The 91210-nt window shown below is 60.3% G+C and carries 93 protein-coding genes and 2 tRNA genes; 43 read left to right on the top strand and 52 right to left on the bottom strand.

The features are described from left to right. The first annotated feature begins 246 nt into the window (after positions 1-246). The gene (locus ACESMZ_RS12465) at positions 247-432 is read left to right on the top strand and encodes a hypothetical protein (RefSeq protein WP_372957153.1); all 186 of its coding nucleotides are present in this window, start codon (positions 247-249) and stop codon (positions 430-432) included. Positions 433-870: 438 nt separating this feature from the next. Here ACESMZ_RS12465 and ACESMZ_RS12460 read toward each other — a convergent pair whose 3' ends face one another. From ACESMZ_RS12460 to dapA, 5 genes are all read right to left on the bottom strand, one after another. Then, the gene (locus ACESMZ_RS12460; RefSeq protein WP_372957152.1) at positions 871-1878 is read right to left on the bottom strand and encodes an NAD-dependent epimerase; all 1008 of its coding nucleotides are present in this window, start codon (positions 1876-1878) and stop codon (positions 871-873) included. 102 nt (positions 1879-1980) lie between these two features. Then, positions 1981-2712 (bottom strand): TIGR04219 family outer membrane beta-barrel protein, encoded by a 732-nt coding sequence (locus ACESMZ_RS12455; RefSeq protein ID WP_372972688.1) that lies wholly within the window; start codon positions 2710-2712, stop codon positions 1981-1983. A 73-nt stretch (positions 2713-2785) separates the two neighbouring features. Beyond that, positions 2786-3502, bottom strand: coding sequence for a phosphoribosylaminoimidazolesuccinocarboxamide synthase (purC, locus tag ACESMZ_RS12450; RefSeq protein ID WP_372957150.1), 717 nt, complete (start codon positions 3500-3502; stop codon positions 2786-2788). Between the two features lie 73 nt (positions 3503-3575). Beyond that, complete coding sequence (gene bamC / locus ACESMZ_RS12445; RefSeq protein WP_372957149.1) at positions 3576-4652, bottom strand: outer membrane protein assembly factor BamC; 1077 nt, start codon at positions 4650-4652, stop codon at positions 3576-3578. Beyond that, positions 4653-5531: a 4-hydroxy-tetrahydrodipicolinate synthase gene (gene dapA, locus ACESMZ_RS12440; protein WP_372957148.1), complete on the bottom strand. Its 879-nt coding sequence runs from the start codon at positions 5529-5531 to the stop codon at positions 4653-4655. It lies immediately after the preceding gene. A 74-nt stretch (positions 5532-5605) separates the two neighbouring features. Here dapA and ACESMZ_RS12435 point away from each other — a divergent pair, with 74 nt between their 5' ends. Further along, positions 5606-6076: a peroxiredoxin gene (locus tag ACESMZ_RS12435; RefSeq protein WP_372957147.1), complete on the top strand. Its 471-nt coding sequence runs from the start codon at positions 5606-5608 to the stop codon at positions 6074-6076. Between the two features lie 48 nt (positions 6077-6124). Here ACESMZ_RS12435 and ACESMZ_RS12430 read toward each other — a convergent pair whose 3' ends face one another. After that, the gene (locus ACESMZ_RS12430; RefSeq protein ID WP_372957146.1) at positions 6125-7201 is read right to left on the bottom strand and encodes an AI-2E family transporter; all 1077 of its coding nucleotides are present in this window, start codon (positions 7199-7201) and stop codon (positions 6125-6127) included. Between the two features lie 9 nt (positions 7202-7210). After that, on the bottom strand, positions 7211-7444 hold the full coding sequence (locus ACESMZ_RS12425) for a sulfurtransferase TusA family protein (protein WP_372957145.1): 234 nt from the start codon (positions 7442-7444) through the stop codon (positions 7211-7213). A gap of 99 nt (positions 7445-7543) precedes the next feature. Here ACESMZ_RS12425 and ACESMZ_RS12420 point away from each other — a divergent pair, with 99 nt between their 5' ends. Further along, on the top strand, positions 7544-9022 hold the full coding sequence (locus ACESMZ_RS12420) for a M48 family metalloprotease (protein WP_372957144.1): 1479 nt from the start codon (positions 7544-7546) through the stop codon (positions 9020-9022). Positions 9023-9079: 57 nt separating this feature from the next. Here the strand turns inward: ACESMZ_RS12420 and nadA are convergent, their stop codons facing one another. From nadA to aspS, 15 genes are all read right to left on the bottom strand, one after another. Further along, the gene (nadA, locus tag ACESMZ_RS12415) at positions 9080-10141 is read right to left on the bottom strand and encodes a quinolinate synthase NadA (protein ID WP_372957143.1); all 1062 of its coding nucleotides are present in this window, start codon (positions 10139-10141) and stop codon (positions 9080-9082) included. Positions 10142-10348: 207 nt separating this feature from the next. Beyond that, positions 10349-10424, bottom strand: a tRNA-Lys gene (locus tag ACESMZ_RS12410). 45 nt (positions 10425-10469) lie between these two features. Further along, positions 10470-10545 (bottom strand) — tRNA-Lys (locus ACESMZ_RS12405). Between the two features lie 47 nt (positions 10546-10592). After that, complete coding sequence (ybgF, locus tag ACESMZ_RS12400; protein ID WP_372957142.1) at positions 10593-11369, bottom strand: tol-pal system protein YbgF; 777 nt, start codon at positions 11367-11369, stop codon at positions 10593-10595. 81 nt (positions 11370-11450) lie between these two features. Further along, complete coding sequence (pal, locus tag ACESMZ_RS12395) at positions 11451-12020, bottom strand: peptidoglycan-associated lipoprotein Pal (RefSeq protein ID WP_372957141.1); 570 nt, start codon at positions 12018-12020, stop codon at positions 11451-11453. Positions 12021-12079: 59 nt separating this feature from the next. Beyond that, the gene (gene tolB / locus ACESMZ_RS12390; protein ID WP_372957174.1) at positions 12080-13342 is read right to left on the bottom strand and encodes a Tol-Pal system beta propeller repeat protein TolB; all 1263 of its coding nucleotides are present in this window, start codon (positions 13340-13342) and stop codon (positions 12080-12082) included. A 120-nt stretch (positions 13343-13462) separates the two neighbouring features. Next, positions 13463-14557, bottom strand: coding sequence for a cell envelope integrity protein TolA (tolA, locus tag ACESMZ_RS12385; RefSeq protein ID WP_372957140.1), 1095 nt, complete (start codon positions 14555-14557; stop codon positions 13463-13465). A 3-nt stretch (positions 14558-14560) separates the two neighbouring features. Beyond that, complete coding sequence (tolR, locus tag ACESMZ_RS12380) at positions 14561-15013, bottom strand: protein TolR (protein ID WP_372957139.1); 453 nt, start codon at positions 15011-15013, stop codon at positions 14561-14563. A 26-nt stretch (positions 15014-15039) separates the two neighbouring features. After that, the gene (tolQ, locus tag ACESMZ_RS12375) at positions 15040-15729 is read right to left on the bottom strand and encodes a protein TolQ (protein WP_372957138.1); all 690 of its coding nucleotides are present in this window, start codon (positions 15727-15729) and stop codon (positions 15040-15042) included. Between the two features lie 3 nt (positions 15730-15732). Further along, positions 15733-16206 (bottom strand): tol-pal system-associated acyl-CoA thioesterase, encoded by a 474-nt coding sequence (ybgC, locus tag ACESMZ_RS12370; protein WP_372957137.1) that lies wholly within the window; start codon positions 16204-16206, stop codon positions 15733-15735. Further along, positions 16190-17227: a Holliday junction branch migration DNA helicase RuvB gene (ruvB, locus tag ACESMZ_RS12365; protein WP_372957136.1), complete on the bottom strand. Its 1038-nt coding sequence runs from the start codon at positions 17225-17227 to the stop codon at positions 16190-16192. Before ruvB ends, ybgC begins: the two co-directional genes overlap by 17 nt. Before the next feature lie 194 nt (positions 17228-17421). Continuing rightward, positions 17422-18039, bottom strand: coding sequence for a Holliday junction branch migration protein RuvA (gene ruvA / locus ACESMZ_RS12360; protein WP_372957135.1), 618 nt, complete (start codon positions 18037-18039; stop codon positions 17422-17424). Positions 18040-18102: 63 nt separating this feature from the next. Further along, the gene (ruvC, locus tag ACESMZ_RS12355) at positions 18103-18666 is read right to left on the bottom strand and encodes a crossover junction endodeoxyribonuclease RuvC (RefSeq protein WP_372957134.1); all 564 of its coding nucleotides are present in this window, start codon (positions 18664-18666) and stop codon (positions 18103-18105) included. A gap of 42 nt (positions 18667-18708) precedes the next feature. Further along, positions 18709-19458, bottom strand: coding sequence for a YebC/PmpR family DNA-binding transcriptional regulator (locus ACESMZ_RS12350; protein ID WP_372957133.1), 750 nt, complete (start codon positions 19456-19458; stop codon positions 18709-18711). A gap of 75 nt (positions 19459-19533) precedes the next feature. Continuing rightward, entirely contained in the window at positions 19534-21333 is a 1800-nt protein-coding gene (gene aspS / locus ACESMZ_RS12345; RefSeq protein ID WP_372957132.1) for an aspartate--tRNA ligase, read from the bottom strand. Between the two features lie 241 nt (positions 21334-21574). Here aspS and fabR point away from each other — a divergent pair, with 241 nt between their 5' ends. Beyond that, on the top strand, positions 21575-22204 hold the full coding sequence (gene fabR, locus ACESMZ_RS12340; protein WP_372957131.1) for an HTH-type transcriptional repressor FabR: 630 nt from the start codon (positions 21575-21577) through the stop codon (positions 22202-22204). An 8-nt stretch (positions 22205-22212) separates the two neighbouring features. Here fabR and ACESMZ_RS12335 read toward each other — a convergent pair whose 3' ends face one another. The 6 genes from ACESMZ_RS12335 to guaB form a co-directional block, all read right to left on the bottom strand. Beyond that, positions 22213-22632 (bottom strand): HIT domain-containing protein, encoded by a 420-nt coding sequence (locus tag ACESMZ_RS12335; RefSeq protein WP_372957130.1) that lies wholly within the window; start codon positions 22630-22632, stop codon positions 22213-22215. Positions 22633-22640: 8 nt separating this feature from the next. Then, complete coding sequence (locus ACESMZ_RS12330) at positions 22641-23984, bottom strand: UDP-glucose dehydrogenase family protein (protein ID WP_372957129.1); 1344 nt, start codon at positions 23982-23984, stop codon at positions 22641-22643. Positions 23985-24054: 70 nt separating this feature from the next. Next, positions 24055-25044, bottom strand: coding sequence for a UDP-glucose 4-epimerase GalE (gene galE, locus ACESMZ_RS12325; RefSeq protein ID WP_372972687.1), 990 nt, complete (start codon positions 25042-25044; stop codon positions 24055-24057). A gap of 29 nt (positions 25045-25073) precedes the next feature. Next, positions 25074-25565 (bottom strand): tRNA adenosine(34) deaminase TadA, encoded by a 492-nt coding sequence (gene tadA, locus ACESMZ_RS12320; RefSeq protein WP_372957127.1) that lies wholly within the window; start codon positions 25563-25565, stop codon positions 25074-25076. Between the two features lie 14 nt (positions 25566-25579). Beyond that, positions 25580-27157: a glutamine-hydrolyzing GMP synthase gene (gene guaA, locus ACESMZ_RS12315; RefSeq protein ID WP_372957126.1), complete on the bottom strand. Its 1578-nt coding sequence runs from the start codon at positions 27155-27157 to the stop codon at positions 25580-25582. Positions 27158-27214: 57 nt separating this feature from the next. After that, positions 27215-28678: an IMP dehydrogenase gene (gene guaB / locus ACESMZ_RS12310; protein ID WP_372957125.1), complete on the bottom strand. Its 1464-nt coding sequence runs from the start codon at positions 28676-28678 to the stop codon at positions 27215-27217. 258 nt (positions 28679-28936) lie between these two features. Here guaB and xseA point away from each other — a divergent pair, with 258 nt between their 5' ends. The 3 genes from xseA to ACESMZ_RS12295 all read left to right on the top strand — a co-directional run bounded on the left by xseA (position 28937) and on the right by ACESMZ_RS12295 (position 32835). Next, on the top strand, positions 28937-30313 hold the full coding sequence (gene xseA / locus ACESMZ_RS12305; RefSeq protein WP_372957124.1) for an exodeoxyribonuclease VII large subunit: 1377 nt from the start codon (positions 28937-28939) through the stop codon (positions 30311-30313). 32 nt (positions 30314-30345) lie between these two features. After that, entirely contained in the window at positions 30346-32289 is a 1944-nt protein-coding gene (locus ACESMZ_RS12300; protein WP_372957123.1) for a propionyl-CoA synthetase, read from the top strand. A 336-nt stretch (positions 32290-32625) separates the two neighbouring features. Beyond that, the gene (locus ACESMZ_RS12295) at positions 32626-32835 is read left to right on the top strand and encodes a cold-shock protein (protein WP_091853604.1); all 210 of its coding nucleotides are present in this window, start codon (positions 32626-32628) and stop codon (positions 32833-32835) included. 120 nt (positions 32836-32955) lie between these two features. Here ACESMZ_RS12295 and leuA read toward each other — a convergent pair whose 3' ends face one another. Then, entirely contained in the window at positions 32956-34629 is a 1674-nt protein-coding gene (leuA, locus tag ACESMZ_RS12290; protein ID WP_372972686.1) for a 2-isopropylmalate synthase, read from the bottom strand. 143 nt (positions 34630-34772) lie between these two features. Here leuA and ACESMZ_RS12285 point away from each other — a divergent pair, with 143 nt between their 5' ends. Together ACESMZ_RS12285 and ACESMZ_RS12280 are read left to right on the top strand one after the other, a co-directional pair. Further along, entirely contained in the window at positions 34773-35279 is a 507-nt protein-coding gene (locus tag ACESMZ_RS12285) for an Lrp/AsnC family transcriptional regulator (RefSeq protein ID WP_372957121.1), read from the top strand. Between the two features lie 76 nt (positions 35280-35355). After that, positions 35356-37089, top strand: coding sequence for a proline--tRNA ligase (locus ACESMZ_RS12280; protein ID WP_372972685.1), 1734 nt, complete (start codon positions 35356-35358; stop codon positions 37087-37089). Between the two features lie 66 nt (positions 37090-37155). Here the strand turns inward: ACESMZ_RS12280 and murB are convergent, their stop codons facing one another. From murB to ACESMZ_RS12235, 9 genes are all read right to left on the bottom strand, one after another. Continuing rightward, entirely contained in the window at positions 37156-38199 is a 1044-nt protein-coding gene (gene murB / locus ACESMZ_RS12275) for a UDP-N-acetylmuramate dehydrogenase (protein ID WP_372957119.1), read from the bottom strand. Further along, a complete protein-coding gene (locus tag ACESMZ_RS12270; RefSeq protein WP_372957118.1) occupies positions 38199-38681 on the bottom strand; it encodes a low molecular weight protein-tyrosine-phosphatase in 483 nt (160 codons plus the stop codon). Before ACESMZ_RS12270 ends, murB begins: the two co-directional genes overlap by 1 nt. Before the next feature lie 14 nt (positions 38682-38695). Then, complete coding sequence (gene kdsB, locus ACESMZ_RS12265; protein ID WP_372957117.1) at positions 38696-39466, bottom strand: 3-deoxy-manno-octulosonate cytidylyltransferase; 771 nt, start codon at positions 39464-39466, stop codon at positions 38696-38698. A gap of 4 nt (positions 39467-39470) precedes the next feature. Beyond that, complete coding sequence (locus tag ACESMZ_RS12260) at positions 39471-39665, bottom strand: Trm112 family protein (RefSeq protein ID WP_372957116.1); 195 nt, start codon at positions 39663-39665, stop codon at positions 39471-39473. Between the two features lies 1 nt (position 39666). Beyond that, positions 39667-40698 carry a tetraacyldisaccharide 4'-kinase gene (lpxK, locus tag ACESMZ_RS12255; protein ID WP_372957115.1) on the bottom strand — a complete coding sequence of 344 codons (1032 nt, stop codon included), beginning with the start codon at positions 40696-40698 and terminating at the stop codon, positions 39667-39669. After that, the gene (msbA, locus tag ACESMZ_RS12250) at positions 40695-42443 is read right to left on the bottom strand and encodes a lipid A export permease/ATP-binding protein MsbA (protein ID WP_372957114.1); all 1749 of its coding nucleotides are present in this window, start codon (positions 42441-42443) and stop codon (positions 40695-40697) included. The genes lpxK and msbA overlap by 4 nt, the downstream gene beginning before the upstream one ends. A gap of 60 nt (positions 42444-42503) precedes the next feature. Then, entirely contained in the window at positions 42504-42926 is a 423-nt protein-coding gene (locus ACESMZ_RS12245) for an ExbD/TolR family protein (RefSeq protein ID WP_372957113.1), read from the bottom strand. A 5-nt stretch (positions 42927-42931) separates the two neighbouring features. Next, positions 42932-43558 (bottom strand): MotA/TolQ/ExbB proton channel family protein, encoded by a 627-nt coding sequence (locus ACESMZ_RS12240; protein WP_372957112.1) that lies wholly within the window; start codon positions 43556-43558, stop codon positions 42932-42934. Between the two features lie 88 nt (positions 43559-43646). Further along, positions 43647-45974, bottom strand: a complete 2328-nt coding sequence (locus ACESMZ_RS12235) for a DNA internalization-related competence protein ComEC/Rec2 (RefSeq protein WP_372957111.1) — start codon at positions 45972-45974, stop codon at positions 43647-43649. A gap of 123 nt (positions 45975-46097) precedes the next feature. Between ACESMZ_RS12235 and ACESMZ_RS12230 the strand changes: the two genes are divergently transcribed. Then, positions 46098-46610, top strand: coding sequence for a DUF2062 domain-containing protein (locus ACESMZ_RS12230; RefSeq protein ID WP_372957110.1), 513 nt, complete (start codon positions 46098-46100; stop codon positions 46608-46610). Here the strand turns inward: ACESMZ_RS12230 and ACESMZ_RS12225 are convergent. Together ACESMZ_RS12225 and ACESMZ_RS12220 are read right to left on the bottom strand one after the other, a co-directional pair. Next, positions 46605-47306, bottom strand: a complete 702-nt coding sequence (locus ACESMZ_RS12225; protein WP_372957109.1) for an ABC transporter ATP-binding protein — start codon at positions 47304-47306, stop codon at positions 46605-46607. The two genes, ACESMZ_RS12230 and ACESMZ_RS12225, sit on opposite strands and share 6 nt — an antisense overlap. Positions 47307-47316: 10 nt before the next feature. Beyond that, positions 47317-48558 carry a lipoprotein-releasing ABC transporter permease subunit gene (locus ACESMZ_RS12220; RefSeq protein WP_372972684.1) on the bottom strand — a complete coding sequence of 414 codons (1242 nt, stop codon included), beginning with the start codon at positions 48556-48558 and terminating at the stop codon, positions 47317-47319. Positions 48559-48742: 184 nt separating this feature from the next. On the opposite strand from ACESMZ_RS12220, the gene ACESMZ_RS12215 reads away from it, so the two are divergent. From ACESMZ_RS12215 to infA, 9 genes are all read left to right on the top strand, one after another. Then, positions 48743-49333 (top strand): PilZ domain-containing protein, encoded by a 591-nt coding sequence (locus ACESMZ_RS12215; protein WP_372957107.1) that lies wholly within the window; start codon positions 48743-48745, stop codon positions 49331-49333. 38 nt (positions 49334-49371) lie between these two features. Continuing rightward, entirely contained in the window at positions 49372-49677 is a 306-nt protein-coding gene (locus ACESMZ_RS12210; RefSeq protein WP_372957106.1) for a hypothetical protein, read from the top strand. A 136-nt stretch (positions 49678-49813) separates the two neighbouring features. Then, complete coding sequence (locus ACESMZ_RS12205; RefSeq protein ID WP_372957173.1) at positions 49814-50848, top strand: agmatine/peptidylarginine deiminase; 1035 nt, start codon at positions 49814-49816, stop codon at positions 50846-50848. Next, positions 50845-51756, top strand: coding sequence for a carbon-nitrogen hydrolase (locus ACESMZ_RS12200; protein ID WP_372957105.1), 912 nt, complete (start codon positions 50845-50847; stop codon positions 51754-51756). The genes ACESMZ_RS12205 and ACESMZ_RS12200 overlap by 4 nt, the downstream gene beginning before the upstream one ends. A gap of 22 nt (positions 51757-51778) precedes the next feature. After that, positions 51779-52696, top strand: a complete 918-nt coding sequence (locus tag ACESMZ_RS12195; RefSeq protein ID WP_372957104.1) for an AAA family ATPase — start codon at positions 51779-51781, stop codon at positions 52694-52696. Positions 52697-52932: 236 nt separating this feature from the next. Beyond that, a complete protein-coding gene (gene trxB, locus ACESMZ_RS12190; protein WP_372957103.1) occupies positions 52933-53886 on the top strand; it encodes a thioredoxin-disulfide reductase in 954 nt (317 codons plus the stop codon). A 56-nt stretch (positions 53887-53942) separates the two neighbouring features. Continuing rightward, positions 53943-54668, top strand: a complete 726-nt coding sequence (gene aat, locus ACESMZ_RS12185; protein WP_372957102.1) for a leucyl/phenylalanyl-tRNA--protein transferase — start codon at positions 53943-53945, stop codon at positions 54666-54668. Further along, positions 54665-55405, top strand: a complete 741-nt coding sequence (locus tag ACESMZ_RS12180; protein WP_372957101.1) for an arginyltransferase — start codon at positions 54665-54667, stop codon at positions 55403-55405. The genes aat and ACESMZ_RS12180 overlap by 4 nt, the downstream gene beginning before the upstream one ends. A 120-nt stretch (positions 55406-55525) precedes the next feature. After that, positions 55526-55744 (top strand): translation initiation factor IF-1, encoded by a 219-nt coding sequence (infA, locus tag ACESMZ_RS12175; protein ID WP_008938619.1) that lies wholly within the window; start codon positions 55526-55528, stop codon positions 55742-55744. A gap of 118 nt (positions 55745-55862) precedes the next feature. On the opposite strand, the gene clpA is transcribed toward infA, so the two are convergent. Continuing rightward, positions 55863-58133: an ATP-dependent Clp protease ATP-binding subunit ClpA gene (gene clpA / locus ACESMZ_RS12170; protein WP_372972683.1), complete on the bottom strand. Its 2271-nt coding sequence runs from the start codon at positions 58131-58133 to the stop codon at positions 55863-55865. Between the two features lie 20 nt (positions 58134-58153). Next, the gene (gene clpS / locus ACESMZ_RS12165) at positions 58154-58522 is read right to left on the bottom strand and encodes an ATP-dependent Clp protease adapter ClpS (RefSeq protein WP_372957099.1); all 369 of its coding nucleotides are present in this window, start codon (positions 58520-58522) and stop codon (positions 58154-58156) included. 629 nt (positions 58523-59151) lie between these two features. Here clpS and ACESMZ_RS12160 point away from each other — a divergent pair. The 8 genes from ACESMZ_RS12160 to ACESMZ_RS12125 all read left to right on the top strand — a co-directional run bounded on the left by ACESMZ_RS12160 (position 59152) and on the right by ACESMZ_RS12125 (position 66144). Beyond that, the gene (locus tag ACESMZ_RS12160) at positions 59152-59436 is read left to right on the top strand and encodes a cold shock domain-containing protein (protein WP_372957098.1); all 285 of its coding nucleotides are present in this window, start codon (positions 59152-59154) and stop codon (positions 59434-59436) included. A gap of 61 nt (positions 59437-59497) precedes the next feature. Then, entirely contained in the window at positions 59498-60127 is a 630-nt protein-coding gene (locus ACESMZ_RS12155; RefSeq protein ID WP_372957097.1) for a pseudouridine synthase, read from the top strand. 9 nt (positions 60128-60136) lie between these two features. Further along, positions 60137-60589, top strand: a complete 453-nt coding sequence (locus ACESMZ_RS12150; protein WP_372957096.1) for an NUDIX hydrolase — start codon at positions 60137-60139, stop codon at positions 60587-60589. A 58-nt stretch (positions 60590-60647) separates the two neighbouring features. Continuing rightward, positions 60648-61817: a tRNA 2-thiouridine(34) synthase MnmA gene (mnmA, locus tag ACESMZ_RS12145; RefSeq protein WP_372972682.1), complete on the top strand. Its 1170-nt coding sequence runs from the start codon at positions 60648-60650 to the stop codon at positions 61815-61817. Further along, positions 61814-62464, top strand: coding sequence for a high frequency lysogenization protein HflD (gene hflD, locus ACESMZ_RS12140; RefSeq protein ID WP_372957094.1), 651 nt, complete (start codon positions 61814-61816; stop codon positions 62462-62464). Before mnmA ends, hflD begins: the two co-directional genes overlap by 4 nt. Before the next feature lie 175 nt (positions 62465-62639). After that, positions 62640-64007, top strand: a complete 1368-nt coding sequence (purB, locus tag ACESMZ_RS12135; RefSeq protein ID WP_372957093.1) for an adenylosuccinate lyase — start codon at positions 62640-62642, stop codon at positions 64005-64007. A gap of 2 nt (positions 64008-64009) precedes the next feature. Beyond that, on the top strand, positions 64010-65173 hold the full coding sequence (locus ACESMZ_RS12130) for a JmjC domain-containing protein (RefSeq protein WP_372957092.1): 1164 nt from the start codon (positions 64010-64012) through the stop codon (positions 65171-65173). Beyond that, a complete protein-coding gene (locus ACESMZ_RS12125) occupies positions 65170-66144 on the top strand; it encodes a GNAT family N-acetyltransferase (RefSeq protein WP_372957091.1) in 975 nt (324 codons plus the stop codon). The genes ACESMZ_RS12130 and ACESMZ_RS12125 overlap by 4 nt, the downstream gene beginning before the upstream one ends. On the opposite strand, the gene ACESMZ_RS12120 is transcribed toward ACESMZ_RS12125, so the two are convergent. After that, positions 66133-67143 carry a LysR family transcriptional regulator gene (locus ACESMZ_RS12120; protein WP_372957090.1) on the bottom strand — a complete coding sequence of 337 codons (1011 nt, stop codon included), beginning with the start codon at positions 67141-67143 and terminating at the stop codon, positions 66133-66135. The genes ACESMZ_RS12125 and ACESMZ_RS12120 overlap by 12 nt on opposite strands. Positions 67144-67359: 216 nt before the next feature. Here ACESMZ_RS12120 and ACESMZ_RS12115 point away from each other — a divergent pair, with 216 nt between their 5' ends. After that, positions 67360-68133: a hypothetical protein gene (locus tag ACESMZ_RS12115; RefSeq protein ID WP_372957089.1), complete on the top strand. Its 774-nt coding sequence runs from the start codon at positions 67360-67362 to the stop codon at positions 68131-68133. Positions 68134-68159: 26 nt separating this feature from the next. Beyond that, positions 68160-70163, top strand: a complete 2004-nt coding sequence (locus ACESMZ_RS12110) for an ATP-binding protein (RefSeq protein WP_372957088.1) — start codon at positions 68160-68162, stop codon at positions 70161-70163. Here ACESMZ_RS12110 and ACESMZ_RS12105 read toward each other — a convergent pair. Next, entirely contained in the window at positions 70138-70620 is a 483-nt protein-coding gene (locus ACESMZ_RS12105) for a MarR family winged helix-turn-helix transcriptional regulator (protein WP_372957087.1), read from the bottom strand. The genes ACESMZ_RS12110 and ACESMZ_RS12105 overlap by 26 nt on opposite strands. Further along, positions 70621-71106, bottom strand: coding sequence for a glutathione peroxidase (locus ACESMZ_RS12100; RefSeq protein WP_372957086.1), 486 nt, complete (start codon positions 71104-71106; stop codon positions 70621-70623). It lies immediately after the preceding gene. A 224-nt stretch (positions 71107-71330) separates the two neighbouring features. On the opposite strand from ACESMZ_RS12100, the gene ACESMZ_RS12095 reads away from it, so the two are divergent. The 3 genes from ACESMZ_RS12095 (at position 71331) to htpX (ending at position 74066) form a co-directional block, all read left to right on the top strand. Next, a complete protein-coding gene (locus ACESMZ_RS12095; protein WP_372957085.1) occupies positions 71331-72542 on the top strand; it encodes a pyridoxal phosphate-dependent aminotransferase in 1212 nt (403 codons plus the stop codon). Between the two features lie 33 nt (positions 72543-72575). Next, a complete protein-coding gene (locus ACESMZ_RS12090) occupies positions 72576-73052 on the top strand; it encodes a hypothetical protein (protein ID WP_372957084.1) in 477 nt (158 codons plus the stop codon). 129 nt (positions 73053-73181) lie between these two features. Next, a complete protein-coding gene (gene htpX, locus ACESMZ_RS12085) occupies positions 73182-74066 on the top strand; it encodes a protease HtpX (protein ID WP_372957083.1) in 885 nt (294 codons plus the stop codon). Here the strand turns inward: htpX and ACESMZ_RS12080 are convergent. The 3 genes from ACESMZ_RS12080 to ACESMZ_RS12070 are packed head-to-tail and all read right to left on the bottom strand — an operon-like array spanning position 74063 to position 77277. After that, positions 74063-75226, bottom strand: coding sequence for a 4-phosphoerythronate dehydrogenase (locus ACESMZ_RS12080; RefSeq protein ID WP_372972689.1), 1164 nt, complete (start codon positions 75224-75226; stop codon positions 74063-74065). The genes htpX and ACESMZ_RS12080 overlap by 4 nt on opposite strands. A 22-nt stretch (positions 75227-75248) precedes the next feature. Further along, on the bottom strand, positions 75249-76613 hold the full coding sequence (locus ACESMZ_RS12075) for a DEAD/DEAH box helicase (protein ID WP_372957082.1): 1365 nt from the start codon (positions 76611-76613) through the stop codon (positions 75249-75251). Beyond that, positions 76597-77277: an elongation factor P hydroxylase gene (locus ACESMZ_RS12070; protein WP_372957081.1), complete on the bottom strand. Its 681-nt coding sequence runs from the start codon at positions 77275-77277 to the stop codon at positions 76597-76599. The genes ACESMZ_RS12075 and ACESMZ_RS12070 overlap by 17 nt, the downstream gene beginning before the upstream one ends. A gap of 61 nt (positions 77278-77338) precedes the next feature. On the opposite strand from ACESMZ_RS12070, the gene dsbD reads away from it, so the two are divergent. Next, entirely contained in the window at positions 77339-79213 is a 1875-nt protein-coding gene (gene dsbD, locus ACESMZ_RS12065) for a protein-disulfide reductase DsbD (RefSeq protein WP_372957080.1), read from the top strand. 30 nt (positions 79214-79243) lie between these two features. Here the strand turns inward: dsbD and tusA are convergent, their stop codons facing one another. Next, positions 79244-79486 carry a sulfurtransferase TusA gene (tusA, locus tag ACESMZ_RS12060; RefSeq protein ID WP_372957079.1) on the bottom strand — a complete coding sequence of 81 codons (243 nt, stop codon included), beginning with the start codon at positions 79484-79486 and terminating at the stop codon, positions 79244-79246. Positions 79487-79651: 165 nt separating this feature from the next. Here tusA and ACESMZ_RS12055 point away from each other — a divergent pair, with 165 nt between their 5' ends. Further along, the gene (locus tag ACESMZ_RS12055) at positions 79652-79936 is read left to right on the top strand and encodes an antibiotic biosynthesis monooxygenase family protein (RefSeq protein ID WP_372957078.1); all 285 of its coding nucleotides are present in this window, start codon (positions 79652-79654) and stop codon (positions 79934-79936) included. A 15-nt stretch (positions 79937-79951) separates the two neighbouring features. Here ACESMZ_RS12055 and rlmM read toward each other — a convergent pair whose 3' ends face one another. The 3 genes from rlmM to ACESMZ_RS12040 all read right to left on the bottom strand — a co-directional run bounded on the left by rlmM (position 79952) and on the right by ACESMZ_RS12040 (position 81975). Next, complete coding sequence (gene rlmM, locus ACESMZ_RS12050) at positions 79952-81043, bottom strand: 23S rRNA (cytidine(2498)-2'-O)-methyltransferase RlmM (protein ID WP_372957077.1); 1092 nt, start codon at positions 81041-81043, stop codon at positions 79952-79954. Between the two features lie 62 nt (positions 81044-81105). Next, positions 81106-81759 (bottom strand): alpha/beta fold hydrolase, encoded by a 654-nt coding sequence (locus ACESMZ_RS12045; protein WP_372972681.1) that lies wholly within the window; start codon positions 81757-81759, stop codon positions 81106-81108. A 57-nt stretch (positions 81760-81816) separates the two neighbouring features. Next, positions 81817-81975 carry a hypothetical protein gene (locus tag ACESMZ_RS12040; protein ID WP_372957075.1) on the bottom strand — a complete coding sequence of 53 codons (159 nt, stop codon included), beginning with the start codon at positions 81973-81975 and terminating at the stop codon, positions 81817-81819. Between the two features lie 71 nt (positions 81976-82046). On the opposite strand from ACESMZ_RS12040, the gene ccoN reads away from it, so the two are divergent. From ccoN to ACESMZ_RS11995, 9 genes are all read left to right on the top strand, one after another. Further along, on the top strand, positions 82047-83477 hold the full coding sequence (gene ccoN, locus ACESMZ_RS12035) for a cytochrome-c oxidase, cbb3-type subunit I (RefSeq protein WP_372957074.1): 1431 nt from the start codon (positions 82047-82049) through the stop codon (positions 83475-83477). An 18-nt stretch (positions 83478-83495) separates the two neighbouring features. Beyond that, the gene (ccoO, locus tag ACESMZ_RS12030; RefSeq protein ID WP_372957073.1) at positions 83496-84104 is read left to right on the top strand and encodes a cytochrome-c oxidase, cbb3-type subunit II; all 609 of its coding nucleotides are present in this window, start codon (positions 83496-83498) and stop codon (positions 84102-84104) included. Between the two features lie 5 nt (positions 84105-84109). After that, positions 84110-84295: a cbb3-type cytochrome oxidase subunit 3 gene (locus tag ACESMZ_RS12025; protein ID WP_372957072.1), complete on the top strand. Its 186-nt coding sequence runs from the start codon at positions 84110-84112 to the stop codon at positions 84293-84295. Further along, entirely contained in the window at positions 84292-85185 is an 894-nt protein-coding gene (ccoP, locus tag ACESMZ_RS12020; RefSeq protein WP_372957071.1) for a cytochrome-c oxidase, cbb3-type subunit III, read from the top strand. The genes ACESMZ_RS12025 and ccoP overlap by 4 nt, the downstream gene beginning before the upstream one ends. A gap of 145 nt (positions 85186-85330) precedes the next feature. Beyond that, a complete protein-coding gene (gene ccoG, locus ACESMZ_RS12015; protein WP_372957070.1) occupies positions 85331-86776 on the top strand; it encodes a cytochrome c oxidase accessory protein CcoG in 1446 nt (481 codons plus the stop codon). A gap of 56 nt (positions 86777-86832) precedes the next feature. Further along, on the top strand, positions 86833-87372 hold the full coding sequence (locus ACESMZ_RS12010; RefSeq protein WP_372957069.1) for a FixH family protein: 540 nt from the start codon (positions 86833-86835) through the stop codon (positions 87370-87372). Then, positions 87365-89836, top strand: coding sequence for a heavy metal translocating P-type ATPase (locus ACESMZ_RS12005; protein ID WP_372957068.1), 2472 nt, complete (start codon positions 87365-87367; stop codon positions 89834-89836). Before ACESMZ_RS12010 ends, ACESMZ_RS12005 begins: the two co-directional genes overlap by 8 nt. Before the next feature lie 19 nt (positions 89837-89855). Next, positions 89856-90107, top strand: a complete 252-nt coding sequence (gene ccoS, locus ACESMZ_RS12000) for a cbb3-type cytochrome oxidase assembly protein CcoS (RefSeq protein ID WP_372957067.1) — start codon at positions 89856-89858, stop codon at positions 90105-90107. 1 nt (position 90108) lies between these two features. Further along, positions 90109-90789 (top strand): sulfite exporter TauE/SafE family protein, encoded by a 681-nt coding sequence (locus ACESMZ_RS11995; RefSeq protein ID WP_372957066.1) that lies wholly within the window; start codon positions 90109-90111, stop codon positions 90787-90789. Positions 90790-91210: the final 421 nt, after the last annotated feature.

Below are 91210 nucleotides of genomic sequence, written 5' to 3'. Positions count from 1 at the left end.
TTGACATGGCAGAGGTCGGCAGTTCAAATCTGCCTGGTCCTACCAGATTCCAGAAAGCCCCCGCTCCTTACGGACGGGGGCTTTTTCGTCAGGGTTATCTGCGGTTCTCAGACGACTCCCTGATCTGCCGGAGTTGCGCAACCTTCCTTCCCGTTTGACCAATCCCCGGGCACCGGCCACACTTCTTACGCATGCTGATTTAAACGCGATCCGTATTACCCACCCTTATCATCAGGAGGATGTTTAATGGCTCACAAACAGATCCAGAAACCATCACCCCAGGCAGTCGGTATCACAACGCTGGTACTGGGGCTTATCGGACTTGCCGCCGGGATATGGTATTACCGGGAGCACACCGCCACGAGATCGCAACGGCTGAGACGCCAGGCCAACCGCCAGCTTCGCAGAGCAGAAAAGAAACTGCGCCGGTGACGGCCGGGCCCTGGCTTACCAGGCCCCAAAGACGCTGTTCTCTGACTGTTTCAACAGCAGTTACCCGAAGACGCTCCACCTGAATACCTGACCAGCTCATGCCTGAGCCCAACCCGGCTCGGGCTTCCCGCCAGAGGGCCCGGGGGCCTTTGTTCGAAACAGTCAGAAAACAGGGTTTTCGTTTCGAAGAAAGGTCCCCGGGCCCGGTCTGCCAGAATTGCACCCATCGCGAACCTTCAGACATATTGTCTGGAGTTGGTGCAAAACGCCGAAGGCCCGGCAACCCCCTTCCGAAACGAGAACCCTGTTCTCTGACTGTTTCGGAAGGGGGTTGCCGGGCCTCCGGCTATCAGGCTTTTTGCTTGCCTGCTTCTTACATCAGGTTGTGGATGAATACCGCAAGTACGGCGATCGGTGTTATATGACTCAGGAGGTTACCTACACTCCGTAGAACGCCCGATACCAGTCGACGAAACGGCCAAGACCTTCTTCAAGGGAGGTTTCCGGTTTGTAGCCAACGTCGGCAATCAGTGAGTCGACATCCGCGTAAGTCGCCGGAACATCGCCCGGCTGCATGGGCAGGTAGTTCTTTTCGGCGCTCTTGCCGGTCTTTTCCTCGATGATCTCGATAAACCGGGACAGCTCTGCCGGATTATTGCTGCCAATATTGTAAAGACGATACGGACCCTTGCTGCTGGCGGCATCAGGCTGCAGACCACTCCAGTCGGGGTTGGGCTGGGCCACGTGATCCAGGGTTCTCACCACACCTTCGACAATATCGTCAATGTAGGTGAAGTCCCGCTTGTGGTGGCCGAAGTTGAAGACATCGATGGGCTCCCCCGCCAGGATCTTGCGGGTGAAGATAAATGGCGCCATGTCCGGTCGCCCCCAGGGCCCGTACACGGTAAAGAACCGCAGGCCAGTGGTGGGCAACTGGTACAGGTGGCTGTAGGTATGGGCCATCAGTTCGTTGGCTTTCTTGGAGGCCGCATACAGGCTCACCGGGTGGTCCACATTGTCCTGCACCGAGAAGGGCATGGTCTCGTTGGCTCCGTAAACGGAACTGCTGGACGCATAGACAAGGTGCTCTATCCCGTTATGGCGACAGCCTTCAAGGATGTTCATGAACCCCACCAGATTGGAGTCCACATAGGCATTGGGGTTCTCGATGGAATACCGTACACCAGCCTGGGCAGCCATATGGGCCACACGCTGGGGCTGGTGCTGTCGGAACAGCACTGCCATTGCCTCCCGGTCGGCGATATCCTGGCGGATCTCGGTGAAACCCACCTGGTCGCGCAGACCATCAAGCCGGGCTTCCTTCAGCCGGGTATCGTAGTAGTTATTGACGTTGTCGACGCCAATGACTTCGTCGCCCCGCTCAAGCAAGCGGCGAGCGAGGTGGAATCCGATAAAGCCGGCGGTGCCGGTGACAAGAATTTTCAAGGCTCTGACCCTGTTCCCTGATGACTCTATCCGCCAGCGTGCCGTGATCGCCCTTCGGGGTGGTCACAGCCGTCACTGGCTCTCCCTGTTAACCTGCCGGAATCAGAAGCTGAACCCGACACTCGCAAACGGACCACCGATGTCGATATCGAGGCGGTCGTTGCCGTCTTCGTAGTCCACGGCCATTTCCCGATAGCCCGCCCGGAGCTGGAAACCGGCAACCGCGTACTGGCCATAGACATCATAATCGTACACGGAATCGCCGTCGTAGCTGATGACATTGCCGTTAACACCGACAGATACACCGGTCAGGGGCAGGTCAAACCTGGCTGCGGCATAACCCATGGGGATCACCGCGTCCACCTCGGTCTTGCTGGAGGTCAGACCAGCCACATCAACGACTTCCAACTCCGCATCCAGGTCGCGGGCCGTCAGGCCCAGGTCCAGGTTGACCCAGTTGTCCAGTACTTCGTAGTAGAACGTAAGGTCGGTCTGCCGCCAGTCGAGGCTGGAGTCCACCTGCGCGCCGGCGGGAATGTTGTCGTATCCGGAGCTCAGTTCGCCACGGCCCGTCTGGTCAACTGTCACATAGCTCAGACGGACATTGGGCAACAACGGGACCGGATGCTCCAGAAAGGCGCTGAGGTTGGCCTCGGTGTTGTTGCTGAGATCGAGCTCGTTCTCAACGTTAACACGGTCACCACCCTTGGCGGCCTTTCCAGAGAGGTCGGAGTCCCAGTAACCAATGCTGGCGCCGAAGCCCAGCACGTCGGCCTGCGCCGCCGGAACGACCACAATGGCGGAAAGGATTACTGCAGATCGGATCAGTTTCATAAGCGGGTCTCCCCTGCACAGGATGCATTGTACTCGCAGCGTAAAACAATGGGGCCGTCTGGCCCCATTGTAATCACTCGCCGAATTGGATGCCGAGTCGCCGGCCAACCTCTTCGTAGGTCTCGATAACCTCGCCTAGCCCCTGGCGGAAGCGGTCCTTGTCCATCTTCTTGCGGGTTTCCCGGTCCCAGATACGACAGCCATCGGGGCTAAACTCGTCGCCCAGCACAATGCGGCCTTCACTGCGGCCAAATTCAAGTTTGTAGTCCACCAGCAGCATGCCGGCATCGGCAAACAGCGCCTTCAGCACGTCATTGACCTGATAGGTCAGGCGTTTCATTTGCGCCAGCTCGTCGGCGGTGGCCCAGCCAAAGGTCACCGCCAGGGACTCGTTGACCATGGGGTCATGGAGCTCGTCGTTCTTGAGGAAAAGTTCATAGGTAGGTGGGTTCAGATCCTGCCCTTCTTCCACACCCAGACGACGGCACAGGCTTCCGGCGGAGACATTACGCACCACGCACTCCACCGGAATCATCTCCAGCTTCTTGACCAGGGACTCAGTCGGTGACAGTAGCCCCTCGAAGTGGGTGGGTATGCCGGCGGCTTCGAGCTTTTCCATGATGAAAGCATTGAACCGGTTGTTCACCATACCCTTGCGGTTCAGCTGTTCTTTTTTCTGGCCGTCAAAGGCCGAAGTATCATCCCGGAATACCAGGACGAAGCGGTTCGGGTCGTCTGTGGTAAAAACAGACTTTGCCTTGCCCGCGTAGAGTTCGTTGCGTTTTTCCATATCGGTCTCCGGCAGCCGACGTCCATGGGACGGTCGGCTAGCGTCTTCGTTCATGCCAGCTGTGCGCCGGCCATCAATAGAGGTAATCGTAGAGCCGCGTGATCAATGAGCGGGAGTAGTTGCTCCCGTTATAGTCATCGGCACGCTCGGCGGTCACCACGATCGAACCGTCCTCTTCGCTGAGCAGGATACGATTGGTGGCTTCAGGCGCCACTTCATCACCGGCAAACCAGCTGGTCAGCCAGCTACGACGGCGATCCTCTTCCGGACGGCCGTCCACCAGGAAGTACCCGGCAGTCTGGTCAAGGTCCAGCACCGGGATGTTCTCATCTTCCAGAACCCGACGGATCTCGCTCCATACCCTTTCAAAGGGCAGATCGATGGAAATGGCCTGATCGCGTTCGGCAGTGGCTTCCAGCAGGGTCACCCTGGGCTCACTGTCCATGGCGAGCGCGGCCCTGGAATAGGAGCGGCTGTCTTCCCGGGACTGCAGGAAGGACGACAGGTTCTCCAGCAGGTCTTCTTCGAGTCCCTGGTCCATGGATTCATCCTGCCAGGGCAGCAGCCCGTCCGGCGAGCCAGCTACGGAGCGGGGCCGAACCTGAACTTCGGTAGTTTTGCGACGAACACCGGGGGCCAGGCGAACCTGCACCACGATTCTTGGCTCATCGGCACTGGCTTCATCAAGCCCCACCAGGTCACGGGCCCGCCGGCTGAAGTTGACGATCTCGCTCTGCATCAGCCCGAGTTGCGTGCTGTCTTGCGCAACCGCCAGACCGGTTTCGTTCATCCACGCCGCTACGGCAGGCCAGATTCGACCCGGCACGTCATTGACCAGCAGCCAGGACTGGTCGTCCACGGTCTCCACGACATAGTTCTCGTCGAGAATCTCGGCGGTAAGATCCGGTGGCTCCGGCACCTGGTTCGCCAGGGTGCCGGAACCCTCGACAGCGCGAATGGGAAATTCCGCGCGTTGCCTGGGGAGTGGCTGACCGTCGATACCCGTCAGTGCACGGGATTGCTCGGCGGTGGCATAGTCGTCCGAGCGGTCATTGATCAGGCTGCAGCCACTGCCCAGCAGCCCGGCGATGGCAACGGCGAGGAACGCCGCACGGGGACGGAAGTCAATTTTTCTGGAACAATCGGTCATTCAGAGTACGCCTGCCGCCTGTAGAGCTTCTTCAACCTCACCGTGGAACTTCTCGCTGAGGGTTGTCAGGGGCAGACGGATGCCGGTATCGATCTGACCCATACGTTGCAAGGCCCACTTGACCGGAATCGGGTTGGCTTCCAGGAACAGTTTACGGTTCAGCGGTTCAAGGATGCCGTTAAGGCGCTCGGTTTCTTCACGGTTGCCATCGATAGCCGCCTCACACAGCCGGGACATCAGCCTGGGTGCCACGTTGGCGGTTACCGAGACATTGCCCTTGGCCCCGGCCAGCATCAGCTCTGCCGCTGTGGCATCATCACCGGAGTAGACCGCCAGCCTGCCCTCCACGGCCCTGATCAGTTCGGCACCCCGGGGTATATTGCCGGTTGCATCCTTGATACCCACGATATTGGGAATGTCCGCAAGCCGCTCCACCGTCTCATTCAGCATGTCGCAGGCGGTGCGCCCCGGCACGTTATAGAGGATCTGGCTGACACCGGGCACCGACTCGGCAATGGTCCTGAAGTGCTGATACAGGCCCTCCTGGGTGGGCTTGTTGTAGTACGGCACCACCAGCAGGCAGGCATCCGCACCGAGCTTCTCCGCTTCGGAGGTCAGCGCAATGGCCTCATGGGTGGAATTACCGCCGGTGCCGGCAATGACCGGAATCCTGCCCGCTGTCCGTTTGATGATTGCCTCAATCACCCTGAGGTGTTCGTCAGGGGTCAGGGTGGCTGACTCGCCGGTGGTACCAACAGCTACGATGCCATGGGTGCCGTTTTCAAGGTGAAAGTCCACCAGGGCGTCCAGTTGCTCCCAGTGGATGCTGCCATCCGGGTGCATGGGCGTCACCAGAGCGACAAGGCTACCAGTAATCATAAGGACTCCGTGCAGATAAAACGGTTATGGTAATCTTGGGTCTCAACCGACACAAGGGAAACAACGGAGAAGCCATGGCAAAGCCAGAACCTGACCAGATTGTTCATGATTTCGAGGCGCCAGCTACCGGAGATCAGACGGTAAGGCTGTCGGACTTTCGGGGCAGCCACAATGTCGTCATCTACTTCTACCCCAAGGACAACACGCCGGGCTGTACCACGGAAGGCCAGGACTTCCGCGACCTTTACGAGCAGTTCCAGGCCCACGACACGATCATTTTCGGCGTTTCCAGGGACGGGCTCAAGGCCCACGAGAACTTTCGGGCCAAACATGAGTTCCCGTTCCATCTGATCTCTGACAAGGACGAATCGGTCTGCGCCCTGTTTGATGTCATCAAACTGAAAAAACTCTACGGCAAGGAGTACCTGGGAATTGACCGCAGTACCTTCCTCATCGACAAGCAGGGCCGGCTGCGCCGGGAATGGCGCGGCGTAAAGGTGAAGGGACATGCCCGGGAAGTGCTGGACGCGGTGAAAGCCCTGTAACCGTTACGGCCCGGCCGCCTGGTGGCTGACCGGGCCTTTCACGCCCGCCTACTGGTCATGATTGCCCGGCAGTGGCTGCGGATGTACCGGCCAGGCCGCAAATACCGCCTTGACCATGGTCGCCAGGGGTATCGCGAAGAACACACCCCATAGCCCCCAGATCCCGCCGAAGAACAGCACCGCTACGATAATGACGACGGGATGCAGGTTATTCACCTCCGAGAACAGCAACGGCACCAGCACGTTGCCATCCAGCGCCTGGATAATGCCGTAGGCCACCATCACCCAGATAAAGTGTGACCCCCAGCCAAAGGCAAACAGGGAGATCATGGCCACCGGTAAGGTAACCACCGCTGCACCGATGTAGGGGATCACCACGCTCAGTCCCACCAGCAGGGAAAGCAGCGCCGCGTAGGGCACACCGAGGATCCTGAAGGTAATGAAGGTAACCCCGCCAACGATGAGAATCTCCACCGCCTTGCCCCGTACATAGTTGGCACACTGCTGGTTTACCTCATGCCAGATCTGGCTCATCATCGGTCGCTGACTGGGGAGCAGCCGGGCAATAGATCCCAGAATCTGCCGGCGGTCCTTGAGGAAGAAAAACACGAGGATGGGCACCAGCACCAGGTAGATCAGCAGCCCCAGCAGGTCAGGAATACTGCCCAGAGAGAAGGACACGAGCCACTGGGTCAGGTTGCCCACCTCCGCAGCCACCTGATGGTAGAAGTCATTCACGGCTCCAATGGATATCAGATTCGGATACTCTTCAGGCAAAAGCTCAAGATAGCTCCGCATCTCCCTGAAAATACGGGGCGCTTCCGTCGCCAAAGATGCCAACTGCCCCCAGACCAGCGGCATCAGACCAAACAGGAACCCGGCCAGGGTGCCCATGAACACCACGAAGACACCGATAATGGATACCAGTTCAGGAATTCCCAAACGGGTCAGTCGCGTCACCAGGCCCTGCAGGATAAAGGCGATAATGAGCGAGGCGATCACCGGGGCCAGCATGGAGCCGAAGAAAATAACGGCGAGAACACCACCCAGAAGGATCAGGAACAGAATGACTGCTTCGTCATCCGAAAAATACTTGTGGGCTATGCCGCGGAGAATACGAACCATCTTTCTGGACTACTCCTGTTCACCAACACGGATAACGAAGCGATAACGACCACCAGATTCATCACTGGCAACCAGTTCGTGGGACGTATGTGCCAGCCAGGCCGGAATGTCACGGGCTGAGCCGGAATCCGTCGCCAGCACTTCCAGTTGCTGTCCCGGGGACATACTGCCGAGCTGCAACTTGGCTTTCAGCAATGGCATTGGGCATCGCAGCCCGGTAGCATCAAGGGTAATATCAACCATGGGCGTTTCAGAACCTGTCTGACATGGATTTCCGGGCCACCATTATGCCCATGCACCCGGTTACTTGCATTGTTTTATGCGGAGTTTAACGACCAAGGTATGACTTTCCACTGTTCTTTCCAATACCGGCCGGGAGGACGCCTGCTGGCCCTGGCCCTGGCCATGACTCTGGCCATGTTGTTCGCACCCCTTGCGCCAGCGCAGACCCAGCAACGGGACCTGCCTTCCATTGGTGGCCTGGGCGGAGGGCTGCTTTCCGACCGAATGGAAGACGACATCGGCCGCCAGGTAATGAGCTCTATTCGCCGGTCCGCGGGGCAGATCCACGACCCGCTGGTGGCCGAGTACCTGACCTCTGTCGTTTACCGCCTGGTTCCCTACACGCCCCTGAGTAACCGGGAACTGACCATCGTCGTCATCGATGACCCGGCCATCAACGCCTTTGCGGTGCCCGGCAACATCGTCGGTGTTAATGGAGGCCTGTTTCTGCATGCACGCACGGAACAGCAGTTCGGCTCGGTGATGGCCCACGAACTGGCCCACCTGAGCCAGCGCCACTTCGCCCGGCGGCTTGAACAGCAGGAACGCGCCGCTCCCCTTACCGCAGCAGGCATAATCGCGGGCATAGTGCTGACGGCGGTCACCGGCTCTGATGCCGGTATTGCCGCAATTATGGGTACCCAGGCCATGTCTGTGCAAAACATGCTCGCCTACAGCCGCTCCCATGAGCAGGAAGCGGACCGCGTCGGACTGGACATCATGGCCAATGCCGGCCTCGACCCCCGGGGCATGCCCGAAATGTTCGAGGTGATGATGCGCCAGAGCCGGCTGCAGGGCAATCGTCCTCCGGAATACCTCTCAACCCACCCGCTTACCGAGTCCCGGGTGTCCGACACCCGCAGCCGTGCCGAGCAGTATGCGGCAGGAAATGCCGATGACACCCACGAATACCATCTGGTGAGATCCCGCATGCAGGTGCGCTACGCCCGCAATCTGGGCGAAGCCATTGATGCCTTCGAGTCTTACCTGAACCAGCCCGAGGCAGGCCAGAAAGAGGCGGCGCGTTACGGGCTGGCCGTTGCCCTGCTTGCTGACGGCAGCCATGCCCGCGCCCGCGACCTGCTGGAGGACCTGCTGGCCGAGAGCCCCCACCGCATCACCTACCAGGTGACCCTGGCAGAAGCGCTGCAGGCAGAGGGCAAGCTTACTGAGGCGAGAGAGCTGATGGAAAAAGCCCTGCAACGAAACCCCGGCAACTACCCCATCACGGATCGTCTGGCCCACATCGAGAACGAAGCAGGCAATGGCAGCCAGGCTGCGGATTATCTCCGCACCCTGACCCGCAATCACCCCGAGCGGGAAAACCTCTGGTTGCGCCTGGCGGAAGCCGAAGGCATGGCCCGTAACATTGTCGGGGTCCACCGGGCACGGGCGGAATACGATATTCTGATGGGGGACCTGGAAGCCGCCCAACGGCAGTTGCGACAGGCCCAGGAGCGGGTACCGGCCTCCGCGCCGCTGCGCCAGGTGATCTCCGAGAGACTGACCGAGGTAAGCCGCCGGCTCAGTCAGTCTTAACCACTTCAGCGCAGCCGGCCAGGGCATTCACTTCAAAAGGCGTTCGACAGACGGCCTTCAGGCGTTGCCGGCCACCTTCAGGTTCATGTTGGCGGTAAAGTCCAGCATGCGACGTAACGGGCGCAGTGCATCTTCCCGCAGGGTTTCGTCGACGTGGATTTCCTGGTTGCCCTGCTCCAGTACCTGCAACAGGTTTTCCAGCCCGTTCATGGCCATCCAGGGACAATGGGCGCAGCTGCGGCAGGTGGCACCATTGCCGGCAGTCGGCGCCTCGATCAGTGTCTTGTTGGGAGCCAGCTGCTGCATCTTGTAAAAGATGCCGTTGTCTGTGGCCACGATGAAGCGCTCATTCGGCAGCGACTGTACGGCGTGGATCAGTTGCGACGTGGAGCCCACCACATCGGCCATGTCCACCACCGCCGCCGGTGATTCCGGGTGCACCAGCACCGCCGCATCGGGATACAGGTCCTTGAGGTCTTCCAGGCCGCGGTACTTGAATTCCTCGTGCACAATGCAGGAGCCGTCCCACATCAGCATATCAGCACCGGTCGTACGCTGAATGTAGCTGCCAAGGTGCTTGTCAGGGGCCCACAGGATTTTCTCGCCCCGGGCGTCCAGGTCTTCAACAATAGCCTGCGCACAGCTTGAGGTAACTACCCAGTCCGCCCTCGCCTTTACCGCGGCAGACGTATTGGCGTAGACCACTACGGTACGCTCCGGGTGCTGGTCGCAAAACTCAGCGAACTCGTCCGCCGGGCAGCCGATGTCCAGCGAACAGGTGGCCTCCAGGGTGGGCATCAGTACCCGTTTCTCCGGGTTCAGGATCTTGGCGGTTTCGCCCATGAAGCGCACACCGGCAACCACCACTGTCGAAGCGGGATGGCGATTGCCAAACCGGGCCATCTCCAGGGAATCCGCGACACAGCCGCCGGTTTCCTCCGCCAGACGCTGAATCTCCGGATCGGTGTAGTAATGGGCTACGAGTACCGCATCCTGCTCCCTGAGCGCCTCACGGATGCGGGATTCCAGCTCGGCCTTCTCCTCATCACTGAGGGGTTTCGGCTCCGCCTTGTGGGCCAGGTATTCCTGGACCAGGATACGATCTTCGAATCGAGTCATGGTTGTGTCTCTGTTGCTACGCCTGATGGGCCAGTATACCACCCTTGCAAGGATGTCACCCTCCTGCCACGGAGGTGCAATGTACTTCGCGGATAATCGGAAAGTTACCAGTACCTGTAATGTTCCATGCGGTTTTACGGGCAAAAAAAAAGAGCCCGAAGGCTCTTTTTTTACGGCAGATGGATGATCCGGATCAACCTGCCTTATTGGTGGGTCGTGAAGGATTCGAACCTTCGACCAATTGGTTAAAAGCCAACTGCTCTACCAACTGAGCTAACGACCCATAACCGGGTAAAACCAGCCGGCGTTCCGTGCCAACCTTGATGTTTGGTGGGTCGTGAAGGATTCGAACCTTCGACCAATTGGTTAAAAGCCAACTGCTCTACCAACTGAGCTAACGACCCAAACGAGGCGCATATAGTACGGATTTTTTTGGGGTGATCAACCCTTTTTAGCTCGCCCCAAGGTATTTTTTTGCCAGTCCGGCCGCCTGGCTGGTGCCATACTGATCAACCACACGTTTCATGTAGCGCTCAGCCTGATCCTTCTCACCCATCCGGTCGTGGACCATGCCGAGTTTGTACAGTGCATCCGGTGCCTTGCGGTGATCCTGGTAGCGGGTGGCAACGATGGTAAAGGCCTGCTTGGCCTGCTCCAGCTGCGGTTTCACCAGGTAGACTTCACCCAGCCAGTAATAGGCGTTAACCGTCAGGTCACCGTCCGGGTACTCCGATACGAAGTCGTACAGTTCACCGATGGCCTGGTCGTAGGCTTTCTCTTCCTGGATCAGTTTCTGGATACGGTTGTAGGCCTGACGCTCTTCTTCCGTAGGCTGGCGGTACTCCCGGCTGACCGTCTGGGGGCGCTGGCGCTCCCCGTCCGGGGAAGCCCCGCTGTCACCATCCCCGGAAGCCCCGCCAGAGCTTGCGGACGACTGCTCCTTACGTTCCGACAGTTCCATCAGACGCTGGTCGAGGTCAATGTAGCGTTCCCGGGATTGCCTGGTCAGCCGGTCCAGCTCGTTTCGCTGTTCCTCGAGTTCCCCCCGGAGGCTGCGCACCTCGTCCTGAAGACGCTCGATCATAAACAACAACTCGGAGTTGGCCTGATTGCCGGCAGACTGGCGCCGGGCTTCGGACTGGTTGTTCTGGTAGGCGGGTGTGGAGGACTGGGCCAGGACACCGGTGGAAACCGCCAGTGCCACCGCAGCCACGAGGAGCTTTCTCATGGGTACACCTGTCATTGCTGTCGGACGGTACCGCACCCGGCGGATCTGTTACCGACCGGGTGCGGTACACAGGTACCGATATTAACGGAAGATCAGTTCCACACGACGGTTTTGCGCCCAGGCGCTCTCGTTGGAACCCATGGCCGCCGGCTTTTCTTCGCCGTAGCTGACCGTTTCAATCTGGCCACGGTCGGCGCCATTAACAACCAGGAAGCGCTGAACCGCATTGGCACGACGCTCGCCCAGCGCCATGTTGTACTCCTTGGTGCCTCGCTCGTCGGTATGGCCTTCAAGGCGCACATTCACATCCGGGTTGTCGGACAGGTAGCGGGCGTGGGCGGCCAGCACATCACGGGACTCCGCCTTGATTTCGGCGGTATCGAAATCAAAGTAGAACGTGGTGACACGACGCAGGGAGGCGTCCTCGCCGGAACCGCTGCGAGCCTCTGCCTCACGACGCTCGCGCTCGCTCAGCTCATCAGAGGAGATACCGCCGTCATCATCACCACCGTACACGGATGCGCCACCTTCCTGGTCAACAGTCGACATTTCATCGTCGGTCATGGGCTCCTCACCGGTGGTGCTACAACCAGCCACCAGGCCCAGCGAGAGAACCAGGGCAAATGCAGTCTTCTTCATCATGATGCTCATAGAATGTCCTTCTGGTTTGGTTTTCATTTCCTGTTTTATCGAGCCGCCGGACCGCTCCCCTATCGGAGGATGGGCGACCAGGCCGGCTCACGTACATCGCCCCGGGCCGCCGGCAAGGTATAGGCGGCACCGCCATCGGCAGAGATGACGGTCAGCACGCTGTCGTCACCCTGGCGGGTGGCGTATATCAGCATGCGGCCATTGGGCGCGATACTTGGCGATTCGTCCATACCGGTGCGGGTCAGCACCTGCTCATTGCCGGAGTCCAGCTCCATTCTGGCAATATGGAACGCCCCATCTCGCTGGTGAACATAGTAGATGTACTCCCCATCCGGGCTGAAACGGGCCCCGGCGTTGTAGCGCCCCCCAAAGGTGACCCTGCGGGGAGAGGCATTTTCGCTCTCCTTGATGTAGATCTGCGGCCCGCCGGAGCGATCCGAGGTGAAGGCAAAGCCATTACCATCGGGATGCCAGACGCCTTCGGTATCGATGCCCCAGTGATCCGTCAGCCGGGTCAGGGAGCGGGATTCCACGTCCAGTTTATAGATCTCGGCGTTACCGGAACGGGACAGGGTAACCAGCAGTGAGCGACCATCCGGCGACCAGTCGGGCGCCGAGTTCAGACCCGGAAATGAGGCCACGGCGGTACGTTTGCCACTGGCAAGCTCGTGGACGAATATCTGGGGTTTTCCGCTTTCGAAAGACACATAGGCCAGGCGTTTGCCGTCCGGCGACCAGGATGGAGACAGAATGGGTTCACGGCTCTCCAGACGCACACTGGCCCGGCGGCCATCCACATCGCTGATCTGCAATCGGTAGCGGGGCTTGCCCTCATTCTCATCCAGGGTGACGTAGGCCAGCCTGGTGGAAAATACCCCCGGTTCCCCTGTCAGGGCTTCGTAGACCTTGTCACTGATATGATGTGCGAGCGTCCGTATGTTATTCACCGAGGTACTGGAAGACTCACCCAGCAGACGGCGTTCCCCATTAACGTCAAAGAGTTCATAGCGGGCCCGGACCCGATCTCCTTCGCGGGTGACATTGCCGACCAGCAGGTAACGCTGGCCAAGCATTCGCCAGTCCCGGAAGAACACGTCATCGCCGTTGGTGGGAAGGCTCAGCATACGCTCTGCCGACAGCGGGTTGAACTCGCCGGTCATCTCCAGGTTGCTGCGGATAATCGTGCTGATATTGTCTCCGCCTGGCAGGTCGCCGGACTGACCGAATGGCACCACCGCGACCGGCACAGCCTCGCCAGCGCCCTTGGTCACCCGGATCATCAGTTCAGCATGGGCCGTGGACGCCAACGCTGCCAGCATCATCAGCGCCGCCGGTATGGCAATCACCTTGCGCCATGAAAACGGCGCCTGTCCGATTTGTCTCATTCTGGCCTCACCATCCTGTCTGCGTTTCCATTTCCGGTGGTCTGCATATCAGCGCCCTCACACCTCCGGCTCAAAACGGATTGTAAATTGTCTGAAATAGCGATCGAAGGTGTCCCGGCTATCCGGGATCGGGTACCGGTTGATTGCCCGGGCCGCGCTGACGGCCGAGTTATCGAAAGCCCGGTTGCCGCTACTTTCGACGACCTCAACCGACTGAAGTTCACCACTGGGCAAAAGCGTCAGCCGCAGAACCACACTCATACCCTCCCGGGCAGAGGACGGTGGGTACCAGGCGCCGTGCAACGCGTCCCTGATCAGCGACTCATACCGGGATTTTTCGTTAAGCATCTGGGTTTCCCGGGCCCGTGCGGCGGCCGCCTCCTCGCGACGACGCTCCTCTGCCACCCTGGCCTCTTCGGCTTCCCGGGCCATCTGCTCAAGTTGCTGTTCCCGCTGCTGCCTTGCCTCTTCCTGGCGTTGACGTTCAGCCTCTTCCTGCTTACGACGCTCTTCCTCCTGGCGCTGGCGCTCGGCTTCCTGTCGGCGGCGCTCCTCCTCTTCCTTGCGTTGCTGCTCCTGGCGCTTGCGCTCTTCCTCGGCGCGCTGCTCCGCCTCCTCCCTGGCCTTGCGCTCTTCCTCTGCACGGCGTTCGGCTTCCTCCTGGGCCTTGCGCTCTTCCTCCGCCTTCTGCCGGGCCTGCTCTTCAGCCTCGGCCCGGGCTTTCTCCCGAGCCGCCTCTTCGGCCTCACGGGCCTTGCGCTCACGCTCCCGGGCCGCCGCCTCCTCCTGGCGCTGCTGTTCCTGGCGCTCCTGCTCACGCTGGCGAGCCTCTTCCTGCTCCCGCTGGCGTTCCTGCTCCTGCTCGAGCCGCCGCTGCTCCGCTTTCTCCTCCTGCTCCTCGGCCGGATCGGGCTGTTCCGGTTCCGGCTCGGGTTGGGGCGGCGGTGAGGTGGTTTCAGTTGGTGGCACGGTTTCCGGGGACACCAGGCGCGCAGAAATGCTCGGTTCCGGTGGCTCTTCCATAGGCGTTATCCAGTGCCAGCTCACCAGGGTGATCGCCACAATCACGCCGTGCAGCAGCAAAGACAGGATGACCGGCGATGTCCACGCCGGACGGCTTTCCTTACGGTCTTCGCGTCGTGGATCCGTCACTGATTAACCACCTGTCCTGTCAGTCTCTTCCGCTTCAGTTATCAGGCCAACATTGGTAGCGCCGGCCTGCTGCAGCACGGACATCAACCGAACAACGGTTCCGTACTGGACGTTCTGATCACCCCGCACCAGCACTTCCCGGTTGCTGCGGCCGGCCATGATCTTGCTAACCTGCTCCCTGACCCGCTCCAGGGGCATGGGGTCACTCCCCTCATCCCCCACCTGCAGGAAATAGGCGCCATTGGCATCCACGGACACCACCACTGACTCGGTTTCCTTCTCCGCCTGGATCGGATCCGACGTGGTTTCCGGCAGGTCCACCTTGACGCCCTGGGTCAGCATGGGTGCGGTAACCATAAAGATCACCAGCAACACCAGCATGACGTCAATGTAAGGCACCACGTTGATCTCCGACATGGGTTTGCGGCGCACTGACTGCATCATTCCGCCTTTCATGTCATACCCTCCTGTCAACCGGGCCTTCAGCCCTGGGTGCCGCCGTCGCCGTGAACGCGACGATGAAGAATGCTTGAGAATTCTTCGGCAAAGGTCTCATAGTTTTTCAGCAGGGCATCCGACATGGCCGAGAAACGGTTGTAGGCAATAACGGCCGGAATTGCGGCGAACAGACCCATGGCCGTGGCGATCAGCGCCTCGGAAATACCCGGCGCCACCGTGGCCAGCGTGGCCTGCTGTACCGTGGCCAGACCCCGGAACGAGTTCATGATGCCCCATACGGTACCGAACAGACCGACATAGGGGCTGGTGGAGCCCACAGTAGCGAGAAACGGCAGATGGGTCTCAAGGCGCTCCTGCTCGCGAGAGAATGCGACTCGCATGGCACGCTGGGCCCCTTCCATGACTGCGTCCGCATCCCGGCTTTGCTGACGCAGCCGGGAGAATTCCCGGAAACCGGCCCGGAACACCGACTCCATGCCCGAGTATGGCGTCGGGTTGGCGTTCACCTCCCGGTAAAGCTGTCCCAGGTCCATGCCCGACCAGAACTGCTCCTCGAAAGCCAGCTGGGAGCGCTTGGCCTTGCGGAACACCTGGACCCGCTGGAAAATCAGCGCCCAGGAAACTACTGATGCCAACGCCAGCAACAGCATAACCAGCTGTACCAGCGGGCCCGCCTGGGCAATGAGGTGCCATACAGAGAGTTCTGAATCCACCGTTTACTCCTGATATTGTTGCGATGATGGCTTTGATGCCAGGTGCTGCTGGAGCAGCTGGCTCAGATCTTCCGGCAACCGACGCGGGCGGCCGCTATCCAGGGCGACGCAGGCCACGCGCACGGTGGCGCGGGCCAGGGGACGAACCTCACCCTTGCGGGACACTTTCTGGTCAAACTCCATCCATACGCGACCGGCGTCAACCAGGTCCGCAGTAACTTCAAGCTCGTCATCCAGGTATGCCGGTGCGACATAGTGAATGGACAGCTTCTGCACCACGTAGCTGATATTGTCGCTCAATCCGGACCGAAGCCCGACCCCACAATGCCGGACCCATTCGGTACGTGCGCGCTCCATATAGTGGAGGTACTTGGCGTGGAAAACGATACCACCCGCGTCTGTGTCTTCAATATACACACGTATGGGCAGGAAATAGGTTCCAAGTATCTGTGTCGAGTCATTACTGCTGACCGTCAAGGAGATCCTCCTGGTGTGATGATCGGGGCTTGGTGCCAAAATGCAGATAAGCGCTGCTGGTGACCATTCGCCCGCGGGGCGTACGCACCATGAACCCCTGCTGGATCAGGAACGGCTCCAGCACATCCTCGATCGTGCCCCGCTCTTCACTGATCGCAGCCGCGAGACTGTCCACCCCTACCGGGCCTCCATCGAATTTTTCGATCAGGGCCAGCAGCAGGCGCCGGTCCATATGGTCAAAGCCCTCGTTATCCACCTTCAGCATGTTCAGCGCCTGGTCGGCGATCTCGGCGCTGATGGTGCCATCTCCCTTTACCTCGGCGTAGTCCCTTACCCGCCTCAACAACCGGTTGGCGATCCTGGGCGTACCGCGGGAACGGCGGGCGATCTCATAGGCGCCGGCCTCCTCGATGGCAACCCGGGAAAGTTTCGCCGAGCGCAGAACGATGGAAGTCAGATCGCGGGTATTGTAGAACTCGAGGCGCTGGACAATACCGAAGCGATCCCTCAGCGGCGAGGTCAACAGACCTGCCCGGGTGGTCGCACCCACCAGGGTAAAGGGTGGCAGGTCCAGCTTGATGGAGCGGGCGGCCGGCCCCTCACCGATCATGATATCCAGCTGGTAGTCTTCCATGGCCGGATAAAGAACTTCCTCCACCGCCGCGTTCAGGCGATGGATTTCATCGATAAACAACACATCTCCCTGCTCAAGGTTGGTCAGCAGGGCAGCCAGGTCACCGGCCTTTTCCAGTACCGGGCCGGAGGTGGTCTTGATAGCCACCCCCATCTCGTTGGCGATGATATTGGCAAGGGTGGTCTTGCCCAGGCCGGGCGGGCCGAAAATCAGGGTATGGTCCAGGGCTTCATCCCGGGCCCGGGCCGCGGAGATAAAGATCTCCATCTGCTCCCGCACCGTGGGCTGGCCCACGTAATCTTCCAGGCGGTGGGGTCGTATGGCCCGGTCGTAGACTTCTTCCTGAAGCCCGACCTGGGGGGAAATCAGTCGATCAGATTCAATCATGTAAAGACTCGTTACAGGTTTCCACCATCATACCTGTGTTCGGATGATTTGTTCATCCGCCCTGACCGGCAATTCCGGCGACCGGACCCGGGCTCGGTCAACCGTTAACCCGGACACATTGTACGGTCAGCAGTATGCCTGTCACGTTACGCTCTTTACACATTCTTTGCCGATTGCAACCTGTTGTGCAGCGGTCAACTGGCAGGGATCATCGCTTTGAGGGCCTGACGAATCAGCTCTTCCCGGCTCATGCCTTCGGCAGCGACACGATTGATGGCGCGGGAGGCCTCCTGGGGTTTGTAGCCCAGTGCGATCAGGGCAGCCTCGGCCTCTTCGCCGGCGTCCGGCTGGTGTGCGGATGGCCTCTCTGTGACGGGTACCGCACTATTGGGCACAAACTGTCCTTCCAATTGCCCGATGCGATCACCCATATCGATCAGTAACCGTTCCGCAGTCTTCTTGCCCACCCCCGGCAATTTCACCAGGGCACTGGCATCCCGCTGCTCCACGCAACGGATAAACTGGCCGGCCTCCAGTCCGGACAGAATGCCTACGGCCATCTTCGGCCCCACCCCGTTAACCTTGATCAGCAATCGGAACAGGTCCCGGTCCAGACGGCTGGCAAAGCCATACAGGCTCTGGGCATCCTCCCGCACCGCAAAATGCGTATGGAGCGTGACCTCCTGACCAGGCTCCGGCAGCTGAAAGAACGTGCTGTAGGGAATATCCACTTCATAGCCAAGGCCGGCGGCCTCCACCAGGGCCTGGCCGGGCTGCTTCTCGATCAGGGTACCGCGCAGTCGTCCGATCACCGGTTATGGACTCCGTTATCAATGTGGATTAGCCGTATCACTGGCCGGGGCGTTCGGGCGAGCTTACCGCATCCGCCCGCCGCGAACACGTCCCCGGGTTGCCACGCTGTTGCCGGGCAACTCGGACAGTGAGCCACCGCCACCGGTGAGCCGGGCAACACTCTGACTCATGTGGGCATGGCACAGGGCAATGGCCAGCGCATCCGCTGCATCGGCCTGGGGTTTGCGGCCGAGGCCAAGGATGGCCTGCACCATGTGCTGGACCTGGGACTTGTCTGCCCCGCCCTTGCCCACCACCGCCTGCTTCACCTGGCGGGCCGAATACTCGTGCACTGGCAGGCCGGAATTGGCGGCGCTGACAATGGCGACCCCCCGGGCCTGGCCCAGTTTAAGGGCAGAATCCGGATTGCGGGCCATGAACACCTGCTCAATGGCAAACTCGTCGGGTCGGAATTCAGCAATCAGGGTGGCCAGACTCTGGAAAATCACCTGCAAACGTTCCGCCATGGGCCTTTCGCCCACACGGATACAGCCGCTGTCGAGGTACTCGGTGTGGCGACCGGTCACCCGTATGACGCCGTAACCGGTAATACGGGAACCGGGGTCCACACCGAGAATAATCGCCATACCACTGCCCCTGTATGTCAGCTGAGCAGGCTTGCTGCGGGTTCAGCCGTGGAGTTCCTGCAACACTTCATCGTTGAACTCGGCGTTGGACCAGACGTTCTGCACGTCATCCAGGTCTTCGAGCATGTCGATGAGCTTGAGGTTGGATTCGGTGCCATCCCGGTCGAGCTCCACCGTGGTGCTGGGCACCATGGTGACTTCGGCATTGTCCGGCTCAAGTCCGGCTTCCACCAGGGCTTCTTTCACGTCCAGGTAGTTTTCCGGCGTGGTGCGCACCTCGAAGGAGCCGTCATCCTGTTCGACGATGTCTTCGGCCCCGGCCTCCAGCGCCACCTCCATCAGTTGCTCTTCAATGGTCCCCGGCGCGTAGCTGAGGATACCCTGCTTGCTGAACAGGAAAGCCACCGAGCCATCGGTGCCCAGATTACCACCAAACTTGTTGAAAGCGTGGCGAACCTCCGCCACGGTACGGTTTCGGTTGTCGGTCATGGCCTCCACGTAGATGGCGACCCCACCGGGACCGTAACCTTCGTAGGTCAGCTCCTCGTAGTTGTCGTCATCGCCCCCTCCGGCGCCCCGCTCGATGGCGCGCTCGATGGTGTCCTTCTTCATGTTGGCCGTCAGGGCCTTGTCCATTACCGCCCGCAGACGAGGATTGTCATTCGGGTCCGGGCCACCCAGCTTTGCAGCCACCACCAGTTCACGAATGATCTTGGTGAAGATCTTGCCACGCCTGGCATCCTGTGCCGCCTTGCGGTGCTTGATATTGGCCCATTTGCTATGCCCGGCCATAAACCACTCCTGTCTTTCCCGTTGGCCTATGATTTCGGAGTTGCCCCGACAACGGCGGCCGGGGCCGGAACACCCTTACCCTTCGGAACCGTCTCCTTTTTCGGCTGCCTTTGCTGCAGGCTTGCGCAGACGGATGTGCAGTTCACGCAACTGCTTCTCGTCCACCTCCCCCGGCGCCTGGGTCATCAGGCAGGTGGCGCTCTGGGTTTTCGGGAAGGCAATCACGTCCCGGATAGAGCTGGCGCCGGTCATCAGCATTACCAGACGGTCCAGGCCAAATGCCAGGCCGCCGTGGGGCGGGCACCCGAACCTGAGAGCATCCAACAGGAAGCCGAACTTGGCACGCGCTTCGTCTTCATCAATGCCCAGTACCCGGAACACACCCTGCTGGGTCTGCTCGTCATGGATACGGATGGAACCACCACCCAGCTCGGTACCGTTCAGAACCATGTCATAGGCCCGGGACAACGCGCTGGCCGGATCGGCTGCCAGCTCTTCCGGGGTGCAGCTTGGCGCTGTAAATGGGTGGTGAATGGCGGTCAGGCGACCGTCATCGGTTTCCTCGAACATGGGGAAGTCCACCACCCACAGCGGCGCCCACTCGCTGGTGAGCATATCCAGGTCATGGCCAACCCGGATGCGCAACGCACCCAGGGCTTCATTGACCACAGTGGCCTTGTCCGCGCCGAAGAAGACGATATCACCGTCCTGTGCGCCGGTACGCTCCATGACTGACATGGCGGTTTCATCACCCAGGAACTTGACGATGGGAGACTGCAGCCCTTCCACGCCCTTGTCCAATTCATTGACCTTGATGTAAGCCAGGCCCTTGGCGCCATAGATACCCACAAATTTCGTGTAATCGTCGATCTGCTTGCGGGTCAGCGTGCCACCACCGGGCACCCGCAGGGCTGCCACGCGACCTTTCGGATCTTTCGCAGGACCGGAGAACACCTTGAAGTCCACGCCTTCCACCAGGTCACCCACATCCACCAGTTCCAGCGGAATACGCAGGTCCGGCTTGTCGGAGCCATAGCGCTGCATGGCCTCTGAGTAAGGCATGCGAGGGAACTCCGGCAGGTCCACATCCAGCACATCCTTGAACAGGTTACGGGTCATGGACTCGGTCAGTTGCATCAGGTCTTCCTCGTTAACGAAGGAAGCCTCGATATCCACCTGGGTGAATTCCGGCTGACGGTCAGCACGCAGGTCCTCGTCCCGGAAACACTTGGCGATCTGATAGTAGCGATCTACCCCGGACACCATCAGCAGTTGCTTGAACAGTTGGGGCGACTGGGGCAGCGCAAAGAATGCGCCCTCGTGGGTACGGCTTGGCACCAGGTAGTCACGGGCGCCTTCAGGTGTGGCGCGGGTCAGAATGGGGGTTTCCACATCCATGAAGCCGTTGCCATCGAGGAAGTTCCGCAGATAGCTGGTCACCCGGGAACGGAACCGAAGGCGATTGAGCATCTCCGGACGACGCAGGTCCACGAAGCGATAGCGCAGGCGCACGTCCTCACCCACATCCACGTGCTCGTCCAGCGGGAACGGCGGTGTTGCGGCAGCGTTAAGAATCGTCAGCTCTCGGCCCAGCACTTCCACCTGCCCGGTCGGCATGTTGGCATTCTCGGTGCCTGCCGGACGACGACGCACCCGACCGGTCACCTGGATCACGAATTCGCTACGCACCTTCTCGGCCTTGGCGAAGCTTTCCTCGGTGTCCGGATCAAACACCACCTGGGCCATGCCGTCACGGTCGCGAAGGTCCAGGAAGATTACCCCTCCGTGGTCCCGCCGACGGTGGACCCAGCCGCAGAGTGTAACGTCCTGATCGATGTTTGATTCGTTGATTCCACCGCAATAATGACTGCGCATACCCGTTCCCATAGCTGTCGTGACAAGTGTGTATTCCGGATTGGTCTCCGCAGGTGCTGCGGCTGACCCGGAGAGCCATCTACAGGCCTCCTGAAAAAGCGGGTCATTATAAACACAATCGCGCATAAAATCAGGGCCCGGAAGGAATATCGCAACACCGGGTTCGGGCCCGCCCCGGTCTACCATCCGCAGACGCCACTGACTACAATGACACGCTTTGAAGCATGTACAAGGACCACCCGTGTCAGCCCGCGCCGAGCAGAAACTCCGTACCCGCCGTGCCCTCATGGATGCAGCCCTGTCGCAACTCAGCGCTGACCGGGGATTTGGCAGTCTCAGCCTGCGGGAGGTAGCCCGGGAGGCCGGTATTGCTCCGACCTCCTTCTACCGGCACTTTGCCGATCTGGACGAACTGGGTCTGGCGCTGGTGGATGAAGGTGGCGTGGCCCTGCGCCAGCTGATGCGCCAGGCCCGCAAACGAATTGCCCGCAACGGCAGTGCCATCAGCACCTCGGTGGACACCTTCCTGGAATACCTGGGGAACAACGCCAATCTGTTCCGCCTGATGCTACGGGAGCGCACTGGCGTATCCAAACAGTTCCGGACCGCCGTGAAAGCGGAGATTGATCACTTCGTCACGGAACTGGCCGACGACCTGGACCGGTTTGGCGAGGAACGGGGCAAACCCCTGTACAGCCCCCGTACGGTGGCGGAAGCCATGGTGACCCTGGTCTTCAACCAGGGGGCAGAAGCCCTGGACGGAACCCGGCAGGAAAAAGACCAACTGCGCCAGCGTCTGAAGATGGAACTACGGATGGTGTTGCTGGGGTCGCAGGTCATGGCCCGGCACCAGAAGACAACCGAGCTCTGAGTATCCGGTCAGTTCACACCTAGCATCCGGAGCGCCGGCTCCAGGCGCCTGCGAACACCCGCCAGCTCCTCATCCGTGTAAGGCACTGCCGGCTGTACGCCCCACACCGGCCCGGGCCAGGCCAGATCCCCTTCATGGCGGACAATATGATGCAGGTGCAGCTGGGGCACCATGTTGCCCAGCGCGGCAACGTTGAGCTTGTCCCCGGCAAAGATCTCCATCATGCTCCTGCCCAGCGCGGAACTTTCCCGCACCAGTTGCTGCTGGTCACCCTCGGACAACTCATGTATTTCCCGGATATCCGGGCGCCTGGGCACCAGCAGTACCCAGGGCCAGGTCCGGTCATTCATCAACCGGACCTCGCAGAGCGGACTGCAGCCGAGACTGATGGTATCAGCCGCGAGCCGCGGGTGTAGCTCGAACGCCATCGAGTGCCTCAGTCCATACGGAACTGGTTGCGGCCACGGCCAATGGCGTAATAAACCAGGCCATGACGATCCAGCATCTGTGGCTCATACATATTACGCCCGTCGATCACTACCGGCTCTTTGAGGGTCTTTGCGATGCCCTCAAAGTCCGGAGACCGGAACTCTTTCCATTCTGTGCAGATCACCAGGGCATCTGCACCACGCAAAGCCTGCTCCTTGGTACCACAGAGCTGCAGGTCATCCCGGTCGCCGTATATGCGCTGGGTTTCCTCCATCGCTTCCGGGTCAAACGCCTGCACCCTGGCGCCGGCCTTCCACAGTGATTCCATGAGGGTTCTTGAGGGGGCTTCCCGCATGTCGTCGGTGTTCGGCTTGAAGGACAGTCCCCAGACCGCGACGGTCTTGTTGGTCAGGTCGCCCTGGAAATAATGGCTGACCTTGTCAAAAAGCACGTGTTTCTGGGCGTAATTGACGGTCTCCACTGCGTTCAGCAGCGTTGACTCGTAGCCACAACCGTTGGCGGTTCGGGCCAGGGCCTGCACATCCTTGGGGAAACAGGAGCCGCCGTATCCACACCCGGGGTAGATGAAGTGGTATCCGATACGCGGGTCCGAGCCAATGCCCCGCCGGACGGCTTCGATATCAGCACCCAGACGCTCCGCCAGGTTGGCGATCTCGTTCATGAAGCTGATCTTGGTAGCCAGCATGGCATTGGCCGCATACTTGGTCAGTTCGGCGGACCGGATATCCATGAAGATCATCCGGTCGTGGTTGCGATTGAAGGGATAGTAGACTTCCCGAAGCACTTCTTCCGCCCGGTCACTGCTGGTGCCGACAATGATCCGATCCGGCTTCATGAAGTCATTAACCGCCGCGCCTTCCTTTAGAAACTCCGGATTGGAAACCACGTCAAATTCCAGTTCCAGGTTGCGATGGTCAAGCTGCAGCCGAACCGCGTCACGTACCTTGTCCGCTGTGCCAACGGGCACCGTGGATTTGTCCACAACGACCTTGTAGTCGTCCATGTGCTCACCGATAGACCTGGCCACCGCCAGCACATACTGCAGGTCTGCGGAACCGTCTTCATCCGGCGGCGTGCCGACCGCAATAAACTGCAGCAGGCCATGGGCCACAGCCTCTGCCGTATCCGTTGTAAACCTGAGCCGCCCCGCGTCCGTATTGTGACGGACAATGGGCTCCAGGCCGGGCTCATAGATGGGAATCTGACCGCTCTTGAGTCGCTCGATCTTTCCCTGATCCACATCCATGCACAGCACGTCATGGCCTGAGTCCGCGAGGCAGGCTCCGGTGACCAGCCCGACGTAGCCCGTGCCAAAAATGGTAATCTTCATGCATTCATTCCCTGCTGTTGAATCAAGTTGGAAATAACCTTCAGAAGATACTGCAACTTACTGGTTTTATTTATTTTGTTTTTTTTAATTGTTGCCACTTCTGCTCCCAGTCCAGCGCCGTCTGGACGATAGTGCCCAGGTCGTCGTGGTCTGGTTTCCAGCCCAGCGTTTCGATAATTCGTTGGTTGTCGGCCATCAATGCGGCCGGATCGCCAGCCCGCCGTTCCGTTTCTTCCACCGGGAAGTCAGAACCGGAGCGTGCCTTCACCACATCAATGACTTCGCGCACGGTAAAGCCGCGTCCGTAACCGCAGTTCAGCACCTGTGACTCACCGCCATCCGCCATGTAGTCCAGCGCCATCACATGGGCCTTGGCCAGGTCCTCCACATGAATGTAATCGCGGATGCAGGTACCGTCACGGGTATCGTAGTCTGTACCAAAAATGCTCATGCCGGCCCTTGCCCCGGTCACGCACTCACAGGCCACCTTGATCAGGTGCGTCGCCTCCGGTGTGGCCTGCCCCAGCAGCCCTTCGGGATTCGCACCCGCAACGTTGAAATAACGCAGGATGACGTAGTTCAGGGACGAAGCACCGGCCAGGTCCATGATCATGCGCTCGCTCATCATCTTGGACGCCCCGTAGGGATTGATGGGAGCCAGGGGCAAGTCTTCCGTGAGTACGGTCTGGTCCGGCATGCCATAGACGGCAGCGGTGGACGAGAACACCATGTAGGGCACGCCATGCTGTTCAATGGCCTTGAGCAGGTTCAGGGTGTTGCGGGTGTTATTGCTGTAATACTTGAGGGGATTGGCGACGGACTCCGGCACCACGACATTGGCCGCGAAGTGCAGGACGGCGTCAAAGGTGTGAGCGCTGAACAGCGCCTCGATAGCCGATTCGTCCGCCAGGTCGCCGACCACCAGTTCGCCGGCAGTAACCGCCCAGGCATAGCCGGTGGAGAGATTATCGAAAACGACAATGTCATGCCCGGCCTGCCCCAGCTGGCGCACCACATGACTTCCGATATAGCCGGCTCCGCCGGTCACCAGTACTTTCATGCTGTTGTTCCGTTTCGTCCCTGAATCTTTCAGGCTTCCGATGATTGACGGGCCCGGCGTTTCTGCTCCCGACGGGCCGTAAAAAACTCGCTGAGCAACTGCCCGCTCTGCTCCGCCAGCACACCCCCGGTCACCGCCACAGTCCAGTTGAAATGAGGCTCATCAAGGGTCTTTCGGACAGATTGCACGGCCCCGCCCTTGGGTTCGGCCGCGCCATAAACCAACCGGGAAACCCGGCTGTGAACCGTCGCCCCGACACACATGGTACAGGGTTCGAGTGTCACGTAAAGCGTGGCCCCCGACAAGCGATAGTTGGCCACCCTGGCCGCCGCGTCCCGCAGCGCGCGGATCTCCGCATGGGCGGTCGGATCGCAGGTGGATATGGGCGCATTGTACCCTGAGCCCACTTCCCGGCCGTCCAGCACCACCACAGCACCGACCGGCACCTCACCCTGACTGGCTGCAAAGCGGGCCAGCTCCAGGGCCCGCTGCATCCAGTGCTCGTCAACGCTGCTCTCCATAATGCCTGCCGGTGTTATTCCCACTCAATGGTAGCGGGGGGCTTGGAGGATATGTCGTAGGTTACCCGGGAGACACCGGTAATCTCGTTGATAATCCGGTTGGACACCGTCTCCAGCAGCTCGTAGGGCAGACGTGCCCAGCGCGCGGTCATGAAATCAATGGTTTCCACGGCCCTCAGGGCGATCACGTATTCATAACGACGCTGGTCGCCGACCACACCCACAGACTTCACCGGCAGGAACACGGCAAACGCCTGGCTGGTCTTGTGGTAAAGGTCTGCCCGGTGCAGCTCTTCAAGGAAAATGGCATCGGCGCGTCGGAGAATTTCCGCGTACTCCTTCCTGACCTCGCCGAGAATACGCACACCCAGGCCCGGTCCCGGGAAAGGATGGCGGTAGACCATATCGTAGGGCAGCCCCAGTTCCAGACCAATGCGGCGCACCTCGTCCTTGAACAGTTCCCGAAGCGGCTCCACCAACTTGAGCTTCATGGTTTCCGGAAGTCCGCCCACATTATGGTGGGACTTTATGACATGGGCCTTACCGGTCTTGGAAGCGGCAGATTCGATCACATCCGGGTAGATAGTGCCCTGGGCCAGCCAGTTCACATCGGTAATCTCGGCAGCGTGCTCGTCGAACACCTCGATAAAGGTATTGCCAATGACCTTGCGCTTTTCCTCCGGGTCCTGGATCCCCTTGAGGCGCCCCAGGAACAGATCTTCGGAATCGGCACGAATGACTTTCACGCCCATGTTGCGGGCAAACATATCCATCACCTGGTCGCCCTCATGGAGACGCAACAGGCCGTTATCCACGAACACACAGGTCAGCTGATCACCAATGGCACGGTGCAACAGGGCCGCCGTAACCGATGAATCGACACCGCCGGAAAGACCCAGCAATACCTTCTCGCTACCGACCTGTTCACGGATCTGGCGAACCGCGTCGTCCACAATGCGAGCTGGCGTCCACAGAGCTTCACAGTGGCAGATATCCTTAACAAAATGCTCGAGGATGCGCTGACCCTGCAGCGTATGGGTGACCTCCGGGTGGAACTGGACGCCGTACAGGCCGCGCCGGGTATCCTGCATGGCGGCAATGGGCGCACTTTCAGTGGACGCCAGCAGCTCGAACCCCTCCGGCAGAACCACCACCTTGTCGCCATGGCTCATCCACACGTCCAGCAGTGATTCGCCCTGGGCGGTCAGATGATCCTTGATATCCCGCAGCAGCGGCCCTTCAGCACGAATCTTCACCTGCGCATAGCCAAACTCCCGTTTCTCGGAGCTGGCCACCCGGCCACCGAGCTGCTCGGCCATGGTCTGCATGCCATAACAGATGCCCAGTACAGGAATACCACGTTCGAACAACCCTTCCGGAGCCCGGGGACCGCCAAGCTGGGTGACAGACTCAGGACCACCGGCGAGGATGACGCCCTTGGGACGGAACGCCTCGATCTCGTCTGCGGTGAGATCGAAGGGCTTGATCTCGCAGTAAACCCCGATCTCCCGGACCCGGCGAGCGATCAGCTGGGTGTACTGGGAACCGAAATCGAGAATCAGGATGCGGTGGTCATGAATGTTCTGGGACATGGATTCCTCAACATGAAATAAGAAACGGCCCGAAATCGGGCCGTGTATCGGGCTGGCTCAGCCGATGCGATAGTTCGGAGCTTCCTTGGTGATGGTCACGTCGTGAACGTGGCTCTCCCGCATGCCCGCGTTGGTAATTCTGACGAACTCGGGGCGGGTACGCATGGTTTCCATGTCAGCACTGCCGGTATAGCCCATGGATGCCCGCAGGCCGCCCATCAGTTGATGAACAATGTTACGCATTGGCCCCTTGCAGGCCACCCGACCTTCGATACCTTCCGGCACCAGCTTCTCTACGCCTTCACTGGCGTCCTGGAAATAGCGATCGCTGGAGCCCTGACCCATGGCCCCGAGGGAGCCCATACCCCGGTAGGCCTTGTAGCTGCGGCCCTGGAACAGCTCCACCTCGCCGGGAGACTCGTCAGTACCGGCCAGCAGGCTGCCGATCATCACGCTGTAGGCGCCGGCCGCAATCGCTTTGGCGATGTCACCGGAAAAACGGATGCCACCATCAGCAATCAGCGGCACGCCACGCTCTTTCAGGGCTTCGGCAACATTGGATACCGCCGTAATCTGGGGAACACCGATGCCCGCCACAATCCGCGTGGTGCAGATGGAGCCCGGTCCGATGCCCACCTTGACCGCATCCGCACCGGCATCCGCCAGCGCAATGGCTGCTTCGGCGGTTGCAATATTGCCGCCGATAACCTCGACCTGAGGGAAATTCTGCTTGATCCAGCGGACCCGCTCGATAACGCCGGTGGAGTGGCCATGGGCGGTGTCTACCACGATTACATCAACCCCGGCTTCCACCAGAGCGGCGATACGCGGCTCAGTGTCGCCGCCGGTGCCAACCGCAGCACCGACACGCAGACGACCCTGGTCATCCTTGCAGGCCAGTGGATAGTCCTTGGCCTTCTGAATGTCCTTGACCGTGATCAGGCCACGCAGTTCGAAATCATCATTGACCACCAGCACTTTCTCGATGCGGTGACGGTGCAGCAGTTCCTTGACCTCTTCCAGGTCAGCGCCCTCGCGCACAGTGACCAGCTTGTCCTTGGGGGTCATGATGTCAGCCACGCGGGTGTCCATGCGGCTTTCAAAACGAATATCACGACCGGTGACAATGCCGACCAGGTCCTTGCCGTCCACAACCGGCAAGCCGGAAATGCTGTTGGCCATGGTAATGTCCACCAGTTCACGCACGGTGGTGGAAGGCGTTACGGTGATGGGGTCCTTGACCACACCACTCTCGAACTTCTTGACCTTGCGGACCGCTGCGGCCTGCTGGTCAACACTCATGCTCTTGTGCATGATGCCGATACCGCCTTCCTGGGCCATGGCAATGGCCAGCTCTGCTTCGGTAACGGTATCCATGGCGGCTGAAACCAGCGGAATGTTGAGGGTAATGCCCTTGGTCAGCCGGGTTTTCAGATCGACGTGCTTGGGCAGCACCTCGGAATATCCCGGCACCAGGAGAACGTCGTCAAACGTGAGGGCTTCTTCGGCTATACGCAACATTGGGACCCGCCTTTGAGAAAGAACATGTGGAGGCCCGGCACCGCCGTTTCGGGGCGCAGTCTCTGCGCGTAACGGAACCGGTCACCTTAATCGGACTATTATAAATGTCGCAGCGGCGACAGTAAACCGCGCCGGGACCACAACAAAGCTGCATCTTGCTGAATTTTCGCCGGTTTTGGTGAGCGCCGCTATCGGAAAACCCGTATGGCGACAGAGAAGGTTCTGATAACATGGCGTTTTTACTACCCGGAGGCCCTGATGTATCCAGATGACCCGCCCCCTGTCCGCCCGCGCGCCCTGACGGTTTCCGAACTCAACCGGCAGGCCCGCCACCTGCTGGAGAGCAGCTTCATGCAGGCCTGGGTGGAAGGCGAATTGTCCGGCCTGTCGCGGCCCTCTTCGGGCCACTGGTATTTCTCCCTCAAGGATCAGCGAGCCCAGGTGCGGTGCGCCATGTTCCGGGGCTTCAACCAACGGCTCAGGCAGATCCCGAAAGAAGGCGAGCAGGTGCGAATTCGCGGCAAGGTCAGCCTGTACGAGGCCCGGGGCGATTACCAGATCATTGTGGAACACCTGGAGCCGGCGGGCCTGGGCGCGCTGCAGCAGGCCTTTGACGCCCTGAAAGCCCGGCTCTACGCGGAGGGACTGTTTGCAGTTGAGCGCAAGAAGCCACTTCCGGACACGCCCCGACACATCGGGGTAGTCACCTCCCCCACCGGCGCGGCGATTCACGACATACTGACGGTACTGGGCCGTCGCTGCCCCGGTATTCCGGTCACTCTCTACCCCACAGCCGTGCAGGGCCAGGCAGCGACGGCAGGCATCGTTGACGCCATCAACCGGGCTGTTCGCCATAACCAGGCCGACGTACTGATCATCGGCCGGGGTGGCGGCTCCCTGGAAGACCTCTGGTGTTTCAACGAGGAAGCCGTCGCCCGTGCCATCGCCGCCTGCCCGATTCCCACCGTCAGCGCCGTCGGCCACGAAGTGGACGTCACCATCGCGGATTTCGTGGCCGACCTGCGTGCGCCGACCCCGTCAGCCGCCGCAGAAAAGATATCACCAGACCAGTCCACCTGGATCACCCGTCTTGGCGAAACCCGGCAGCGACTGGTTCAGGCAATAATCCGGCAGCTACGCCAACAGCAGACAGGCGTCACCCAACTGACGTCCCGGTTGAGGGATCCCCGTCGGCAACTGCAGGAAAAGGCCCAGCGCCTGGACGAGGTGGAGCTGCGTTTCCGCCAGGCCATCGCCCAGCGCCTTGGTAACGAACGCACGCGAACCGACCACCTCCAGCAAAGACTGCTGACCCACCGGCCAACCCGGCGTATCTCTGAACAGGGTCAGCGGCTCGAACTGACCCGCGAACGCCTGCAGGCCTCGCTGACGCGCCGACTCGAAACCCGCAGCCAGCGGCTTGAGTCCGCCGCCCGCACCCTGAACGCCGTCAGCCCCCTGGCGACCCTGGGGCGGGGTTACGCCATTGTCTCCTCGGACAGCCAGAGGGTCGTCCGGGACCCGACCACCCTGACACCGGGCGATACAATAACGGCCAGATTGGCCAGGGGAACGCTGGAAGCGACGGTGTCCGCGGTCATTCCCGGCACCGGGGAAAGCAAAGCCGAGGACTGATTAGCCTTTGGTCTACTTCCTCTGCGTGCCAGATGGCTTACAGTCAGGTTCTCAAGCAACAAAAAACAACAACCCGACTCCAAGCTATGAGAGGTGGACCAATGGACTACCAATCGGAATTCCGTCGCTCCGTGGACCAGCCAGAGGAATTCTGGCGTGAAAAATCCCACGCGATCGACTGGATCCGCCCCCCGGAAGAAATCTGGAAAGCCACCGAGAACGGCCACGGCCAGTGGTTTCCCGACGGCCTGATCAACTCCAGTGATGTGGCCCTCGACGCCAACATCCGCGCCGGTCGAGGCGAGCAGAAAGCCTTGATCTACGACTCCCCTGTCACGGACACCCAACAGAGCTTCACCTACAACGAACTGACCGACCAGGTGGCCCGTTTTGCCGGCGTACTCAAGGCCCGTGGTGTGGGGCATGGGGACCGGGTGATTATCTATATGCCCATGGTGCCCCAGGCAGTGATCGCCATGCTCGCCTGTGCCCGGCTGGGCGCCATTCACTCGGTGGTGTTTGGTGGCTTTGCCGCCCACGAACTCGCAGTACGGATCAGTGACGCCAAACCAAAGGCTATCGTCACGGCTTCCTGTGGTATCGAGGTCGCCAAGGTTATTCCCTACAAGCCACTGGTGGACCGGGCCATCGAGGAGGCCGACCACAAGCCGGAATGCTGCATTGTATTCCAGCGTCCCCAGGTCACTGCCGAACTACAGTCCGGACGTGACGCGGACTGGGACCAGGAAATGGCGACCGCAACACCGGCAGACCCGGTTCCTGTGGCAGCCACCGACCCGCTCTATATCCTGTATACCTCCGGCACTACCGGAAAGCCCAAGGGCGTGGTGCGGGATAACGGCGGCCATGCCGTGGCACTGCGCTACAGCATGGAACTGGTCTATGGCGCCGGTCCCGGCGATGTCTTCTGGGCCGCCTCGGATGTGGGCTGGGTGGTCGGCCATAGCTACATCGTCTATGCCCCGCTGTTCATGGGCTGCACCACCATCCTCTATGAGGGCAAGCCGGTGAAGACACCGGATGCCGGTGCCTTCTGGCGGGTCTGCCAGGACCACAAGGTGAACTACCTGTTCACCGCACCCACCGCCTTCCGCGCCGTCCGCAAGGAGGACCCCGAAGCCGACCTGATGGCGAAGTACGACATCGGTGCCCTGAAGCGCCTCTTCCTGGCCGGCGAACGCCTCGACCCGTCCACCTACGAATGGCTCAAGGAACATACCGGCCTTCCGGTACTGGACCACTGGTGGCAGACCGAAACCGGCTGGGCCATCTGCTGTAACCCGGTCGGCATTGAGGAAATGCGCACCAAGCCCGGCTCAGCGACCGTTCCCTCCCCTGGTTTCAATGTACAGGTGGTTAGCCTCGACGGTCGCCCCATGCCCGCGGGCGAGCAGGGCCAGGTGGCCGTAAAACTGCCCCTGCCCCCCGGATGTCTTACGACGGTGTGGGGGGACGATGCCCGCTTCCGCAAGACTTACCTGGATCCCATTTCGGGCTTCTACAGCTCCGGCGATGGCGGCTTCATTGATGAGGACGGCTATGTGTTCATCATGGGGCGCACTGACGATGTCATTAATGTAGCGGGCCATCGGCTCTCCACCGGCGAGATGGAAGAAGTGGTTGCCTCTCACCCGGCGGTGGCCGAATGTTGCGTGGTGGGTGCCAGTGATGAAATGAAGGGACAGATCCCGGTCGGTCTGGTGCTGCTGAAAGACGGCGCCACCATTGACCCGGACGAGCTGGAAGAAGAGCTGGTGGAAATGGTCAGGGACCGCATCGGCGCCATTGCCTGCTTCCGCCGGGCCATGGTGGTGGAACGCCTGCCCAAGACCCGCTCGGGCAAGATCCTGCGCCGGGTAATCCGGCAAATCGCCGACGGCGAGGAATGGTCCGTACCATCCACCATCGACGACCCTGCCATTCTCGAGGAGATCGATCAGAAGTTCCGCACCTGACCGACTCGACAAAGATCAGCCGGCAATTCAGAGCCTCCTGATTTCGTTGAAAAAAAGGGGGCGTCAGCGAGGTTCGAAAAAACCTTTGACGCCCCCTGAACTCGGTCTATACTGAAATTGCTGTGGAAAGACAGCGGTATTAAGTGAAAGTGTTACAACGATCTGCCTTTCAGTCGTTCGGTTACTCCTTCCCTCAGTACAACTGCCCTATCCCCAGCAAAGCTGTGTCGGTGCATTCTGTAGCTCTGCTGTCATATTGATGGGGTTAGCTATGGAGTACTGGCACTCAGGAAAGGTCCCGTGAGGGCACAACGTTCAGAAACACAGGAAAGATCAATGTCTGACACAAAAACAGGCCACGTAAAGTGGTTCAACGAGTCCAAGGGTTTCGGTTTCATCGCCCAGGACGGTGGCAGTGACGTATTCGTTCACTACAGCGCAATCAACGCAAGCGGGTTCCGTACCCTGGCCGAAGGCCAGCAGGTGCAGTTCACCGTAACCCAGGGCCCGAAAGGTCCCCAGGCGGAAAACGTAACCCCGGTTTAAGGTTATGGTTTCCGGCCATTGCCCCTCACGGGCTTTGGACAAAAGAAAAGCCGGCACTTGCCGGCTTTTCTGCGTCTGGGGCCCGGGTATTGCCCAGGCCCCGAAACGTTCGCATCGCTATCAGGCCGTCGCAGCGGCGGCAGGCTCCGGAGAGCCAACGTGATTCCCCACCGCTGACAACAGTGCCTGCAGGGTGGCGGAAGTAGTATCTTCCGCCAAGGCAGCAGAACTGCGGACCTCGCCATCCACTACAATGCGGATGCACGCCAGCGCGTTGGCGTTGGTCCCCTCACCCAGGGCAAATTCATCGTAGGCTTCTACCGCCAGGGTGATGCCATAGGTTTCCTGCAGTGCTGCAACCACCGCCTCTACTGCACCCAGGCCATGCCCCTTCAGCTCAATGGCCGGCTGGCCGAACTTCACTGTGGCATTGACCCCTTCTTCATCTCGGTGCAGGTCGTAGGTGGTCAGGCGCCATGCGGCATCCACCGCCAGGTAACGGTCCTCAAACAGCCGGTGAATGGTGTGAGAGTCGATCTCGCCACCGTGGGTTTCCGCCTCTTTCTGGACGCACTGGCTGAACTCGATCTGCAGCCAACGGGGCAGGCTGATCTTGTAGTCCCGCTCCAGCACGTGGGCGACGCCGCCCTTGCCGGACTGACTGTTGATGCGCACCACCTCTTCATAACGACGGCCCAGATCCTTGGGATCGATAGGCAGGTAGGCGACGTTCCACTTGTCACCCTCCTTGCGATAGGCCAGGCACTTGCGGATCGCATCCTGGTGGCTGCCGGAGAAGGCGGTAAACACCAGCTCACCCGCATAGGGGTGGCGGGGATGGGTGGAAATCTCGGTGCAGGCTTCCACCACATCGGTAATTTCGGCCATGTTGGACATGTCCACCCTGGGATCAATGCCCTGGCTGTACAGGTTCATGGCCATGGTGACCAGGTCCATGTTGCCAGTGCGCTCGCCATTGCCCATCAGCGTACCTTCGACCCGGTCTGCGCCGGCCATGACCGCCAGTTCAGCGGCGGCAACGCCGCAACCCCGGTCGTTGTGGGTGTGCACGCTGATACTCACATGCTCACGACGCTGGATGTTGTCGCAGATCCACTCGATCTGGTCCGCGAATACATTCGGGGTAGCCATTTCCACGGTGGCCGGCAGGTTGATAATCACCTTCTGGCCCTGGTCCGGACGCCAAACCTCGGTGACGGCATCGATCACCTCGGCGGCATAGTCCAGCTCGGTGCCGGTGAAGCTTTCCGGAGAATACTGGAAGGTCCAGTCCGTATCCGGGTAGCGGGCAGCAATGTCCTGCACCAGGCGGGCACCGTTAACCGCAATCTGCTTGATGCCCTCACGGTCCATACCGAACACCTGCTCCCGCTGGACGGTGGACGTAGAGTTGTACACATGCACGATCGCCCGCTTGGCACCTTCCAGGGCCTGGTAGGTACGCTCAATCAGCTCGGGGCGGGCCTGGGTCAGTACCTGGATTCGAACGTCGTCCGGAATCCGGTTTTCTTCGATCAGTTTGCGGCAGAAGTCGAAGTCCGGCTGGCTGGCCGCAGGAAAGCCGATTTCAATCTGCTTGAAGCCTACCTTGACCAGCAAATCGAACAGGCGCTGCTTCTGCGCTACCGTCATGGGCTTGACCAGTGCCTGGTTACCGTCCCGCAGGTCTACCGCACACCAGTCAGGTGCCTTTTCGATAACCTTGTCCGGCCAGCGACGGTCGGTCTTGCGCACTGGCTGGAAGGGAATGTACTTGCTGTGATCGAAAGCCATGGTGTCTGCCCTTAATTTCAGATGTCCTGATTCACTATTTTTCTATAATAACGCAGGCAAGCGGGAATTTGATTGCTTTTTTGGCCGGCACTTGGAATATTCAGGCAACAATAACCTAAAAGTTCTCATCTGGACGCCATATTATGCCAACGAGATCCCGGGAAGTGCACAAACTGGATCGTACCGATCGCCGCATCCTCGAAACCTTGCAGGATGACGGCGCCCTTAATAACCAGCAGCTGGCCGAGGCGGTCGGGCTCTCCCCCTCCCCTTGCCTGAGGCGGGTCCGGGCACTGGAAGAAGCGGGCATTATCCTGGACCGGGTTACCGTGCTGGACCACAAGAAGCTGGGGTTATCCCTCACCGCCATTATTCTTATCGGCATGGACCGCCACACCCCGGAACGGTTCGAGGCGTTCGAGCGGCAGGTAGCCGACTACCCCGAGGTTCAGGAGTGCTACCTGATCACCGGCCAGGATGCAGACTACATGCTCAAGGTGGTCGTTCCGGATATGGACCACTACCACGAATTCCTGCTCAACCAGATCACCCGGATTCCCGGTGTCAGCGGCGTGCATTCCAGCTTTGTTTTGCGGCGCGTGATTGACTCCACGGCCCTGCCCCTGAAATATCTTGAGACCGAAGGATAACCGGTTCATTTCTGGCTCAGGGCACGTACAATAACCCATTCATATTCACTTAAATTCCTTCGTTACGGAAACCATAATGCGAGCGAGCCGTTATCTGATTGCCACCCTCAAGGAAAATCCCTCCGATGCCGAGATCATCAGCCATCAGCTGATGCTGCGTGCCGGCATGATCCGCAAACTGGCGGCAGGTCTGTACACCTGGCTGCCACTGGGGCTGCGGGTATTGCGAAAGGTGGAGCGCATCGTGCGGGAGGAGATGGACCGCAATGGTGCCCAGGAAGTGCTGATGCCGGCGGTGCAGCCGGCAGAGCTGTGGCAGGAGTCAGGCCGCTGGCAGCAGTACGGCGGTGAGCTGTTGCGTCTGAAAGACCGGCACGACCGGGATTTCTGCTTCGGTCCCACCCACGAGGAAGTGATTACCGACCTGATCCGTAACGAACTGAAGAGCTACAAGGAACTGCCCGCCAACTTCTATCAGATCCAGACCAAGTTCCGGGACGAGCGCCGCCCCCGCTTTGGTGTGATGCGGGCCCGGGAATTCCTGATGAAGGACGCCTACTCGTTCCACGTTAGTGGCGAATCCCTGGATGAGACCTACGAGGTGATGCACCGCACCTACTGCGCCATCTTTGATCGTCTGGGCCTGGACTATCGTCCGGTAGTGGCGGACTCCGGGGCCATCGGCGGCAATGCCTCCCACGAATTCCACGTGCTGGCTTCCTCCGGGGAGGACGAGATCGCCTTCAGCACCGGGGGTGATTACGCGGCCAACATCGAAAAAGCGGAGGCACTGGCACCCGCGGGCGAGCGCCCCGCACCTGCAGAAGCCATGACCGAGGTTGCCACGCCTGGCCAGACCACCATTGCCGCAATTGCTGAATTCCTTAAGGTACCCGCCGAGAAGACCGTCAAGACCCTGCTGGTGAGGGCGCAAGCCCCCGAAGGCGAAGAGGCGGGGCTGGTAGCGCTGATTCTGCGGGGCGACCACACGTTGAACGACATCAAGGCGGAAAACCTGGAAGGTGTGGCAGAGCCCCTGACCATGGCAACCGATGAGGAAATTCGTCAGGCCACGGGTTGTGCGCCGGGCTCCATTGGCCCGGTCAATCTGCCGGTACCGGTTATTGTCGACCGTGCCGCCGCGCACCTGGCGGATTTTGTCTGTGGTGCCAACCGGGAGGGTTACCACCTTACCGGTGTCAACTGGGAGCGGGATGTCACCCTGGGACGGGTGGAAGACCTGCGCAATGTGGTTGAAGGCGACCCCAGCCCGGACGGCAAGGGCACACTCGAAATCCGCCGGGGTATCGAGGTAGGCCATATCTTCAAGCTGGGCAACAAGTACAGCAAGGCCATGGGGGCCACGGTGCTGGATGAGCATGGCAGGAGTGCGGTACTGGAAATGGGCTGCTATGGCATCGGGGTATCACGGATCGTGGCCGCAGCGATTGAGCAGAACCATGACGACCGGGGCATTATCTGGCCTGAGGCGATCGCGCCCTTCGAAGTCGCCATCGTCACCCTGAACGGTCACAAGTCACCGGCCGTGCAGGAAGCGGGCGAGAAACTCTATGCCCAGCTTACCGAGGCTGGTTTTGATGTGCTTCTGGACGACAGGAACGAACGTCCGGGTGTGAAGTTTGCCGACCTGGAACTGATGGGCCTGCCCCACCGGGTGGTGGTTTCCGACCGGGGCCTCGGTGCCGGAACCCTGGAGTACAAAGGTCGTCAGGACGCGGACAAACAGGACCTGCCGGTGGATGACATTCTGGACTTCCTGCTCGCCGCCTCGCCCCGTCGCCGTTCCTGATAACCGCTTCCCGCAGTCAGCCTGGCACCTTAGTGCCAGGCTGACTGCGGGAACCCGGCCCTGACATCAGACCGGAGAGCCCAACCCGCAGGCCGATGGCACGACGCCGGGCTCCATTTCCAGCAATACGCCGTAACGCTCCAGAACATCGTCACGGATACGCCGGGCCAGTTCCAGTACCTGCTTGCCATTTCCGCCGGAATGATTGATCAGCACCAGCGCCTGCCGGTGATGGACCCCCACCGTCCGGTTGCGATACCCCTTCCAGCCACACTGATCGATCAGCCAGCCAGCCGCCAGCTTGACCCCACCGTCCGTCGGGTAGGCCACCATATCCGGCCACTGGTCTCTCAGCTCTTCCCATTGCGCCACCGTGACTACCGGATTCTTGAAGAAACTACCGGTATTCGGCAGTTGTTCCGGATCAGGCAGTTTGCGCCGGCGAACGGTCATCACCGCTTGCGCCACTTCCAGAGGAGAATCCGGGGTTCTGCCATCGAACCACTGAGCCAACTCCCCGTACCCCAGTTCGAAAGGACGATGGCGACTCAGACGCAGGCGTATTTCCAGGATCAGGTACCGTTCGGGTTCGTGCTTGAACAGACTGTCCCGGTATCCGAAACGGCAGTCTTCCCTGTCCAGCGTCACCGGCTCACCGGCCTGCCGGTCCCAGGCCAGCAGACTGATAAACGAGTCGGATAACTCCACCCCGTAGGCTCCAATATTCTGCACCGGCGCCGCCCCGGCGGTACCGGGGATCAGGGCAAGGTTCTCGATACCCCGATAACCGGCGCCAGCGACATAGAGAACCGACTGATGCCAGCTTTCCCCGGCAGCCAGCATCAGCGTGGCCTCATCTCCGTTTACTGCCTCCCACCGTTTACCTCGCAGGGCCATGTGCAGCACAAGCCCCGGAAAGTCATCGCAGAAGATCAGGTTGCTACCACCTCCGACCACCTGTACCGGCAACCCTTCCCGACTGGCCCAGGATAGTGCCTGACAGGCATCTTCCGGGGTTCCCGCATTGACCAGGTAGCGGGCCCTGGCCGGAGTCGCCATGGTGCTCAGCGACTGAAGGTCGGCATTCTCGACAAGGAGACGGGGGCGCATCAGTCGAGGCGGGGCCGGATATCGTTGAGCAGGCCCTCGCTGGCCTGGTGAATCAGGTCCAGCACGTGATCAAAACCATCGTCACCGCCGTAGTAAGGATCCGGCACTTCGGTCAGGGTACTGTCTGGCAGATAATCCAGGAACAGCCGGGGCTCAGTGCCGCCCTGCTGCATCCATACATCCCGGATATCCGCCAGGTTCTGGCGGTCCATGGTGAGGATATAATGGAACGCTTCCAGGTCTTCCGGGCGGAACTGTCTGGCTCGCAGGTGGCCAATATCGATGCCCCGTCCTGCGGCGGCCTTGCGGGCGCGTTCGTCCGGGGCAGAACCCACGTGCCAGTTACCGGTTCCACAGGAGTCCACCTCTACCAGGTCCGCCAGCCCATGCTCCTCCAGGTGTTGACGGAAGACCCCTTCCGCAGTGGGAGACCGGCAGATATTGCCAAGGCACACGAACAGTACACGAATCGGGTCGCTCATTGGATACTCCTTTTTCAGTGCTTTAGCGCCAGGTACTGACGAACCCGCTCCAGGTCTTCACGGGTATCGACACCGGCCGGGGGTGCCTCTGCGGCCTCACTGACGTGAATACGCGCTCCCTGATAGAGAGCCCGCAGTTGCTCAAGGCTTTCGGTGAGCTCGGTGGGGGCCGGCGGCCAGGCCACGAACCGGTGCAGCAGGCTGACCCGGTATCCATAGATGCCGATATGCCGCCAGGCCCGGTAACCCTCTGGTAGCTGCTCCGGCACCCTGCCCGCCTGCCAGTCAGCCCGTGACCATGGCACAGGCGCCCGGCTGAAATAGTGGGCATAACCCTCGTGGTCCCGGACAACCTTGACGACGTTGGGGTTAAACAGTTCTGCGGGCTCATGAATGCGCTCACACAGGGTCGAGATCGCCGCATCACGGTACTCGTCGAGGGCATCTGCCACCTGGTTGATCAGGGCGGGCGGAATCAGGGGTTCGTCTCCCTGGACATTCACCACACTGGCTTCGTCATCGAGTCCCAGGCGGGTGGCCACTTCCTGTAACCGGTCAGTGCCGCTGGCGTGTTCAGGAGACGTCATTACCACCTCCGCACCGAAGCCCAGACAGGCTTCCTCGATACGCACGTCATCGGTGGCGATCAGTACCCGGTCAGCGCGGCTGCGGCAGGCCTGTTCGTATACATGGCGAATCATCGGTGCGCCGCCAATGTCCGCCAGCGGCTTTCCGGGCAGACGGGAGGAGGCGTAACGTGCGGGAATAACGACGGTAAACGACACGGCGTCACCCCAGTGGACGATCGACGCGCTCTTCAGCGCTGAGGGTGCGGGCCTCGCTGGCCAGCATGACCGGGATACCCTCGCGGATGGGAAAAGCCATGCCATCGGCATAGCACACCATCTCGTTCCGTTCCCGGTCCAGTTTCAGGTCGCCTTTGCACACCGGGCAGGCCAGCATGGCAATCAGTTTCTTGTCCATGTCATGTCTCTCTTAATGAAGAAGCATCCAGGCCGCGAACGGCCAGTTTCCGTGCAAGGGCCCGGTCTACTGCGGCGCCGAACCCGGACGGTAGCTGAGGGGCTACATCCAGGACCCAGCAGCGATCATGGGCGAAAGGCTGAATCTTGACAGCGTCCTTGGCTGTCATCAACACAGGGAGCCCGTTGCCGGTGGCGATATCCTGTTCAGTATATCGATGATGGTCCGGGAACGCCCGGCCCTCAACCTGGGCCCCCAGATCCCTGAGCTGGTCAAAGAAGCGTCCGGGGTTGCCGATACCGGCCAGGGCCATGCATTTCCTGCCCTGAAGCCATGGCCCGGGGTCATGCGTGACCCCGGTCAGCAGGTGGCGCACTCCTGCCGGCTGAAGCGTCATGGCATAACGCCGCGGGTGCTCAGGCACACGCTTTCCAGGCAGGCCATTAACCACCACCAGGTCAACATCCTGCAGTCGCCCCACCGGTTCCCGCAGCGGCCCAGCCGGCAGACTGACACCATTCCCCACACCCCTTGCGCCGTCAAAGACAGCAATTTCCACATCCCTGGCCAGGGCATAGTGCTGAAGTCCGTCATCACACAGAAACAGATTACCGAGCCCCTGCTGCAGGGCCATGCGTGCCGAGGTCAGACGTTGCGGGTGAACGACAACCGGGCAACCGGTCTGGGTCGCCAACATTACCGGCTCGTCACCAGCTTCGGCCGGATCCGTATCAGAGTTAACCCGCAGAGGAGTATCGCCGGAACGCTTGCCACCGTATCCCCGGGACAGAATGACCGGTCGCCAGCCCTGCTCCCGGAAATGGGAAGCCAGCCACGCAGTCAACGGAGATTTTCCGGTACCCCCGACGGTGATGTTACCCACCACTACCACCGGCACCGGTAACGGTTCCGCAGAGGCTGTCAGCCGGTTACGGCGCCAGCTGGCCACTGCACGGTAGAGCCAGGAAAACGGCAGCAGGGGCCACAAAAGGGGCCCCCGCCCGTACCACAGCCGTTCGGTCAGATCGGTCATTCGCCTTCACTGAACTGCATCTGGTGAAGCTGGGCGTAGGCACCGCCGGCTTCCAGCAATTGCTGGTGGTTGCCATCCTCCACGATATGGCCAGACTCCATCACCAAGATGCGGTCGGCCTTTTCAATGGTGGACAGGCGATGGGCAATCACCAGGGTGGTGCGTCCTTTCATCACCACTTCCAGCGCTTCCTGTATATGGCGTTCGGATTCGGTATCCAGGGCCGAGGTGGCCTCGTCGAGAATCAGTATGGGAGCATCTTTCAACAGTGCCCGCGCAATCGCGAGACGCTGCCGCTGGCCACCGGACAGCATGACGCCATTGTCGCCCACCATGGTGTCCAGCCCGTCGGGCATCCGTTCGATAAACTCCATGGCATGGGCCTTGCGAGCAGCTTCGATGATTTCCTCACGGGACCGGTCCCGCAGGGAGCCGTAGGCAATATTGGCGGCGATGGAGTCGTTGAACAGCACAACATTCTGGGTCACCAGGGCGATCTGGGCCCGCAATGCGCTCAGGCTGAATTCGGTGATCGGGCGTCCGTCGATAAGGATCCTGCCCTGGTAATATTCGTAGAACCTCGGCAGCAGGCTCACCATGGTGGATTTGCCGCTGCCCGACCGGCCAACCAGTGCCACGCTCTGCCCCGCCGGGATGTCCAGGCTGATGTGATGGAGCACATCGTCCAGGTTGTCCTGGTATCGGAAGCAGACATCATCGAAAAGGATATCGCCCTGGACCCTTACCGGGGCGTACCGGCCATCATCCCGCTCCGGCTCTTCGTCCATAGTGCCAAAGACATCCTGAGCGGCGGCAACCCCTTTCTGGATCTTGCTGTGCACCGAGGTGACCTGCCGGATGGGCTTGGCCATAGTGGCCGCCGCGGTAATAAACGCGACCAGCTCGCCAGTCGTCATGGTGCCGCGGATTTCCGGTGCCAGCATGACCCAGACCAGGGCAGCAATAGCGAAGGCAACGAGCACCTGCACCACCGGGGTGGCGATGGCCTGGGTGGACGCCATTTTAAGGCCCTGTTTCATGGTGCGGTCGGCCACTTCTCCGAACCTTTCCCGCTCGTACTCCTCTCCGCCAAAGGTTCGCACCACCCGGTAGCCGGTGATGGACTCCGATGACACATGGGTGACATCCCCCATGGAACTCTGGATACGACGGCTGATCTTGCGAAAGCGCTTGCTGGCGTAACTCACCACCAGGCCTATCAACGGACCGATAGCCACGAACACCAGGGTCAGTTTCCAGTTGGTGTAGACCATGAACGTCAGCAGTCCGACGATGGTCAGCCCTTCCCGAAGCAGGATGGTGACAGCGCTGGTGGTGGCGTCGGCCACCTGCTCCACGTTGAACGTCAGCTTGGAAACCAGGCGGCCGGAGGCGTTGTTATCGAAGTACCGGGACGGCAGCGCAAGCAGACGGTCAAACACCTGCTTGCGCAGGGCATTGACCACGTGCCGGCCGACATAGGCAATAAAGTACTGCCCCATAAAGGTACCCACGCCCCGGAAGGCGAACACACCCACAATCATCCCGGTGAGCATGATACGGTTCTGGGCACTGGGGTTCTCGATGGCTTCGATGACGTACTCCATCGCAGCCGCCATGCCAGTGGATGCAGCGGCATAGATGATATTGCCGATCACCGCCAGCGAAAACGCGATCCAGAAGGGTTTGACGTACCTGAGCAGACGACGGTAGGTCTGCCAGTTGGAAACTTCAGCTTGGTTCATTGCCCCGCCAGGTGATTACCGGAATTGAGGGGTCTCTGCGCGGAAATGGGCAGAAACGTCCTATGAGTCATCCGAAGTGGGATCCGTGGTGAAACTGATCCGGGTGAACCCCAGCTTGCCGGCAACGTCCATGGCCCGGATGACGAACTCATGTGCCGTACGCGCATCGGCCGTGATCACAAACGGCAGGCTATTGCTGTCACCGGCCACGTCAAGGATCGCCTGCTCCAGGGTCCCCCGGCGATTATTGACCAGGGTGCGACCATTCACAATGTAATGCCCCTCGGCGTTCACCACCAGATCAATCTGCTCAACCTCGGTTGTAACCGGCTCACCGTCCGCCTGTGGCAGCTGGATATTGAGGTGAGTGTCGTCCGGCAGGGTGGTGGAGACCATCAGGAAAATCAGCAGCAGGAACACCACATCAATCAGGGGCGTCAGGTCCACGCCCACTTCGCGGCTACGCTGGCGTTGGAATTTCACGGCCGTCAGGCTCCCTCAACGTCGATTTCGCGATCACCGTGGACCACTTCCACCAGTCGAACGGCTTCCTGCTCCATACCCACAACGAGCGCCTCAATGCGCCGGATCAGGTAGCGGTGAGCTATCAGTGCAGGAATGGCGACAGTCAGGCCGGCAGCTGTGGTTACCAGGGCCTCTGATATACCACCGGATAGTGTTGAGATATTGGCGGCTCCTGCACCCTGCATCCGGGAAAACACCTTGATCATACCGATTACGGTACCAAGCAGCCCCAGCAGCGGCGTAATGGTGGCGATGGTGCCAAGCGGGTTCAGGAATCGCTCAAGGTCGTGGATGACCTGGGCTGCTTCCTGTTCAATGCTCTCCTTCATGACCTCACGACCATGCTTGGCGTTCATCAGGCCACTGGCCAGTACCCGCCCGGTGGGCGACGATGCCTGCAAGGCCTTGAGCTTGCGACCATTGAGCTCCCGCGCCTTGATCCAGCGCCAGAGCTCGGCCATGACATCCGGTGGCGCCACGCGAGACGGACGCAAGGTCCAGAGCCGCTCCAGGATAATGGCCAGTGCCAGAATGGAGCACAACACAATAGGCACCATCACAATGCCGCCCGCTTTCAGAAGCTCAAACACGCACAGTCTCCCCTGATCTGTTACAAGCGGCGCTACTTTAGCATAGCCACGAAATCAGACCACATCCGAAAGCGACGTATGGGAAGGATTACTCATTCGTATGCCGGCGAATCCAGAAGGGAGCGTCCTGTCTCCACTCGGAGACGTCAACCCCCTCCTGTTTCAACTCGAGGCGAATGGCGCCCGAAGTCGCCGTATTCAGCAAGGCACTTCCGGCATCCCGGTACCGGGCAACCACATCGGGATGGGGGTGGCCATAGCGGTGACGGTAACCGGCAGTAAAAATGACCCGCTCCGGCGAAAGGTCACGAACGAACCCGGCCCCGGACGACGTCTTGCTGCCATGGTGTGGAGCGATTACCGTGAGTTGCCCCTGCCGGTCCACCAGTTGCCGGTTCTCCCGCAGCATATGGCGTTCGGTGCGGGCTGAAATATCCCCGGGCAAGAGTGTCTGGTGGCCGGCGTATTCCAGCACCAGCACACAGGACAGGTCGTTGGCATCCTTGCCGGCAACCCCTTGCCCTGCCTGCCAGAAACGGACCCATACCTGCCCGACCCGGACAGGTTCGCGGCCACGACAGCTCTCGGCGGATTCCTTGATGTCCGCCGGCAAACGGCCGGGTTCGCCGGCGATAATGTGGCGAGGCCGGTACCGGCCCAGCAATGCCGACAGGCCCCCGGCGTGGTCCTGGTCACCGTGACTGATTACCAGGGTGCCGAGGGCACGAATACCAATACGATCCAGCGACGGGATCAGCACTTCCGATACGGCGTTATAGCCAGAGGCCGACTCCGGGCCGGTATCATAAAGCAGGGTCTCGCCCTCATGCTCCAGCAACACTGACAACCCCTGCCCCACATCCCAGATCCACACCCTTGGCGATGGCTGCCAGGCATTGCCACCGTGACCGACATTGACCAGCAATAACAGGGCCGCCGCTGCAAGACTCGCCAGGCGAAGCCAGTTGCCGGGCCACCAGAGCGCCAGCAACACCAGCAGCGCGAAGGCAAGCGCTATCCAGACTGGCAGCCGGCCTGAAGGCATGTCCAGCTGCGCCAATTGCACCAGCACCCACCATAAAACGCCCAGCACGTAATCCAGCACAAGCAGAACCGGCTCTGGTAACACCCCACCCGTCACCAGCAAAATCACGCCTGCCGCCAGCAAAAGCGGCATAACCAGCAACGAGAGCCAGGGAATGGCGAACAGGTTCGCCATCAGCCCGGCCCAGGCGGCGCCCTGGTCAAGTATCGCCAGAACCGGCCAGAGGCCGGCAAAAACCGCAGACTGCGCAAGGATCAGGGCCTTCAGTGGTCCGGGCCTGCCGTGCAACCGGCTGAACACCAGGATCAGCACGGCAACAGCTCCAAACGACAGCCAGAACCCCTGATCCAGAGGCCCGAAGGGGTCCGCCAGCAGTACCAGCCCCATAGCCACCAGCCAGCCCTGCCAGGCACCGCTGATACGGCCTCCCAGCAACAACCATCCGGCAATGGCAACCATGACCAGCGCCCGCCGGGTGGGTACCGTGAAGCCTGCAAGCAGTGCATACCCCGCAGCTGCCAGGGTCACCAGCAGCCAGAGACGGAAACGCTGCTGTCGCGGAGTCATGCCCACCATCGGCAGGCGGACAAGCGACCATCTCAGTAATAATCCGGCGATGCCAGCCACCAGACCCAGATGCAGTCCGGAAATTGCCACCAGATGAATGGTCCCGGTGGCTTCCAGCACCGTCCAGTGCGCATTTTCCATCTGCCCCCGATAACCCAGCAACAGGGACAACGCCAGGGCCTTGTGATCCATGCCCTGCAGGGCCTTGTCTGCGGAACTGATCAGGCCCTGGCGCCAGCGATGGTAGCCACAGCTCAGACCGCACCGGCCAGCCAGGTTTGCCTCAAGGGTACGGACGGTGCCGGTGGCCCCGTATCCCTTACGGAACAACCAGGTCTCGTAACGGAAACCCCCGGGGTTGACCGCACCATGGGGTCGCTTAAGCACCACAGTGGCCGTCAGCGGACTGGGCAACGCCATTGTTGCCTCTTCTCCGTACCAGGCTAGGCGGACACGTGCCGGAACACCCTCGGGGCGGTCGCTGTCGAGGCACAGGCTGAAACGGACGCTGCCCCAGGCTCCGGGTGCCGAGGCAGAACAGAGAAAGCCGGAGACCGTCAGGGGCTCACCCTCCAGGGCCGGGTCGAGCCGGTCGCCGAGGCGCCATTGGGCAAAAACGGACGCCCAGAGCAGCCCTGCCAGCAAACAGAGGATAAACAACTTCGGAACGGGAGCGAGGCCGCCAGGCCTTGCGGTAATCACTATCAGGGCCAGGCCTGCGCATGCCAGCGCCCATGGTGGCGTGAAAAGCCCGGAGTAAAGTATGATGACGCCGCAGGCAAAGGCGGCGATCCCTGTTCCCATCAGTTGGACCGTCCCTATCCAGACAAGGCGCTCTCCTGCACCTTGTGTGTCCAGTCAGGCAGACACGCGGGCCCCGGATCCCAGTTTCCCCGGACTGCCCCGGCAAACAGGCTTTTCTTCGATATGCCGAAGAAGTTCATGAAACGCTATATCCCGTCGCCGGAAAGGGTGCGCTCTATCGAGTCGCTGCGCTTTCTCGGGGATATTGTCCATGAACCGAACCTGTGGCACATCAACCGTCACAGTGTTGCCCGTGCCTTTCTTATCGGAGTGTTCCTGGCGCTCATCCCCATGCCGCTCCAGATGCTGGCGGCGGCTTTTGGTGCAGTGATGCTCAACGCCAACCTGCCGCTGTCCGTTGCACTGGTATGGATCAGTAACCCGCTTACCATGCCGCCTATCTTCTACTTCAACTACAAGATCGGCGCGATATTGCTGGACCGACCCGTCATCACTTTCGAATTCCAGTTTTCCTGGCACTGGTTCAGTGAGCGCATCGTGGAAATCGGCATACCCCTGTACATTGGCTCTGTGGCCGTGGCCACCGTGTCAGGGTGCGTCAGCTACCTTGTGATCCAGTACCTGTGGCGGCGCAAGGTCCGCAAGGACTGGCGCCGGCGCCGAAACGAGCTATGAGGACATTGGCAGCGGGTGAAGCGTGCCCTGTTCCAGTTTGAGCACGCGCCCCAGGCTCCGGGCCATCCCCATATCGTGGGTAACGACCACGAAGGCAATACCCAGTCGGTCCCGCAATCCTTCGATCAGCCGCTGAACGCTTTCACCGGTCTGCTCGTCCAGGTTACCGGTGGGCTCATCCATCAATACACACTCAGGCTCGTTGACCAATGCCCGGGCGATCGCTACCCGCTGGCGCTCACCGCCTGACAACTCACCCGGCTTGTGGGCCAGACGCTCACCCAGCCCCACCTGGGCCAGCATGGCGTCAGCCTTATGACCGGCCTCGCGCACTGACATCCCCCCCAGGGTACAGGCCAGCATGACGTTCTCCCGGGCTGAAAACTCCGGCAGCAGATGATGAAACTGGTAAACAAACCCCAGGTGCTGGTTACGGAACCTTGCACGCCGGGCCTCACTCATACGATGGATCGGCTCGCCACAGATGCTGATATCGCCAGTGGAGGGCTTGTCCAGCCCGCCCAGCAGGTTCAGCAGGGTGGTCTTGCCGGCACCACTGCTACCGACGATAGCAACGGTTTCACCAGCCTCCACCGTCAGGGATATATCGGAAAAAATGGTCAGGGTTGCAGGCCCCTCCCGATAAGTGCGGGTCAGGTTGCGGCACGCTATGACCGGGCGTGAATCGGTTTGCATGGCAGTGTCCTTATTCATACCGGAGAGCCTCCGCCGGATCGACGCGGGATGCCCGCCACGCCGGGTACAGAGTCGCCAGCAGGCTCATGACCAGGCCGGCACTGCTGATTATGGCCACGTCCGGCCACTGCAGGTCCGACGGCAGGTAACTGATGAAATAGACATCGGCGTTCAGGAACTGATGGTTCAGCAGACTCTCCAGGCCGCTGATCAGGTCACTGATGTAGAGCGCACCCAGGATGCCCAGCCCCATTCCGACAAGGGTGCCGAACACCCCGATAATGGCCCCCTGTATCATGAAAATACGCATGATTCGCCCCGGGGTCGCCCCCATGGTACGCAGAATCGCGATGTCACCGGTCTTGTCGGTCACCACCATCACCAGGGTTGAAACAATGTTAAAGGCAGCAACCGCCACAATGAACATCAGCAACAGCCCAATAATGGTTTTCTCCATCTGGATGGCACTGAACAGGCTGCCATGGGTACGCGTCCAGTCCGAGATAAAGTAGCGTCCACCCAGACTGACTGCCGCCTCCTCAACCACCGCAGGGGCAGCGAACAGGTCATCTACCAGCAGGCGGACCCCTTCCGCCAGCCCCCCGGTTCGCATCAGTTTGCCGGCATCATCCATGTGGATCAGGGTGTAGTTGCCATCAAGCTCGGCCCCGGTGCTGAATATCCCGGCGACCGTGAAGCGCTTGAGCCTCGGCATGACCCCCGCAGGACTGACCGAGGCTTCCGGCAGCACCACCGTCAGCTTGTCACCCACCTGCAGGCGCAGGCTAGCTGCCAGTGGCCGACCCACGATAATGCCAAATTCTCCGGACTTCAGATCATCCAGGCGACCCTCGATCATCTGGCTGGAGATAATGGAAACCGAATCTTCCTCTTCCGGAATAATGCCCTTGATCAGCACGCCTCGGACGTTGCCGCCGCCGGTCACCATGCCCTGGCCTTCGATGAAGGGCGCAGCGGCCAGTACCCGCGGGTGTTCCGCTACCTGCCGGTCCACCGCCTCCCAATCTGCCAGATAGGGATCCCCTTTCACGACGGCATGCGGCACCATGCCCAGGACTTTCTCCTTGAGCTCCCGGTCAAAACCATTCATCACCGACAACACGATGATGAGCACCGCCACGCCAAGCATCAGGCCAATCATGGAAGTCAGTGAAATAAAGGAAATGAAGTGATTTCGTCGCTTGGCTGCGGTGTACCGCAGGCCGATATAGAACGAGAGGGGTCGAAACATACAGGTCGCCTGTCACTACCGGAAGTCGAATCGGATGCCCCCGCCTGCCTTGCCACCGGGAAGCTGCTAAACTGTTCAAAAAACGGGTATTCTGCCGGAAACCGTGGTGCGGGGCGAGCCTGGCTGGGGCCCGCACCTGCCCGGACGGAGCGCCCCGATTTCAAACACCCGCTGTGGAGCCCTGATGAGCCCGGACCCGCAAAATCCAGACCGACGTAATTTCTTTCGTATCGAGGACCGGATCGGCCTGGAGTATCATCCACTGTCAGCCGATGATACGTCCATTACCGATCCTTTCAGTGAGGACCACCTGGACGGGCTGAAGGCCGAACTGAAACGCCTGGACCAGGAATTCCGCAGTCAGCTGCCTGTGCTGGCTGAACGGGACCGACTGGCGGCCTCCCTGTTCAAGTCACTGAACGGCAAGATTGATACGCTGGCGCGCATTATGGCCTTTGAGCAAAATCCGTTGCAACCGCAACAGTGGCGCAACGTGACCCTTAGTGAAGGTGGCGTAAGCTTTCTGGTACCCCGGGGCGAGTTTGCGGTTGGCGACGTCATGGCCCTTAGACTCACCCTGCCACCAGAGCTGTACCGGCCTCGGGCACGGGCCGAAGTCGTGGAGCTTTCCCCGACTGCTACCAACAACTATGCGCACCTTGAGGAAATACATACAACCTTCATCGACATATCGGAAGCCGACCGCCAACAGATTGCGAAACACGTCATGCGATGGCAGATTCGCCAGAGACAGGGCGGTCATCCGTCGCAATAATGGGCGCCATAATTACAGAAGTTTCAGGAGAGCTGACCATGAACAAACTGATGTCCGCGGCACTTGCCGCGAGTCTGGCCGTTTCCGCCCTGAGTGCCGGCTTCTCACAACCGGTACAGGCAGAGCAGGTCAAAGTGCCGGTGATGTCCCAGGGAGACCGGGACTCGGTGGCACTGCCCGGCACCGGTCAGTCTCGCGAGGCCGTGCGGCAACGGTTCGGTGATCCGGTCAGCACGTCCGGACCGGTGGGTGATCCGCCCATCAGCCAGTGGCACTACGACAATTTTGTCGTGTATTTCGAATACAACCATGTAATTCACGCCGTAGCCCGGCATAATCGCTGATTCGTGTATCCCGGGCCTGTGACGGGCCTGCGCCAAACCGGTAGAATGCAGCCCGTCCCTACGGTAACCGCCCGCTGGCGGTTCCTGACCCTGAACCACTGACAGGATGGTTGCTATTTTGACTTCGACACGCGCGATGCCTGCCGAATGGGCACCCCAGAGTGCCGTCATGCTGACCTGGCCCCACCCCGGTACCGACTGGTTCCATCGCATGGACGACGTGGAACCGGTATTCATGGCCATCGCCCGGGCTGTTCTCCGGTTCCAAAATCTGCTTATCAGCTGCGAACAGGTCTTCCGTGCCGAACAGCTGGACCGGGAACTCAACCAGTGGGCCCGGCAACACAACCTGCCCGGACGCGCACACTGTGTTGCGGCACCCGCCAACGACACCTGGTCCCGGGATCATGGTCCCGTCGCCGTCATGACACCGGACGGCTTACGGCTGCTGGACTTCCGATTCAACGCCTGGGGCGGCAAGTTTCCCTGGGAGAAAGACAACGCTCTCAATCAGCACCTGGCGACAGCCGGCTGTTTCGGCGACACACCGCTGGAAAAGGTGGACTTCGTGCTGGAGGGAGGCTCCATTGAATCCGACGGCGAAGGCACATTGCTGGTGACCAGCGAATGCCTGATGACACCGACCCGCAACCCGGAGTACGACCGTGCGGCTATTGAGACATTGCTGGGTGACACCCTCGGCGCAGAACGGGTGCTCTGGCTTAACCACGGTTACCTGGCCGGAGATGACACTGACAGCCATATCGACACACTGGCTCGCTTCGTCAGCCCCGGGCATATCTGTTTCGTCCGTTGCGAAGATCCGGAGGACGAGCATTACCCTGCCCTCAATGCCATGGAGGAGGAGCTTCGCCAGTTCCGCCAGGCCGACGGCACATCCTACCGGCTCACCCCCCTGCCCTGGCCGGATGCCATTATTGACGATGAAGGCCAGCGTCTGCCAGCCACCTATGCCAACTTCCTGATTATCAACGGCGCGGTACTGGTGCCGGTGTATGACGTACCCCAGGACGAAGCGGCGCTGATCACCTTCCGGGAAATCTTCCCGGATCGGGAAATCATTCCCGTTCCCTGTCGCCCGCTGATCGAACAGCACGGCAGCCTGCACTGCGTCACCATGCAGTTGCCGGCGGGAGTCGTTGAGCTATGAAGCAGAACACACTTCGTATTGCCGCTATCCAGCAAGCCTGCGACAGCAACAAGCAAAACAGCCTCGCCACCACCGAGCGCCTGGTCCGCAAGGCCGCAGCGGGCGGCGCAGGGCTCGTGGTGCTGCAGGAACTCCACACCACCCTGTACTTCTGCCAGACCGAAGACAGTGCCGTGTTCGACCTGGCGGAGCCCATCCCCGGGCCCACCACAGAGCGCCTGGCTGACCTGGCACGGGAACTGGGCATCGTCCTGGTGGGCTCCGTATTCGAACGGCGCATGAACGGGGTTTACCACAACACGGCGGTGGTGCTGGAGGCCGACGGTTCACTCGCGGGCATCTATCGCAAGATGCATATTCCGGACGACCCGGGTTTCTACGAAAAATTCTACTTCACCCCGGGCGATGCCACCTTCAACAACGGGCATAGTGGTTTTACCCCCGTCGATACGTCGGTGGGCCGGCTCGGCGTGCTGGTCTGCTGGGACCAGTGGTATCCCGAGGCCGCCCGACTGATGGCCCTTGCCGGCGCCGAAATGCTTATCTATCCGACAGCGATCGGCTGGGACACCACCGACGACCCGGAAGAACAGGCCCGCCAGCTGGAAGCCTGGGTGACTGTGCAGCGCGGCCACGCCGTGGCCAACAACCTGCCGGTGATCGCCCCCAACCGTATCGGCACCGAACCGGACCCCAGCGGCCACAGTGCCGGCATCCGCTTCTGGGGCAACAGTTTCATCTGCGGCCCCCAGGGGGAGTTCCTGGACCGGGCTGATGATCACCAGGAAACCATCCTCACCGCCGATATTGATCGCCATCGCAGCGAGTCCATCCGGCGCATTTGGCCGTACTTCAGGGACCGGCGGATAGATGCCTATGGCGACCTGCTCAAGCGGGTCCGTGACTGAGTCCAGAACCACCGGGAGCCCCATGAAGAAACTGATCGATGCCGCGATCACTGAGCTCAACCACATTGTCCTCGGCAAGGAGCAGCAGATCCGGCTGGCCCTGTGCGGTTTGCTGGCACGGGGGCACCTGCTGATCGAGGATATCCCCGGCATGGGCAAGACCACCCTGTCCCATGCCCTGGCCAGGGTCATGGGCCTGAGCTATCAGCGTATCCAGTTCACCAACGATCTGCTGCCGGCTGATGTACTCGGATTTTCCATGTACGACCGCGAGGCCGGCTCACTGGTATTCCACCGGGGCCCGATCTTCGCCCAGGTAGTGCTGGCCGACGAGGTCAACCGGGCCTCGCCGCGAACCCAGAGCGCCCTGCTCGAAGCCATGGAGGAACGCCAGGTTTCTATCGAGGGGGAAACCCGCCCGCTTCCCTGGCCGTTCTTTGTGATCGCCACCCAGAATCCGGTGGAACAGGGGGGCACCTATCCGCTGCCCGAATCCCAGCTCGACCGGTTCCTGATGCGTCTGCGACTTGGCTATCCGGACCCCAGGGCCGAACGGGAGCTGCTCGAAGGCGAAGACCGCCGCCAGATGACCGAACGCCTGCGCACCATGTTCACCCCGGAAGACCTGGAGACCCTGCAGCAGGCGGTTGCAAGGGTAAGTACCAGTCCGGCCCTGCTGGACTATATCCAGGGCCTGCTGGAAGCGAGCCGTCGTATGCCCGGGCTGGTCTACGGGCTGTCCCCCAGGGCGGGCCTGGGCCTGATGAGGGCTGCCCGGGCCTGGGCCCTGATGCATGGCCGCCACCATGTGCTGCCAGATGACGTTCAGGCAGTTTTTCCCGCGATCGCCAGCCATCGCCTGGAACAGGGCGACAGCGGCAAGGGCGAGCAAAGGGTACAGCAGCTGCTGGAGCAGGTGCCGGTGATTAGCCGGGGCTGAGGGCGGGCAGCTATAGCGCTTCTCAATCGCTGGAATTGCGCCAATCAAATTCGCGTTTCGTCACCAGCTTGGTATGCTCTCGCTCCTCAGAAACTGCTCCGCTGTTCCAGGTTGCGCTGAATCATCCGATGGATCTTCAGAGGCGCCCTTGATAGACAGCCGGACGCCCCGATACTCATAATGACGGTAATCCGGCAACGCCCACCGCCGTTGCCCCGAACTTCAAGAGACGAGCAATGACCGACAGCAAACATTCCCGACTGATCATCCTCGGTTCCGGCCCCGCGGGTTACACCGCCGCTGTTTATGCCGCCCGCGCTAACCTCAACCCGACACTGATTACCGGTATCGAGGTGGGTGGCCAGCTGACCACCACCACCGACGTGGATAACTGGCCCGGCGACAACGATGGCGTGCAGGGTCCGGAGCTGATGCAGCGGATGCTCAAGCATGCCGAGCGGTTTGAAACCAGCATCGTCTACGACACCATCAACGAGGCCGACCTGCGTAACCGCCCGTTCCGTCTCAAGGGCGACAGCGGCGAATACACCTGTGACGCGCTGATCATTGCGACTGGTGCGACAGCCATGTATCTGGGACTAGAGTCGGAAGATAAGTTCAAGGGTCAGGGGGTATCCGCCTGCGCCACCTGTGACGGCTTCTTCTACAAGAAGCAGAAGGTCGCGGTTATCGGCGGCGGCAACACTGCCGTTGAAGAAGCCCTGTACCTCTCCAACATCGCGGATGAAGTCACCCTGGTACATCGTCGCGACCAGCTGCGGGCGGAGAAGATCCTCCAGGACAAGCTGTTTGAAAAGGCAGAGAACGGGAACGTCAACATCGTCTGGAACCACACCCTCGATGAAGTACTCGGCGACGCCACCGGCGTTACCGGCATGCGTATTCGCAGTACCGAAGACGACAGCACCCGGGAGCTCGACCTGGCCGGTGTTTTCATCGCTATCGGCCATCGCCCCAACACCGATCTGTTCGAGGGCCAGCTGGAGATGGAAGGCGGTTACATCCGCATTCGTAGCGGTCTGGAGGGCATGGCAACCGAGACCAGCGTACCCGGCGTGTTCGCTGCGGGCGACGTAGCTGACCACGTTTACCGCCAGGCAGTCACCTCTGCCGGCTTCGGCTGCATGGCGGCTCTGGACGCCGAAAAGTTCCTTGACCAGCAGGACTGATCGCAGATCAGACACCACCCCGGCCCCGCCGGGGTGGTTAACGGGAGGCGGATACCATGAGCGCCCTGCCCTGGCTTGATCCGGAATACCTGTGGTTTCCTCCGGCCGACAAGGCCCTTGAAGAGCCCGATGGCCTGCTCGCCTTGGGGGGAGACCTCGCCCCGGCACGATTGCTTTATGCCTATCGGCACGGGATTTTCCCCTGGTTCAGCGACGACCAGCCCATTCTCTGGTGGTCACCCGATCCCCGTTGCGTGCTTTTTCCGGCCGAAATCCATATATCCCGAAGCCTGCGCCGTACCCTGAACCGGGAACATTTCCGCATCACCACGGACCTGGCTTTCCGCCGCGTCATCCACCTCTGCGGCTCCACCCGCCCGGAAGGCACCTGGATTACCGATGACATGGAGCAGGCCTACATTGACCTGCACCGTCAGGGGCACGCTCACTCCATTGAAGCCTGGAACCCTCGCGGTGAACTTGTTGGCGGCCTGTACGGACTTGCCATCGGGCGCTGCTTTTTCGGCGAGTCCATGTTTTCCCTGGAGACCAATGCCTCCAAGACCATCCTGGTGCATCTGTGTGGCCAGCTACTGGCAGGCGGTTATCAACTGATGGACTGCCAGGTGGAGAGCCCCCACCTCCTGCGCATGGGTGCCCGGACTATCCCGCGGCCGGATTTCTTATCTATACTGGAGGAGAACATCGACCGGCCTCCGCAACAGGAACAGTGGCATCTGAACTGGACCTGGCGGGGCCGACATCCGGAGAACCCTGCATGAGCAGCCTCAGAACGCTGGTATTTTTCGCCACGCCGGCCCATAGCTGCAGTTACCTGCCGGACCGGGATGCCACCACCATGTTCGTGGACCCGAGGGCCAGGGTCGACAAACGGCTGTACTCCCAGTTGACCGCCCTGGGCTTTCGCCGGAGCGGGTCCCACTATTACCGACCGCACTGCGAACACTGCAATGCGTGCGTGCCGGTACGCCTGGATGCCCGGGCATTTCGCCCGGACCGTTCCCAGCGACGAGTCTGGAAGCGCAACCAGGACGTCAGCTTCCGCCTGGTTCCGGCGCAGTTCACTGAGCGCTACTATCAGCTTTATGCCCACTACATCAACGAACGCCACGCTGACGGCGATATGTACCCGCCTTCCCGGGACCAGTTCCAGTCCTTCCTGGTGGAAGGCGCTACCGACAGCTGGTTCCTGGAAATGTCCCTGGGTGACAAGCTGGTTGGGCTGGCCGTCGTTGATATCCTGGAAGACGGGTTGTCAGCTATCTACACCGTGTTCCATCCGGACCACGACGACCGAAGTCTGGGCACCCTTGCCATCCTCTGGCAGGTGAAGGAAGCCCGTGTCCGGGGACTGCCCTGGGTCTACCTGGGATACTGGATTTCCGAAAGCCGGAAAATGAACTACAAGACCCGCTTCCGGCCCATAGAGGCGTTGCTGGACGGCACCTGGCAGGCATTCAGCCCCGATACCGGTGACCGGGAAGACCCTGCCCGGTAGCACATCTGCGCCTCTTGTTTTTTCGCAAAAAAGCCGCATTTTTTGCCAATGGCGCATAAATGAGGCAGAATTGCGCCATTCCGGAATCAGGGAAACCCAATCAAGCGAGGTTCTTACTGAATGGCGAAATCAGATGTCATTGAAATGGAAGGCGTTATTGTAGACACCCTTCCGAATACCATGTTCCGTGTCGAGCTGAGCAACGGCCACGTTGTTACGGCCCACATCTCCGGCAAGATGCGCAAGAACTATATCCGCATCCTCACTGGCGACAAGGTGAAGGTCGAGCTGACTCCCTACGACCTGAGCAAGGGCCGCATCGTTTACCGCGCCCGTTGATTGCCGCCAGGCCGGGCCTGCAAACAGCAGCCTGACATCTGTGCAAACAGAAAGCCCCGCCAAGGCGGGGCTTTCTTCGTTGTTGCCACGATATACGTGGCTGCAGTGAACCTGGCCGCTACACCGCTTCGGCTGGCTCGTTCTCATACTCGAACACCAGCTCACCATCCTTGAGGTGGACATTCACTTCGCCACCATTCTCCGACAGGGCCCCGAACAGGATCTGCTCTGCCAGCGGACGCTTGATCTTGTCCTGGATCAACCGTCCCATGGGACGGGCCCCCATGGTGGGATCGTAGCCTTTCTCTGCCAGCCAGAGCTTGGCCTCATCGTCCACATGGAGCACCACGTGCTTCTCGTCCAGCTGGGCCTGGAGTTCGGTGAGGAACTTGTCCACCACATGGGTGATGGTCTCCGGCGCCAGGCCACCGAACTGGATAATGGAATCCAGGCGGTTGCGGAACTCCGGCGTGAACATCTTGTTGATCACCTCCATGCCATCGGTGCTGTGGTCCTGCTCCTGGAAGCCGATGGAACGACGGCTGATATCCTCCGCACCGGCGTTAGTGGTCATCACCAGAATGACGTGGCGGAAGTCCGCCTTACGGCCGTTGTTGTCGGTCAGGGTGCCGTGGTCCATGACCTGCAGCAGCAGGTTGAACACTTCCGGATGTGCCTTCTCGATCTCGTCCAGCAGCAGGACGCAGTGGGGATGTTTGTTCACCGCCTCGGTGAGCAGGCCGCCCTGATCGAAGCCGACGTAGCCCGGGGGTGCACCGATCAGCCGTGACACGGTATGCCGCTCCATGTACTCGGACATATCGAAGCGTACCAGCTCGATGCCCAGTACCTTGGCCAGCTGACGAGTGACCTCGGTCTTGCCCACACCGGTGGGGCCGGCAAACAGGAAGGCACCTTCGGGCTTCTCTGGCGCCTTGAGTCCTGCCCGGGCCAGCTTGATGGCATTGGACAGGGACTCGATGGCAGCATCCTGACCGAAGACAGTCATCTTCAGGTCCCGCTCCATGTTGCGCAGCAGGTCCTTGTCGCTGCTGGACACACTCTTCGGCGGAATACGGGCAATGGTGGCCACCACATCCTCGATGGCTGATACACCAATCACCTTGCGACGCTTGGCTTCCGGCAGCAGCCGCTGACGGGCCCCGGCCTCATCGATCACGTCGATGGCCTTGTCCGGCAAGTGGCGGTCGGAGATATACCGGTCAGCCAGCTCTGCAGCAACCCGCAACGCCTTGTCGGTGTACTTAAGATCATGGTGCTTCTCGAAGTGCGGCTTGAGGCCCTTGAGGATCTGGTAGGTATCCTCGACGCTGGGCTCGTTGACATCAATCTTCTGGAAGCGCCTTGCCAGCGCGCTGTCCTTCTCGAAAATGCCCCGGAACTCGGAGAAGGTGGTGGAACCAATGCAGCGGATCTCACCAGAGCTGAGCATGGGCTTGAGCAGGTTTGAGGCATCCATCACCCCGCCGGATGCGGATCCGGCACCAATGATGGTATGAATCTCGTCAATGAACAGAATGGCCCGCTTCTCTTTCTTGAGCTCAGCCAGCAGTCCCTTAAGCCGCTTTTCGAAATCCCCCCGGTACTTGGTACCCGCCAGCAGCGCGCCCAGATCCAGAGAATAAACGACCGCATCGGAAATGATTTCAGGTACCTGTCCATCCACAATACGGCGTGCCAGGCCCTCGGCAATGGCGGTCTTGCCAACGCCGGCCTCGCCCACCAGCAGCGGGTTGTTCTTGCGGCGGCGCACCAGTATCTGGACCACCCGCTCCACTTCGTGCTCACGGCCGATTAAAGGGTCGATGCGGCCCTGGCGGGCCTGTTCGTTCAGATTGGTGGCGTAAGCCTCAAGCGGCCGGTTGGAAGAGCCCTCTTCCGCGGCCTCTTCCTGCGCTGCCGCGTCCGGGGCCTCCTGGTCTTCGGCGCCCTGGACCCGGGAGATGCCGTGGGACACAAAGTTCACCACGTCAATCCGCGCGATATTCTGTTTCTTCAGCAGGTAGACAGCCTGGCTCTCCTGCTCGCTGAAGATGGCCACCAGCACATTGGCCCCGGTAACCTCCTTCTTGCCGGAAGACTGCACATGGAACACCGCCCTCTGCAGCACCCGCTGGAAACCCAGGGTCGGCTGGGTTTCCCGCTCACTGTCACTGCCGGGAATCAGCGGTGTGGTGGAGTCGACAAACTCTGTAAGTTCATCCTGCAGACGCTGCAGGTCCGCCCCGCAGGCTTTGAGGACGCCCACTGCCGAATCGTTGTCCAGCAATGCCAGCAGAAGATGCTCAACCGTCATGAACTCATGACGCTTGTCGCGGGCATTCCGGAAAGCGGCATTCAGCGTAATTTCAAGATCTTTGCTCAGCATGGGCCACCCCACCTAGGTCGTCAGTCCGCACGTTCAATCTCGCATAGCAGCGGGTGCTCGCACTCCGAGGAATACTGGTTCACTTGCGCTGCCTTCGTTTCCGCGATGTCTCGGGTATATACCCCACATACGGCCTTTCCCTGCGTATGGACGAGCAGCATCACCTGCGTCGCCTTTTCTTCGTTCATTCCGAAGAACTTCATCAGCACATCCACGACAAAATCCATGGGTGTGTAATCGTCGTTCAGGAGCACCACCCGGTATCGGGCCGGGCGTTTCAGGGCCGGTTTCTCTGGCGCCACACTGACGCCGTCTTCACGACCGGGTTCGTCCTGACCGTCCTGATCCCCCTGATTCAATATTAGTAGAGAATTTCTCAGTGTCCGCATGATTCTCTTACCGGATGTCGGTTTCTGTGACATAAGATGGATGTCCGCAGGCGGGTTTTCAAGCTGGGAGTCTGCGCGGCAGACTCCGGGCAGGCCTTTCCAGGGGCCTTTCGGTGTGACCGGCTGACAGGCAGCCCGCCGGGCGCCAGGGCATGAATCACGGTTCATCGACAACCACACCTTCAGACCGCGAAAACACCTGCGGGTTCAGCCCCACATGATACCTTTTCGGCCCTCACCAAAACAGCCGGGGTCTGAACGGGTCCAGACGTTACCCTGGCCAGAACATGCATATGAAAACTGCGAACCACACGCGGCAGAATTGTCAGGCAACCCATAGACGTATATATGGGTGCGCCTGCCCATTAGATCAACTGCTTTTAACAAATCACCGATTATAACCCCGCCAACTGCAAGCCCCTGAAATTGCGCGTCTTACCAGCAGGCACTCACCCCTTAACAATGACGTAATGTGCACAATCAGTGATTCCCGCCAGTTTGGTATTGACTCCCACCGGCGATTGATCAAAAGTAAATCCTGCAATGTAAAATTGTGTAAAACGCCGTAAACAAGCGGCCTCAGGGCGCCGTTGATTACGACAGATAATGACCGGACAAGGGAGTTCATCATGCCTAGGGGCAAAGTAAAATGGTTCAATAACGCCAAGGGTTATGGCTTCATTATCGAAGAGGGCTGCAGTGACGACCTGTTTGCACATTTCTCCTCGGTACAGATGGAAGGGTATAAAACCCTGAAAGCCGGCCAGCCGGTAACCTTTGACAAAAAACCCAGTGACAAGGGCGTTCATGCCGTCAATATCGTCCCTGAGCAACAGGCGGGGACCCAGGGGCGCGAAGCCGGCGAACAGCACGAGCAGCCACGCAGTAACGTGGTCCGCATGGTCAACGGCTGACCGGCGACACGCTCCAAACAGGGCCATCCCCCGGTGTTGGCGACTCTGCTAACATGTCGGGATGGCTACCCTTATCCTGCTGAATAAACCCTTCCATACCCTCTGTCAGTTCAGTGACGAACAGGGGCGCAGCACCCTGGCGGATTACGTCAGGATACCGGGCGTATACCCCGCTGGCCGACTGGACTATGACTCTGAGGGGCTGGTGCTGCTGACCGATGACGGCACACTCCAGCACCGCATTGCCTCTCCCCGCCAGAAAATGCGCAAGACGTACCTGGTTCAGGTGGAGGGTGAAATTACCGACGAGGCCCTTCAGAAACTCCGGCAGGGCCTCCAACTCAAGGACGGACTGACCCGGCCTGCTGACGCCCGCCGTATCGCTCCACCGGCGCTCTGGCCCCGAATACCGCCGGTCAGGGAACGGGCAGAGATACCCACCTCCTGGCTGGAACTGACGCTCACCGAAGGCCGCAATCGCCAGGTTCGCCGGATGACCGCTGCGACCGGCTTCCCCACACTCAGGCTGATACGCTGGTGTATCGGGGAATGGACACTGGAGGGGCTGACACCTGGCCAGTACCGGAAACAGACCGTCCACATGCCGACCACAGCCGCCAGGAAGCGCCACGCCCCATCCGGGCAGGGTCCGCGTAAACCTCCGCAACGACATCATCGCAAATCCCAGTGAGGACCACTTATGACATGGAAACCCCATGCCACTGTTGCCGTTATCGTGGAAGACTCCCACGGCCGTTATCTGCTGGTGGAGGAGCACAGTGATGGCAGGGTGGTATTCAACCAGCCCGCGGGGCACATTGAGAAAGGTGAAGCGGTGATCGACGCCGCCCGCCGTGAAGCACTCGAAGAAACCGGCTGGCAGGTGGAACCCCATGCGTTTCTCGGCATGTACCGGTATATCGCCCCGGCCAATGGCCGCACATATTTTCGCTTCTGCTTCGCTGCTACGGCGCAGGCGCATGTCAGTGACGAACTGGATGATGGCATCATTGCAGCACACTGGCTCACCCTCGAACAGATCCGGGATCTCGGGGATCGCCTGCGCAGCCCCATGGTGCTTGACTGCATACTGGATTACCGAGAGGGGCGCCGCTATCCGCTGGACGTGATCGTCGAGCCGGGCGCGTCCTGATTCCAAACAGTGTTACAATCGCCAACCCGACATTCACCGGCAGCTGTATTTGATCGCCATGAACCAGACTTCCTCCAGAAAACCTGAAGATACCCGAGTCATCGTCGGCATGTCCGGTGGCGTGGATTCCTCCGTGGCCGCCTGGCTGCTCAAGTCCCAGGGATACCGGGTTGAAGGTCTGTTCATGAAGAACTGGGACGAAGACGACGGCACCGAATACTGCACCGCCATGACCGACCTGGCGGACGCCCAAGCGGTGGCTGATGCCATCGGCATCCCCCTGCACACGGCGAGTTTTGCGGCCGAATACTGGGATCGCGTGTTCGAACATTTCCTTTCCGAATACAGCGCCGGGCGCACGCCCAACCCGGACATCCTCTGCAACAAGGAAGTGAAGTTCCGGGCATTTCTGGACTATGCGGTCACCCTCGGCGCCGACTACATCGCAACCGGCCACTACACCCGTCAGCGCCCGGATCCGGATCACCCCGGCCGCGCGCTGCTGCTCAAGGGACTGGACGACAACAAGGACCAGAGCTACTTCCTCCATGCGGTATCCGGCGAACGCATTGCCCGCACCCTGTTCCCTGTTGGAGAGCTGGAGAAGCCCGAAGTCCGTCGTATTGCCGAAGAGCAGGGCTTTGTCACCCACGACAAGAAAGACTCCACCGGCATATGCTTTATCGGCGAACGCAAGTTCAGCGACTTTCTCAGGCAGTACCTGCCGGCCCAGCCCGGTGAGATCCAGACCCCGGACGGCCAGGTCATTGGCCGGCATCAGGGGTTGATGTACCACACCATCGGCCAGCGCCAGGGCCTGGGTATCGGCGGCCTGCCGGATTTCGGGGACGAGCCGTGGTATGTGGCGGAGAAGGACCTGACGCGGAATGTACTGGTGGCCGTACAGGGCAAGCATCACCCGCTGCTGTTCTCCCGGGGCCTTGTCAGTGGTCCGGTAGACTGGGTGGCCGGTGAGCCCCCGGCGCAACACTTCCGCTGCAAGGCCAAGACCCGCTACCGGCAGCCTGACCAGGACTGTGAAGTCAGCGTGACCGCCACCGGGACCCGGGTGGTGTTCGATGACGTCCAGCGCGCTGTCACACCGGGCCAGTCGGTCGTTTTCTATCAGGGCGACACCTGTCTGGGCGGCGCCGTGATCGAAACGACCTGGCGAGACGGCGAGCAGGAACCCACCGTGCCGACGGGTGTGGAGGCACAAGCGTCTTGAGCAAGAGCATTGCTGACCAGACCCTGGCCCTCGCAGGCGTATTCCAGGCGGCCACCCTGGTCAGCCAGGTGGCCCACCAGGGGCACTGTGCCGAGTCCACCCTGGAGACCTGCGTGCAATCACTGTTCGTCACCAACCCGGACAACACGCTGGATGTTTACGGTGGTGAACTGATGAACTTGCGGGAGGGCCTGGACGCCCTCGCCAAGATTCTCAGTAACCAGACCCGCCAGCAGGATATGGACATCCTTCGTTACAGCCTGAACCTGATCCAGCTGGAGTCCACCCTGAACCGGAACCCGGACATGCTCACCGCCATCGGCCAGCGCATCGACCAGGCCCGTCATACCGCCAACCATTTTGGCTATGTGCACGGTAACCTGATCAGTAACCTGGCATCCGTGTACCAGGACACCATCAGCACCTTCCGTCAGCGTATCCAGGTTACCGGCAATCCCACAGTCCTGCAGCGTGAAGAGAACGCGGCAAAGGTTCGCGCCCTGCTGCTCGCCGGCATTCGCTCGGCGGTCCTGTGGCGCCAGACCGGCGGCCGGCGCTGGCAACTGATCATGCGCCGGCGCAAAGTGGCGGCCACCGCCCGCGCACTGGCTGAACAGGCCAACCAGTCGGTGTACACCCCCCGTTAGCCGTTCCAGGCTGCAACACTCGCTGTGGCGCTGAATTGGCGCGCCTGCTGGTGTATCATACCCACCATCGCATTCACCTGCAGGATAGCCGGCTGGATCCTTGCACGATGGCGCCCCTGGCGTCGGCAAAGCGCACCTCCCCGGCCCTGCCCCGATTCTGACGAGGTTTTAACTGATGGAACTGACCAGCCTGACCGCCATTTCTCCGGTGGACGGCCGTTATGGCAACAAAGTTACGGTATTCCGGGAAATCTTCAGCGAGTACGGGCTGATCCGCAATCGCGTCAAGGTGGAGGTGCGCTGGCTGCAACAGCTGGCAGCCCACCCCGGCATCACCGAGGTCCCCGCCCTGAGTGCCGGCGCCCGGGATGCCCTCGACCAGCTGGTGGAAAATTTCAGCCTTGACGATGCCGAAGCCATCAAGTCCATCGAACGGACCACCAACCACGATGTCAAGGCGGTGGAATACTTTATCAAGGACAAAATTGCGCCCATCGACGAACTGCAGGCGATCACCGAGTTCGTCCACTTTGCCTGTACCTCGGAGGACATCAACAACCTGTCCCACGCCCTGATGCTGCGTGAAGGCCTGGATGACGGGCTGTTGCCGGCGATGGAGCGGATTGTCCAACGCCTTGCCGAACTGGCCCATGAACATGCCGGGCAGCCCATGCTCTCGCGCACCCATGGCCAGACCGCCTCACCCAGCACCGTCGGCAAGGAACTCGCCAACGTGGTTCACCGCCTGCGCCGCCAGCTTGACCAGGTTCGGCAGGTGGAGCTGCTTGGCAAGATCAACGGAGCCGTGGGCAACTACAATGCCCACCTGTCCGCCTACCCGTCAGTGGACTGGGCCGAAAACGCCAGGGACTTCGTGGAAGGCCTGGGGCTGAACTGGAACCCCTACACCACCCAGATCGAACCCCACGACTATATCGCCGAGCTGTTCGATGCGGTGGGTCGCTTCAACACCATTCTGATCGACCTTGACCGGGACCTCTGGGGGTATATCTCCCTGGGCTATTTCAAGCAGAAAACGGTAGCCGGTGAAATCGGCTCGTCCACCATGCCCCACAAGGTCAACCCCATCGATTTCGAGAACTCCGAGGGCAACCTGGGAATCGCCAACGCCATCATGTCGCACCTGGGCAGCAAACTGCCCATCTCCCGCTGGCAACGTGACCTGACCGACTCAACCGTGCTTCGTAACCTGGGCGTTGGCTTCGCCCACAGCCTGATTGCCTACGAGGCCACCCTCAAGGGCCTCGGCAAGCTGGAAGTGAACCCGGCAAGGCTGGCGGCCGACCTTGATAACGCCTGGGAAGTGCTGGCTGAGCCTATTCAGACAGTGATGCGCCGCTACAACATCGAGAAGCCCTACGAGAAGCTCAAGGAGCTCACCCGTGGCAAGGACATGAACCCCGAGCTGATTCGTGATTTCGTGCAAAACCTGGATATCCCCCAGGCGGCCAAAGATGAGCTGATGGCTCTGACACCGGCCGCCTATACCGGTAACGCCGCAGAGCAGGCAGGTAATATCTGAGCATGAGTGTACCCAAGCAGCTTCCCGGCGGCCTGTCCGCCGAAACCTTCCTGAGGGATTACTGGCAGAAGAAACCGCTGGTCATCCGCCAGGCCTTCCCCGGCTTCCAGAGCCCGGTCAGCGCCGACGAACTGGCCGGCCTGGCCTGTGAGGAAGCGGTAGAGTCCCGCATTGTGGTGGAACAGGAAAACGGTCATCCCTGGCAGCTGCACAACGGCCCGTTTGGCACCGACCGCTTCACCACACCTCCCGAAGGTCACTGGACGCTGCTGGTACAGGGGCTCGATCACTGGGTTCCGGAAGTAGCCGACCTGCTTGATCACTTCCGGTTCGTCCCCAACTGGCGACTGGATGACATCATGGCCAGCTACGCGCCCCCCGGCGGCAGTGTCGGCCCCCACTTTGACCAGTATGACGTGTTCCTGCTCCAGGCAGAGGGGCACCGGCGCTGGAAATTCGGCGGCCAGTGCAGCGAACAGTCACCACGGGTGGATGGCACACCATTACGAATCCTCAAGGACTGGGAGCCTGAACAGGAAGTGCTACTCGAGCCCGGCGATATGCTTTACCTGCCACCCGCCATTGGCCATCACGGTGTTGCCGAGGATGACTGCATCACCCTGTCGGTGGGCTTCCGTGCCCCGACGGTGGACGATGTGCTCACCAGTTTCACCGACTTTCTGTGTTCCGAGACCGATGTATCGGCGCATCTCCGGGACCCGGACCTGACCCTGCCCGCCAATCCCGGCGCTATTGGCACCGAGGTCCTGCAGCAACTCAAGAACATCCTGGGGGAAAGGCTGTCAGACTCCCGCCAGCTGGCACTCTGGTTCGGACAGTTCAGCACCAGCCCGAAAAACAGCGATATCGTGATACCTGCCGAGCCCCCGGCGTCGACGGAAGACCTGTTGGAGGCCCTGGCGGAGGGCGGTGCACTGCGCTGGAACGAAGGCTCCCGCTTTGCCTACACCGAGCTGGGGGAGCAGACCGCCCTTTTTGTCGATGGCGAGCGCTATCTGCTAAGCGGTGATGCCCGCACCCTGGCGCCGCTGCTGTGCGGCGACAGCCGTCCGGACATGGCTGCACTCCGGCGCCAGTGCGACGACCCTGCGCTGGCCGAACTGATGACCGTTCTCTACAACCAGGGCAGTGTCTATTTCGAATGAGTGTGCGAATCCGCAAGTACAGCTGGCAGCTGGCGCCCCGCAGCCTGCGGAAAATCCGCCAGCGGGTATTTATAGAGGAGCAGAAGGTACCTCCGGAGCTGGAGTGGGACGACACGGACGAAATCGCCGATCACTTCCTGGCGGTATTGCCGGATAATACGCCGGTGGCCGCCGGGCGCATGTTCACCACCCTGGATGACACCGCCCATATCGGACGGATGGCGGTGTTGCCGGCTCACCGCGGCAAGGGTATCGGCGAGATCATGCTCCGCCATATCATGGTGGCAGCCGCCGGCCAGGTGAAGGACCTCTACCTGTCAGCCCAGCAGCACGCGGTACCCTTTTACCAGCGCAGTGGCTTCCACGTCTGTACCGGTCCCTATGATGATGCCGGTATCCCCCACTTCGGCATGCGCTGCCTAGCACCGGCAGAGGTTGTTGACGCGCTTTCAGGGCAAAAGGCGGCCCCCGAACCCATGCTCCTGGGCAGTGACGACACAAGCTGGCTGATTGAACACGAGGCCCAGCTTCCCCAGCTGATGGACAGCCTGGTCGGTCAGGCGCGGCAAAGGATATGGCTGTACGACCGGCTGCTGGACCACGACCTGTATGACCGGCAGCGCCTGCGGGATCTGCTGTCCTGGCTGGCACGCCACCATCGCAACAGCGAGATCCGGTTGCTGGTCCACGACGATGCCCCGCTGGTGAAGCGCCGTCACCAGCTGGTGGAGCTGATGCGCCGCCTGCCCAGCAGCATCGCCCTGCGACTGGTGAACGAAGACTATCCGTCGGTGGAACAGCCGTTTCTGCTGGTGGACCGGGAAGGCGTACTTTACCGGCACCGCTTCGACCGCCCGGAGGGCTTCGCCGGTTTCGCCGACGGCGGCCGGGTCAGACTGCTGGGTGAAAGCTTTCAACGCATGTGGGACACCGCCCGCCCCTCCCTCGAGCTGAGGGAACTACCGCTCTGACCGGTGGGGACCTTCCGGCTCTGCCGCCTCGAACTGGCGACCAAACTCCGCGAACTCGTCGTCAACCTCTTCCGCCACTTCCGCGATCAGCCGCCTCAACCACTGATGGTCGGCGTTATGCTGCAATAATGGGCTCCAGGCCATTTTCAGTTCAAAGGGCGGTATGTCGAAGGGCGGCGCCTTGATCACCAGATGGGGATTATCCCTCTGCAGCCAGGCGGCCCGACTCGGCAACGTCGCAATCAGGTCATGTTGCTCCGCCAAAAGCATGGCCACCTGGTAGTGCCGGGTAAACACCGAAATCCGCCGCTTTCGTCCCATCAGGCCCAGGGCTTCGTCCACCCAGCCAAGGCGCTGTACATCCTTTGGGTTGACCCCGACGCCCACTCCGAAGCCGGTCTTGCTGACCCAGATATGGCTGGCTTCAAGATAGCTGTCCAGGGTGAAGGGATCCTGAAGGATCGGGTTGCGGGCATTCATCAGGCAGGCGAAGAATTCTGTCCAGAGGGTCTTCTGATGAAACGACTGCGGAATCTTGTCGAACCGGTTGATCGCCATGTCCAGGCGGCCCTGCTCCACATCCTGGAAGCTGACGTCGCTGGGAGTGAGTACATCAAGGGTGACATTGGGCGCTTCCTGACGGATCCGCCGCAACACCCTGGGCATCAGGCAGGATTCGGCATAGTCACTGGCCATGATGCGGAATACCCGCTGGCTGTCCGTGGCGGAGAACGGCGTTTTCTGCTGTACCGCCTGTTCGATGTCCGACAGGATACTCCGGACCATCGGCTGCAGTTCCGTGGCTCGCTCCGTGGCGGTCATGCCCTCGCTGGTTCGGACCAGCAACGGGTCACCAAACAGGTCCCGTAACCGGCGCAGGCCGTTACTCATGGCGGGCTGGGTGATGCCCAGGTGGTTTGCCGCCTTGGTGACGTTCTTCTCCCTCAACAGCACGTCCAGGTACACGAGCAGATTCAGGTCAACGCGGGAAATATCCATGCAGAACAGCCCTCCGGGCGGTATTACATCAGGCGGTATCGGGCATTCTACCATCTGTAACAAGTTGGAACGGAATGGGTTAGACTTTTCTGTTACTGTGCCAGATACTTGCGAAAGCTCAGGGCTTCTCCTGCCCTTCCGGGACGACAGTGGTTCATCCAGTGCCCGTCCTGTCCCGCATCAGAACGATAAATCAGGGAGCGCATCCGGCGATTCATGAATACGGTAACGATTGTCCTGCTGCTGTTGGCAGTTGTCGTGGTTTCCATCATCATTGTGGTGTTCAGCCAGATGCGGGAACGGGCCCGTATTGAAAGAGCCCGCCGTGTCACCGCCCTTGAGGACGCCTACAATCGGGCGTATCGCATTTACGATGAACTGCCCGGTCAGTACCTCACCCGTGATATCAAACTGCTGCTACTCCGTCGGATGGAGGAAGTGTGCCAGCACCTCAAGCAGGAGCCCACGGAACTTCCGGTGAAGGACTGGCTGGCCCAGGTCAACGAGAACAAGCAGAAAGTGCTGGATGGTACCGACCAGCACCCCAAGGTGATCATCGATTCACCGGAAAAGTCCAACTACATCAAAGAACTACTTCAAAATCTGTTCAAGCTGGTGGAGTCACTGCACAAGTCCGGCAAGATCAACGCCACGACGGCCAAGGCGAATCTTCGCCACATACTTTTTACCATTCACAAGACCCACGCCGACCTTTTCGTTTTTCAGGCCCGGGACCATGTTCGCCAGGGCCAGTTGCGCAAGGCCATCCATGCCTATCACCTGGCCGCTACCGAGATGGGCAAATCCCAGGGCAACGATATGGCCGCCCGGGCGGTAGCCAACTTCAAGGAGCGCATCCGCGAACTGGAGCAGGAACTGGCCAGCGGCCAGAAGCCGCATACCGCGGAGCAACAGAGCCGGCTGGACAAGGAATGGGACACCTTCCTTCACGATGATGACTGGAAGAAAAAAGCGGACTACGATCACTGACCGTAGCCAGACACACAGGGAACAGAGTGAAACACCTTTTCAAGAACCGGCTTTCCTGGCGGCTTACCCGTAATACGGTACTGCTCGCCATGGTGGTCGGGCTGGCGCTCAACCTGATCCAGGTCACCGTGGAATACCACAGCACCCGGGACTACATGGACCAGGACATCAACGCACTGATGGAGATCAGCCACAGCCCGGCCTCGCAGATCGCCTATAACATCGACACCCGTCTTGCCGGTGAACTGCTGAACGGCATGCTGCGCCATCCGGCAGTCATCGACGCCCGCATCCTCGATACCGATGGCCACACCCTGGCGGCCGCCAGTCGTGGCAGTGGCGGCACCCGCTATCGCTGGATCAGTGACCTGCTCTTTGATGACTCCCGCCGTTACAGCAGCGAGCTGAAAGTCTCGGATCTCGAAGACATCGATCTGGGCAACCTGATGGTTACCATATCTACCAACCATTACGGCAACCTGTTCCTGTCCAGGGCAAGCTTTATCCTGGTCAGCGGCGTACTCAAAAGCCTGGTATTGTCGGTCATGCTGCTGGTGGTGTTCTACTTCCTGCTGACCAAGCCCATGCTGAAGGTAATCAGCAGCCTGCAGGATGTCCGTAACGCACCGGAAAAGGCCCGCCTGCCCGTGCCGCGGTCCCACGAAGAAGACGAAATCGGATCCATGGTGGCTATCATCAACCGCCACCTCGAAACCGTCGACGCGTCCCTCAGCCAGTTGCGCACCGTGGAAAGCCAGATGAAGGACTATTCGGGCAAGCTGGAGCGGGAGGTGGACGACCGCACCCGGGAGATCTCCGAGAAGAACGAAGCCCTCCAGCGGGGCAACCGCGCGCTTATCCGCGCCAAAGAGGACGCCGTGCGCCGGGCACAGACCCGGGCCCGCTTCCTTGCCAGCATGAGCCACGAGATCCGCACCCCCCTGAACGGTGTACTGGGCATGCTGGAACTGGCCCTGGAGGGTGACCTGGACCCCGCACAACGTCACCAGCTGGAGATTGCCCACCGTGCCGGCGAGAGCCTGCTGAGCCTGCTCAACGACATCCTGGACATCTCCAAGGTGGAGGCGGGCAAGCTGGACCTGGAAGTGATCTCCTTCGACCTGCGCAAACTGGTGGCTGAGTGCGCCACCATCCACGCCGAACAGGCACGGCGCAAGGGGCTGGACTTCACGACCGAAGTGGAGACCGACCTGGCGCCCCGTTACATCGGCGACCCGACCCGACTGCGCCAGGTCATCAACAACCTGCTGTCCAACGCCATCAAGTTTACCGATTCAGGCAAGGTGTCAGTACACGTAGCCCAGACCCCGGAAGGTATTCGCCTGGAGGTACGGGACACCGGTATCGGCATGTCCCGCAGTGAACTGGACCGTATCTTCTCCCCCTTCTCGCAGGCGGCCACCGATACCGCGCGCCGGTTTGGCGGCACCGGCCTGGGCCTGGCCCTGTGTCAGCAACTGGTGGAACGCATGCATGGCCAGATCCGGGTCGACTCCCGGGAGGATGAAGGCACCTGGTTTACCGTACGGTTGCCGTTACCCGCGGACCAGAACCCGGAACAGTCGCTATCCGCCGACCGGCTGCCGGAACCCGAAGCCAGGCCGCACCGCTGCAGGATCCTGCTGGTGGAAGATAACCGGGTAAACCAGATCGTTGCTTCGGGCCTGCTGCAGAAAATGGGGCACGAGGTGGATCATGCTGAAAACGGTGAACGGGCGCTGGCAGCACTTGCCCTGAAACCCTACGACCTGGTACTGATGGATTGCCAGATGCCGGTTATGGACGGTTATGAGGCTACCCGGCGAATTCGCCAGAACCCCCAGTGGAGCCACATGCCGGTCATTGCCGTCACCGCCAACGTGATGGCGGGTGACCGTGAAGAGTGCCTGGCGGCCGGCATGGATGACTACATCACCAAGCCCTACAATCGCAGGGTTCTCGGCGAAGTGATTCAACGCTGGGCGGTCACAGTCCGGGGGGCAGCTACTCCACCGACTCCAGGCGAGTAAGCAACTGCCGCAGCTCTCCCCGCAGCCGGGCAGCCTGTTCGGCGTTGACGCCCAGTTCACACAGCAGCCGCACCGGCACTTCCCGGGCCTGCTCCTGCATGGCCTCACCGGGGTCAGTGAGGGCAACCGTAACCACTCGCTCATCCTCCGCCGACCGCCGTCGCGTGACCAGCCCCCGTTGTTCCAGCCGGCGCAGCAGCGGCGTGAGGGTGCCGGAATCCAGTCGCAGCTTTTCGCCGATGGTGGATACCCGCAGTCTCTCGTTCCGGGTTGCGGCTTCCCATAACACCAGCATGACCAGATATTGTGGATAGGTGAGGTCCAGCTCCGCCAGCAACGGCCGATAGCGCGCCGTTACTGCCCGGTTCACCGCGTACAGCGCAAAACACACCTGGTTGTCCAGCGCCAGCAGATTCTCGCTGGCCGGTGTTTCGCGAGAGCAGGATTCGTCAGTCACTTACAACAACTCCAGAATATCGTCGCGTATGCTTTCAGGGCTGGCCGTGGGCGCATAGCGCCGGATCACCTGACCGTCACGCCCCACCAGGAACTTGGTAAAGTTCCACTTTACTTTTTTCGACCCCATCATGCCGGGCGCTTCCGACTTGAGCAGGTCAAATAATGAATGGGTCTCTGGTCCGTTGACCTGCAGCTTGGCAAACATGGGGAAGCTGACACCGTAGTTGAGGGAACAGAACTCACTGATCTGCTTTTCGTCACCGGGGTCCTGGTTCATGAACTGATTACAGGGGAATCCCAGAATCTCAAGACCACGGGGGGCCAGCTCGTCGTAGAGCTTCTGAAGACCACCAAACTGAGGAGTAAAGCCACACTTTGACGCGGTGTTGACGATCAGAAGCACCTTACCGGCATACTCTGCCATGGGCCGAATCTGACCCCCAATATCCGAAACCTTGATGTCGTAAATCGGAGCTGACCTCATTCCACACCTATGCAAACGTTTTCGAAATTATATTGTGCACAATCCATAAACCGCAAGATAATCTGAACTCCGGCCGGCAAGAGTCCGTGACGCTTGCCATTTTTCATCACAATTGCGCCTTGTTCGGACTGTTTTTTTCGTCCCCTGCTCCGCTAGAATGGTGCATCTGTTATTAATGTGCCGATTTTCAGGGCACCAGCACCATCATCGGGAAGACGCCTTCTATGCAGAATTACAGAAAGTCCGCCAAACTGGATAACGTTTGCTATGAAATCCGTGGTCCGGTGCTGCGGGAGGCGCGTCGTCTTGAGGAGGAAGGCCACCGGGTGCTAAAGCTCAATATTGGCAATCCCGCCGCCTTTGAACTGGATGTGCCTGAGGAAATCCAGCAGGACGTGATCTACAACCTGCACCATGCCCAGGGTTATGTTGAATCCAAGGGGCTGTTCTCCGCACGCAAGGCAGTAATGCACTACTGCCAGGAGCGGGGCATCGACAAGGTGGATATCGACGATATCTACCTCGGTAACGGTGTCAGCGAGCTGATCGTCATGTCCATGCAGGCACTTCTCAACACCGGGGATGAAGTGCTGGTTCCGGCTCCCGACTACCCTCTGTGGACGGCTGCCGTTACCCTCTCCAGTGGCAAGGCCGTGCATTACCGTTGCGATGAGCAGCAGGACTGGTTTCCGGACCTGGATGACATCCGCCGCAAGATCACCAACCGCACCAAGGCCATCGTGCTGATCAATCCCAACAATCCCACCGGGGCGGTCTACCCACCGGAGTTGCTGGAAGAAGTGATCGAGCTGGCCCGCCAGCATAACCTGATCATCCTGTCTGATGAGATCTACGACAAGATTCTCTACGACGGTGTTGAGCATGTATCCACCGCCTCACTGGCTGACGACGTGCTGTTTTTCACCTTCAACGGCCTGTCCAAGAACTACCGGGCCGCCGGCTACCGTTCCGGATGGCTCATTATCAGCGGCGCCAAGCACAAGGCGAAGGACCTGATTGAAGGCATCGACATGCTGGCCTCCATGCGCCTGTGCGCCAATGTACCGGCCCAGCTGGCAATCCAGACAGCGCTCGGGGGCTATCAGTCCATCGACGACCTGGTCGCGCCAGGTGGGCGCCTCTACGAACAGCGGGAAACCGCCTGGCGCCTGCTGAACGATATTCCCGGCATCAGCTGCGTCAAGCCCAAGGGCGCGCTTTACCTGTTCCCGAAGCTGGACCCGCACCTCTATCCCATTGAAGACGATGAGAAGTTCGTGCTGGACCTGCTGCTGCAGGAACGTATCCTGCTGGTACAGGGTTCCGGCTTCAATATTGACGACCGGCAGCATTTCCGTGTGGTGTTCCTGCCCCGGGTGGATGCGCTGGAGGATGCCATGGGGCGGCTGGAACGGTTCCTGTCCACCTGGCGCTGACCGGACCAGTCAATCCAGCCAACGGATCGCAGTATGGCCGATATTCATATTGAGGAGTTCTACCGGGACTCTGCCATTGCCCTGGTACAGCTTTACAGCGTGTTTCCCCGCAGGATCAACCTGTTTGTCGAAGACATCGCCGGGCCGGATGAGCCGGATGAGTTCGGGTTACACAGCCCCCGCCATATGGCCTGTTTTGGTGCACTGTTGTGGCTGGAGGAAGAAGGCCTGCTACGCTACGTGGATACCATTCGCCAGGAAGCCCTGGACCAGGCAGTGCTGACCCGGCAAGCCTTTATCCGCCTCAACACACCGGCGCCACTGGACCTTGTCAGTACCTTGTCGCTGCCCGAACCCGGTGTACCGGCGCCGGATGCATCCCTGCCACCTTCGGTGCGGCAGGATCGCTCGACCTGGGTTCATGTGCTCCGCCAATCCATTCGGGGCGGACATTCCCCTACCCTCAGCCGGGCCATGCAGGCGGCCTTTTTTGCCCCGGCCGGGAACTGATTCACGCTCCCGCGGTCTTTCTGATCGCAACAGGAACCCTGCCTGATTCCGCGCAGGATGGATTGAAATTACGTGCTTGAGCACCGATATCCGATTACAGGAATAACTGGCTCCTGACGAGGTCACTGAATGAGAATTCTGCTGTTTCTTGCCACTAACCTGGCGGTCATCCTGGTGGCGAGCGTTACCCTCTCGCTGCTGGGCGTTGACAGTTACCTGGCACAGAACGGGATCAACTACGGGTCCCTGCTGGCATTCGCTGCAGTCTTCGGCTTTGCCGGTGCATTTATCTCACTGTTCATGTCCAAGTTTATCGCCAAAAAGACCACCGGGGCGCGGGTGATCGAGTCCCCTCGTACGCCGGCGGAACGGTGGCTGGTGGATACCGTCGCCGAGCTGGCCAAAAAGGCGGGCATTGGCATGCCGGAGGTGGCCATCTTTCCGGCCACACAGTCCAACGCCTTTGCCACTGGGTGGAACAGGAACGCCTCGCTGGTAGCCGTCAGCGAAGGGCTGCTTCAGCGTATGAACAAGGACGAGATTCGAGCCGTCCTTGGCCACGAGATCGGTCACGTGGCGAATGGCGACATGGTCACCCTGACCCTGATCCAGGGCGTGGTAAACACCTTTGTGATCTTTGCCGCGCGGGTCATTGGTTCGGTTGTAGATCGCGTGGTGTTCCGCAATGAACAGGGCCACGGACCCGGGTTCTGGATTGTCAGTATCGTGGCGGAGATCGTGCTCGGCATTCTGGCGAGCACCATTGTGTTCTGGTTCTCTCGCCGTCGTGAATTCCGGGCTGATATTGCGGGCGCACAGCTGGCCGGCCGCAGCGCCATGATCAGCGCCCTGGCGCGGTTACGACAGGAAAGCGAGATGCCCGACCAGATGCCGGACAACCTGCAGGCCTTTGGCATCAACCGCGGTGCAAGGGGTGGTCTAAGCGCGCTGTTCATGACCCACCCGCCACTGGAAGACCGGATCGAGGCGCTGCAGCAGGCGAATCTCGGTTAGGAGTCTGTGCGAAATCCGGCCCGGGATAACACTCGGGCCGTTTCTTCACTACCTGCCAAGTCCTCCACACTCACCTTGAGGCTGCCGGGTTCCCTTCGCACCGGGTACTCCTTGCGTAGCCGATCAAAAGATGGCGCTGCGGTCTGATCATCAGAGCTTGCCCCGGCGAACACCCTTCTCAGCCGGGCATCATCATCTCTCGGGTCGTAGCAGGTCATCAGGGCACGATGCAGGGCATCGACAGGAGTGCACTGCACCGTGAACACCAGCCTGGAGACCGGCGGTGGCGGTAGCAGATGGTCCAGGGAAACCGTCGTGGGGAGGCCGGCCCACTGATGCAGTGCATGGGCGATCATTTCGGTGCCGCGACTCTTGCCTTCCAGGCTGTACCCGGCGATATGGGGCGTCGCCAGCCAGCACCGATCCAGCAACTCCGGCATCGGAGAAGGTTCGTTTTCCCAGACATCCAGGGCCACCAGTGGGGCATCAGGTTGCTGAAGCCTTGCCAGCAAAGCCTGGTTGTCGACCACGTCACCCCGGCCACTGTTGATCAAAAGCTGGTCTCCGCGCAGGCCGGCCAGGCGTTGACGGTCAAGCAGGTGCCAGGTTGGATGGGAGCCATGCCGGATGAGGGGCGTGTGAAGGGAAATAACGTCGCAGGCCAGCACTTCGCTAATGGGGGCAAAGGGCAGGTTGGCGCCGCTGGACTGAAGGGGGGGGTCACTGACGCGAACCGTCACTCCTAACCCCGACAGCACCGCCACCAGGCTGCCACCGACATTACCAGCCCCGATAACGCCGACCGTCAGCCCAGCCAGGGTTCGCCGCTCATTGCGCTGGAGGAATAACGACAGAACAGACAGCACATACTGCACCACACTGTTGGCATTACAGCCCGGTGCAGATGCAAAGGCAATATCCCGGGCTTCTAGCCATTCGGTGTCAACGTGGTCCGTGCCAATGGTAGCGGTGCCCACGAAACTTACCGGTGTTCCTCCCAGCAGGGTCTCGTCGACCCGGGTGACCGAACGCACCAGCAGTACGTCCGCATCCAACAGCTGGTCACGACTCAGGCTCCGGCCATCAACCCGCTCCAGTGTACCCAGACCGCCGCAGAAGGCCCCGAGCAGCGGGATGTTCTCGTCGGCAACGATACGCAGGGGGGCCATGGCAAGCCAGACTTTACCGGTTGCCGGAAGACCGGGGGCGGCTGCGACCGCCCTGCCCTGACCGGCTCCGGTTGCCACCACTGCGGGGGCCACCACCGGAACGACGGCTACCACGACGGCGCTGGATGAGGGGCTTCTCCAGGGGCTGGAGCAGCTCTTCCTCCGGTACCGAAGTGGTCAGCTTCTGGCTAATGTAGCTCTCGATACCCGGAAGCGCGAAGGCGTCGTCCTCACTGGCAAAGCTGATGGAAATGCCGTACTCACCGGCACGGCCGGTACGCCCGATGCGGTGAACGTAGTCCTCGGCATTTTCCGGCAGGTTGTAGTTGAATACGTGGGTAACACCCTCCACGTGGATACCACGGCCGGCCACGTCGGTGGCCACCAGCACCTGGATCTCGCCGTTCTTGAACTGATCCAGGGTCTTGAGCCGCTTGTTCTGGGGAATCTCCCCCGACATGAGGGCTGCAGCCACGCCCTGGTTTTTCAGGTCTTCCTCCAGGTCACGGCACTGGTCCCGGCGGTTGGCGAATACGATGGCCTTGTCCACCCCTGGCTGTTTCAGGGAGTTCACCAGTACCGGCAGCTTCTGCTCCTCAGACACCAGGTAGACGGTCTGTTTGACCCGCTCCGCCGTCTTCTGCTGGGGCTCGATCTCGATGAACTCAGCACCGTGGGTCCACATCGAGGCCAGGTTGAGCACATCCTGGTTAAAGGTGGCACTGAACAGCAGCGTCTGACGGTCGTCCTTGGGTGGACAGCGACGGATGATCCGCTTCACATCCGGGATAAAGCCCATGTCCAGCATGCGATCCGCTTCGTCAAGAATCAGCAGGTCCACCTGGTCCAGATAGACGTCCTGGGAGCCGAGGAAATCAATCAGCCGGCCGGGGGTTGCCACCAGGATATCCACAATTTCGTTCTGCAGCACTTCCCGCTGCTTGTCGTAATTCATCCCACCGACGACAGACACTACCCGATGGCCGGTACGGGCGCAGAGCTCCTCGGCATCCTTGGCAATTTGCATGGCCAATTCGCGGGTTGGCGCCAGTGCCAGCACCCGGGGCTCGGACGCAAACCGTTCCTTGTCCGGAACCGGAGTTTCCAGCAGCGTCTGGATGGCTGTAATCAGAAAGGCTGCCGTCTTGCCGGTGCCGGTCTGGGCCTGGCCGATCAGGTCGTGGCATGCCAGGGTATAAGGAAGCGTCTCGGCCTGAATCGGCGTGCAGTACTCAAACCCGATGCCGGCAATCGCATCCAGCAGGCGTTTATCGAGGCCCAGCTCTGCAAAGCGGATACCGCTCTGTTTGACGTCCTCTTGCGCTGGTGTTGCTTCGGTTTGCTCTGTTGTTTTGCCGGATTCAGGAGATTGCGTCATAGGCTTCGCTTACTGTTGTGAAATGTTGTGCTGTGCCGGGAACATGCGTACCCGTCAGACAGTGATATTGCTCGCGCCACCGGAGAAAATCCTCCGGTCCGGTACCGTAATGGTCCATTAACGCACCGAGAAACTGTTCCGCCCTTGGCGGTAACCCGTGGTCCAGATAATAGCAGGCCTGTTCATAGACCCGGCGCCGGAAGCCGGCCTCATCAATGGCCCCGCCGCCCTCCAGGTTATCCACACTGATATGGAAGCGGCTTTTACTGGCGACGGCAAACAGCCATTCCAGCGCCTGGGGTTTCACCTCCACCTGCTCAAAGGCCAGCTGCTGCTCCGGGGTGCGTCCGTCCGGACAATACCAGTAACCGTAGTCCCGCAGCTTACGCCGCCGCGCTCCTGCGATGCACCAGTGGCTGATTTCATGGAGAGCGCTGGCGAAATAGCCATGGGCAAAGATCACCTGAGCGCAGGGTCCGGCCAGGCCGGCCGGCAGGTACTCCGGTTCATCGCCACCACGAACCAGTTCGGTTTTCAGGACATCCCTGAAAAGGGCGTTGAACAGTGTGACAAGGTCATCTGGACGGTTATTCATGGGTCCGTTATTGTGCGGCTTTACCGGCAGGAATTCCAGCAGGATATCATCAGGGGAACTTTCCGCCACAAGCCCAGTCACTCCATCCGTTTCCGGAAGCCCTGAATTCACCTGAAAGATGCCTTTATTCATGCCACCGAGACCTCTTGCTGTTCACGCTGTAGCCCGTTTCGTCCTGCTTCTGTTATTCCTGCTTCCTGCTGGCCTGAGCCACGCAGCTTTTGGCAGTAACAGCCTTGGGGGCCAGGACTTCCTGCCGGTCGACGAGGCATTGCCGTTCAGCTCCACAACCACTGACAAGGGTGTTCTGTTACGGTGGGATACCGCTCCCGAGCACTACCTTTACAAGGAGCGGATTGAGGTTACCGCCGTAACAGACGGGGTGACTGTGTCCGCACCGGAGTTTTCCCTCGCCGGCGTCGAAACGGAGGACCCCTACTTCGGTACCGTCAACGTCTTCTATGAACCGGTAGAAGCCGAAGTGGAGCTTTCGCTCCCCGAAGGTATCCGGGAAGCCACGCTGCAGGTGACCTATCAGGGTTGCGCGGAGGCGGGGCTGTGCTACCCACCCCAGACCCGGGAGGTGCTCTACTATGCCAGCGGCAAGACCGAGGCCGCCGGACAGGCGCCAGACAGGACAGGGTCTGGCGGTCAGCCCCCCTCATCCGGGCTGGCGGGTGAAACCGACCTGGAGTCGGCCACTGGCCTGGCTGGCTTCCTGTCAGAACAGTCCCTGGCCATCATAGCGCTGGTCTTCCTGGCCCTGGGGCTAGGGCTGACCTTCACCCCCTGTGTACTGCCTATGGTGCCGATCATCTCTACCCTGGTTTCCAGTCACAATACCCGCAGCTCCGGCCAGGCACTGGTGCTGGCCTTCAGTTATGTGCTGGGCATGGCGCTGACCTACGCCGCCGCCGGTGTTATCACCGGATTGCTGGGTGCCAGCTTCAACCTGCAGGCACAATTGCAGTCGCCCTGGATTCTGGGCACTTTCGCGGCCCTGTTCGTGCTGTTCGCCCTGGCCATGTTCAACATCTTTGACCTGCAACTCCCCCAGGGCATCCAGAACCGACTGAACCAGGCCAGCCAGAACCTGAGTGGCGGGCGGTTAGCCAGTGTCTTTGGCATCGGTGCCCTGTCGGCACTGGTGGTATCCCCCTGCGTTTCGGCCCCATTGGCCGGCAGCTTACTCTATATCAGTACCACACAGGATGCCGTGGTAGGCGGGGTTGCCCTGTTCTCGCTGGGCCTGGGGATGGGTGTTCCGCTCATCCTGGTGGCCGTGGGCGGACGCAAACTGCTCCCCAAGACCGGCCCGTGGATGAACGTTGTAAAAGCATTTTACGGTGTGATGCTGCTCGCAGTCGCCATCTGGCTGGTCGAGCGAATGGTGCCCGCGTGGCTGGCACTGACGCTCTGGGGTGTACTCGCGGCCATCACCGGGGTTCAGCTGGGTGCCTTCGACCAGGCTCGCGCCGGTTGGCAACGAACCTGGAAAGGGACGGGCCTGGTAATGTTCGCCTGGGGCCTGGCCCTGTTAGCCGGAGCGCTGGCCGGTGCGTCCGATCCTCTGCGACCACTGGCACCCTTTATTGCCAGTGGGACGGCCTCCGGCAGTTCAGCGACGCAGGAGCATGCGCCATTCGAACGGATCGAAGAGCCGGACGTCATTCGGGAACGTCTCGCCGAGGCCGGGGAACAGGGGCAACCGGTTATCCTGGATTTCTACGCCGACTGGTGCATCTCGTGCAAGGTCATGGAACGGGAGGTATTCAGCCAGCCAGGGGTGATTACCGCAATGGAACCCTACACCCTGCTGCAGATCGACATGACGGACAACACGCCAGAACAGCAGGCCCTGCTGGACGAGCTTGGCCTGTTCGGACCCCCGGCCATCCTCTTCTATGACCCGGACGGCGCTGAGGACCAGAACCTTCGGGTGCTGGGCGAGATGGATCGTGCCGCCTTCCTGGACCACTTGGGAAAAGCCGAAGCGCTCCTCTGACCCGACATTTATCTGTCGACGGGCCGCCGCTCAGGCGCCCCGTCGAATCCAGAACAGGTATTCGTCCCCGGACTGTTCCTGCCTGAGCAGTTCATGGCTAAGAAACTGGCAGAAACGGGGGATATCCCGGGTCGTCGAAGGGTCTGTCGCCAATACCCGCAGCACACCGCCCACCGGCACATCGGCTATCCGGTTATGAAGCATCATCACCGGTTCCGGACACATCAGCCCGCGGGCATCAAGCTCGGCATCCTGGTTAGGGGTTTCTGCCATAATTACCTCCCGCAGTGCACACCGGCAAGCGTTTCCGCCTGTCGGCCAGGTTTCCGGACAAACCTGATGTAAATTGCCGGATCAGGTGCTAAATTACTGTCATACAGGTCTATTTTAGACCAAAACACTGCCCTGACGGTATAGTTACTGGCCCAAGAGGTACCTATGATTCGTGTGCTGATCGAACGTCATATTGCCGAATCCCTGGAATCCGCCTATGAAGAGCGGTCCCGAAAGATTCTCCAGAGCGCGGTATCCGCGCCGGGGTTCGTTTCCGGCGAAACCCTGGTGAACGCCCATGACCCCAACCACAGGATTACGCTGGCAAACTGGCGCTCCGAAGCAGACTGGGACCGTTGGTATCATTCCGAAGCACGCCAGGAACTTCTCAGCGATGTGAAGCCCATGATGGACCAGGACGAGAAGATCACTATTCTCCACCAGTGCTGAGGATACCGGGCCCGGTCAGTCAGTCCGCTCCAGGAAGCAGGTGATCTCTTCCCGGTCGTGGTAAAGCTGCCGGGCGCTCAGCCGGACTCCAAACGGGGCGTTGGCCAGCCGGGACTCCAGCAAATCCCGGCACAGCAGCCACTCGTCGTAGCGTTTTTTCATGGGCAGCTTGAGATTAAAGACGCTGTAACGGCACAACTGGTCTGCAAACCATTCACTGACCATTGCGGTTGTACGCCGTGGCTTGTCCACAATATCGCACACCATCCAGTCGACAGCTCTTTTCGGCCGCCACAGATACCCGTCCGCCCGCACATGGTTAACCATCCCTGTGGCCATCAGCGCTTCATCCATAGGACCGTTGTCCACCGCTGTTACCTGCATGCCCTGTTGCACCAGTTGCCAGGTCCAGCCTCCGGGGGCCGCTCCCAGATCGACAGCCGTTTTTCCGCCGCCCAGATACTCCAGCATACGGTCAGCCGGCAGCAGCACCTTCCAGGCCTCTTCCAGCTTGAGCGCCGAGCGGCTGGGCGCCGAGGCCGGCAGCTTCAACCGGGGGATGCCCATCGGCCAGCGGGCCCGGTTACCGGCCGGACTGACACCGATCAGCGCAGAGCCGAAATCCGGGAGCAGGATCTCCAGCCGATCCCCAACTGTTCCATCTGCCTCGGCGCCCAGCAAGCCAGCTCCGCGCAGGGCCCTGGAGAGCGGTGCTACCCATTTGCGGGCAAAACGCCCCAGATCCGGGTCCGCGCTGTTTTCCCCGACTCTCACATCAACCCGGACACAAGCCCGGGCCGCAGCACCCCTGCCTTCGCGCAGCGCTTCCACCACGGCACCCACTCGGTCTTTTTCGGGCAGCGGCAACTCCCACAGCAGTATTTGCCAGTCCCTGACAAAGACCATGGATTCCAATGGCAGCTGCCCCAGCAGCGACGGTGCATCAAGCCCTCCAGCCAGGGTAAAGCGCAACCAGCCAGTGCCGGTCTGCGGCGTAAAGTACCCCCAGGCTCCTTTCGCTGCGGCGGCATCAGTCAGTTCTCGACCGGCTTCCGACTCGAAACCGGGCCGACAAAAGACGAGCATTTGATTGAGTTGATCATCCATCAGGGTACCTCTGCACCGGCAAATTCAAGGACATCACCACGGGTGAGGCCCGGGCGCACAGACTACTTTAGTGTGCCTATAAAAGCAGCTGCCCCGCCCGCTGCCTTGTCGATAAGAGCATCTTCGCCCAGCCCCTGCTTTTTCAGGGGGCGCAGATCATGATTGCCGCCTTCAAGCCAGTGGACGCTGACCTGACCGGGCAGATCAGGCCTGGCCTCCAATTCTTCCGGCCTGCCAAACGGATCGCGGGTACCCTGAAAAATCGCCATCAGGCAAGGCAAGTCACCAAAGTGATCCGTCCTCCAGCGATCCGGCTTGCCCGCCGGGTGGAACGGGTAACCGAAACAGACCACTCCGCTGACATCCGGAGTGCCAGGTGAAGCAGCCAGCAAGGATGCCATGCGCCCGCCCATGGACTTGCCGCCGATCACCAGGGGTTGCCCCGGGCCCATGGCCGAACGACACTCCTCAATCACGGCGGCAAAGTGAGACAGCAACACGGGCTGCCGGTCCGGGGGGCGTTTACGCCCGTCAGACCGGCGCTTTTGCATATAAGGAAACTCGAACCGCCATACGTTAACCCCCGCCCGACTCAGGGTCCCGGCGAGTCGTTCCATAAAGGGGCTGTCACTGCCGGCACCGGCACCATGGGCCAGAATAAGGCAGGGGGGGTCGCTGGGCCCGGAGCGGGCCGCGTCATGAATGAGGTCATGCATCTTGCAAGGTCTCCCGGGGTCAACCAGACTGGATCTGAACCGCGCAGGCAGACTGCGTCAAATGGTCGCAAATTTACCCATGGCCGCCAGCTTGCGGTATTTATTGATGAATATCGGAAAATCCGGCCAATTGTACACCACAAAAAGATCAAACAAATTCGCCATCACACTGATTTCAGCGGCATTACCGTCGCAGGTGGAGTTGACCTGAGTCATTGCAAACAGGTCATCGATTCTCCATACTTGCGCCGATTTTCTTTCCCACCCTTGAATCCATTGGTAAGGCTATGAGCACAGTGAATGCAAACCTGACATACAACTACAAGGTGGTGAGGCAGTTCGCCATCATGACGGTCGTATGGGGTATTGTGGGCATGGCGCTGGGTGTGCTGATCGCAGCGCAGCTGGTGTGGCCGCAATTAAACCTCGACCTGCCCTGGACCCACTTCGGTCGTTTACGGCCGTTACATACCAACGCCGTGATCTTCGGCTTTGGGGGTAGTGCCCTGTTTGCAACGTCCTATTACGTTGTCCAGCGTACCTGTCAGGCGCGGCTGTTCTCGGACGGCATGGCTGCCTTTACCTTCTGGGGATGGCAGGCCATTATCGTTTCCGCCGCCATCACCCTGCCCCTTGGCCTTACCACAACCAAGGAATATGCCGAGCTTGAATGGCCGATCGACATAGCCATCGCTATCGTCTGGGTCACATACGCCATCGTGTTCTTCGGTACCATTACCAAGCGTAGCGCTCCCCATATCTACGTGGCCAACTGGTTCTATGGTGCCTTCATCCTTACCATCGCCGTACTCCATATCGGTAACAACATGGCGCTGCCGGCCTCTGCGTTCAAGTCCTACTCCGCCTACGCAGGTGTGACGGACGCCATGATGCAGTGGTGGTACGGCCACAATGCCGTAGGTTTCTTCCTGACCGCCGGCTTCCTGGGCATGATGTACTACTTCGTACCCAAGCAGGCTAATCGCCCGGTCTACTCCTATCGTCTGTCCATCGTCCACTTCTGGGCGCTGATTGCCACCTATGTCTGGGCCGGTGGTCACCACCTGCACTACTCCGCCCTGCCGGACTGGGCCCAGACTGCAGGCATGGTAATGTCCCTGATCCTGCTGGCTCCCTCCTGGGGCGGTATGATCAACGGCATGATGACCCTCTCGGGCGCATGGCACAAACTGCGTACCGACCCGATTCTGCGCTTCCTGGTGGTTTCACTGTCCTTCTACGGCATGTCGACCTTTGAGGGTCCGATGATGTCCATCAAGACGGTGAACGCCCTGTCCCACAACACTGACTGGACTATTGGTCACGTTCATTCCGGTGCCCTGGGCTGGGTAGCCATGATCAGTATCGGCGCCATCTATCACCTGATCCCGAAACTCTGGGGCATCAAGGCCATGTACAGCATTGGCCTGATCAACGTCCACTTCTGGCTGGCAACCGTCGGTACCGTACTGTACATCGTTGCCATGTGGGTCAACGGCATCATGCAGGGCCTGATGTGGCGTGCGGTCAACGACGACGGAACTCTCACCTACAGCTTCGTACAGGCCCTTGAGGCCTCCTGGCCGGGCTACCTGGTGCGTTTCATCGGCGGTGCCATCTTCCTTACCGGCATGCTTGTCATGGCCTGGAACGTGTGGATGACCATCCGTCAGAAAGACGCGGTTGCTGCGGACAATGTTGCGGCTCAGCCGGCCTGATCAGGAGCTTAGTACAAGATGAGACACGAAATTGTAGAAAAGAACCTTGGCCTGATGACCGTGCTGATCCTGTTTGTGATCAGCGGCGGCTTCCTCGCCGAGATTGTTCCCCTGTTTTTCCTGGATGAAACCAATGAGCCAGTGGCCGGTCTCGAGCCGCTGGATCCGCTGGAGCTGGAAGGCCGTGATATCTACATCCGGGAAGGCTGCCATGTCTGCCATACCCAGATGATCCGGCCCTTCCGTGCCGAAACCGAGCGCTATGGCCACTACTCCGTTGCGGGCGAGTTCGTATACGAGCGTCCGTTCCTGTGGGGTTCCAAGCGCACTGGTCCGGACCTGGCCCGTGTTGGTGGCCGCTACTCCGATTCCTGGCAGCGGATGCACCTGTACGATCCGCGCAGCGTAGTGCCCGAGTCCAACATGCCCGCCTTCCCCTGGCTGTTCGAGGACAAGGTCGACCACACCAAGACCGCCCAGAAGATGAAGACACTTCAGACCCTGGGGGTGCCTTACACGGATGAGCAGATCGACGGCGCGGAAGAAGATGTCCGTGGCCAGTTCGAAATTGATGCTCTGGTCGCCTACCTGCAACAACTGGGTACAGTGATCTCTGACAAACGGTGATTTCGATGGATCTCAATGACTTCAGGGGCATCCAGACCCTTCTGGTAATGATCGCGTTCCTGGGCATCGTCTGGTGGGCTTTCAGTTCTCACCGGAAAAAAAAGAACGATGAAGCGGCGCACCTGCCCTTTGATGACGATGAAATCGCCGAGCGCACTTTGAAACAGGATAAAACGGAGAAAAAACGATGAGTACCTTCTGGAGCATCTGGATCAGTGTGATCGTGCTCGGTACCATTTTTGGCTGCTGGTGGCTGCTTTTCGCCACCCGCAAGAGCCAGACCACCGACACTGAAACCGAAAAAACCATGGGTCACTCCTTCGATGGCATCGAGGAGTACGACAACCCGCTTCCGAAATGGTGGTTCTACCTGTTCGTAGGCACCTGTGTCTTTGCCCTGATCTACCTGGCTCTCTACCCGGGCCTGGGCAACTGGCAGGGGCTGCTGGGCTGGACGCAGGAGAAACAATGGGAAGAGGAAGTACAGCAGGCTGAAGCCCGCTACAGTGAGATCTACGCCCAGTATGGCAACACCCCGATCCCGGAACTTGCCGGTAACGAGGATGCCATGGAGATGGGTCAGCGCCTGTTCGCCAACAACTGTGCCGTATGCCACGGCTCAGCCGGTCGTGGTTCCGTTGGCTTCCCCAACCTGACTGACGATGCATGGCTGTATGGTGGCGATCCGGACACGATTCTGGAAACCCTGCACAACGGTCGTCAGGGCAACATGCCGGCCAAGGGAACCATGCCCAACATGAACGCCGAGCAGGTCGACCAGGTGGTAAACTATGTGCTGAGTTTCAGCAACCGCGCCCAGGATGAGGAAGCTGCTGAAGCTGGAGAAGAAGTATTCGCCCAGGCCTGTTCTTCCTGCCACGGTCAGGACGGCACGGGTAACCAGGCCCTTGGTGCCCCGGACCTGACCGATAACGTCTGGCTGTACGGCAGCACTTACGAGTGGATCGAAGAGACCGTTCTCTATGGCCGCCAGAACGTCATGCCCGCCCAGGGCGAACGCCTGAGCGATGATCAGATCCATATTCTGGCAGGTTACGTTTACAGCCTGTCCAACGACTAAAGCTGAAAAGCCGGCGCCGCAAACTGCGGTGCCCGGTCTTTTCAACCCTGGGCCTGCCCTGCGGGCCCAGGCTTGAGAAGATCTCCAGGCTGAAGTGTCTTGCCATTCCGGGAATACGCGGGCCTGTTACCATCAGGAGGTAATGATGAGCAGTCAGATTCCGGTCCAGCAGATTGACCCGAACACTGACGGCCCCTCCGACAAAAACAACAAGAAAAAGCCGGAAACCGTCGAACTCTACGCCAGCCGCAAGAAAATCTATGTGCGGGAAATCAAGGGCCTGTTCCAGCGTATCCGCTTTTTCAGCCTGATGGCGCTGATGGGCATGTATTTTGTGTTCGTCTGGATCACACTGGATGGCGATCCGCTGATTCACTTTGATCTGCCGGCCCGGGAATTCCACCTCTACGGCATGACCTTCTTCCCCCAGGATTTCTTCCTGCTGGCAGCCATGCTGATCATCTGTGCTTTCGGCCTGTTCTTCATAACCACCCTGTTCGGCCGGGTCTGGTGCGGCTATACCTGCCCGCAAACGGTCTGGACGTTCATCTTCATGTGGGTGGAGGAACGTATCGAGGGCAGCCATACCAAGCGGATGAGGCTGGACAGGGCACCCAACTCCCCCGAAAAAATGATCCGCAAGTCGGCAAAGCATGTGATCTGGCTGCTGATTGCACTGGCTACGGGTATAACCTTTGTGGGCTATTTCTATCCCATTCGGGAGCTGCTGGCGGACCTGTTCACGCTGGGAGCCAACGGCTGGGCCTATTTCTGGGTGGGTTTCTTCACCGTTGCCACCTACCTGAACGCAGGCTGGATGCGTGAGCAGGTCTGCCTGTATATGTGCCCCTATGCCCGATTCCAGTCGGTCATGTTCGATCGCAATACCCGGATTGTGTCCTATGACCCCAACCGGGGCGAACCCAGGGGCAGCCGCAAAAAGACCGCAGACCGGGAAGAACTCGGGCTTGGCGATTGTATTGACTGCGGTCTTTGCGTTCAGGTCTGCCCCACCGGTATCGATATCCGTGACGGCCTTCAGTACGAATGTATCGGCTGTGCCCTGTGTATCGACGCCTGTGACAGTGTGATGGACAAGATGGACTACCCCCGCGGGCTGATTCGTTACACCACGGAGAACGAGCTGGAAGGCCGCCCGTCAAAGCTGTTGCGCCCCCGTACCTTCGGGTACGGAGCATTGCTGATGCTCATGATCGGCGCCGTGATTGTTACAATAGCCACCCGCGTACCGGTGGAACTGGATGTTATCCGGGACCGTGGTGCCCTGTTCAGCTACAACGGCAATGGCTGGGTCGAAAATACCTACACGCTGAAGATCAGCAATATGGCCGAGTTTCCGCGGGAGTTCCGTATCGAACTCGAGGGTATCGACTCTGCTCGCCTGCTGCGGGGTGAGGAGGCGGTTCAGGTTGCCGCAGGTGACCTCCGGTCTGTTCCGGTAGTGGTTGAAGTCGACCCGGACGATCTGGACGACATCAATACGGCCATCACGTTCCGTATCCTGGCCACGGACGATCGTAATATCACCGATGAAACCGACAGCCGTTTTGTCGGTCCAAGGCCCCGTTAAACCCTTTCAGGCAGTCCGTTCCTACGGACTGCCCAAGATTCATTAAAGAGTCCGACATGTCAGAAGCCGCAAGTATTCAAGACTACGAAGCCTCACGCCCCTGGTACCGGCAGCCATGGTTCTGGTTCCTGGTGCTGTTCCCGGCAGCGTCCATCAGCTATTGCATAGTGGCCATAACTCTGTCTCTGACCACCCATACGTCTATGGTGGTGGATGATTACTCCAAGGAAGGCCTTGGTATCAACCAGTCACTTGCACGGGACTCCCTGGCCGCCGATCTGGGACTTGAAGCCCGTATCCAGCAGAGCGGCCGTAACCTTGAAGTCACCCTTGCCAGCGCCCAGAGCAGTAGCGAAGTCGAGCCGGACTATCTGGTGCTGCAACTGTTCCACCCGACCATGGGTGAACAGGACCGGGTCATTCAGCTCAACGCAACCGGTGATGGGCACTACCGTGGACAGGTAGCTGGCAATATCGATGGCCGCTGGTACCTGGACATCAGCGATCCGTCTGCTGACTGGCGCATCAAGGGGGAAGGACGTTTCCCCGCCAGTTCAGACATTGTAATGCGGCCCAACGACCCAGAACGTGGCTGAAACACTCGCGTGCTTCCACTGCAGTGAGCCAGTCAGGCCTGACCAGGCGATAGTGCCCGACCCCGATAACCCGGAGAGGGCCTTTTGCTGCCATGGTTGCCGGGCGGTTTTCGAGACCATCCACAGTGAAGGGCTCGACAGCTTCTATCAGTTCCGTACTGCCCCGGCCGTCACACCGCGAACCCTGTCTTCAGCCGACATAGAGCGGATCCGTGAGCTCGATCACCCGGTAGCCCAGGAAGCTTTCGTCGCGCCCGTCAAGGGCGGCCAGGAGGCCCAGCTTCTGATCGGGGGTATTACCTGTGCGGCGTGTATCTGGCTGCTGGAACGACACCTCACCGCCCTGCCCGGAGTACTCTCGTTTACGGTCAACCATACCACCCAGCGGGCGCGGCTTGTCTGGTCACCGGAGGAAACCCGGCTCAGCGACCTGCTGATCGCTATCCATGAACTCGGGTACACCGCTTCGCCCTACCACGCGGACGAAGCGGAACTGACCCTGAAGGCGGAGAACCGCACCGCGATCATTCGGCTACTCGTCGCCGGTATCGGCACCATGCAGAGCATGATGCTTGCCGTGCCACTTTACTTCGAAATGATCAGCGACCTGTCCCCAGAGTTCATCCAGCTGTTCCGCTGGTTCAGCCTTCTGGTCGCCACACCGGTTGTTCTTTACAGTGCCCGCCCCTTCTTCAGTAACGCCATCCGGGATGTCCGCTCCAGACACCTCACCATGGATGTCCCGGTTGCCACGGCCATCGGGCTGGCCTACGCCGCCAGTGCCTGGGTTACCTTTTTTGGCGGTGACGAAGTGTATTTTGAATCCGTCTGTATGTTCACCTTTTTCCTCTCCCTCGGTCGTTTTATCGAGGCACGGGCCCGTTACCGGGCAGGGCTGACAGGGGCCGCCCTGGGCAGCTACCAGCCCCGCGTGGCCACGGTATTGAGAGGGGAAGAGTCCGAGGTCGTAGCCGCTCACCAGCTCAGGCCCGGAGATCGTATCCGCGTCAAACCCGGCGAAACCCTGGCGGTTGACGGCGTGATCGTGGCCGGACACTCGACACTGAACGAGGCAGCCCTGACCGGAGAGTACCTGCCCGAATCCCATGGCGCGGGGGATGAGGTATTTGCCGGCAGCATCAATGGCGAAAGTCCCATTGAAGTGGAAGTGCTGCGCACCGGCAGCCGCACCCGGCTGTCGGGTATTCTGCGCATTCTCGACCGGGTTCAGTCCGAAAAGCCCCGGATCGCCCGGATGGCGGACCGGATTGCCGGTGTATTCGTCAGCCGGGTCTTGGTCATCGCACCCCTGGTGTGGATAGGCTGGTGGCTTGCCGGTGCCGATAACGCTTTCGACATAACCCTGTCTGTATTGGTGGTTACCTGCCCCTGCGCCCTGTCCCTGGCAACGCCTACCGCACTTACCAGTGCCACCCTGAAGCTGCGCAGAATGGGCTTTCTGCCGACACGGGGACACACCCTGGAAACCCTCGGTGAGATCGATACGGTCGTCTTTGACAAGACAGGCACCCTGACCGAAGGAAGGCTGCACCTTCTGGGCGTCACACCGCTTGGCGATCTTTCCAGCACGCAACTGCTCGCTATCGCTGCCGGCCTCGAGCAGCATTCTGAACACCCCATCGCAGAAGTTTTCCGGGGTACACGCCCGGATACCGTCGTGGATGTAAAAAACCACCTGGGCCAGGGTCTGACCGGCACCTGGCATGGCAGGCCGGTGGTGATCGGCCATCGGGATTTCATCGAGTCTTCGACAGGCACCGAGGTCACACTGCCGGATAGTGATATCCAGGGTATAGACCTGTGGCTTGCCGTTGACGGAAAGGTACAGGCACGACTGATGATCGATGACCGTGTGCGCAAGGATGCCATGGACACGGTTCGCACACTGCAGGCCCGTAATATCCGCACCGTCATGCTCAGTGGCGACCGATCAAACCACGTGACCCGGGTGGCGCACGAACTCGGCATCGATGAAGCCGTCGGTGGTGCCTCGCCGGAAGAAAAGCTTGCCCACCTGCAGGCATTGTCCGGTCAAGGCCGCAAGATCATGATGGTGGGGGACGGTCTCAACGACCTGCCTTCCATGGCGGGGGCCGCGGTATCCGTTGCCATGGGATCGGCCACTGACCTGACGCAACTGAAAGCGGACGGTATCCTGCTGGGCGGGCAACTGAACCTGCTGGTGAGGGCTATTGACGCCAGCCGGGACACCAGGCGTATTATCCGACAGAACATGATGTGGGCTCTGGGCTACAACCTGATGGCGTTACCCCTGGCCGCAGCCGGTCTTGTGCCCCCCTGGCTGGCCGCGATCGGTATGTCCCTGAGCTCCCTGGTTGTGGTACTGAATGCCCTCAGGCTCAGTCGCGAATCCCGTCAGGGCCGCCCTCCAGAACACCCACAAATCGCTTCCAGGGGTCAGCAAGAAGCCAGCCCCGGTTGAGGAACAAGGTGACACCACTGTGAATATTCTGCTGATACTGATCCCCATCACCCTGATACTGGTGACGATTGGAGTACTGGTATTCAACTGGGCCGTAAAAAGCGGCCAGTATGATGACCTGGAAGGACCAGCACACCGCATTCTTTACGACGACGACCGGGATATGATTCCCGACGACGCGAAGCAGCCTCATCAGAAAGAAAAACCGTTGTCGGCTGCCAGACCTCCGGAAACAGAATCCGGGGACGATCGCCAGAACCACGGAGGCTGAGTTGCAAGACCTGGCCCTGAGTTATCCTGCCGCCTTCGTTATTGGCCTGTTGGGCAGCACCCACTGCCTGGGCATGTGCGGCGGCATTAGTGCCTCCCTATCCATGGCACTACCGGTTGGCCGAGGTTACCGGTTCCGCCAGATTCTCATGTTGCTGGCCTTCAACGGGGGCCGGATCGGCTCCTATGTCCTGATCGCAACCCTCATTGCCTGGCTGAGCGTTAGCGCTACCAGCTCTTGGGGTGCGCTCGGACCGGCGCTTCGCACCCTGGCCGGAATCCTGCTGATCCTGATGGGGCTCTCAATGGGACAGTGGTGGAATGGCATACGCCACATTGAAAAGGTGGGCGGGCCCGTATGGAGACGGCTTCAGCCCCTGACAGCGAGACTGCTGCCGGTTCGAAACCCCGTTCAGGCCCTTTTTCTGGGAGCGCTCTGGGGCTGGCTCCCCTGTGGCCTGGTATACAGCACCCTCGGCTGGGCTGCCCTGCAACCCACCACCACGGCGGCTGCGGGTACCATGCTGTTCTTCGGTCTGGGCACCCTGCCTTCCATGCTCGGAACAGGCCTTGCCGCTACCTGGATTCAGGGGCTACGAACTAACCGCTGGTTCCGGCAGATTGCCGGTGCGTCCATGGTGGCGTTCGGACTATGGACGCTGCCGTGGATGGCCTTTATGTGAGGTTGGTTCAGGTTGTAACTAAGCCCTGGTGCTCTAAGGTGCCGGGGCTTTTTTGTGGCTTGCCAGGTTCTTCAGGCTCTGAAGCACCGCAGGCTCTTAACCCCATAAAATAACCCGGCGGGCTTATCGTATGGGGCCGTTGTAGGGCAGATCGGAGTTGGCTGAGACCGGCCGCGCGTTGCGCGGCGACGATGACCCGGCCCTTCGAGAGACGCTCCGGGCGTTCGCCCCTGGCAACATATAAGTTCGCTTCTACCATGCCGTCGGCCAGTGCTTCGCACTGGGATGACCTACTTTGCTCAGGCCTGTCGGCCTTCGGCCCTTCGGGCCCGTCGTCGCTACGCTCTGACGTCCTGCGCCTGCCTTCGGCAGGCTTGTCGCATGGGGCCATTGTAGTGAAAGAGAACCATCGTATCCCAAA

The organism is Marinobacter sp., assembly GCF_041690615.1.
In the GTDB taxonomy this organism is placed as follows: Bacteria; Pseudomonadota; Gammaproteobacteria; order Pseudomonadales; family Oleiphilaceae; genus Marinobacter.
The sequence above is the reverse complement of the archived record's forward strand: the minus strand, read 5'-3'. Positions and strand labels throughout refer to the sequence as shown.

Coding starts and splice junctions, on each gene's coding strand:
- mnmA (WP_372972682.1), top strand. CDS start 60,648: ATGAACCAGACTTCCTCCAGAAAACCTGAAGATACCCGAGTCATCGTC.
- ACESMZ_RS12055 (WP_372957078.1), top strand. CDS start 79,652: ATGATTCGTGTGCTGATCGAACGTCATATTGCCGAATCCCTGGAATCC.
- ccoN (WP_372957074.1), top strand. CDS start 82,047: ATGAGCACAGTGAATGCAAACCTGACATACAACTACAAGGTGGTGAGG.
- tolB (WP_372957174.1), bottom strand. CDS start 13,342: ATGATGCTGGCAGCGTTGGCGTCCACGGCCCATGCTGAACTGATGATC.
- purC (WP_372957150.1), bottom strand. CDS start 3,502: ATGGAAAAACGCAACGAACTCTACGCGGGCAAGGCAAAGTCTGTTTTT.
- ACESMZ_RS12100 (WP_372957086.1), bottom strand. CDS start 71,106: ATGAGGTCAGCTCCGATTTACGACATCAAGGTTTCGGATATTGGGGGT.
- ACESMZ_RS12465 (WP_372957153.1), top strand. CDS start 247: ATGGCTCACAAACAGATCCAGAAACCATCACCCCAGGCAGTCGGTATC.
- ACESMZ_RS12330 (WP_372957129.1), bottom strand. CDS start 23,984: ATGAAGATTACCATTTTTGGCACGGGCTACGTCGGGCTGGTCACCGGA.
- nadA (WP_372957143.1), bottom strand. CDS start 10,141: ATGACTCGATTCGAAGATCGTATCCTGGTCCAGGAATACCTGGCCCAC.
- ACESMZ_RS12045 (WP_372972681.1), bottom strand. CDS start 81,759: ATGCATGACCTCATTCATGACGCGGCCCGCTCCGGGCCCAGCGACCCC.
- htpX (WP_372957083.1), top strand. CDS start 73,182: ATGAGAATTCTGCTGTTTCTTGCCACTAACCTGGCGGTCATCCTGGTG.
- lpxK (WP_372957115.1), bottom strand. CDS start 40,698: ATGACCGATCTGACCGAACGGCTGTGGTACGGGCGGGGGCCCCTTTTG.
- ACESMZ_RS12295 (WP_091853604.1), top strand. CDS start 32,626: ATGTCTGACACAAAAACAGGCCACGTAAAGTGGTTCAACGAGTCCAAG.
- ACESMZ_RS12025 (WP_372957072.1), top strand. CDS start 84,110: ATGGATCTCAATGACTTCAGGGGCATCCAGACCCTTCTGGTAATGATC.
- bamC (WP_372957149.1), bottom strand. CDS start 4,652: ATGACCGATTGTTCCAGAAAAATTGACTTCCGTCCCCGTGCGGCGTTC.
- ccoG (WP_372957070.1), top strand. CDS start 85,331: ATGAGCAGTCAGATTCCGGTCCAGCAGATTGACCCGAACACTGACGGC.
- aspS (WP_372957132.1), bottom strand. CDS start 21,333: ATGCGCAGTCATTATTGCGGTGGAATCAACGAATCAAACATCGATCAG.
- ACESMZ_RS12270 (WP_372957118.1), bottom strand. CDS start 38,681: ATGAGCGACCCGATTCGTGTACTGTTCGTGTGCCTTGGCAATATCTGC.
- ACESMZ_RS12215 (WP_372957107.1), top strand. CDS start 48,743: ATGAGCCCGGACCCGCAAAATCCAGACCGACGTAATTTCTTTCGTATC.
- ACESMZ_RS12120 (WP_372957090.1), bottom strand. CDS start 67,143: ATGGATATTTCCCGCGTTGACCTGAATCTGCTCGTGTACCTGGACGTG.
- ACESMZ_RS12205 (WP_372957173.1), top strand. CDS start 49,814: ATGCCTGCCGAATGGGCACCCCAGAGTGCCGTCATGCTGACCTGGCCC.
- ruvB (WP_372957136.1), bottom strand. CDS start 17,227: ATGATTGAATCTGATCGACTGATTTCCCCCCAGGTCGGGCTTCAGGAA.
- ACESMZ_RS12150 (WP_372957096.1), top strand. CDS start 60,137: ATGACATGGAAACCCCATGCCACTGTTGCCGTTATCGTGGAAGACTCC.
- leuA (WP_372972686.1), bottom strand. CDS start 34,629: ATGGCTTTCGATCACAGCAAGTACATTCCCTTCCAGCCAGTGCGCAAG.
- ccoO (WP_372957073.1), top strand. CDS start 83,496: ATGAGACACGAAATTGTAGAAAAGAACCTTGGCCTGATGACCGTGCTG.
- ACESMZ_RS12335 (WP_372957130.1), bottom strand. CDS start 22,632: ATGGCGTTCGAGCTACACCCGCGGCTCGCGGCTGATACCATCAGTCTC.
- ACESMZ_RS12115 (WP_372957089.1), top strand. CDS start 67,360: ATGAATACGGTAACGATTGTCCTGCTGCTGTTGGCAGTTGTCGTGGTT.
- ACESMZ_RS12430 (WP_372957146.1), bottom strand. CDS start 7,201: ATGGTTCGTATTCTCCGCGGCATAGCCCACAAGTATTTTTCGGATGAC.
- pal (WP_372957141.1), bottom strand. CDS start 12,020: ATGAGCATCATGATGAAGAAGACTGCATTTGCCCTGGTTCTCTCGCTG.
- ACESMZ_RS12095 (WP_372957085.1), top strand. CDS start 71,331: ATGCAGAATTACAGAAAGTCCGCCAAACTGGATAACGTTTGCTATGAA.
- clpS (WP_372957099.1), bottom strand. CDS start 58,522: ATGCGGACACTGAGAAATTCTCTACTAATATTGAATCAGGGGGATCAG.
- ACESMZ_RS12280 (WP_372972685.1), top strand. CDS start 35,356: ATGCGAGCGAGCCGTTATCTGATTGCCACCCTCAAGGAAAATCCCTCC.
- ACESMZ_RS12075 (WP_372957082.1), bottom strand. CDS start 76,613: ATGACGCAATCTCCTGAATCCGGCAAAACAACAGAGCAAACCGAAGCA.
- clpA (WP_372972683.1), bottom strand. CDS start 58,133: ATGCTGAGCAAAGATCTTGAAATTACGCTGAATGCCGCTTTCCGGAAT.
- xseA (WP_372957124.1), top strand. CDS start 28,937: ATGTATCCAGATGACCCGCCCCCTGTCCGCCCGCGCGCCCTGACGGTT.
- ACESMZ_RS12225 (WP_372957109.1), bottom strand. CDS start 47,306: ATGCAAACCGATTCACGCCCGGTCATAGCGTGCCGCAACCTGACCCGC.
- ACESMZ_RS12130 (WP_372957092.1), top strand. CDS start 64,010: ATGAGTGTACCCAAGCAGCTTCCCGGCGGCCTGTCCGCCGAAACCTTC.
- ACESMZ_RS12350 (WP_372957133.1), bottom strand. CDS start 19,458: ATGGCCGGGCATAGCAAATGGGCCAATATCAAGCACCGCAAGGCGGCA.
- dapA (WP_372957148.1), bottom strand. CDS start 5,531: ATGATTACTGGTAGCCTTGTCGCTCTGGTGACGCCCATGCACCCGGAT.
- ACESMZ_RS12160 (WP_372957098.1), top strand. CDS start 59,152: ATGCCTAGGGGCAAAGTAAAATGGTTCAATAACGCCAAGGGTTATGGC.
- ccoP (WP_372957071.1), top strand. CDS start 84,292: ATGAGTACCTTCTGGAGCATCTGGATCAGTGTGATCGTGCTCGGTACC.
- ACESMZ_RS12125 (WP_372957091.1), top strand. CDS start 65,170: ATGAGTGTGCGAATCCGCAAGTACAGCTGGCAGCTGGCGCCCCGCAGC.
- ACESMZ_RS12210 (WP_372957106.1), top strand. CDS start 49,372: ATGAACAAACTGATGTCCGCGGCACTTGCCGCGAGTCTGGCCGTTTCC.
- murB (WP_372957119.1), bottom strand. CDS start 38,199: ATGCGCCCCCGTCTCCTTGTCGAGAATGCCGACCTTCAGTCGCTGAGC.
- ybgF (WP_372957142.1), bottom strand. CDS start 11,369: ATGAGAAAGCTCCTCGTGGCTGCGGTGGCACTGGCGGTTTCCACCGGT.
- ACESMZ_RS12180 (WP_372957101.1), top strand. CDS start 54,665: ATGAGCAGCCTCAGAACGCTGGTATTTTTCGCCACGCCGGCCCATAGC.
- galE (WP_372972687.1), bottom strand. CDS start 25,044: ATGAAAGTACTGGTGACCGGCGGAGCCGGCTATATCGGAAGTCATGTG.
- msbA (WP_372957114.1), bottom strand. CDS start 42,443: ATGAACCAAGCTGAAGTTTCCAACTGGCAGACCTACCGTCGTCTGCTC.
- ACESMZ_RS12220 (WP_372972684.1), bottom strand. CDS start 48,558: ATGTTTCGACCCCTCTCGTTCTATATCGGCCTGCGGTACACCGCAGCC.
- ACESMZ_RS12425 (WP_372957145.1), bottom strand. CDS start 7,444: ATGGTTGATATTACCCTTGATGCTACCGGGCTGCGATGCCCAATGCCA.
- tadA (WP_372957127.1), bottom strand. CDS start 25,565: ATGGAGAGCAGCGTTGACGAGCACTGGATGCAGCGGGCCCTGGAGCTG.
- ACESMZ_RS12200 (WP_372957105.1), top strand. CDS start 50,845: ATGAAGCAGAACACACTTCGTATTGCCGCTATCCAGCAAGCCTGCGAC.
- tusA (WP_372957079.1), bottom strand. CDS start 79,486: ATGGCAGAAACCCCTAACCAGGATGCCGAGCTTGATGCCCGCGGGCTG.
- ACESMZ_RS12435 (WP_372957147.1), top strand. CDS start 5,606: ATGGCAAAGCCAGAACCTGACCAGATTGTTCATGATTTCGAGGCGCCA.
- ACESMZ_RS12285 (WP_372957121.1), top strand. CDS start 34,773: ATGCCAACGAGATCCCGGGAAGTGCACAAACTGGATCGTACCGATCGC.
- ACESMZ_RS12420 (WP_372957144.1), top strand. CDS start 7,544: ATGACTTTCCACTGTTCTTTCCAATACCGGCCGGGAGGACGCCTGCTG.
- ACESMZ_RS12300 (WP_372957123.1), top strand. CDS start 30,346: ATGGCTTACAGTCAGGTTCTCAAGCAACAAAAAACAACAACCCGACTC.
- ruvC (WP_372957134.1), bottom strand. CDS start 18,666: ATGGCGATTATTCTCGGTGTGGACCCCGGTTCCCGTATTACCGGTTAC.
- ACESMZ_RS12155 (WP_372957097.1), top strand. CDS start 59,498: ATGGCTACCCTTATCCTGCTGAATAAACCCTTCCATACCCTCTGTCAG.
- tolR (WP_372957139.1), bottom strand. CDS start 15,013: ATGAAAGGCGGAATGATGCAGTCAGTGCGCCGCAAACCCATGTCGGAG.
- guaA (WP_372957126.1), bottom strand. CDS start 27,157: ATGTCCCAGAACATTCATGACCACCGCATCCTGATTCTCGATTTCGGT.
- aat (WP_372957102.1), top strand. CDS start 53,943: ATGAGCGCCCTGCCCTGGCTTGATCCGGAATACCTGTGGTTTCCTCCG.
- guaB (WP_372957125.1), bottom strand. CDS start 28,678: ATGTTGCGTATAGCCGAAGAAGCCCTCACGTTTGACGACGTTCTCCTG.
- ACESMZ_RS12235 (WP_372957111.1), bottom strand. CDS start 45,974: ATGGGAACAGGGATCGCCGCCTTTGCCTGCGGCGTCATCATACTTTAC.
- ACESMZ_RS12010 (WP_372957069.1), top strand. CDS start 86,833: ATGTCAGAAGCCGCAAGTATTCAAGACTACGAAGCCTCACGCCCCTGG.
- purB (WP_372957093.1), top strand. CDS start 62,640: ATGGAACTGACCAGCCTGACCGCCATTTCTCCGGTGGACGGCCGTTAT.
- rlmM (WP_372957077.1), bottom strand. CDS start 81,043: ATGGATGATCAACTCAATCAAATGCTCGTCTTTTGTCGGCCCGGTTTC.
- trxB (WP_372957103.1), top strand. CDS start 52,933: ATGACCGACAGCAAACATTCCCGACTGATCATCCTCGGTTCCGGCCCC.
- ACESMZ_RS12040 (WP_372957075.1), bottom strand. CDS start 81,975: ATGACTCAGGTCAACTCCACCTGCGACGGTAATGCCGCTGAAATCAGT.
- ACESMZ_RS12260 (WP_372957116.1), bottom strand. CDS start 39,665: ATGGACAAGAAACTGATTGCCATGCTGGCCTGCCCGGTGTGCAAAGGC.
- ACESMZ_RS12230 (WP_372957110.1), top strand. CDS start 46,098: ATGCCGAAGAAGTTCATGAAACGCTATATCCCGTCGCCGGAAAGGGTG.
- infA (WP_008938619.1), top strand. CDS start 55,526: ATGGCGAAATCAGATGTCATTGAAATGGAAGGCGTTATTGTAGACACC.
- ACESMZ_RS12455 (WP_372972688.1), bottom strand. CDS start 2,712: ATGAAACTGATCCGATCTGCAGTAATCCTTTCCGCCATTGTGGTCGTT.
- ACESMZ_RS12195 (WP_372957104.1), top strand. CDS start 51,779: ATGAAGAAACTGATCGATGCCGCGATCACTGAGCTCAACCACATTGTC.
- ACESMZ_RS12090 (WP_372957084.1), top strand. CDS start 72,576: ATGGCCGATATTCATATTGAGGAGTTCTACCGGGACTCTGCCATTGCC.
- dsbD (WP_372957080.1), top strand. CDS start 77,339: ATGCCACCGAGACCTCTTGCTGTTCACGCTGTAGCCCGTTTCGTCCTG.